We start from the raw sequence: 84,488 nt of genomic DNA, 5'->3' as shown, positions 1-84,488 counted from the left end.
TGTTATATTATCCCTTATTTCTTAAATACAGGTGCTATTTTATCAATGCGATTTGTCCAAATTCCACCTGTATAATCATCAGGAAGGCGTTTTATATCTTCAGGTGAGTCAAATCCACTTGAAAACCCAAACCCATTTCCTCCTACAATGATAACTCGAGTATCTGCTTTATCCATTCGATTAAGAAAACGATTTGGCCATCCCCAAAGCCAAGGAGCTACTTTGTCTGGTATATGTAATTCTCCATGCTTCAGGCTTGAAGGTATGTAGCCAGTCCACCCTAATGCCATATAAGTAATAAGATCTTTTTTCATGGTCGCTTTTGACATTATTCGTAAACCAGGGATGCGCTCTTTTATCTCAGCAATTGGTTTATCGCCACCATATACAGTCAGTTGATTAAGGCGCTTCACTGGTAATTTCTTGAGGTAAGTAGCCAATTGGATTCCTTCATTTTCATCATCACTTTTAATATGAATAAGAAAAGAACGGTCTGGAAAATGGGTAAGTACTTCATCAAGTGTTGGCATAAGATTAATCCCTTTGCCACGAAACGGGAATGTTTTACCCCCATCAGCTGTATAACCGTAACCAATATCAAGTGCTTGTAATTCTTGTGTTGTAAAATCTCATGTAACACCTTTACCATTAGTACGGCAATCAAGAGTCCAGTCATGAAAAATAACAAAATTATTATCTTTAGTTGGTTGAACATCAAACTCTACTAGATCAGCTCCAGCTTTAAATGCAGCTTCCATAGATGGAATTGTATTTTCTAAATAAGAATGTTCAGGTTTATTTATACGTTCTGCTGTACATGTATCACTCTCAATCTCTTCCATGCTAAATGTTTGCGAAAGTCCTCGGTGAGCAAGAAGAAGAGGAGTTCCATCGTCCCTCTTAGCAAAAAAAGAACTGTTATTTACATAAACAAATACGAATAGGATAAGAATTATCCAAGTCGCTTTACGTTTCAATAACCTTTTTAATTTGTTCATTGTATGCTCCTCTTAAATTTGGTTAAAAAATGCCTTAAACAATTTTCGGCATTTAAATACTGGTAAATGTTAAAGCCTATCTTATTTTTCCGCAATGGATATAATTGTTAATTAAAGGCTGGTACTTTGATATAAAACGGGAGCAATAGGTTGACTCCAACATGGTGATGACAATATAAATATTTCTTTTTCCTTCTATTATATGTCCATTTCGCAGACTGTAAATTTATTTTCATTTCCAAGCATGTATATCATTTTCTTCATTAATACAATAAATGAATTCAACGGTAAATATAGGGAATTTGTATATCTCATATTCGTAATTTATTTTATGGTACACTATGTTAATTAATTACAATACTTCCTAAAAGGGGCATAAATAATGAAAGAAAAGAAACAGAAGTGAAGAGGATTTCAAATTTAAAAGGTATGACAGTTGGGATATTACTATGAAGACTATGGTGTCTATTTTCAACGTATTTCGTTTGTTGAGTAAAATCATACATCCAATATTAAAGGCATTATCTAAAAGTAAATTTAAATCTCATAAAAATAACAATCCCCTTCTGCATATGAATGCAAAAGGGGATTGTTTTCAAATTATTCTATTCGTTCTACAGACAGTACTCATAGATAAATAAGAAACGGTGTATATTTACACTAACATTTATAAATATGAAAATCAATATATAATTATCTACTTATAGAACCAGATGACAATTTCCTATTATATAAATGCCCCTTAATATAATAGGAAATTTTTTCTTGTAATATTAATATTAGGTTACGTACATCTCAAAATATCTACACTGGCTAACGTGATCTAATTGATATTACGAGATACAAAAAAATCCTGCATGTTTCAAACATGCAGGATTTTTTCTATTCTTCGTTTTTCATAAAGTAAGAAACAAAACGGAGAATTTCAAGGTATAACCATACTAATGTCATCATGAGCCCTATTGCGCTATACCACTCCATATGTTTTGCTGCCCCACTACGTACACCATTTTCAATTGAATCAAAATCTAGTAATAGATTTAATGCAGCAACGACAATCACAACGGCACTAATAATGATACTGATTGTCCCACCTTGGTGAATGTATGGAACAGTCAAAACAAACGTGTTTAGCAAGAAGACAATCAAATACATAATTAAAATGCCAAGTGTTGCAGCTGTTAAAACAGTACGGAATTTTTCAGTTACTTTTATTATACGAGTAGCATATAATACTAGCATTGCAAATAAAATCGAAATGGTTAATAATACAGCAGTTAAAAGAATAGAATCCCCAAAACGCATTGTATAATATGCTGAAATACTTCCTAATACAATCCCTTTCACTACAGCATAAATCGGTGCACAAATTGGTGATATACGAGGGATAAATATAGCTAAAAATGCAACTACTATATTAACTATTGCTACTCCAATTAATACTGACGTTTTCATTGAACCTTGCATCATCTGTAAGTATGAATAGACAGACGCTGCAAGTAGTAAAATAAGCATAACAAATGTATTTCTTACGGTTCCACCAATGGTCATCGTAGAAGTGTTTGTTGGCTCTTTTTTAAAGGTATCCTTTTTTTAGCATTGGATTAGATGTTTTCATTAGTTCCTCCTAAAATGTATCTTGAATTAAACAAAATTTTTATAACTCTAATTTCTTATCTATAATGCGTCCAGTAATGGCTACGAGGAGAATTATTAACAAACAGGTAAAACTTTGGTCTGTAATAGTACTCATTTCACTTGGATAAAAAGACGTCTCAATAAATCCATTTTGATCAATAAATCCATTCTTTTTTATCGTAATTATATATCTCTCTAATCCACCCAGAACATCCATTAATGCTGTTTGAACAGCTATGAAAATAAAAAAGAAAACGATAAAGAAAATTTTCCTTCCTATGGATTCCTTAACAGGAAACTGGTTTGTAATAACTATGATGAAATAACCAGAAACTAACAAATACATGAAATCGATTCCCCATAAAAAAACGGCAAAGACATGGTGAAAGATTCCGTATTTAAATAACTCATAAAACTCCTGTTGAAAACTATCATCCATTATTTTTACACCATCAATACTTAAGGAAAGATAATATAAAAAAATCAGTCCAATTACTAATAAAATTAGAAATACAAGTGTAAAGAAAAATAAATTTGCATATATATGTTTTTGAGATGTGATAGCTGTACAACGTATCATAGAATTTTTTATCATTTTGTTGAAAGATGATAACGCTAGTACAAATACGTAGAAAGAAGCTATAGATAATAAAATTAAAAAAATAACCAATGTTAAATCCTGTCTAGCCGAATTCGTTATTTGAATTGAACCTTTCACATGAAATAAAAGAAGCAACGAAGAAGTTATAAAAACAAAATAAAGAATAGCTATGCTTCTTTTATTACACTTATATAAATAGTGAAAAAGTGAATTCATTACTTATAAACCTCCCTAAACAATTCATGCACTGCTTTACCTTGATGAAAACGAATTTCTTCTACATTTTCATGTAATACAATATTTCCGTCTTTTAAAAAGATTACCTCATCAAATATATTTTCAATTTCTTCTATTAAATGAGTTGAAATAAGAATAGTACAGTCTTCTCGGTAAAATTTAAGAATTAAATCCAGTATATGCTTTCTAGAAACAAGATCAATTCCACCCAAGGGCTCATCTAATATATATAACTTTGCTTTTCTGGAGAAAGTTAATATAAGTTGTAATTTTTCCACTTCCCCTTTTGACAGAGCAGCTATATGCTCCTCTAATGGCATTTTAAATTCAGTTATTAATTCCATTGCTTGATTGAAATCAAAATCAGGATAAAAATTCCGATAGAAAGTTACAGCATCTTTTATCGTCATCCACTCGTCAAAAACAGGACTATCAGGCATAAATGAAACAATTTTCTTTGTTTCTATTCCTACCTTCTGACCTTCAATTGTGATAGTTCCTTTAGAAGGATAACGAAAACCAGCAATCATTTTTAATAATGTCGTTTTTCCGCTACCATTATCACCAACGAGACCAATAATTTTCCCTTCAGAAATTGTTACACTTAAATCTTGAAGTACTGTTTTTAAGTTATATCTTTTCCACAGATTTTCAATTTTTAATAACTCTGTCATTCGTTTTCCTTCCTTTTCTTTTCTAATGCAGAATGGAGGATTGGAAGAATTTCTTCTTTTGTAAATCCTAAATTGTCCATTCCATTTATAAAATTATCAAGCAACTCTGTTGCCATTTCTTTGCGTAGTTCAGTGATCTTTTCTCCTTCACTCGTTACAAATCTCCCTGTTCCTCTTCTTGTCACAGCAATACCTTCTCGTTCTAACTCTTGAAATGTTCGTTGAATCGTATTTGGATTCACTTGTAATTCACTGGCTAGTTCGCGTACAGCTGGTATTTTATCACCCGGCGCTAAACGACCTGTTACAATTTCCTTTTTTATGTATTCCATTACCTGAATATAAATCGGGATATTAGGAGAAAACTTATTTTCCATTTCTTCCCTCCTCAGTATTAGTGTACTAGATGAATAATACACTAATACTGATTACGTGTAAATGGTAATTTTTTTCAAAAATATATATTAAATAAAAGACGATATATTTAGTGAATTAGTGTAACCAACTAAGTGCCATAAACGACTGTTTATGACACTTTTTACGCTTCAAAAAGAACGTATGTTCGTTTATAATAGAGTTAAAAAAACAAAAGTGAGGTATTACATCATGGAATATAACGGCTTTCCTACAGTACGTGGAAGAGGTATGGTGAAATGGAACCCGTTTGCTTCGATGCCAGAGCAATACGAGGAAATACATAGAATATTTGAGGAACAATATAAAGTACCTAAACCTTTTTTAACACAAGATACTATGGAACGAATAGAAAGAGCGTTAATGGAATCTCTTCACGAAACAAAAGAAATATTTATTTCATACTATCGTGATGGATTTATCCATGATGAATACATTACTGTTATCGATATTGATAAGCAAAGCAATACGGTACATTACACGGATGCTTTTGGCTTAAATACACGATTGAACTTTGAAGAATTCGTTGATATAAAATGAGAAAGTAACCCTTCGATCTAGAGTTACTTTCTCATTTGTTCTTTACTTTTTAAAATATCCTCTGGAAGAACTTTTAAAAGTGTTTTCTTCCTGCTGCTACTTATGGTATTTCTAAATTAATATGGTCGTAATGGTAATGTATGATATTACAAAAAAGAGGGCGCCACAGCGTCCTCTTTTTTAGGTATTTAAATATGTTCTCCATGATCAGTATAAACATCACCGTATTCGTATGCTGGTGCAGGCGGTCTCCCGTGGTCAAGAGAAACCAATCCAGTGTTTCCGTCAACCGTATTTTCATAACTAGAAACATAATCTGGTCGTTGTGGTGCAGGCGGTCTACCATGATCAGCTTGTGATGTATAAGATTCTGCAAAACTTCCAATAGTTAAAATAGCAGCAAAACTAAAAAATCCCATTAGTACTTTTTTCATTTTAACGCACTTCCCTTCTGAAGTAATTCTTTAGCATCATAAGATATATTAAAATATTGGCTAGCTTTCTCATGATTACCTTCTTGATAAAGTTTTTTCGCTAAAATTCCAGAGTACTCTTCAATAAAGCCATAAAGTTTTTGGGATTCAAAGTAATCTAGTCCATCTGCAATCGTTGTTTCTAGATTCTGTTTATAATTTTCATCATATTGTGCTCGAAGTATTCGTAAATGATGTGTATATTCAACATCAGCTAATTCAAAACCTTGAGTCAAAAATTCTTGTGCTTTTTCAATTTCATTTACTTTGAAATGTTCTCGAGCCAGTAAGAATACAGTTTTATGATATGGTTTTTCAGATTTATATACATCCATTAAATATCGAATTGCAGTTGCGGATATACCTTGTTTTGCATAAAGGAAACCCAAGTTGTACTGGATTAAGGTAATTAGTCGAGTGCAGTTATGTTTTTTAGCCATATCCAAACACTTAACAAAAAGTTCTTCGCCTTGTTCAAACTGACTTAAAGTGACACTTGCCAATCCCAAGATTGTATCGCATTCAATTTGATTTATTACATAATCTTCATGTTTTTTGTATATGTCTTTTGCTTTCATAACATGCTTAATTGTTAATAAAGGTTGTTGAAGATGGTAATATAGTTCACCAAGTTTATAATTAAATTCAGCTTTTTCAATGTCATTAGGAATATACTCTAAAAATCGTTCAGCTTCTTCAAATTGCTCCATAGCCTCCATATAGTTAGCAATCATGGTGTTATGCACAGCTTTATAGAAATGGTAGTAGTATTTTAAATACTCATCAATAGTTTTTGTTGTAAGTTTTTCAACTGCATCAAAATCACTACGAGTTACATATGATTTATTTATTAACACTTTATAACTATAATCCAATAGAGAATAATACAATAAGAGATTTTGATCTTGTAGATCTCGGTTTTGTTCGACCATTAAGACACTAATCTTTTCATCAACTTCTTCTTTCATTCTTGTCGCTTTTGTTATTTGCTTAGATAGAATAACTTTATACCATTCATTTAATAGTTTCGTAACTTTTTCATTTTTCAGAATTATCATATCACAATCTCCTTTATTTAGTTTATATAAAATCAATCATAACAAAGTTTAATTGTAATAAGTTGTAAAAAATAATTTTATAAAAATAATTCAGAATATTCAATATACTTTTTATCAATTGACGTAAATTTATCGGTAGATCGTTAGATTGTAAAGATAGGATTATTTATATAAAAATCATTCTTAATCCAGTAATGACATGGTTTTAAGAAGGTTTGTCGAATTGTTTTGTGAAAGTTTTAATCTGAATATTGTTTATTTTTTGAATTTTATAGTCTATCATCGGAATTGTGCTAGTAAATACCGGTAAATTAGCATAAATTTTCAAAAGAATGGAGATGTTATTATGGGTTATAAAAAATTATTAAAGAAAAAAACAATCCCAATGTTACTAGTTGGTGGAATGTTGGCTAGTACTGGATGGGGTGCAGGTAATGCATATGCAGATTCGCCTACAGCACCTGAATCTGTTAATTCACCAGCAAAATTTGCAGGTGTAACATCACCTTTGGATACTTCAAGTGCAGACTTTGAGGTGTTATACAGCGAAACAGTAAAATTTGATGAAAATGAAAACGTTATTAATAGAGAGGTTTCAGGCACTGAAACTCGTACAAGTAATGTACAAGGAGTAATTATCGCTGATGGTAGTTTCAACTGGAAACACGCTAGTAGTAAAGATTCAAGCAATAGAATTAATAAAGATAGTTATAATGTAGGACTTATGTTAGTAAATGGATTATCTGTTTATATTCCTTGGAAACCAGTACAGGCTACAGCACAAGTAGTTGCAAGCGGATTAATGTATTTTAATCAACCTTCTGTTACGTATTATCATACTGAAGCATACAGAGATATCGATGCCGTTAACCATTATGTAAAAACAGTAACGGATACAATTAAAAACGGTAAGAAAGTATACACTGATACAAAAGTTATGAAATATACAAAATAAAAAAGAAAACCGAACTAGACTATTTATCTAGTTCGGTTTTCTTTTTATATAAACGATTTATTAAGTCAATGATCCATGAATTAATAATAACTACTGTAAAAATTACAAACAAAGCTACAATATTTTCATTAGAAGCTATATATGGTATAAACGTACCGCGTACTAAAAAGAATATAATTAGAGCGAATGCAATTGCCCAAATAAATTTTAACATTAATTCACCTCCTCTAAAAAATACAAAAGTAATTTTAAAATATAACTATTCTGTTTTGAAAATAAGATTCCTTTTAGTATGTACTAAAAATTATTGAAAAAGGGTCCAGAAAACGGATATTTTGTGTTCCGCATATCCATGATGAACACATTACTGTTTTAGATATTGTTGTGATTTTCGTGGACGGGTTTCCATATTTAGAATTTGTTAGGGAAAAAGCGTCATGCCGACCTAACAAATTTAGAGTATCAACAACCCTTGAAATACAGGGTGTATTTGAGTAGGAAACGCTAAAGTTTGCATCCCAACTTCAGCGTACAACTTTAACTATCCATAATGCTGATAATTCGTTTCTTTATTTTTGTTAGTCCGCCCTAACAAAAATCTATAAAAAAGTAACCCTTCGATCTAGGGTTACTTTTTTATTTGCGCTTTACTTTTTAAAATATCTTCTTTGAAATACAATCAATCTCGCGGCAATTCCTTAATAGGTTTCACTTTTTCTGTTTGAACCATGTAATTTAGGTTTTGGCGTAAACAACCTAAAATTTCTAATGCTTCTGAAGTATTTGCAATTTCATCTTGAATAAAACGAATAAACAAAAAAAGGGTATACCCAAGTTTGGGCATACCCTTTTTTCTACTTCACATACACATAGGCTTCATTTGCAGTTACATAGTATGTTGTGCCTTTGCTGTTGTGTACCTTGTATTGTGGTGAACCGTTAACGGATACTTTAGCATCAATTGTAAATCCTAGTCCCTCATCTACAGTTCCGGCTACATCTTTATTATCCCAGGAAGCAGTATCATAGAAGCGAAGGTTGTCTACTTTAGAAACAACGCGTTTTCCTACTACAGAACTTGAAGTAGTAGTTTGTTCCCCTTGATATTTAATGTAAGATGGGTTGTTATAAATCCATTGGTTCCCGCCAAGATTTAACCAATCACCTTGTTTTCCCCATACTTGATATGCTTCTCCTTTATTTAATTGACGGATAACACCATAATTTGTTGATGGTCCACTTCTTAGGTTTACGTTAAATCCTTCAATATAAGCTACTCCTGTTTCGCCTACAACGTTTTGAGATGGTTCTTGTGGTTTTGGTTTAACTGTAACTGTTGCGCCTTCATACGCCTTTTGTACGTCCGCTCTGAATTGTGATTCTGATACACCGTGACTGCGAAGGTAATCAATCGGATCTTCGTGGTCAGTTCCACCTAATTTGTAAGTAATATCTTTATGTGTCCATAAACCTTTGCTTGGATGAATCCCTCTATCTTTTAAAATCTTAGCTAATAGTTTTACATAACGCTCGTAAGAAGATTTAAATTTATCTGGGTTGCTAGTTTCAGAAAGTTCTGCGTGAACAAATCTTTTATTTGCAGCTGGTCCAGCACCATAAGCAACATATTTTGTATCAGCAATTTGGACTGTTTCGTTCCAATCTACAGCATAATGTACAAATGCATTTCTCCATGTTCTAGCTTCATAATTTCGAATGTTAATTGCTGGTGCTTCTGGTGTTGCAGTACTATGTGCGACAACGCCCTCATAAGCGCCTACACCGTAGCGATATGCTTGTTTCGGTAAGTCTTGGATAATTAGTACTCTATCGGCAAAAGAAGCCGTAGCGAACGAAAATAAGAGCAATAGCGTCATAAATAATAAACTAAATAGTTTAATTGGTTTTTTCATTGTGTATTTTCCCCTTTTTGGCCAAACAAAAAGAGCACCGTCTTTTGACAATGCTCTCCATATGTAAGGTGTGTATTTTTATTGTTTGTTCTGTTTTTCTTTTCTTGCATCAGATCTTTGGATTTTTGCTTGAATTTCGGATGCTACACTTTCTAATAACCATGCAGGAATCCACTTTTCCCAGCCGATTCGTGCACAGTTTGCAGCGAAACTATTAAAAATGTGATAATTATTTACAATAGATAAAGCAATATACTCTCCCTTTAGAAAAAGGAAACAATTCCGCCTTAAATTGACTTTGTATAATCTTAACTTGATAGCAATGTCACACTAGCCAAAATACAAAAATCTCCTTCAAAAAAAAGAAAACCAGTAACTAATGTATTACTGTGAACTAGTTTTACCCAACTTGAATTGAATCCCCTTGTTGTAGATTTTTATTTTATTATTAATAATTACGGTACATGAAATTATTAACAATAAAATAAAAAAGCTCCCCTGAAAGGAGCTCCTTACATTACAAAACACTTAAGAAATTCTTCTAATAACAGCTCTACTTAAGATTTGGAGTATGGTTATAACTCATCCCTCCCTGTTTGTTACGATAAATCATTGGCCGAAGACTATTCTTTTTCTATATATTATTTCAAACTCTTTAGATTTTTTCTTTTTGTGAAATTCACTTCAAAACAAATTAACTAGATAACAAAACGTAAAATAACAATGCTGCTGCCTCTTGTCGTTTCATACTTTGTTTTGATAGATAATCTGCTGATCCATCTTCATTATATATAACTTCAGGCCCTACTAAACGATGACCTACAATGTTTTTCACGGATTCTATTGCCCAATCATCAGTTTCTCCCTTTAGTGTTGCATCTGCAGATGGCGCTCCTAACATTTTTAAATACTGCCAGGTAATCCATGCTGCTTCTTGTCTAGTAATTGCACGGTCTGGATGGAATTGTTCTCCTTCTTTTTCATATAAAATACCAATTTCATATAACTTTTGAATATGTGGTGCATACGGATGGTTTTTCACATCAGAAAACACAGGTTCTTTTTTTGAAGGTGGCGTAAAGTAGGCAATTTGAGATAACCAATATGCAAATTCTGCTCGTGTAAGAGAAGATTCTGGAGTAAAATTCCCCTCCTTATTTGCTTGTAATACCTCGTATTGATGTAAAGGATTTATAAACTTAGCATATGGATGATTTTCATCTACGTCTTTAAATCTCTCAGGCTCACTTAACTTCATTGCTGAACTGCCCGAGTTCCAATGTATCATTTCTTTCACGGTACCATCTTTGTGAAGTTTAAACGCCATATAATTCCCTTTTTCATCCTCAAATAGTAAAGGGTCTATTTGTTTTAGCTCCTGTTTACCATATGCTTTATCACTTACATATAACTTTCCTTCACTTATGTTTACATGTGACATTAGGTTTTTTAATCTCAAATCACGGTAAACCCCTTCAAATTTCTTTAATTCTTCTTCATTAGGTTTTAAATATTCAGGCTTTGTCTTATCTGGGAAATATTGATTCATAAAATCATCAAATACTTCAACAGGTAGTGCTGAACTATCTTTATTTGTAACAACAAAAACTCCAATTTTATGTTCTGGAATTAACCACATTAAAGATGAAAAACCTGGTATATTTCCACCTTTACCAAACACATATTGTCCATTATGACTTTGCGGTGAAAAGAACTCAAATCCGTATGTCATATTAGGGTATTTGGGATGTAAAGCAAATTTTGTTTTTTGCATATCTTCTACAGTTTCTTTTTGTAGTATTTGGTTATTTTTAAATTTACCATCATTCAATTGAGCAATCATGAAATTGGCTACATCACTCCCTGTAGAAAACATACTCCCTTGTGGCATATCTGTTGGTCTAGTTTGATAAAATGGGATAACATTACCTTTAGCATCATATCCTGTTGCAAGCTTTTCTTTAATAAAATTAGTCATAACAAAACTACTATTATGCATTTCTAGAGGGTAAAAAATATTTTTGGCCATATATTTGTAAAAAGGTGTGTTTGTCAGATTTTGAACAATATACCCTTGAAGCATAGAGGCAAAATTATCATATGTATATGTATCTCCGGGCTTTCTCACTACAGTGGGCATATTATCTTCTACATAATCTTTAAGCATTGTATAATCATTTTCTTGATAATGGATGTCCTCGGGTCTAGGATCTACGTAATCAAACCCTGTTGTATGGGTAAGTAAATGCTCCATTGTAACTGGTTCACCCATGTTATTTTGGTACTTTAATCCCCCCATATAATTTACTATATCTTTATTTAAATCAATTTTTCCTTGTTCTACTAACTGCATGACAGCACTAGCAGTAAAAACTTTTGATATTGACGCTAATCGAAAAACTGTTTTTTTAGGATCGATGGGAGTATTCTTTTCTTTATCGGAAAATCCGAATCCCTTTTGAAATAGAATTTGATTATCCTTTACAACGACAAGAGCTACACCCGCTGCGTTTTCTTTTTTCATTTTCTCTGGAATTACTTTATTGGTGAATGCTTCTACATCTTTAGGATTTAATGTTATAGGTGCAACAGTTTCGGCTTTTGAATAATTGCTCCCCAGAAAAAATAACAAAAAACAAACACTTACAGCTATTAACCTTTCAAAATAAATTTTCATTCTTTTATTCCTATTACCCAAATTAATTCCCCCTTTAATACTAGATTTATTGATTAATCAGCTAAAGGTTAATCAACCATATTCTACCATTACATGGTTATTTTTTCTAATTTTTCTTCTATTCTGTCATTTGTTAACTGTTTGTCTGAGGAATTAGTCTATATATAATTAGTTCTTAGTTATAGAAAATGATTTAGCATACAAAAACCCTAGACAGTCTTTAATATAGATTTTTGTTGGGAAGTTTCCCCTAATATGCTATATACTGAACACACCCATCCTTTATCATTAATAAAATTGGATGGGTGTTTTGTAACGCTTTAATTATTCTATTCTTACTGAGTATTAGGATATCTAAATGGATCAATTATTACAGTTGAAAAATCGTTCAAAAGCTTACTCTAATTGATTAGGCTATCCCCGCATCCCTTGCGGTTTGAAGCCTTATCGCTTCATTCTTTAAAATAAAAAATGTGAAATTATATATCCTTATGTAAGACATTTAATATCAAATATATTACATTCACTTTGAAATTAGTTTATTTATAGGATTTCTATAGATAAACAAGGTACTAAATTGACTCTTAAGAAGTCATAACATTATATTTATCTAAAAATTGAAAAATATATGTAGATATATATCATCTTAAATACATATATAATTAATTTCGCAAATTCCATCCGAACCTAGTCCTTTATCTGGACAAAAAAATCGTTCTAGTCAAAACTTTAAATTTGATTTACTCCCATCTTACTTTTGTTAAACTCATATATGTAATAATACATATTTTCTTGATTGGATATTATGATATACTCTCATAGTGAGCTGATACATAATTTCTTTAGATTGGAAAACTAAAACCTCGTTTACCCAATTTGGGGGCGCCTTATGGCGTCTTTTTTTTGCTGTTGAAGTAACAAAACAGGACCGGAATATCATTGTTAAAAAAAATTGCATACTTTAACAAGAATTCCACCTACTAACCCTTATTTTATCCGGCTATTTATTTGTTTCAACATAATAATTTTTCATCTCGTATATGCAATAGACAATGATAGCTAAACTCCAACTGACACCATAGTAATCATGTGTGTAGAAGTCATAACCTGCCTTAATACCTTTCTCCATTACAACTAACGTAAATCCTAACGTCACCCACTTGTTAATTTTCATCTTAATATACGTTATCGCTATAATTATTAAAAATAAAATATTTGTAAGGTAGTTTATCATTAGCTCATATTTTTGAATGTATACTGCCATTATACAAGCAACGATATTAGTCGCAATGCCCAAGGCAACCACGGCTCCCCAAATCCTGTCCGAAATTCCCACTCCTGATTCAGTCCCTTCCTTAATCACATTCTTTTCCTTAATTCATTCCTACACCCTATTCAAGGTATGCTGTATTATCCTTGTCTGATGAATATCCCATTATCTTTTCATATAGAGCAAACAAAATTTCCACTCATAATTTTTTCTTTCTTAGGCAAACTAGGTTTAAGCCGTTTGAACTAGTGGCTTCACTCTTCTGGTAATGGGGTAGTAAATTTATAGTAATTGACTAACTCATTCAGTCCATTGGCACTGGCAGGCGACAAAATTGTTGTCTGCCATTTTCATGTACACTTTTTCTGATTCCATTCCAAACCATATGTTTGCTGTACTGCTTTTGAAAAGAACGTTATTTGATTTTTGAATAAGTAAAAAAGGTACAGCTCAGCCTACTTTTGGAATAGGACTTTTTCTTTTTACATATACTATTTTTGAGCCTTTTTACCAATACGTGTCCTATTGGTGTCTTGAATTCCTCCTAAAGGGGCGGCAGATACAACTGCATGCCCTTTTTATTTATATTGCTGTTCTATATCCGATATAGTAATTGAAGACTAAAAATGCACTATTACATATTTTTTTCAATCCAGATTATGCTAAAATTTCTTAAGTTGTTTATTTCACAGTTGAATTATGGTTTCATATCTAATTCAGCAATATGTGAGCTGTACCCCAAAAGAAAAGACACTCAAAAGGTGTCTTTTCTTCTTTTAATTTAAAAACATTTTTCTTTTTCAGGAAGATTCAACTATTTCACTAACCTAAACCTCTTATTTAAAGACAATTTGATCATGGTGCTCAAGATTTTCCGTCTATATTAACATGTAAATTGTTCATTTCCAAATCATATTTCCACCACTATATTTGCTTTCCCAAAGATCTTCTGTTTTGTTCTTAATTTTGTCAAAATCCTCATATAGCTATACAAAAAATATATGCTATTATGTTTTTAAGAAACTATGCGTTCCCTTAACCTTGTATCCGACCCTGTATTTTGTTACAGGGTCTTTGTTTATTTTATTTACTTTCATTAGCTTATAAGAGTTAATACACCCCATTTCAATTAAAATCGTTTAAATGTTAGTGAGAATTTGAAATGATAAATCTATTAGCTTTTTTGACAATTGTAAGCTAATACTAGATTTCTAAATGTATACTACGCTAAACATCAGTTAACACTATAAACATAGTGTTAACTATCTTAATTGAATATTAGTAATAGTAAGTATAAAGATTATCAATTTACTATATATTACATTTATGTAAAAATAGATATATGTTAAGCTTTTTCAAAATCTTTCCCCTAATAAAGATTTGAAGTAGCATTTCATGATTCTCCTTACTGTTAATATGCCTTGAAAAAGAACCCAATAGGGTTCTTTTTCTTCTGATTACATCCTCAGTAATTACTTATTTAACATACAAAAAGGACTGACAATTACTTGCAGTCCTTTTTGCACCTTAATATACACTTGTATTAAGTACTTAACTCTTTATTTAGCATACATTTATACTAAATCATACATTATTATTTATATATAAAACACTTCAAAATTTAGAAATACACAATAACAAATCTTTCCCAGCTTCCAGCTACATAACTATTAGCTGTTAATTCTCTACCGCCATTTGCTGATATGAATCTACCATTGCTTAGCGCTTGTAATACATATATCCTATTGTCTCCACCATTATATAAAATAAATTTTTCCCATGCCCCAATTGATGTACGATCTGCTACTACTCTACCATTTGGCTCAAACGAAACGTACTTTCCATTACTTTTCACTTTTAAAGCAAACGTATATAATTCCCCAGTCGGAATTAATTCAAATTTCTCCCATTCATTAACTGCATTACGATTTGCTACTACATTGCCCGATGGCTCAGCAGACACATATTGTAAATTTGCAGCTTGTATAGCAACAGTCCAGCTTCCATTAAATAGACTCACACCTTTTAGTGAACCGGTATTTGATTGGTCGGCTGCCAATGCACCATTCGATGGGGTTATTATCATTAGAACCATTGGCAACACCATTAGAACTAACTTTTTAAAGATCTTATCACCATTTGCATGAGTTATGAACCTCTTCATTCCCATTCCTCCCTTAATACATAGTACTTATATACATCATACCAAATATGTAAATTTTTGTAACAAAAGAGAGTCTTTATCAACAAATACCTTATTATTCTGTTTCTTTTTTATCAAATTTATCATTTTCTAAAAAAAAAAGAATCCTTTGCGGATTCCTTTTTGCCTTGCACTCTTTTTCAAATAGTGCGTTTTTGCACCTACTTTTAGTATAACTTATAATTCCTATAAAATAAATAAGATTAAATAAAATTTACTGTTATATTTTCATAAAACATCATATTCCCTTATAATTTTACAAATAAAATAGCGTATTATTAAAACTCATCTCTTGAACATTCCTTTAGTTGTTCCATAGCAATCTTTCGCGCATGCTCCTCACTATCTATCAAAGTCAATCCTTGTGATATATAACTCCAAAATTCATATCCACAATCCTCCATCCATCTATAAGCTTCTGTTGTATATAGCCCATCTTTTCTTTTAATAATTTGAACCTTATAGTTTTTACTTGGAGAAAAAAACTCTTGTATAACCTGCTCCATTTATGAAATATCCTCCTAAAATCTATTTGAAATTATATTTTCACATAAACTCGTAATCGCAACCTCTTTTACGATAAATTACTGTAACTTTTTGAAAAGATAATATACCTTACATACTCCCATCATTTTCTTCCTGTACTACCCAAACTAAATAATACAGTTTACATCCTAGCAATTTCAATAACATTAAGCTGTTACTTCTCTCTGTCGTTCTACTTATTTCTACTACATATAATGAAATATTTTTTCAAAAACCACTTCATTAAAAAACATAAGTTCGTGTATAATTAGAACAAATGTTCTTTTTGCTATTAGGAGGAGTTATAGTGTATGACTATTCAATTTTACCGAATAGAATCATTTTATGTGTTGATCTTCGTAGCTTTTATGCTTCGGTTAGTTGCATCAAAATGGGATTAGACCCACTTCATACAAAATTAGCTGTAGTCGGTGATGTGAATAGGAATGGGTCCATTGTTTTAGCCGCAACTCCACCTTTAAAAGCAATGGGAGTAAAGAAGTTGGCAAGGCTATACGAGATTCCTCGGGAAAAAGATATCCTTATTGTGAATCCAATTATGGGAACCTATATTAAGTGCTCCAATTACATAACGAAGTTAGCTCTACAGTATGTTCCTATTGAAGACTTTCATCAATACAGCATCGATGAATTTTTTATGGATATTACCGATAGCATCCATCTATTTGCCCGAAATCCAAATGAATTTGCATTACAGTTTAAACGTGAAATATATGAACACACACGAATTGAATGCACAATCGGGATTGCACCTAACCTATTGATGAGTAAGGTAGCTTTAGATATTGAAGCCAAGAAAAATAAAGACGGAGTCGCTTATTGGACATACGAAGATATACCTACAAAATTATGGAGCATACGGCCGCTTAGTAAGTTTTGGGGGATTTCGCATAAAATAGAAACAAAATTAAATCAAAAAGGAGTACATTCAATTGGTGAAGGAGAAGAACAAATTTCCCTTTTTGATAACATCATACAACGAGAAAAAGAAATAAAGCTAATGAAAGTAATGGATGAAATACGCACAAAGTTTGGAAAAAATAGCATATTAAGAGGAATTTCCTATACAAATAATGCAACAGCAAGATACAGAAACACATTGTTAGGGGGACACAAAGCATGAGCAACGCTAATATGCCAAAAGGAAGAGGAATGGTAAAATGGACGCCATTTGCAGCAATGCCAGAACAATTCGTCGGAATACGTGAAATGGTCAAAGAGAAAAATAAAGTAGCACGTCCCATTTTAACCTCTGAAGAGAAAGAACTGATTGAAAACATGTTATTATGTTCGTTGCTATCTGAAGAAGAGATATTAATTACATATTATGAAGATGGTTATTTACTCACCAACTATATGACCGTTATCGATATAAATCCATTACATAGCTCTATCATATGTACTGATGCTTTCTATAATAAGATGACAATACAATTTTCAAATATAATAGACGTAAAATAGATTTAGGTGATTATCTTTGGAGTAGTATAAAGGAGAATATAAAATGCAAGGGAATCAGATAAGAAAGAATACAGCGAGAACAATTACTCATAATGATATAAATAACTACCCCTATTTAAATATACCTATGATTATCAATGAGAAAGATGGAATAACTTACGAGGTTTTAAGCGCTGGTTTTCATAATAATGATGCAGTAGCGATGATAACAACAGATGGTTTCGCTACAACTAGGGTAAATACACCGATCGTAACAGTAAAAAACAATGATGGTAGTATCCAAGCATTCCGCTCACCTTTAGAATTGGAATATTGGGTACTTTCATGTATGTGCGCTGCTTCAACAGGGAGAAATCCGTTCCCATGTAAAGTTGCTTTTGGAATCATTGATACTAAATTCCATGTAGAATTCAAGTAAAAAAGGAGCAAATTAAATTGCTCCTTTTATCGTTATAAGATTTTTAACTTTTATCCTTAAACACACTATCTAGGATTCTATCTTAGGATCTGAACTTATATCTTAAATCCACCAATTAATTCTTGAAGTTCTTCGGCCATCTGTGCTAATTGTACTGCTGAAGAATTTATCTCTTCCATAGAAGCATGTTGCTCCTCAGATGAGCCGGCTATCGTTTGCATACTTGAAGAATTCTCCTTCACAGCCATAGATATTTGATTAATTGATGTATCGACTTTCATTGCATCACTTGACATTTTATTTGATAATTCTACCATACCATGTACTTTTGACACGATATCATTTGCAGATTTTGAAATTTCATAAAAACTTTGTTTTGTATCATTTGCAACCTGAATTCCCGACTGCACTTCAACTCCTACTTCATTCATAGCTTTTACAGTCTCATGTACATCTGCTTGTATTTCATTAATTAAACTTCCAATTTCCATTGAAGATTCGGATGATTGCTCCGCTAACTTCCTGACCTCGTCGGCAACAATTGCAAAGCCACGCCCCTGTTCTCCTGCTCTAGCCGCTTCAATCGCTGCATTCAATGCTAATAAATTTGTTTGTGCTGCAATAGTTTGAATTGCTTCTAATATACTTCCAATTTGCTGCGATTTCTTATCTAATAATTTTATTACATTATCGGATTGAGAAACAGAATGATGTATAGACTGCATTTGCGTTACAGTTTGTTCTACTAATTGTTCACCCTCATTGGCTTTTTGTTTTGTGTATAAGGATGAGACCGATACTTCAGAAGCATTATCAGCTACGCATTGAATGTTACGCGTTACCTCACCAATTAATTCCGCTCCAGACGCCACTTCATTATTTTGAACTTCTGCACTATTCGATATTTCTTCCATTTCTTTTGTAATTTGTTCTGTCGCAACACTTGCTTGCTCTACGCTAGCAGTTAGTTCCTCAGACGAAGCAGCCACATGTCCTGCAGATGTGTTAATTTGAGAAATAATATTACGTAACGACTCTGCCATTGTATTGAAACTACCACCTAATTGACCAAGTTCATCCTTTGAACGAATATTTATTTTCTCAGTTAAATCTCCATGACTAATTCTTTGAGCTGAAATAACTAATTGTCTTAATGGATTTATAATAGATTTAAGAATGAAGAAAATTACAATTCCACCTAACAATAATGAAGCCCCTATTATAGTGAGCGTTTTATAAAAAATAGGATTGGTAGCTTCTTCAATTTCTTTAATAGGCATTACACCAGCTATTTTCCAACCTGTTTTTTTGTTTGTTTTAAAGCTTATGTTTCGATCCTCACCATTAAGGCTATAAGTAATTACTCCATCTTCTTTCTTGTATAATTCATCTGCTAATGATTTCTCTAATTTCTCACCTGGCTTAAGTGTAGGATGAACAACTATAGTCTTATCTTGACTTACTATAGATACAAAGCCTTGTTTTCCTATTTTGATCATTTTAGAAGTTTTTACGATATCATCAATATTCAAGTCCACACCAATGACACCACTTTTATCAGCATTTTGCTTTGCAATTGCTATTACCATATTTCCTGTAGCTTTTGATTTATAGGGAGACGAAACAATAATCTCTCCATTAGCTTTTACTGCATCCTTATACCAACTACTTTCTAACGGGTTAAATCCTTCAGGTATTTTTCCAACGGGTGCATGAATAAATTGATTATTACTGGATGTAGTATAAATTGTCTCTATCTCTGGATGTAACTGTATATATTGATCAAATTTACCTTGCACATTTTGCAATTGGTCAGCGTTATAATCACCTTGTGTAAGTATCTTTGCAAAATGAGTTACATCTACATGTTTATTTTCTAATTCATCATCAACTATCTTATTTAAAATACTCACATTATCTTTCGCAGTTTGTAGAATTGTTTCATTAAGATCTGTTTTTGCTTTATCATAAGACGATACTCCTACAATAAGACTTGGTATAATTAATATTGCAATAAATGCCATAGACAACTTCGTTTTAAGCTTCATTTGTTCCAATCTTTCTTTTATATTAAACACTAGATGCTTCTCCCTTTCATTTTTACTACTGATATAGTTTATTTAAATTTTTCTCCTTTATTTTTTCCACATTCATTTATGGTACCTTTCGAAATGAAACCATAATCACATCCTATTATCTGTACTTTCTTATTTTGCGATTTATATTTCACAGTCAGCGTTTTATCTATCCTCCTTTCGAATATGTTATCTTTTCATTTTCAGCAATTCTAAAGCTACGAATTGTTCCCAATAAAATAGATGAAACATAACCTTCATTTAACAGATATTATTTGACCTTAATTGGATAAAAAATTTAACGTATTCCCCGAAAGAATTCTCCTTCCTCAAGCGTGTGAAGGGCGTAGCCCAATGATAGGGGGGAGATGAATTTCGGTTTGGCATAGCCAAAAACTTTTGATAAACTTGCTATATGAAGTTCTTTGATAACTTGATATAGAAGGTTGCAGGAAGAAAATAGAGTGCGAAAACCAAGCCATTCGGTTCCTGCGTAAAATATCAACCGTACCAAAAGAGCATCCATGCGTTGGACTAGGGGTGGAACACCCCGAAGTAACGCTCAGGGAGACGAAAGGTTACTTTCGTCGTGGAACTGAGAAGCTCCCACTTCAAGCTTTGCTAAGCGGCGAGTAGTTCACTTTAGTGCTATTCCAATCGGATGAAATCCTTACCATTATAAATTCTCTAAAACTTAACTACGTAAATTTATTCTTTACATGATTATGTTTAACAGCCTTTGAACCCTTCGAAATGCATCACTCTATTCATGAATCATTCACTACGGTCGATTTTGTTGTAAGGGATAACTAAACCATAAATTCTAAATAGAAGAATAAAATAAATCGGAGGACTTCATTGTAACACGTATACACAAGTTTTAAATATAAAAATTAAGAAATATTTTTTATCAATCTTTACAAAAAAACACCCAAAAATTAACAAAGATATTGTTTCGTCTGTTTAATCTCTTACAGAAAAACGGACGAAAATCCCATACTCATTTTTGATAAATTTATAGGACTTATTCTTAACATCACTGTTTGTTTATAGAATAAGTCCTAATTTAATTTCACCATAAACACTCTCACATTTTAAAGTTTTAACTTGCAGTACTAGCTCCAGTTGCCGCAGTAACTAGATTTAATAACTCCACAGAACATGCCGTACATACTAAGCAACTCCAACAAGTCCAATCCCTTGGTTGTACTACTGGTGTTTCCATTTGACCTACCTCCTTTTCTGTATTGTGTGGTGCGACTAAAGTATAACTCCCCATGTTTTCTAAAAACACACAAAAAATTTTAAACATTTTTTGTGTGTTTATTTAACATCTCGTTACATATATTTACAAAACTTTCTTTTTGATTTATTTAAAATAGCAAATATCTTTATTAACTGATAACAAAAATTTTATTTATGAATAATTTATTCAAGTTAACTTTCAAACAATTTAATCGCATTATATATTGTTAATCTATTTTTTATAATTTATAATATTAACTGTGTATGGTGTGTATGTTGTGTATGTCGTACCATAACACCTATCGATAGAGAGGTTGTTTAATGAAAATAGTATTAAGTAATGTATCAAGTATGCCTTTATATCAACAGATAAAGGAGCAAATTAAAGAATCTATATTTAACAATGAATTAAAAGAGGGTGAACAATTACCATCAATCCGCTCACTTGCTAACGACTTACATGTAAGTGTACTTACTACAAAAAGAGTTTATGCAGAATTAGAAACAGAAGGCTTTATAATAACAAAGGTTGGAAAAGGGACCTATGTAGCTCCTACAAATTTAGAGTTGTTAATGGAGTCCAAACGCCGGATGGTAGAAGTTAAACTTACTGAAGTTTGTCAAATGGCTCGTAGTATAGGTATTCATGCAGATGATCTCCATTCAATTTTAGATTTAATTTTAGAGGAGGAGAATGAAAAATGAATGTTGTGTTAGAAGTAAATAATTTAAATAAATCTTACGGGAATTTTTCGTTAAAAGATGTTACCTTTTCACTTAACACAGACTGTATAACAGGATTTATCGGTACAAATGGTTCTGGAAAGACCACTACAATTAAAGCGATTTTGGGTCTCATTTTAAAAGATTCTGGGAAAATAAATTTTCTAGGAAAAGATATGGATAAGCATGAAAGAAAGTCTAAAAACAAAATTGGTATCGTGCTAGATGAGGGCTATTTTTATGATGAATTAACAGTAAAGGAAATGAAAAATATTATTGCTCCATCCTACACTGAATGGGATGAACCAGTTTTCCAAAATTACATTAAAAAATTTAACTTAAATCTAGAACAAAAAATCTCTACCCTATCCAAAGGAATGCGAATGAAATTTGCAGTTGCATTAGCCCTATCCCATCATGCAGATCTATTACTAATGGATGAACCAACAAGTGGCTTAGATCCATTAGTACGAAGTGAATTAATGGATATTCTCCTTGATTTCATGAAAGAGCCGGGGAAAAGCGTATTTTTTTCCACTCATATTACATCAGATTTAGATAAAATTGCTGATATGATTATTTTAATTGATAATGGAAAAGTTTTAGTTAATGATGAAAAAGATGTTTTAATAGACACACATGCATTGGTAAAGGGCGACAACCGTTTAATTAATGAACAAACAAGACCTCTTTTTTTAAATTTACATCAAACTCACTATGGATTTGAAGGGATTACTAATAAAAAAGATGATGTACGTCGACTCATGCCTGATGTATTAATAGAAAGACCCACTATTGAGAATATTATGCTTTCATATATTGGGGGTAATAGCCATGTTAATTAACCTAGTAATGAAAGACTTTATGCTAGTCAAAAAATATTTCTTAATTTTACTCGTTTTTGCAGCTATCGCTCCTATTTATATTTCTACACAAATACAGTTAAACGATGGCGGTCTTACTGGCTTTCTTTTAACAGTGATTTTGATGGAGCATATTTTGTTTAGTACGATATCCAAATTTGAGGATCAGTACAAGGGAGCCGCTTTACTTTGTGCTACCCCATACACCCGAAGCGCATTTGTAAAAGCGAAGTACCTTTTTCTTTTTGTAATTTTTATTTGTGCAGCTATTATCCGTATAATCATTTCAGTTATCGCCCCATCGGGTATAGAAAGCCTTAGCGCTAGTGCTCTTGGCATAACGTTTTTAACTCTAAGTATTTTATTTGGTGTACTACTTCCTGTTCAGTTTAAATTTGGTTATGACAAAACAAAAATCATATCACTTTTAACTGCTTTTTTAATACCTTTTGTTGCTCCTACTCTTATAAGGGGACTTCAATCAAGCAATATTGATTTCAAAAGTATTTTTCCATTCTCACCAACTGTCCTAACATGGATGCCTTGTTTCATCTCAATTATTATTGGTTTTATATCAATGATAATATCTCTAAAAATATATGCAAAGAAAGATTTATAATTTAAATTTAAAATCATAAGAATGAGTAATTAAATACTTTATATATTTAATTACTCATTCCCTTTTATTTAATGCTCTTCTCTAATGAATCTATTCCTAAAATACATTTTATCAATATCAAAAATGAAGTACTACGCCTATTAGCGTTAGCTTAGATAGCAATAAAATAACCCTTGGAACTAGGGAGTTAGCTCGGTTGTCTTAGGAAGAATTTGTTAGCTATCAAAAGTAAAGACTAACCGAGAAGCCCCCACTTCAAACTTTCCTAAGTGGCGTGTAGTTCACAACAAATCTAATAATGAGAATATGGATACTAAATTTACTCTCAAAAACAGAAGCCTAACTGCATACCTTCTGAAAGTAAACATAAGAAAAACGTTCTACTCCATATGAGTAGAACGTCTTCTCACTTTAATTCATATATTTTTTTGGACTTATTTATTTTGTGTCGTATTTAAAAAATTAATAAATTCATCTTCATTTACAGGCTTACTGTAGTAATAACCTTGAATTAGATAACATGCATTACGTTGTAACACTGTTAATTGTTCCTTCGTTTCTACCCCTTCTGCTATCACTTTCATGTTTAAAGTGTGAGCAAGTGAAATAATGGTTTGTATAATTTCATCTCCGTCAGTAGAAATTCCAATCCTATTAACAAATTCTCTTGGAATTTTCAAAGTATCAATTGGATAAAGAGGCAGATACGCTAATGAAGAATAACCTGTACCAAAATCGTCTATTGATAAATGTACACCATATGATTTTAATGCTTTTAACTTCGCTAAGGTTTCTTTTTCATCTACCATTGCTATTCGCTCTGTTAATTCCAAATCAATCGAATTAGCAGGTACTCCTATTTCTCCTATGGTAGATATAATTATTTGAACAAAATCTTTCTGTTCAAACTCTATAGCTGATAAATTTATCCCCATCTTTAGATTTGAAAAGCCCGCAGAATGCCATTCTTTCAGTTGTCGACACGCTTCCTGTAATGTCCATTTCCCAATTGAAATAATCTGCGACGATTCTTCCGCGATAGGTATAAACTCAAAAGGTGAAATTAGCCCAAGCTCTGGATGTTGCCAACGTATTAAAGCCTCTGCACCAATAACCTTACCTGCCTTACTATCAATTTGTGGTTGATACAATAAAAACAATTCATTATTTTCAATTGCATTTGGTAAATCCTGTTCTAATCGTAATCGACGAGTTACTTTTTGAGATAATGTCTCGTCATACATACAAACAGCATTGTTACCTTTTTCCTTTGCACTATACATAGCGATATCAGCGTGTTGTAAAAGTGTAGTAGTATTTATTCCTCCAAACGGATACACTGCTATTCCTATACTAAGAGATAAGTAAAAACTATGATGATTTACTACAAATGGTTCTTCGGTTATACGAAATAGAAGGTTACACAAATCCAATAGCTGTTGCTCTGTTTGGTTATGGACAATGATTGCAAACTCATCTCCACCTATTCTTGCTAGAGGAATAGGCGGTGACAGACATATCCTAAAACGTTTAGCAACTTCTTTTAAAACCCTGTCACCAATCGAATGACCCAGTGTATCATTAATAGTCTTAAAACGGTTTAAATCTATATACAAGAGGGCAAACTTATCCTTTGTTTTTTGTGCACGCTTAATAGATCTATCTAATTCTTGTTGAAAGAATATACGATTTCCAATCTCCGTCACCGTATCATGGAATGCAAGATAATTTATCTCTTCCTGTTGTTGTTTCATCCTCGTTATGTCTTTTACCATTACATAGCTCCCAAAGGCTTGTCCTTCTATCATAATCGGAACTATAGTGACATACCAAAAAAGTATATCCTTCTCATTGTTATTTTTCACACGTAACTGTAACGAAGATGAACTACATCGTTTCCCTTTCTTTATAGCCAATTCCAATTCAGATTTATCTTCATCTAAAAAAATAGAGAAGCACTCTTTCCCTATTAATGCAGCACTGTCTTTCCCTAATAATATACTTCCAGACTGGTTTATATTTAAAACGGTACCATTTGAATCAATCGTTAAAATAGGATCTGGATGGTACTCATATAAGGACTTAAACCTCTCTTGATTTTTCACCAAATCATTAGATTTTTTTATTAAATCCGCTGTTCTTTGAGATACTTTCTGCTCTAATTGATTATTAAACACTTTTAATGTTTCGGTTAAATCTTTGTTTTGCATTCGTACAATTGTATGACGAATCAGTACAAATACAAAGGCAATACAATTGCCCGTAATCAGTGTAGCTGAAGAAGTTTGCTCTTTTAAAGTAAAACCAATTAAGATTGCAACTGCAAGATAAGGAAATATGACAAGAAGTTTCTTTCCAAATGTCGGATTAATAATAAAATAATTTCTTCTAGAAGATGCACTCCTTGGGATAGTAGCGGCAATCGCAATAAATAATAAAAAAACTCTATACAAACACCTTAATAATATGAGTGAACGATGTGATAAATCATCTTGTAAATAGAAATATAAATAGTCCGTAATAGACAATCCAGTTAATACTAAGATGAAAATAAATAATTTACTTTTCGCATTAAAAATTGCTGGTCGAAAAATAAGGCTAACTCCTAGTAATAGAAGCAATAGATCTATAATCGGGAAAATAAATGAAAGAAAAACATCTCCAATTGATAAGAATAAAATATTTGCAGAAGGTTTATTAAATAGGTACCACTCTAAGGTGAAAATAGCAGTAACAACAATACATAAATCACAAATCAAATACGCTTTCTCCCATTTGTTACATTCCATCATGATTTTATAAAAGAACGCAAAGAGAAAGAAGAATAAGAAAAACAACAAAAATACATCAGAGATATTAAAATTTTGTATTGGTAATTCTATATTAAGTACTTGAAAAGCAGATATAAAATTCCCTATCAAGAAACACCCTATTGCAATAGTAATACAAGCCCAAAATACCCCTAACTTAACTTTTCTGGATACTATAGAATAGAGTAATGAAATAAGTACAATAGTTTCAACAACTAAAGATGAGAGTCGTATATTAAAATCTGATACAAAATACTGATTCGGAAAAACAAATAAAAATATAAAGCAAAAGCTTAAATAAACTATTAGAGCCAATATCAATACATAAAATTGCACATGTGAATGTTTACTCAATATATTCACCTTCTTAAGTCTTTCATCATTTTTTATTAAATTTGTTTCTAATTATTATTTCTATTATGACCATTTCAAAAGATTTCTTTCAAAATAAAGCAACCTCAAATTACACCTGTTAATATTCAACAATTATAGAACAGGAATTATAAAAATGTTTCTAACCGTATGAAACGAAAGGAATCTTCTGTCGGAAAATGATAAATCACCATATTTCTCTGCATCCTTTTTCTTATAAAAAGCCACAAATATGTCTAGTACTCTAGCATGCTTTCAAATGGATTTGACAATGCTAACATCATGATTCCAAAATTAATAGATTACAGAAAGGCTTATACTGATTAGATGCATTAAATATTATCAACAAAAAAAGTTTTTATATCTCTATAAAAAAATTCCACGAAATTAAGTGTATGTATAGACTTTCCAGTCAAAAGAATATAAACAGGACAATCATTATATAAACATGTATCTCTGAGAAATTATATAAATGTAACATATACCCAATTGATGGAGCAATTATAGTTACTTATATGAATGAGTGTCCACGACAGAAATATGACATTTTTGCAAGCAGCTAATAAAAATGAAACAGAAGATAATGTTTTAAAGTAACTAATTCAAAAAAGCCTTGTAACATATTACAAGACTTTTTGAATTGGTATATACATTATAGATAGATAATTTTATTTTATTAAAATCAAGACCAAACCCATTGCTCTTTATTTGTATTCTGTTTAATTTTATCGTTAATTTTCTGGATATGGTCATACGTTGTTTTATCCATTCCATGGAAATTAGATCCATCATGAAAATCTACTCGAACCATATCACCTATATTAAATTGTTGACCTTGTGTTAAATCCACATAAACAACATCATTTTTCCCATTTTTAGAAGGGTACTTGACAGCTACATAATCGGTATAATCTTTGTCTATTTTTGTAATTTCTCCGATTACAAAATTAGGTTGACCATCTTCTTTTTCATACATTCCTGGTTTCAATGTTGTACCTTCTTTTTCTAAAGACTTAGTACTAGTACTATAATCATTAATTTGCGTTTTAACTTTTTCTACTTTTGCATTTACAGCTATAGGTGGTATGGATCTCGTCCAAAAATCACTTTCTACTTTCACTAAGTCATTAACTTTAAAGTTATGAGTATTTTTTAGAGGCACACGAAGATCCTCTGGATTTCCGTTATTATCTATATATGTAACTAATAACTCATTAGAAGAAACTTCACTTACATGCCCTACTGTATATTTCTCATAGTTTCCAGGAGCTAATTCAAAATGCTCAACAGAATTAGCCGTTAAGCTTGTAGTAAATGCGTTTTGAAGTAATGGACCATTACTATTTACTTTTACATATTCACCTAGTTTTGCATTTGCTTGAAAATCAGTATAAATAGTTACACTTTCATTTAATTCTTTACTTTCAATGATAAAATACTTTGACTGTGCTTCTATTACTTTCCCCTCAACTGTAGTGTTGAACTCTTGTACAGCTGCACTTGCTGTTAGTGAATCTACTCCTGGTATATTACTTCCCGTTAATGCTGCAAATCCTAATGCACCAGCTAAGATGACTTTTTTCATATTCTAAAACATCTCCAATCATATCTATTCACTAACTGATTTCCATTATCAATTAGCATGTAATCATTATAGTTACAACTTTTAAAGAACGTCAACAAAAAGATCATTACAATTTTGTAAGGTAATAAGGTTAATAATATATCAAGTAACTTTTTCACGAAGTAAGTTTTTTTATCTAGAGAGCCCTCTCACTACATAGGATTAAAAATAAATTTATTCATCCTTATAGCTATTATAATGAGTAATTATTCACCTTATATAATAATTACTTACTATATTATTAACATGGTTATCTTACAAAAATGTAATTCTTTTTTAATTGACACTCGTACATATAAGTAACTATACTGGTTACACAAGCTTGGTAAATATATCAAATAGTCCTTATTATAAGTGTATGTCTATAGATTTTTTTCGAAATAATAGTTTAAATTAACTAATTATTATTTACCTGTATTATAGTGAATTTGCCAACCTACTCTATTCTTTAAACTAAGTCATATTACTTATAAGATTCACTATAAATGATAGATTTACCCAGCTGTAATATTATTTTAGGAGTGTTACATTTTGAAATACAAATTAATTGCTACAGGAATTCTTGCTGGAAGTCTACTATCCTACTCATCTAGTGCATTTGCAAATACTCATAAATTTCCAGATGTCCCAAATTGGGCAAGCCCTTCTGTAAATTACCTAGTTGAAAAAGGCGCATTACACGGAAAACCCGATGGTACTTTTGCTCCTGCTGAAACAATTGACCGCGGTTCAGCCGCCAAAATAATGGCTATAATGCTTGGTTTAGAAATTAATAAGAATGCTAAACCATCTTTCCGAGATGCTCAAAACCACTGGGCAGCACCTTACATTGCAGCTGTTGAAAAAGCAGGTGTTATTAAAGGTGATGGAAATGGTAACTTCCTTCCAACAGGTTTGATTAATCGTGCATCCATGGCTTCAATGGTGGCAAATGCTTATAAATTAGAAAATAAAGTTGCTGAAAATAGTGTAACTACGTTTGAGGATTTAAAAGGACATTGGGGAGAAAAATATGCAAATATTTTAATACAAACAGAAATTTCTAAGGGCACTGAAGATGGAGAAAACTGGTCCCCTAATAGACCGATTACCCGTGCAGAGGCTGCACAATTTGTTGCGAAGTCTGATCAAATCGACCACCAAACAAAGAAAGAAAAAAATGCTGTAGTTGGTGTAATAAATGATGCAGACGCTTATTATGTGACTGTTGCATATAAAGATGCTAATGGAAATAGTCAAGAAGTGACTATAGACTTCCCGAATGGTAGTAACTCTAACTTTAAAAACGGAGACAAAGTTAAAGTTGCTAACAAAAATCAATGGAAACATCAAAAAATCTATGGACAAACTGTATTTTACACTGATGTAAATTCTATTTCTAAAGTAAATGAAGAATCTAACAAACAACAAGAAAACCATGTATTTGGGGTAATAAATGATGCAGATTCTTATTATGTGACTGTTGCATATAAAGATGCTAATGGAAATAATCAAGAAGTTACTATAGACTTCCCGAATGGTAGTAACTCTAACTTTAAAAACGGAGACAAAGTTAAAGTTGCTAACAAAGATCAATGGAAACATCAAAAAATCTATGGGCAAACTGTATTTTACACTGATGTAAGTTCTATTTCTAAAATAAACGAAGAATCTAACAAACAACAAGAAAACCATGTAATGAGTAAAGATAAAGAACAAAAACTCTTAGCACAACTAAAAAAACGTTCTGGTAAAGTGACAAAAAAATCCGAAGATAGCTTAGAAATTTCAAGTGAAAATCAAACCATTCGTGCCCATGTTAATCCAAAAGTATTACCAAACATTCAGATAGGCGATACAGTAAATGTTTATGCTCAAGCATTTGAAATGGCCCCTATTCTTCTAATGGACTTACCTTTCGAGGCAAGAAACGCGATTATTCAAAAAGGAAATGAACAAAATATTTTAGAGAATCAATACAAAAAAATCAATGGAAATGTTACAGGGAAATCTGATAATTCAATCTTAGTTTCAAGTAACAACATAACTTATGAAGTTGAAACTTCAACCGAAGTATTACAAGATATTGTAATTGGTGATACGGTGAACGTTTATGCTGCATCTTTTGAGTTTAGCCCTATTTTACTTGCTGGTGTTCCTGCGAAGGCTATTTCTCCTATTGTTGAAAAAACAAACTAATGTTCCACATTCTATAAATTTGTTGACTTCATCCGAAAAGAACTCCTAAGTAACATAGGAGTTCTTTTTATGAAGTTATATATTTTTTATCGTGCTCGTAAGACCTAGTATATTAATCGTAATTTACTATCTGTCCAACAGTAACTATCTTATTTTTATCGTTTTCCGACAGAAGACTCCTTCCTCAAAAATGTGAAGGGTAAAACACCAATTTTAGGTGGGAGATGAATGTCGGTTGGCATAAGCAAACATGTTTGCTACCATATACTTGTACAGATTACTCTTTGAAAACTGAAGATATGAGGTTGGTTGCAGAAAAACGTTGCAACCGTAACAGCTTTAACATTAGGATGTGGATTTACTTTTGGATTAACACCGGCATTTGCAGATTCTAATAAGGCGTCTGTAAGCACTGCACCTATTTATTCTATTCATAAACAAGAACAAGATCCTTTTACTGGATATGTCATTTCAATAGAAAACAATTATTTAGTGGTTGCTTCTACATCTACAAAAGAAGAAGCCCTCGCTTACCAAAATGATTAGTGGGAGCTAGTAAATCAAAATAAGATTTTAAGGGTTCCTATTTCAGATGGTGAAAGTTACACTTTAGGTGAACAGTTAAATGTTTATGCTGCTGCATGGACCAAATCTTTACTACCAATTGCTGTAATGCCTAAAATTGAAAAAGTAATTCAATAGATTATGCTAAAAATAACAGGGCATTATTCTAATTAGAATGATGCCCTGTTATTTAGTAAAAAACCGAATACGTAATCTTTATATTCTTTTTCGTTGCTTTCTGATTTCCATCATACATTAACCTAATACTTATTATTCTGCACCTGACGCAAGATCCTACATCTCACATTACTGTAAAGATATTACTCGCCATCTTTCATCTCTAAAATAGTAGTATCGTTTACAATCCCATGACATACCCTTTAAGAGCATTAAGAAATACCTTGTTTCATACCCCTATCTTTTACACTCTTACTGCTATCGCTAGCAAATTTAATTCGTAATTCTATTTTCACAGATTCATATATTCTTCTAAAGTCAGTTTTTTCTTATATATACTTTCAGCAATATCTCCTACATAGCGAATATGCCACGGTTCATAAGCATATCCAGTAATACTCTCTTTACCTTTTGGATAACGAATAATAAAACCTGCACGATGCGCATTTTCTTTCAGCCATTTTCCTTCTTTCGTATTCGCAAAAGTTAGCTCTAGCTCATTATTTGCACTTTTAGAAGAAACATCCATCGTTAATCCCGTTTGATGTTCACTATGTCCAGGCTTTGCCGAGAAGCGATCCGTATGCTCTTGCCCATTCTTTTTAACATTGCTGGCATACAGACCTTTTTGATACTCATAGGAACGAAATCCTGAAACAGCATTTAACTGGATACCATCTTGCTTAGCTAAAAGGAATAATTTTTCTAACGCTTCCGCTGCTTCTTTACGAAGATGACTCTTTTCTACAGTTCCACTAAATGAGAATGGTACATTTGGTACAACTAAATCCTCTGGCTTATAGTTTTCGGGTAAACCATATTCCTTATTTACTACAGCCTGTATACTAGCAAAAGAACTTGCTATCTTACTTGAAGTCCCATCTTGTTTTCTATTGTTTTCATTATTTATGGAGTTTTCACTAGTTTTATGGCTTGTCATATATGGTTCTTTACCAATAGATATATTGGTGTAAATAATAAAGATACCTAACACTACTACTATACAAGTTAAGGTTACTACTAATTTAAGTCTCATCATTCATTTCCTTCCTACAACCCCTACTGTTACTCATTCATCATACTTCAACCATGTCAAATCCATATTAATTCCCTGTGAACTTTACTTCATAACGCATTCCTTAATAGTTTGATAGTATATCTTCTCGTACTTTTGACACCCTTAAATTATCAGTTCTATTCATACATGTGGAATAATAATCTAAAAATTTTTATAATAAGATGAGGAGTGTAGCATTCTATTATAGAAAGGTCTTGGTATAATGCTAGGTATTGATGTAAAAAAAACAAAAGAAGAGTTAATAATTTCATGGCAATTGGCGGAGATTACGATCCCATTACGTGAAGTGGTTGAGGTTACCGAAGATGCTACCTATGCGGGAGTTGAAGAACCAACTGCAATCCGTATTGGAACAGCATATGGTACAACTGACCGTATATTAATTAGAACTGTAAAACAAAATTATGTATTATTTACTACAAACAAAGTATCGATTTTAAAAGCTATTCTTGCTTAAATATGGTCATATAAGTAGAATTAAACAAAGGAGAGCAGTCATAGAATAGACTCCTCTCCTTTGTTTAATTGAAATAAATATTATATTACTTCATAGTTTAAGAAATTATGTTTCTTCATAATTCGATCGACAATTAGTTTCCGCCTTAATGTACTCACTTTGTTGCACCGTACGCTATATTTAGTGCCTCGAGCTCATTTGTTGATAATGCTGCTCTCAAGCCATTCAAAAATTTGTTTACCAAATCCATCATTTCGTCCTCCCAATAATAAATAATTTTTTTATTGGTTCATACTTTGCGTCCTATGACAGCTACCCTGTCACTACCCCATTTAAGCGTTTATTTTATTAATAGTATTCTTCACCTTTTGTTTCCCTCTAAGCCAAACAAAGATGATAGAAGCTATGAGAATAAACCCAAGATAGCCTGTTAGAGGATATACAGTTCCTACCAATTTAGTAAATCCGATAAAACTAGCACTAAATGCTGCAATTCCAAATAGAACAACAAACATTTTAAATTTTGGTGATTCTGATTTTACAATCCTTGCTGTGAAGGCATATAACATTCCTACGGCAGTATTGTAAATCATACCTAATAATACAATAGACATTAGTAAGCCGAATATTGGTGAAATCTCATTAGCCAAAAAGAGTATAGGCATATCTACATCTGTAATTTTATTTAGTTTAGTAAACATACCAAGGGCGCCATCTTTCGTCCATCACCGCATATATAGATGTGATCACCTTGATTAAGTAAATTAATCACCTTTTCAGCAGCTTGTTTTATTAAGTGTTGAACGTATATTTTCTGCTGATTGTTCATTCGAGAAAAAGCTGTGTGCAGAACCACGATTCCTTCTTTCTATGTTTGCTCAAGTTCTTCTTGATATAGGTAATCTTCATTAGGTGAACGACACCCCAAACAGGGATGCGCTTCACCTAATGATTCACCATTAATTTTCATTGACTTTCGAGCTTGCAGAAAATCTCTAAACGGGGCAATTTCTGTTCCTGGCCCCACCATAATAATCGGGGTTTTTGGATTTTTCGGAAGTTTGAAGCCAGCCTGTGAATTTGAAATTAAACATTTAATCGAATCACCTTCTTGAAGCTGGGCTAAATAGGTAGAAAGAATACCTTTGTACGTTCCTTTCCCACTCCATGCATTGTCTGCAACAACACTAACTGTAATCCTTACTTTTTTATCCTTAAATCTCGACGAAGAAGAAATCGAATAATAACATGGACGCAATGCAGGAAGTAATTCTATAAAATTACTAAATTCCATTTCACATAGATGTTCATATAATTCTTCAGCGAATAATTGTAGTTTAATTTGAATCGAAAGATTCATAAAAAACATCATCCTTCCTGCATATTTTTACAAAAAGAATAACGTTTTTTTTGTATTTGAGGGAATTAAAATCTCTTAAGCTAGGGCACATATAAGGTTAATTTTGGAAATATAAAACACATTAGAGGGGAGATATATTATGGCAACATTTATACTTGTACACGGTGCATGGGATGGTGGATATGTTTGGAGAGAAGTTGCAACACAGTTGAGAAAAGAGGGACATGAAGTATATACACCTACATTAACGGGACTCGGAGAAAGAGCGCATCTTGCACATTCAGGTGTAGGATTAAAAACATATATTCAAGATATTGTTAACGTTATTCACTATGAAAAATTAAAAGATGTTATTTTAGTAGGACATAGCTATGCTGGAATGGTAATAACGGGGGTTGCAGAAATTATTCCAGAATTCATTAAAAATATTGTTTATGTTGATGCTATGATTCCAAATAACGGAGATTCTGTAATGGATATTTCTGGTCCGGAAATGTCTTCGCATTTTATAGAAGAAGTAAAAGTTCATGGAGATGGATGGCGTATTATTCCAAGAAATGCATCAGATCAAAGAAAAACTGCCATGCCGCTATTAGCATTTACACAATCAATTTAAATAAATAATTAGATAGTGAATGAGATTCCACATACGTATATAGAAATTTTTGATCATCCTGCAAATTGGCCAATGACCCCTATTTTTCAAAGATCAGCTGAAATTTTGAAAAAGTTTAATCAAAATGGGTGGGTTTTAATTTTGGATTCCTTAAGTTTTTATAAAAAAGATTGATTATTTTATGTGGCCTACCTAAATAAACGCAGCTGTTAGTTTAACTATATTCCTTCATGATATAGTATATAAACAGTTTCAAAATGACATCATTAAAGAATATAAAGATAAAAAGTACCTTGCAGATTTATCTAATCACGAATACACACTTTGTAATATCTTTAAATCAAAGGTAGTAGAGTTACACACCTAAGAACAAACGATGAAAGATTTTGCTTTCTATTTTGGACAGAGTTCAAACTTCAACTACCGTGGTATTCAAGATAAAACATATACCTCAACATCATCGCAAGAAAAGAAAATGGATGAAGCATTAAGTACGATGGGTAAATAGATATTAAAAAAGCCAATTCCTTAATTGGAATCGGCTTTTCAAGGGAATTTTTTGGAATCAGTTTACGGGTTGTTGCGATTATTGAGCCTTTATGATTTTCTCATAAAGAACGATCTTATAACTACGTAAAATTGCGTTTAACAAAGAAAAATATGATATTTTCATTCTATAGTTACCTGATATAATCATAATTAATTCCCAAAGCTTTCATGTGTGCAACTTATATTGGGATACACACTCATTAAAAGGCCCCGACATTCTCTATGAGACTCGGGGCCTTTTCCCATTTATAAACCAAGATTCATTATTTCACTTCCACAAACTTTGCACTAGCTGTAATGTAATATACATTCCCTTTTGAATTCTTCACTTTGTTCTGTGGAGCTTCGTTTACACCTTCTTTATTTTTTAAAAATGTTGTCTAACGATAGTTTTATCCCCTACGCTACCTATCCCTCGGTTAGATAGCGTAGGAGGGCTTTGTATTTCCAATCAAACATTTTCTTCTTTTCATATTTTGCAATTGTTTATCTTTCCACAATTGGATTGCATCATTCGCAAACTGTTTAAATGCCCTAAACATACGAAACATTACCTATGTAATTTTGGACATAATAAAAAGAGCAACCAAATAAATAGTTACTCTTGAGCGATAAAAAAACTGTTTATTAGGATAAACAAAGTTTTTTTATCAAATACGAAAAAACAATATATATCATAAGATTGGTGTTTCCGCACCTTTCAACGTACAGCTGAATACGACATTATATATTTTTAATCTTGCTGTACGCTCAAAGGAAAGGAAAACCCTTCCCCGTATATGAAGTTACTATTAAAAAGTGGAATGATCCCACTTATTTATTTTCGCATAATTTCACCACTTAAATATTTATATTTTTTCCTTGTAAGCAGAAAATGAATATTACAAAAGAGTAACCATGCATCAGTTATACTTTCGTCAACCCATTATATTTTTTACAGTAATCCCCTTTTAAATCAAATTAGGTCTTACTTTCAATTACAATTGTCTTGTCCCGATGAACATTTGAAATATTTTTGGTCATCAAACTGACTATTACTAAAACTACAATATTCACAAATAAAGCGATAATCCCTTCATTCAAATCTTTAATAACCTGAGGAATACCAGGGAATAGTTTACCAATACTAATATTTCCTAAATCCATAATTGAGACTAAAAACCCTCCTGTAATAATCCCAGCAAATGCCCCTTGTTTAGTCACAAAGTTCTTTCTCAGCAAACTCGCAAAAAATGCAGGAGCGAGTTGTGTAATGAAATTATAAGCAATTAGAGCTAGACTAAACAGGGTATTCCCTCCTTTAAAGGTCAAATAAATTCCTACAAGAGAAATAAATGGGACTAAGTATTTTACCAATTTGCCAAGTTGCATTTCCGTTACAGATGGATTAAATACTTGATATATATTTTTGGCAAGCGATGTTGATATTGCCATTAATAATAATGAACTTGGTACTAGTGCCGCTAACACTCCCGCTCCGCCAATCACTCCAACAAACCATGGGTCAAAAGCTTGTTTAGACAATTGCAGCAAGATAGTATCAATATCACTATCATTTAATCCTGGCATCCGCAAGATTGCAGCAAATCCAACGAAAAAGGCAAATAGTAAAATTAATTGATACATTGGCATTAAAATTGCATTTTTTCGTAATGCTTTTTCACTTGATGCAGCAAAAATAGGGGAAAAACCATGTGGCCACATATAAAATCCAATAGAGCTTAATATTACTGTTGATATATACCATGATATACTCATCCCCTGTTCAGGCAGTATGGTAAAGTTCGGTTTTACTTTTTCAATTGCCTCATACATAGGTTGAATCCCACCATAATAATGAATAGGAAAATAAAGTCCTAAAAATACGACAATCCCAAGAATTAAAATATCCTTTAAAATCGATGTTTGCGCAGAGCCATGAATACCAGAAACCATCACAAAAACAGTTACCCCTATCGCTCCAAACCAAATAGCTGTTGTAGAAGATATAGTACCGTAAGATGTTGCAGAAACGATATATCCTAGTCCCTTCAATTGCAGTACTAAATAGCATATACAGGCTATTACACCAATAACTGCAACAAGTACCCCAAGATAAGGGCTTTGATACTTTTTCACAAAAAAGTCCGACTGTGAAACTAAATTATGTTTCTTTGCATACCTCCAAATAACAGGAAAGGCCCAGTAGGAGATTACCGTTGCTAAACAACCATATGTTATGATACTAAAAATAGATCCTCCCTCTCCATAAGCTGAACCACTTGCACCTAAAAAGGTAAAGGTAGTATACATTTCCCCTGCAGACAGAAGGAAAATCAACAGGGCTCCCATTCCACGGCCTCCAACCGACCATTGCTCTAAATCCATTTCTTTCCCTTTTTTAGCACGAATACTAATCAAAATAGGGATGACGAAAAAACATAAAATGAATAACACTGAAATATTCATCTTGAATCCCCTTTCTGGTTAGCGGGATCTATTTTATAAATAATCGCTAAGATAACTGTAGTTATAAGTGACCAAAGTACAATCCAAAAGTGAAAGAATGGCATTCCAAAAACATATGGATTTACTTTATTTGTAAATAAAGCTCCTACAATAAAACCTAAGAATGGAATAAAGCTAAGCCAACGTATGATTTTCATACTTTTATCCTCCTAATACGCTTGGTTTAACATCTTATAAGTACCATGAACTAATAACTGTACGCCATATCGTAAAGCTTGTTCATCTATAGTAAATCTGGGATGATGGTGGGGATAGGTAATTCCTTTTTCTTCATTACGAGCCCCTATAAAAATATAAGATGATGGAGTCATATGTTGGTAGGCAGAGAAATCTTCACTCCCCATAATTGGTTTTAATATCTCTCGATTATCTTCACTAAATATTTCACATACTGTCTCATCCATCAATCTTGTTACCTCTTCATCATTTATAGTTGGAGCATAGCCAAACTGATAATTGAATTTATATGTAGCTCCATGTGCTTCTGTAATTCCCTTTACTATTCGTTCGATAAAAGTTGGAACTTTTTCTCTCAATTCTGGATTAAAACTTCTAACAGATCCCCCGATGCTTATCTTATCTGGAATAACATTAATTGCACCTCCCGCATTAAACTGAGTCACTGAAACTACAAGTGTTTCCTGAGCGTCTCGATATCTCGAAACAATGTGTTGGAGATTAGTAACAATCTGAGTTCCAATTACAATGGGATCAATCGTTAATTCAGGTTGCGATGCGTGTCCGCCTTCACCTAACACCGTAATATTAAAAGTATCTGCTCCAGCCATCATCGGACCGTAACTTAAGCCGATTTTACCCACCGGAAGCGCCGACGACAGATGACTTCCAACAATCATATCTACTCCATTTAGTACACCAGCTTGCACTAACTCTTGAGCACCACCAGGTGGAACTTCTTCAGCGTGTTGAAATATAAAACGAACTTCCCCTTTAATTTGATTTTTTAATTGTGTAAGAACCCATGCCGTACCCAGTAACATCGCCGTATGTCCATCATGTCCACAAGCATGCATTACGCCTTTCTTCTGTGACACAAAGTCAAAATCATTCTCCTCTAAAATTGGAAGCGCATCCATATCTGCCCGTAATGCAATTACCTTTCCTGGCTGCTTACCAATTAAACGAGCCATAACACTTGTTTTTGTCGGACGTGAAATTTCTAGATTACCAAAGCTCTTTAGCTTTTCAAAAACAAATTGTGCAGTATTTTCTTCTTGAAATGATAGTTCCGGATATTTGTGCAAATGCCTCCTCCAACTAACAACTTCACCTTGAATATTTTCAATTAAACTATGTACTCTTTCTATTTGAGACATGTATTACAACTCCTTTTCAATTTAAACTTCATTAGAAATTCTATTTTAGGTTCATTTAAGGAAAAAATTCCTTAAATGAAGTATATTAGTTATCAAAAGAAATTTCAATATTTTCAGATAAATTAAATCTTGTATGAATTACAAAACAAATAAGCACCCCTAATGGATGCTTATAACAATTGATAAATTTTACTTGGTCTCCCACGTGTTGCATAGGTCTCTTGCCCGATACATTGTGCCAATTCAACCTCGCACATATCTGTAACAATACGTCTCACATTCCGTTCTGTCATCTCAAGATGTGTCGCTAATTCCTTTGTTGTGAAGCAATTCCATTTCATTTTATCTATAAGGGCCGATATTTTTTTATACGTTTTCACACTTATATTCCCTTTTTTTAATTTCTCTAAAAGGAATTCACTTTGGGTACGAATTGCAAAACTTAATTCTTTTTTATCACCCGGCGATTCAACAATTTTACCATCATCTTGAACAATTACAACCCCACGCTTTTTCATTCCCTTAGAGTGCTGAATTGCACGAAAAGCATTAATTTCTGCCGAATATGCAGTCTCACCAAAACCAATTCCAACGGAAACAGTTGTATCTGCTTCAAACGCTAATCTCTGGACAGCATCTTGCAGCATCTGTATTTCTCTTTCAATTGCACCACGAGAGCTAAAAATCATATATCTACCGTTTCCCTTATCTGAAACAGACCCGTTAATTGTTTCACCAAGCTGAATCATTATTTCTTTCAATCTAATCTCCAAATATTGCAAATGATAGGGGGTCTTCATTTCCTCCGCAACTTTATTAAAATACTCTACTTCAATGATTTCGACACCAATTTGTGCATCTTTAAAATAGGTGGCTTTTACTTTTTCAGAAAGTATTCTAAGCGTCTGTCGAATTTCCATCTTACTCATCGACATCCTATAAGATGGAATTCCACGCTCTCTTAGAGAATCACATACTGATGGGAAACAAGTTAAAACTCCTGATATTTTTCCTTTTTCCCATAAATCCATATGAAAATTTAATAATTCCTCCATATCAATATCCAAATCAAATACTTTCGTATAAATCTGTGGCTTCTTTATATGTAACTGTGATAAAGCTTCTTCACTAATATTATTTAAAGACATTGTATCGATACTTAGTTTCTCAATAATTCTCCCCTGTTCATAGATCATCTCTAAAAGTGATTTATATAAACCTGATTCTGTAGCAGGAACATAAACCATTATTTTATCGGTGCCTATATATTTTTTTGCAATTTCATAGGGAAGCGGGCCAGAAAAAAGCCACGCATGGACATGAGGATTATATTCATTTACAATTCTCTCTATTTCCTCTATTTGTTCATAGGAATAAGAGGTAAATTCCAACTCATCTTTGTATTCTTCTACCATGCCTAGAATCTGATCTATAGAAGTTTTTAAACCGATTAATCCAACTTTATACATACTATATTCACCGCCTTTACCATATATATGTACTCACATTGTATAGGATACATACAGTATACTATAAAACTTAGACTTAGGACTTATGATTATAAGGCCGTTATCCCTTGCCTAAAGTTCTAATTTTATGCTTTCTCATTTTACGACTGAAGATCCCTATCTTGAAAATGCGCAGGTTTGAACTACCCCCACTTTCACTTCGTTTAGAAGTGAGGGATTCCTAAGTAAAGAGTTCTATCGAACTCTAATTGATTAGGCTAACCCCGCAGTCCTTGCGGTTAGAAGCCTTAACGCTTCATTCTTTATATTGATACTTGCGTTAATATCCCTATCATGGTGTGTACGACAAGAAGGACATTCCCATTCACGTAAGTTTAGATTTTTAACGTCTTTATTTTGATATCCACAGCAAGAACATAATTGGCTGGAAGCAAATGTTTTCGATACGACAATGACTTGTTTACCATACCATTTTGCTTTATATTCCAACATGGTTCGAAACTGTGACCAAGATACTTCACTAATTGCTTTTGCTAACTTACGATTTTTTAACATATTCGATACTTGCAAATCCTCTATACCGATAACATCGTGGTTTTTGATGATTTCAGTTGAGATTTTGTCTAAGTAATCTTTTCTAGCATTTGATATGTATTCATGAATTCTAGCTACTTTTACTCGTTGTTTATTCCAACGAGATGATCCTTTTATTATTCTAGAAAGGACACGCTGTGCTTTCGCCAACTTATCTTCTAATGATCGGAAAAACTTCGGATTTTCATAGGGTTTTCCATCTGACAAAATAGCGAAATCTTTGAGTCCTACATCTATCCCAATGTAAGAATGTGTTTTCGGAAGTTCTTGTACTTCTGTTTCAACTAATAGTGACACAAAATATCTGCCAGAAGGGTTCCGTCTAACAGTCACATTTACAATACGTCCCGTTATTTCACGACTTTTGGCAAATCGAACAAGACCTAGTTTTGGCAATTTTATTTTGTTTCCTACAATGGAAATGTTTTCATTTGTTTGTTTTGTGGTATAAGATTGTACGTTATTTTTCTTGGATTTGAAACGGGGGGCACTATTTTGTTTTTTGAAAAATCGTGTATACGCATCCGCAAGGTTGCGAACAGACGACTGAATCGCAATACTATCCACTTCTTTGAGCCAAACAAACTCTTTCTTCATGGCAGGAAGTTTGGCAGAGCATGTACCATATGTTAAACCTTTTCCAGTTTCTTTATATGCGTGATCCCATAGGGATAGGAAATGATTGAATACAAAGCGAGAACAACCTATTGTTTTATTAATTAGAATTGTTTGTGCTTGATTTGGATAGATACGAAACTTAAAGGATTTATTAATTATCATTTGATTCACCTCCATTTCGGTATATGACCATTATACACCAAACATACATTCGATAGATAGTGAAGTAACACTTTATGTATGTCGAACAATTCATCTCCCACCTACTCACTTCGCGTTCCTTGAGGAAGGAGTCTTCTTGGCTAAAATGATAAAAAATCAACCTAAATATGGTAAAATCCATATAAGGTAGGTGAATATAATGAATGGATTTGTAGTTTGTACACTTGTTAGTTTAATCATTGTAATAATGGGTTACCAAATCCATATAAAAAAACAATTATTTCTTATTGCTGGATACCAAGAAGCTACTTTTATTGGTGATAAAAATAAACTAGCTAAATTATTCGGTATGTTTGCTTACATAGTAGGAATTGCTACTTTTCTACTACCTTTCGGGCTTAAATTTTTTGGCGACATAAGTGGCAAAATCTATGCAACCTGTATTATTACAGGTATAGTTTTTGTTTTGGTTAGAAAACAAATGATTAATAAACCTTTTTAAGAAGAGCCTTAATACGGCTCTTTTTTTAATTTCAAACTAAAACAAAATGAAATTTTTATAATCATTATTAGTTAAAATTTACATATACTTTAATGAGACTGGGTATTTATTAACGACTGGGAGCGCACTAATAAAGCACTCCTTTTTTCACATGTACAAAATAGAATTTTTGTTTGATCTTTCTCCATTTAAATTCATAACGAACGATGGTAAACTATAATTAATTTTTCTCGGAAGGGTGCCAAATGGAACTGTATTTTTACATTATTTCAATTTTATTAACGCTACTTACTCTAATATATTTAGCATTTATAGATTATCTAATATATCTTCATCTTATTATTACAATCGCTTTGGCTATAATCATTCCAAAAAACATTCGGAACTACATTTTATTTGGTATTTTTGCAATTTTAAGCAATCCTTTTGTTCTTCTAGTTATTATAGGATTCATAACAAAGCAATTAACTTGAGTATTCTAATTCAGTTATAAAAATCCCATTCTACTTTACTAATGGAGAACACTCCTTTTATGTTTAAAAATCAAATAACGATTTTATTAAATAACTGTGCCATGTATAAAAGCACTTTTATATGGTGCTTTTATAACATTTAGAAATCACAAACAAAATACGCTTTTATTTCAAATTTATATTGTTTTAAATTATCTATTCTACTTCTCTTCTCCTGCTCATATGCCAAGTTCTTGATTCATAAATTAACAATAAGTAACATAGTTGAACGGCGGATGAAATTGTACGCCGATTATGTAGATTCAAAAAGATGGATTTCATTAAGTGATGCAACAGAATTAACGATTAAACATCGAGCAGCGGCTGACTGTTTTGCTGTCCTGGAATTATTACAACCACTCAAAGATAGTCAATAGATTAGAATACTGTAAATAAGACTAATTTACTAACATAAAAATAAGCACATCCTGTAAAAACAGATGTGCTTATTTTTAATTCTTATGCGTTTTTACGTTTTAAGAAAATCACTCCACCAACAATTAACAGTAATGCGCCTGCAGCCATAGAGATCCAACTTGTAAGGTCAGCGCCTGTTTGCGGTAACCATCCAATTTTAGATTGAATTTCTTTCTTAGGTTGTGGCTGTTCTTTTACTTGCTCTTTTGGTTGTTCTGGAGTTGGAGTATTTTTATCTTGATGCGGCTGTTCTGGTTTTGGTTGTTCCGGTTTTACTTCTTTAAATTTCACTGTTTGTCCCTTATCTTCGATGTCAACGTGTATAGCTACCAAGACGTTATCTTGATACAATTCTTCAAACACTACCACTTCTTTTCCTTGTAATGCAGAAGCATTAAATGTGAAATCGAGTGTGATAGAACCATTTTTCTCTTTTAGAGTAAACTTAGATTCTACTGTTACTTCTTTACCATCAACTAATAATGGTTTTTTTGTTGCTTTATCCATTAGTTTACCTTTTACAACGTATTCTTTACCCACGATTAAGTCTTTGTATTCCACTTTATCTTGGATTGTTACAGATTTAGAAGCATCTAACTCTTTAGAGCCATCAGCTTTGTTTGTAGCTGTCGTTTTAATAGAAGGTTCTACAAATCGAACTGTTTGACCTACATCGTTAATGTCAGCATGAGTTGCAATTACTTTACCTTCATGTAATAAGTCTTCAAACACGACTACTTCTCTTCCTTGCTGTTCAGCACCAACAAAAGTAAAGTCTAATGTTACAAAACCGTTCTTTTCTTTTGCAATAAATTTAGTCTCAGCTGTTACTTCTTTACCATCAATTAATAATGGTTCGTTAATAGCTTTGTTCATTAATTTTCCTTTTACAGTGTACTCTTTACCAGCAACTAAGTTAGTGTACTCCACTTTATCCTGGATAGTGATAGAATCATTTGAATGAATCTCTTTTCCACCATCAGCTTTGTTTGTAGCAGTTGTTTTTACTGATGGCTTAACGAACTTAACTGTTTGACCTTTATCATTGATATCAGTGTGTGTAGTAACAACTTTTCCGTCTTTCAGTAACTCTTCGAATACTACTACTTCTTTTTCTTCTAAACCAGTTGCATCAAAAGTGAAATCTAGTGTGATAGATCCGTTTGCTTCTTTTGGTGTAAACTTCGTTTCAGCAGTTACTTCTTTACCATTTACAACTAATGGTTTATTAGTCTTTTTATCCATTAATTTACCTTTTAAAGTGTACTCCTTACCTACTTGTAGGTCTTTGTATTCCACTTTATCTTGGATTGTTACAGACTTAGATGTGTGCATTTCTTTTGTACCATCTTTTTTATCAGATGCTGTTGTTTTAATTGAAGGAATCTTCTCATCTTTGACGATATGTTTAATTATTTGACCATTCTCTTTGATTTCAAAAGAAAACGTCTCTTCATTTAAAATGTAACCGTTTGGTGCAATAGTTTCTTTATATGTGTATTTTCCAAATGGTAGCTTTTCAAATTTAGCGATACCTTTATCATCTGTTTTACCTTTTACTACTTCTTTTCCTGCTTCGTTATAAATCGTAAATTCTGCATTTGGAAGCTTATTGTTTCCATCCGCAATATCTACCTTTGTAATTTCCAGATCACCTTTGATTAAATGATTAACTGCTAATAGCTCAATGATTTTTCCATGTTCCTTTATTTCGAACACAATTGGTTCTGTAACAAGAACGTAACCGTTTGGTGAAGTCTTTTCTACAAATGAATACTTACCATACGCTAGATCTTTAACATTAATCTCGCCATTTTTATCTGTCTTATATTCGCCAATTACTTTTCCACTTGCATCTTTTAACTCGAATACTGCACCTTCTAACTTTTTACTAATATCTTCGGTATCTACTTTTAATAGTTTTACACTACCTTTTACTTCGGTATTTTCTACTGTAAAAGTAAGTGTTTTATTGTGCTCTTTAATTTCAAAAGGATACTTTGTTTTATTTCCGATATATCCATTTGGTGTTTTTGTCTCTAAGAAATAATACTTACCAAATGTAAGGCCTTCAATCTTTGCAATTCCATTTTCATTTGTTACTGTCTTTTTTACTTCTTTTCCATCTTCAGTAAAAACAGTAAATTCAACATTAGGTAGCACTTTACCTGAATCACTAAGTTTTTTTATTTCAATGTTTCCCTTTGCCTTGTTGTTTACTATTTGAACAGCACCAGTTTCTCCTGTCTTAACCTCAATGGTTTGTGGTTTATCAACTAAAACATAGCCTGTTGGCGCTTTTATTTCTTTTACAGTATAAGTACCAATTGGTAGGTTATTTAATTCTGCAGTACCATCAGCACCAGTCGTAATTTTTCCAACTGATTCATTATTCGCATTAAAAACCTCGAATACCGCACCAGCTAATACTTCTCCACTTTCTCCAACTTTTTTAATTTTTAAAGAACCAGCTGCTTCCCAATTTACTGCAAGGTCACTACTAAGCTTTTCTTCATTTCTTTCTAGTAATACTGTAGCATTCTGAACAGTATCCGTACCGCGGTAAGCAATTGCTTGAACTTTTGTTAAGTTTGCAGCAACACTTAGATTAAATTCACCTGTTTTTGTATTTTTAGGAATTTGGATACGGAATTTCTCTCCAACTGAAAGTTGATCTTTCACTTCACCATTTTCACTAACAATTTTTACTCCATTAGGTGCATTTTTCGCTATTACTTTATAAGAACCACTCTTAGCATTTGTTTGTACTGTATATAGATTTGTTTCGAAGAACTCACCTTTTAATTCTGCTTTTTGCTTTTCAGCTGGGATAACATTCATATAGATATCTTGTGTATCGCCGCTATTGTTAGCAGTATTGATAATTGCCTTAGCTGCTTTTTCAACATTTTTATTTTCATGTTTCAGTTCATGTACATCAAGTTGACCTAATGCATTCCAAACTGCAAGCTGAGTTGCGTAATGCGCTTCATTTTGATTAGCTACTCCTAACTGCTGAACACTTTTTTGTGGGAAACCGTTTAATAGGACCCTATATACTACATTATCTGTTTTCCCCATTTCAGGAAGATCTTCACCATTTGGTGATTTTAATCCAAGAGTTAAGCAATAAGCAATTTGACCGCTTGAATTTTTAATCATTTCAGTTCGAATGTACTTACCTAGACTATTACTATAACTCCAGTCCATTGAATATTTCTCGTGCGTCATAACCTCTGCACTAGCCCTTGGTAAAAACACATTAAGGAATAATGCCAGTACTGATAATAATGTAAAAATTCTTATAATAACTCTCTTACCCAATTTTGAAACCTCCCTAAAATAAATTAATCGAGTATATATCGCAATATCTAAAACATTCACGATCAACCCGAGTATCATTATAAAACAACAAATTAGGAATATTAAATACATTTTGTTAAAAATTCAAAAAATTTACACATTTCGATATTTTTCAAGTTTTTAAACGAAATTACTATATACAAATCACAAAACACGCCCACAATTAACAAAACAAATATGTATGTTAAGTATTTTAATAGCAATTCTTTTACTCAAGTTATTAATTTTCAACATTTTTTTAGCTAGGGTAATAGGCAGATTCAATTCCCCTGTTCTTCATTCTGTTAGGGCTCAACAATAATTATGAAAACTAAATTTCAAGTCTATTTATAGGTACTACAGTCTCAAAAACTCGGAAAAGGAGGTGCTAAAATAATGAGGAAAGTAATTTAAGTTTTAGTTATCACTCTAGGATTGGTAGCCGTTTTTCAGGTTTAGTTTTACCTCAAACAACATTACTCAAAATGCTGAACATGGGGGAAGCATTTTAATACTTAAAAAGAGCCATACAATCTGGCTCTTTTTTCATTACATTACTTTGCCTTTTATGGGGGGAATATTTGGTGTATACGAATCAGCACGCTTTAAAATCAATTTATTGCTTGCAGCGTCTTCCATTTGTTGCAATTGTAGCATCCGTTGTAGTGATGCTACAGTAGCATAATTCATGAATCCTCCCCTTTGTAAACAATATTTACTTCTGTCTCTCTACTTCTAATTTGTTACCTTTACTATCTACCATTCTTAAAGAACCTGCTCTCAAGAACTCCACAGTATAATCTACTACCGCATTCATTTGTCTAGCATCTATCTTCTTACCGTCTTTAACAAATTCAGTCGGAATCATAGTTACTTGCTTCTTGTCTGCATTATATAACCACGTACCTGTCATATGGTTATCTTCATAAGAAGACTTACCAGTATCATCATAAGCCGTGAATGAATTATCTTCTCTAAGGTCTAAACCTTTATGAAACTCAGAACCTCTGTAACTACCCCACGTGCCAAATAACTCTTTACCGTCTGCGGATATTTGTACGTTACCATTATCAGTAGTAGTTGACGACTTAGAGTCGGTCTTCGTATCTACATCGAAACCTAAGGCTTTTGCTTCCTTCTCATTATGGGATTCAATAGGGTCGAATCCTTTATGCCAGTACTTGTTACCCTCATTAATCAAGTCCATTGACTTTTTAGACTTTTCTCTATCTTCGTCTGTTACTTTTCCTTTACCCTTCATAATTTCTACTTGAAGTGCATAGGCTTCACTATAACAGTCTACTGCTTTTAAAATCTCTTTATGAGCGTCTTCAAACTCTTTTGGTGGGTCTATCTTCTTAAACTTAGCGATAATCTTTTGCAACTCAGACTCTTCTTTTAAAATTTCTTTCTTTAAGTCAGTTTCCTTTTTAGTTTTATCCATAGCTATCTCAGTTATTACTGTAATTTTCTGCACTAACTCAGAAGATAAACCAGTCATTCGAGTTGGATACTTCTCTTTTGACAGCTTTTCTTTCGTTTCTGATTTAGATTCTACTTTTTCTTTTGGCTTTGCGTCTGTTTTATCAGTACCACAACCTGCTAGTAGCATGAACGGTATCGCAAACGTTACTAGTTTCTTTGCTTTCACTATGCCCCATCCCCCTAGAAAAAAATGTATTTAATTAACATATTGTACCATAACATAATTTGTATAAATAAGATAAAAAGTTTACCCATAATTAATTAAAATGTAGACTCTACATAAAAAAGCACTTGAACATTAAATAGCTGTTCGAGTGCCTTATTTCTACTCTATTTTTCATGTGAATTTAAAAAGAGCCTCCAATTAAAGTTATATCAATTACAATAAGTGAAAAGAAAAATATATATTCAATCATACTTCCTGTTCTTGTATATATCGGAAATCTTATTTTCATTTTCAAAGGGTAAAGCAATTGAATCCCACTTGGTGTAAGGGAATCTAACACTAGATAACTTAATACCCCAATAAACATTCCTATATATATTATGGGGTACTGGGGAACTAGGTACTTAAGAAGTGCCGTTATACCAAAAAAAAAGATTAGACTGTGTTATTGTACGGTGACCAAAATTTTTATTAATCCCCCAAGATAATAAAGGTATTTTTCTTCCTAAAGTAGATTCTTGATGACAAATATCTGTTATTAATGCCCCAATTATTGACGTGGCCGTTAATAAATATGGATCATCACCTATTCCTGCATAATTATGTGCGATTAAAGCCAATGCTGCTCCTGCAGCTACATGAGTTGGTCCTCTCAATTGCATCCTCCTTTCTATTATTCAAGTCTTATCTTAACAGTTGGCGAATATATAATATCCTTTCCCCCAGCGCTCTTTTAACCATCTCAGTTTATATTCCATGCTTGGTGTATAAGTTGCTGCAGAATCCATTAAGTTATATCTATCTAAAATCTCCAAACATCTAATAGGGTTTGTTAAAGTATTTAGAAATTCCAAGTCCTCGCTTTCGAGAGACTTCCATACAACTCCTTTAAAATTAATTGGCAGCAGTTCTAATATCATATCTCTATCCAAACCTGATGTTTCTAAGAAATTTTGAAGATGCGAGAGAGATAGATAACTCCAGTTTGTACTTTGGTATTCTTCCCCTAAAAATGTATATTGATCTAAGTCATTACAATTTAATTCATAACTCTTTATTGCTTCTATTCCCCATTTCATCATTTTCCCCCACAATCATTATTTCCGTAATCAACCTATAGTTATGTTCACAAATACCTATTATTAAAAAAGATCCAAGCATCAGTAATACGCTCAGATCTGTGTTTAATAATTTGATTAAATAAAACTTTATTAGCCTCTTTTTAGAAAATTAAATATGTTCCCCATGATCCATAAATACCTCAATTGATTCTTGTTGTGGTACGTCTTTTACATTAGTAAGACCAAAAGTAAAAACGGTGGACAACATCATCATTAATAAGATAACTTTTTTCATTTTAGCGCCCTTCTTTCTTTGCTTATTTTGTCTGCGTCTAAAGCAATGTGTAAATATTTGCTTGCCTTTTCATGATTTTTTGAATTGTAGAATTGGTCACCTAAAAGAGAAGCATACTCTTTTACCCACTCATATAATTCTTCTGCTTCAAAATACGAAATACCTTCTATAACTAATTTCTCAAATTCTTCGAGTGGCGCTTTATTATGTAATGCCCTTAAGATTTCGAAATGATGACGATAACCTACATCACTAAGCTTATAACCTTGTTCAATATATTCATTAGCAAAATAGTATGCTTTCCTAGCTTGAAATGTTCTCTCGCTAAAAGAAACATAGTTTTAAGGATGTTCTAACCTCTTCATTTGTATTTTTGAATGTATACTTTTACATTCGTTTTTGATGGAGATGGGCAAATTTCGATAAAGTCAATGTTTATAGGGATTTGAATATAAACTAGTGGCTAAAAGTTTACATTGGAGTTTTAAATCATTTATAACTGATTTTGTAATAAATTTCTCAATATTGATATACTTGTTGTATGTAGTTTTAATATTCAAAATTATCGAAATACAAATTATGATAAAAATATGATGATTATCCTTTTGTTTACTCCTTGTGCTAAAGATAAGATCGTGTTCGCCGATCTTATCTTTTTTATTTTGTATAGTTTAAATAGAATTGAACTCCAGTTAGCTCTTTTTTATTCCACTTAGGATACGTTACTTCTGTAAAATATTTACACATCGATCTAACAGTCTATCAATTTATAAATATATATTTTTTCCGTTATACACGAAAACATAAATAACTGAATTTCCGGATATTTATGTTAGTATCAAGTGCCCCCTCCTTGTAAAATAATGATTCCTTACTATACTTTTTCAAATTTAAAAGCATGGACGTTAATTAAATTCTGAATATTCTTTATATTAATGAAAAAAAATCGTAGTTGAATTTAATGTATCTAATTCCTGTTATTATCAGAATAAGCCTTTACAGAGAAATGGGGGATATTATGACTGTTCAAGAAAAAAGTAATAAGCAATTGATGGAATTATTACATGAATGGTATGAAGAAATTCGTTTATATCATGTAAAAGAAGCAAAACAAACACATCTAAAAGTAAAAGAAAGTTTAAAGGAAATAGAAACAGACCAATATGTATCATTCTATTACTCCCTACTGGATTTTAGATATAAAGTCTTGGTAGATGGAATGAGTATTACAAAAGATTCTTTTAATCAAATAGAAAAACTCCCTAATATCAAAGATGAATTTTTATTTTTAGCTTACTATTATTATTTCTTTAAGGCAATCCACTCTACAATTATAGCAAATTATACTGAAGCGAAAACACACTTTGAAAAGGCAAAAGAACTTTTAATTGATATACCTGATGAAGTAGAAAAAGCCGAGTTTGAGTATAGATTTTCAACATACTGTTATCAATCTTATCAACCCTTTGAAGCAATTCAACATTCAGTAAAAGCCAAAGAAATATACTTGAATCATGTAGGCTATAAAATTAATATTGCTTTGTGCGACAATGTATATGGACTGGCTTGTATAGATCTAAGAGAATTTGAAAGAGCGGAAGAATGTCTCAATATGGTTATTGATGTTTTTAAGAAGTATGATGAAGAACAATTATTATTACGAGTACGATCCAATTTAGGCTGGTTATATAATATTCAAGATTTATATCCATTGGCGATTAGACAGAGTTCTGAAATTATAAATACCATACCGAACCATTTTAAAGCATTATTTGTCTTAGCAAGAGCATATTATAAGTTAGAAGGCGTTGAAACAGCAAGAGCATATATCGAGCAAGGAATGAAATATTCAAATGAGTCAGGAAATGAAGAATATATACACCGTTTCGCAGTTTTAAATGAACTAATCACAGAACTGCCTAGAATTAAACTCGAAAAAGTAGTTACTGATGCCATTTCTTATTTTGAAAAAGAGGAAATGTGGGATTGTGTTAAAGAATATGCAGAGATTTTAGCACTGCAATTTTACGAAGCAAATAATCATGTTAAAGCGAGTGAGTATTTCTATATTAGCAATAATGCTGATAAGAAACATTTAAGAAAAGGAGCGTTAAAGTAATGAAAAAAATAAAAAAATTGTTATTCAGTACGATAATAGTAAGTACATTAGCATGTAGCATGCTTAGTTTAAATGTATCACAACACTCTTCATTTAATGGTGGAGATACGCCTGCACCAACAAAACTGAGTGTCTCTGGTGGAGTATCTATTAATTAACGCAATCCAGTTTTCTCATTTAAAAAATCAGAAAATTCATACTATAAATACAAAAAATTGAATTAAGTGGATAAAATATTGAACCCCCAGTCCGAAACAGATTTGTTTCGGACTATTCACGTTACTATAATTGTGCGTAGGGTGATAGACTAAAAGTAGACAAGATTTTCTTCACATAAAAAAGAGCATCCTATCGCCATGTATAGGAGTGCTCTTTTTTGCGTATATATTTAACGTATTCCCCGAAAGAATTCTCCTTCCCCAAGCGTGTGAAGGACGTAGCCCAACGATAGGTGGGAGATGAATTTCAGTTTGGCATAGCCAAAAACTTTTGATAAATTAGCTATATGAAGTTCTTTGATAACTTGATATAGAAGGTTGCAGGAAGAAAATAGAGTGCGAAAACCAAGCCATTCGGTTCCTGCGTAAAATATCAATCGTACCAAAAGAGCATCCATGCGTTGGACTAGGGGTGGAACACCCCGAAGTAACGCTCAGGGAGACGAAAGGTTACTTTCGTCGTGGAACTGAGAAGCTCCCACTTCAAGCTTTGCTAAGTGGCGAGTAGTTCACACTTCTAGTTATAACTTTTTTGCACCAGAGTCATGTTTCTTATATTTTTTACAATTCTACTAAGTTTTTTGTAAAATTCACCTTTCGTTTTTATATGCTTAAACTGATTTGGATTAATATTTGCTTTTTGTGAGAGTGCTACAATCTCTTCTTTTGTAATTGAATCTTTAGTATTTATAGAGGCTATATTTGTATATTTTCCATCTTCAGTTTTTGGAATTTCTAAAATCCCTTTATTTACAAGATCCACTACAGCCTTATGCTCTGAAGAATGTGTATTCACGCCAGTAATTTTCCAATTATGCATTACTTTTGGTGTGTATACACCATTCTTTACCTCTTTTAAATATGTAATAGCAAGGTTACGAATGGTTCCACCAGTTTCCCCGAATGCATTCTCTTGTTTAGATGACCAAATTTGTTCAAACTTACGCCCCTCTAAAGCTCCACCTTTTGCCTGAAGAGCCTCCATTCTATATGCATTCATTCCCAGCGTCATAACATCGTTCGTTTTGATTGGTTTATTTGTACGAATAGAACGTAAATTTGTAATTCTACTTCCATATGGTTTTGTTAAGTCAATTTCGTATTTTACGCCTCCAAAGAAATCATTCGTACTGTATTTAGAAGCACGGCGGGTTTTATCAAAGCTAACTGTTACATCTCCGGCACGAGAAGAGTTAAAGTACCCTGCCGCCCATTCCATATAGTCTTTTAAGTCTTTCCCAGTTACCTTATATACTGTAATTTCTCCCAAAGCATATTGATAATTATACGCAATATCTTTTTTCTTAATAGGACCTACATCCAAACGGGCATTATCGTTATCAATTTGATGGGCGACTACATCTGCTTTGCTGTAGTAGAGCATGACCTCATGAAAGAAATCTGATAAAGGTGTCTCTTGAATCTGCACACTTGGAATACCCTTTATTTCATTTTCAGGAACAAGGTTTCTACCCTTTAATTGAGCGACTACAACATTTGCATCACCCCTCGCATACTCGTGAAAAGGTGTCAGTGTGTCTTCAAGTGTAGGATCAGATACTACTGTTGTTCCATCAGTATTTTTTACAGGTATAGCGGTAGCAGTTTTATCTTTTAGAACCAACTTTCCATCTTGCTTTGTAAAAGTAAGGTCAATACGCGAGATATGTGTTCCATATTTATCTGGTTCTGTAATAATAACGCCATTTACAACTTCTTTTTTAACAAGTTTATGCATATGAGCTGCAAAAATAGCACTTAGTTCCGGACAAGCATTCGCAATATCTTGAACACCAGTACCAGAGATTCCATTCTCATTTTCTAGTCCCATATGCATAACCCCTACCATTACATCTACTTTACCTTCTAACTCTTTAATGGCCTTCTTTGTCTCTTCTACTGGATTTTTCACCACTAAACCATCCAAATGATCTGTCCCTTTTTCAAAATCACTAATCATTGGTGTATTCATACCAATAATCCCGACTTTAATTCCACCTTTTTCAACAATTGTATATGCAGGAAGAAAACGCTCTCCATTTTCCTTATAAATATTTCCTGCTAATGTCTTTCCTTTATATTGCTCACTAACTTTTTTCAATGTATCTAATCCAAAGTTAAATTCATGATTTCCAAATGCCCAAGCATCATATCCCATGGCATTCATCGCTACCATCATTGGCGATTGTGGCTGATCATTGAATAACTCTACTGAATTTCCTTGAATTGTATCCCCAGCATCTACTAATATGGTATTTGGATTTTCCTGACGTACTTTCTTTATAACCGTATAGAGTTGCGTTAAACTTCCACTCGTATTTGCACCATCAAGCGCATAATCCCAAGGCATAAATCTACCATGAATATCTGCAGTACCTAACAGTGTAATATTAACATCAGATTCCTCAGCTTTTGAGATAGATGGTTTGACCGTTACTGCTGTTCCAAGAAGTATAAGAATAACAAAATAACATAAATAGTTCTTCCATTTCATTTTTTGCATAATAACAATATTTCTCCCCTTTTGTACTATCATATAGTTGCTTGAACTTTAAAAATGTAACTTATTATTCGGAAAACTTCAACTAAAAAGAGTAATTTTGCGGGTTATTCTGCATGAAAAACAAAAAATGATATAGAAAAAGCACTTCCGAATTGTTCAGCAATGCTTTTCTATTAAACGTACTATAACAATGAGTGTCTATTTTCTTTTATTCATGAGTACTATAGGTTCATATATGTTCACTTTAATTTCAAGATACGTTCTATTTCCTCTACACTCAACTTACTTACTTTTGCAATAGTTTCAAGCGGTATACCAATTTCATGCATGCCTCGGATTATTTGCATCTTACCTTGTTCAATGCCTTTTTCTATGCCCTCTTGTTCTGCATGTGCTAACTTAGCTTATTCATCTAAAAGCAATTTCTCTCGAGCTTCATATGCTGTTCGGAAAGAAGAATCATAGCTCATATTTTCCCATTTATTAATTGCCTTTTGTAAAATTGGACCTTGATTCATCGCAATCTCCTCCGATGTTTGAGTTAAATGTTCATCTTCATGTGCTGGTAATAATAACATCTAACGAACAAATGTATTTTCCCAAGGGTTTAGTTTTTCTTCACACCATTGTTTTACTAATTTCGGTATCTCTACAAAATGGATTTCAATATCGTCGCTTAATAGTTGTTGCATTTTTGTATTCCATAATTGTCAGACGGTATGAAATGCATCATCCTGAGAAATTGAACCATCCCCACTTTCACTTCGTTTATTTTAATAATTAGAGCATTAAATCACAATTTGGGTTATTTTGATTTCTTGTTTTCTATTTGTAACAAACAAAAACTCATTATTAATTTTGTTTCTATTGAACAATTAAAAAATTTACATATTATAATCTGAAATATAATACGACTTTTTATGGAAAGTAAAAAAGAGTTGAATACTTTTTTATCAAGTACTCAACTCTTTTCAATTTTAAACTTTTTATTTTTGAATCAAATATGCATTTTTGTAAGTATAAGCACCACCAAATTGATGCTTTTCAATTCCTTTTACATAATCCTTTTGCAGATATGCTTTACCAGTATGATAAAGGGGAGCAATAGCAGCATCTTCTAACAACACTCTCTCGGCTTCTCGTAAATAATCCCATCTCTTCTGTTGATCTAATACAGCTTCATTTTTAGCTTTATTTATAAAATCGTCATAACTCGAATTTGAATACTTCATTTTATTATTTGGATTATCTGTCGTAAATAATTCTAAAAAACTAATTGGATCTTTATAATCAGGTGCCCAACCTACCATAGAGATTTCATACTGCCCTGTTTGTTCCAGCTGCAATTTTTGTTTAAATGGCTGTTGCTTAATCTGTATTGTTAAACCCTGTAAATGTTTTTCAAGTTCTCCTTTTATATACTCTGCTATAATTCTTTCATTATCTTGCTCAAATGCTAGAAGCTCAAGTGTGACACTCTCTATACCAAGTTCTTTTTTTGCATCTGCCCAAGTTTGTTTAGCCTTTTGTAAATCATACAATACAAGAGAGCCATTTTCCTTTCGAAAATCTTTTTGAGTTGCTTCATTCGTATATCCTGCTGGTATAAGACCTTCTGCAGGGGTTGCTCCAGTACTGCCAAAATGATTTACTATCTCTTCTTTATTTATTGCTAAAGAAATAGATTGTCTGATTTTTTTATTTGCTAATGTAGTGTTTTTTTCATTAAAACGTAACATAGCTATTCCAGCTTCTTTTTTCATATGTAATTCTTTGTTGTCTTTGTATTGCTCAAAATGTTTTGCAGTAATTGGAGCACGATCAATACTACCCGATTCATATAAATTTATTGCCGTCATCGTATCTTTTACAATATTAAAATCTATTGCCTCTAGCTTTACTTGTTTCTTATCCCAATATCTATTATTCTTCTTCAATTGAAATTCTTGTCCATGATTCCACTTTTCTAACACAAATGGCCCATTATATATAAGATTCTCCGGTTCCAAACCGTAGCTACTTCCTTTTTCTTTTACAAACGATTCATGCTGAGGTAAATAAACAGGTAGTGCTAATAATTGCAATAAATATGGAACAGGCTGTTCCAATTCCACTTCTAGCGTATAATCATCTATTGCTTTTACTCCTAACTGATCAGCAGCAACTATACCTTTATTTATTTCTTTGGCATTTTTTATATAAAATAACATGTATGCATATTGAGATGCTGTTTCAGGATTTAATGTTCGTTTCCAAGCAAAAGAAAAATCATGTGCAGTTACCATTTCACCATTTGACCATTTAGCATCTTTTCTCAAATGAAATGTATATTTTTTCCCATCCTTACTTTTCTCAAATGATTTCGCTACACCAGGAATAGGATTATCTTGTTTATCCAGTACATATAATCCTTCAAATATATTTTGCATAATATGTGATGACGTACCATCCATAGCTTTTGCCGTATCTAAAGATGGGATTTCTTCCGGTATCGTTAAGTTTAATACCTGTTTTTGGCTTTCAGCTTCAGCTTTATTAGTTTTATTAGTATTATTACCACAAGCTGAAAAAATTAAGGAAGTGATAATTGTAGATACTAGTAAACTAATCTTTTTCTTTTTCATAGATTTTCTCCCCGAATCCAATAAATTTTATAATTAGATATACATTACCCTGAAATATTATACCAAATTATCGAAATTTAGGTAAATACTTTTTCATTTTAAATTGAGTGAGCTTAGCAGATCAAGACGGCTATGTTAATCCTTTTCCTGTTTCTTTATAAATATTAATCTATAAATATCTCTCTTCATACGTTCAAGAAAAGTTTTTTGTCAGGAAACAAAAAAACGCCTTGAATATATCCAAGACGTTATGCTAATATTATTATTTGATTTGGCGTTTAAATATCGCCTGTAAACCATTTTGAATACTACCGCCACTGCCTAAGCCAATAATTGAAATAAGTTCCCAACCATCAATCCCTAACTTATTAAACTCGCCTTCTAAATCTAACCCCTTAGCACCAAAAAAACTTTTAAATGTACCATCAATTTTAAGTGTTTTATACTCCCATTGCATAGACAACTCTCCTAAACTAAAATAGTAAGTATGTAGATATATATACTATTAATAATACCACGTATACCTTTGTTCATCCATTTATCATCAAAATTCTCTCCCCCACAAGAATGGTCAGTTCAATTCTCTATTTCTAATTTTTCTCTTATAATTCTCTCTTTTACGGTTAATATCTATTGTCTGAGCTACTAGCCAGATTAATGATATATGTTTTTCTACATTCATCGTATTGAAGTCGGGTTTTCTAGTGATAGAATCCCTTAATTTTTTCTCTTTTCTTCAATTGAAAAAGTTGTTTTTCTATAAAATAATTTAGCAAAATATAGATATCTTTTAAGAAGTAAGTCTAATATAGACCAACCAAATATTATAAAGAAAATGTTTCATTACATAAAAAAGCTCTATTGCTAGAGCGCTCAAAAATAATATCAGTAAATGAATTAAAAAGTTACCTGTTACTCTTTATTTTATATATACTTTTCTTTAACTTAGGCTTTTTATGTAACCTTACTTTGGTTCCATTAATATCAAAATCCAACTTTTCTTCTTCTAAAGCCTCCATTTTCTGCTTATGTTCTTTTTCTATTCTATCTTTTTCTTCTTTTCTCTTAGTCGCTTTAGGACCAATTACGAATAGAATTAAGAAAATACTAACCATTACAATGAACGTAGTCACTAATACTCATCCTCCCTTATCAAAACCTCATACACCAAAAGCTTTTTAACTTATTAGGTTTAAATTAGAAACCTAAAGGAGAATAAGTACTAGTATATATAGAAGGAATAAATATAGATGTTACCTTCACTATTCCTCTACCTCCTTAAATAAACCAAATTTATAAATGGCGCAGTAAGGCCGGTACTAATAATGTCATTACAAATATAAAAATGGAACTATATCTCAAACTTGAACTCCATTTTCCATATTTGGGATGTTCAAATTTCTTATAAAGCATACCTAATGCTAAAGATATCAAAAACATTAATACAGCTGTTCCTAAAATTATAGAGGTAATTAAGCCCACCATATTACTCATAAAGGTTTGAAAATCAAAAGAACGTGTTGTCAACATTAACACTGGTAGAATCCTTATTAATAGTATGAGAATGAATGAACCTACTCCAAAATATATAGATCTTTTTTTCCACTTTATATGTTTAAACCACAAAGAAGCCCCAAAAACTAATAATGATATTAAAATTACTACAGAAAGAATAAGGTAAATAACATCAAAAAATGCAGGCACACTCGCATGGACCGCACCATCTATTTTATCTCCCCCATCTTTTATTACATCGCTGCCGCCATTAAACAAAGAGCCAAACCAGTCTGTAATCCAATCAGTCATCCAGGAAATATCGAATGGTAGATCTTCATTTTTTGTTTGCGCAGGAGCAGCTGAGTTATATACCTCCAAATTATTCTCCCCCTTAATTGAAATTAAGTCCTTTACTTTAAGTATATAAACTTACCTAACCAAAACTAAGAAAATATCAAATCCTATCTTATTTTATTAGATTGAAATTCTCCTTCTTCAAATGTATGCAGAACGATAGCCCGACGGTAACAGTAAAAAGGATTTTCCTTTCTGCGCATAAATAGAAAAACGAGCACCCTATCACTATAAATAGGAGTGCTCGTTTTTCTATCCCTTCCATAGTACATCCATATGTTGTATTGAGATATCTCCTTCTAAATTGTCACTGATGCCTCTTTCAAGTCCTAATGCACACCTTAAAAAGAGCACTTTTTAACAGTGCTCTTTTCACTTTACATGTCACTCACTCTACGATGAAGTAAGATCTTAACTTATGAATAATTTATTGAACCCCTGCTAATAATATAAATAAATTGGTAACAGCCAATCTGTATCCATAATGAACCTCTAATTTTCTTGAATTCTCCCTAAGGCAAGGCGGCTATTTTTTATAACCGCCTTTCTTGTATGAATTATAAATAAATGCACATACTATTAACGGAAGGTTTGAATCATTGTCATTGAAAATGTTCAGCACTTCCGCTCCTTAAGAGAACAGTCCACGCAACTGTTCTCTTTCCTATTTCCTTTTTCCACACATATAATATGACAAGCATTATTAACTCCGTTACAATCAATAACATTGCAACATTCTCAACATTTCCCCAACAAATTCTCAATATTTTTCATGGACAACAGCACACTTTCTCAACAGTTTTAATATCTTAATATTAGATACTGAAAGGAGGTGTTGAAAAATGACTTGGTTCATTATTTTAGGATTTATGCTTATTTTAATAATAAGCGGTTTTCATGCACATAGTATTCATATCATTTTCAAAATAGGTTCAGATACAAAAGCTGTGCCAAGTTGGTCTTTCTTTAATAAAATAAACTTCCAAACATTAAAAGAATTAATAAAAAGACTAAATAAGGATAAACTTAAACTCCTTACAATAGGAGAACTTGTTATTCCTTTAAGTTTCTTTAATAAATTATTTAGTAAAACATTAATTTTTCTATTCCTATTCTTTTACTCTCAATACTTAAACTAACGTAATATGAGTCCGGTATTGTACTGGACTCATTCCTTTTAACTGTACTTTTATTTTTTGCAATTGTAATGACCTCTATAATTATCTAATACTATCTTAATATGTTCTATACTTTCGAATTTTGTCAGATACATTACTTTTGCTTTGTCTTGTTCTGTAATTCCATCTCTTTTTGAACGAAGACCTTTAATTTTTTTTAGTAATCGATTTCCATACGTAAACATTCATTTTCATCTTGTATTTCACAGTTTATTCTCAAGTGCCATTAAGCGCAAGTTTACGTTAAAGATATTATTTGCATAATAACGGGTTTGTAAAAAAAGTAGCTGCACTTTTGTGCAGCTACTTTTTTATAAACTGTTACTGAGTAATAGATGTTTTGAACAACCATAAATAACATCTTTCATACTTTAACTTCTAGGACTTTATCAGCATATCTTGTTGTTGGACTTAATATATTGGAATCCATCTTATACTAACTACAGCATGCTTTACTATTAATAATACTACTCTACCCATTTCCACCACTCAAATATAATGAATACATTTATAACTCACCCTTACAAATATAAAAATAAGAAGATCCATACGAATAAACGTTTTAGAATCTTCCTATTCCTCCATATACCCCCTTAAAAATAGTTGGCTTATTGCTTTGTATTAGATAATCCCCTTTTTCATTAAACTTACATAGCTGTTATCTCCAATAATGACATGATCCAAAAGAGGTATACCAATAATTTTTCCACACTCCTTTAATCTCTTAGTTACTTCAACATCTTCATGAGACTCCATACTATGTCCTGATGGATGGTTGTGAAAACATACGATTGAAGATGCATTGTTTAATATTGCTGTGCGGAAGGTTTCCCTTGGATGGACTAACGATGAATCAACAGTACCTTCGAACACAATACTACATCCAATAATTTCATTCTTTGTATTTAAGTTAAATACACCAAAAATTTCATTTGGCCTTGATTCTATATCAAATATAATCTGCGCAAAGCGTACAGCATCCGCTGGACAAGTGATTTTCTTTTTCTCAATATCATAAATACGATTACTGTCTTTTACCAACTTTACAGATTGAACCATAATTTTCTTACCCATGTCCTTCTCCTTTCGAAATAAAAAAGACGAGACTGCTACTCTCATCTTTTTTCACCTTCTTTTGTATTTTGAAATCCAAAATTCTTATTTCCCCACTACAATTCTTAATAATTTAAGATAATTTATCACATCCTTGTTAGTTGATTACTTATCCTATTCCCACAACGCAAAAAACCTTCCAGGAATACATTCGTATTACAAATTAGCGTATATGCGTTATACACTTCCTTGTAATGAATCGTAAACCCGAAAGGTTTGTGGTTATTTAGGAATGATTAAAAAGGAAAAATTTTCTTGAACTTATTATATAATAAGTTCATTTCTATTTCAATTAAAACAAACTGAATATTCATTCTTTTATAAAGAGATTTGATTTCTAAAATAAAAGACACCCAAATTCAATTGAGTGTCTTTACAAAATTATTTAACTTGTTTTTGTAGAATTTCTTTTAATTCTCGCACAGTCTCGGAAAATTCATCAATTCTTATCGTGCACATTTCGATAGTTTTTTCAGTATCAATAACTTCCCACACAGGATGAACAGCTTCTATCTCCTGTTTTGGGTACAGCAATATACACCTTTGAACTTCCTTATAAGCAGTTACATACGCATACATTTGATAAATGTCACTCTGAACATAACTACTTCTTCCATTATTTGTTGCACTTTTCCACTTTGTATCCATGATTATCACATTATCAATCACAAAATCTGGTTTTAATAAAATGTTCTGGCGTCCACTCTTCTTGTTACGTAATAGCCTCTTCTCTGCATGTTGACTGATTATTTTATTATTACCAATAGCCTCTTGTAGTGCTACTTCAATATATTTCTCAAACAACATATTCATTTGAAATAAGAAAGAGAACGATGATGCTCCTCGCCCTTTACTATAAATCGTTGCTCGCTCAACAATTAGCTTAGCAAATAAAGCAGCTTGACGAAAACGTTCATTCTGTCGGTTAAATGTAATGCTTTTTATTTCCTTCTCTGTAAAATGTACTACATCCACAGGTTCTAAGTAGCCTAAACAGCGCTCAAGATAAAGTTTTAAAGTATGTATTTTTGTATGCTTTTTTACAATGAGCAATGCACATTTAAATAGCTGGTTCAAAGAGTTATTTTCCGTATATTCATCAAATGCACAATATGCTTTTGTTTTTTGAAATACATTCTTATAAATGTGTTTACTAAGCTCGAGTTTGCCACGCAGTGTATTTAAATTTTCTTCATGACGTTCGTATGTTTTATAAGTCCCTTTTCTGAGTTCATTCAGCAAACGGGTAAGAAATGTAGCAAGAAATGCCGTAAGCAGTTCTCCCCTATCCTCACCATTTAGTACTTCCTCATAAAATGAAACCGGCAAAAAGCCTGTAATTGAAAGCATTCCTAGCAATGCCTTTCGATCGTCAATAGGTGTGATTTTTATTTTGGGTATAATTTCATACCGCACATCAGAACATTGTATGACGCCAACATAATTAATAAACCGAAGTCGTTTATACTTTTGATCAATCACCTGTTCATTTGGATATTTCTCTTCAATATATCGTATAAGCTCATCAAATTGTTCTACTGTAACGTCACTTTCTGTAATCCAGTCATACGCCTCACGCACTATAATTGTCTTATTCATAAATTGCGATTAGCTCTTGCGCTGTTAATTTTCGTTTTACTCGGTACAGTGCAGGAATATAAATAGATGGCTTTTGTTTAAACAGTTTATTTACATTAACTTCTTCTTTATAAACAATGTATTGATCTTCCTTTGAACTCCCTATTCCACCCAAAACAAGACCGATCTTTTCCCAATCATCATAAAAATACTCTTGTAATAGTGGAATGATTTTCGTTTGAAAAATAGCTATAACTTCATTATCAGTTTTCGCGTTGATAAAATACGCATGCCCAATCATATGATCGCGATCATACAGCACTTCAATCCGCTTATTAATAACAGAAAGCATTTCAGCAAGATCAATTTCATCACCAATCGATTCAAGAAGATCCGTATTTGGCATGATTTCTTCAAACACAAAGCGACGGCGTAACGCTGTATCAAGCAGTGCAATTGAACGGTCGGCTGTATTCATCGTCCCTATTACATATAAATTGGGTGGTAACGTAAACTTCTCTTTTGAATAAGGTAGTTCAACAATCAATTCATTACTTTGTGTTAAGCGCTTATCCTCTTCTAGTAACGTTAACAGCTCACCAAAAATCTTAGAGATATTGCCTCGGTTCATTTCATCAATAATTACAACATGTTTTTTCGCATTCGAATAATCAAACGAACTGTTTTCCAACAATGCCTTTTGAATAATTGCCTTTTTCTCTTCTACTTCAACTTCAATTTTTTCTTCGTCTTCTACTGTATCTTCCATTTTTTCTAATATCCAATTTAGTACAGACCAATATCTTGTCTGATTACACCCACCAATCGCCTCACGAACAAACATAATATTATTCTTCCAATCAATATCATGCTCCTGAATATAACGATAAAGGCTTAGTAAACGATTCTTTGAAACTATTGAACTAGTTTTTACATCTTCACTCGTTACAACAATATTATTTTGCTCTGAAATGTATGAAATGAAATTTTTCGTTCCTGTTTTTGATTCAAATTGAATATTATTCTTCAAACCATTTTCAACCAAGTAATCATAAAGTTGCTCAAAACGAACTTCATTCGAAAATTCCTGGCTTGTACTTTGAATTCCTTCATACATCGCTTCAAGTGCCGCTTTTTTCAAAATACCATCCGTTGGCACAAAGTTCCCTTTCCCATCAGATTTCAATCCTTCTATAAAATCTTCATATCCATAGGACTGATGGAACGTTACGAGATGAATGTTCCCTTCTTTAGTTAAACGTGAAAACTCTTGTTGCAATGCTTCTCGTCCATCTGCCTTCAGTTCCTCATATGTTCTTTTATCGATTAATTCAAGAGCACGTTCAACAATTTGATATGTTTTCCCTGTTCCAGGTGGACCAAAAAATACATAGTTTCTTGGATCTGTATCTAATACTTCACTAGTTTCTTGGGGCGTATTGCTAATTTCCTTTCCCTGCATAAATACTAAGTTAATTACATTCTTATTTTTCACTTCATTTAATGTACTACGATATCCTCCGTAACCTATGAACTCTCTCTCCTCAGTATTAATCCACTCTACTGGAAGGAGATGCCCGTACTCTTCAGAGAATTCATAACCATCGATAGTATCTTTGGTAATTTTTCCAACAGCGCTAACCCGTAACACTGATCTTGTCTTCCCATCAACCTTTCGAGTAAAAGATGTTTTTAAAGCAACAAGGTCTCCTTCTTTCATTTTTAAAAATTGCTTTAATGCTTTTTGTCCTGCTGATGTTTCTTCCTTCTCATCTATGATCTCTTCAATATTCTCTTCTTCTAAAAGAGATGATAAATCCTCTTGTAAAAATCCTATTGCTATGCAGTTGTTTTTCAATAAATAATCTTGGATAGAGCGATCTTTCCCATAGGTATGTCCAGCTAGCCAATAGTTTGTATTCTTATCAAGAGATTTATCTCGCTCAGAAAATGTATCCCAGATAAATCTTGAGATTTTTTCATTAGACCAATCTAAAAAAACATATTGTTTCTTAATAGAATGCAACACTGCATGATTCAAAGCAATTGCATTCTGAGGAGTAAGCAATTCATCTTTTATCTGTAATTCCTTTCCTAACTCAATCAAAATTGGTGGTGAATAAATATTAAAAAATCTCTCTGGAACATAAATATTTAAAATTTTTAGCAGTACCATATTATAAATTGGCAAATTCAATGTAACAATTTCAGAAATGCGGTCTTCCTTTGCAAGTTGAATTGCTTCACAAATCCCCTCTTTTAGAGCTCTAAATTCTTCCTGCAACTGCTCACCTTTTAATACCAATTTTTGTTTACCGTATCCTTTACAGTACTCACCAGTTTTAGCACGATAAATTCCGAATTTAGCAGCATTTGCTCCACCAATACCACCTAGGATATTTTTCTGCTCAAGCCAGTAATTAAAACAATCTTTAGTTTTAGTATTTGCATATTCTTCTATATTTAGATTTCTTAAGGATTCTAATGGGAAACGTTTTACGAATTCTTGACGTCCTGATTCTTTTTCAGCAAGCAATGAAATATCGGGTTCATAATGAGTAGCTTTTTGGGTCACTATTTGAAGCTTCATCTTGGAAATTACCCCCATTTAATTTTATAGATTAATTATAGAATATGAAGACAAAAGAAGGAAGTAATTGGGTACAGATTAATAAACCTTGTGGATTAGGTTTGAAGAGTGAAAAGTAGTTACTTCCCATAACTTAGTTAGAAGAGTGCCACCTTGACAGGATGGGGATCTCTGGTTCGAGCCCGCTATGCTCCATTGATACAATTTAGTGAAAACCTTGAAACATCAAGATTTTCCCACAGAAAAAAGACACTCATTATAACTTTTGAATACCTAAGTAAATGTCGTATTTCATTTCTTTAACTACTATCAATAGCATTTACCTCTTGATCCAATTTTACAATATTCCCCTTCAATTAACCGTTTTGATACCCTTAAATACTAGCAACTTATATACTTAATTTTTTCAATAAATTATCTTCTACCAAACAATTTTTTACCTATTTTAAATACGCCTCCTATTGCAGCTCCTGCTGCTACTACTGGTGCTGCAGCAACAATAGTGGCTCCTACTGCCGTTGCACCTAAAGCTGTTGCGGCTGCTGTGGCTCCACCTACTATTGTAGCTCCTACTGTTGTACTTGCTATTGCACCACCAACTGCGGCGGCGGCTCCACTTGTTGCGGCTGTAACCGCTGTTCCTGCTGCAATTGCTGCTGATCCTACACTTGTCCCTGCAATCGCAGCTCCTGCTGCTGTGGCTCCACTTATTACTGTTCCACCAACTGCAGTATTGGCTACTGCCGCTGTTCCAGCTCCTATTACATAACTTCCGACTCCTGCTGTGACTGTGTCCTTAGCTATTGTAACTGATGCCTCTCCAATACTTTTATCACCTGTTGCTACGTCTACAATATTTGAACCTATGCTAAAACCTGCGCCAAATGCCGCTCCATTCTTAACACTATTAATTCCAGCTTGATGGTATGAATGTAAATTAGCTGTTAGTGGTGCATTCGGCTTTCCTGTTATCTTACTTTCAAACTGCATTGTCTGTGCTAATCTTTCTGCATCCACTTTACTAATATCCGACTCAACTACATTCATCCCAGATTTTCTTGCACTTTCAATTAACTTAGTGTTCCCCTTATCAATCACTATTTCTTGTCCCTTATAAGGTGACCAATCTATGTTCCCCGTATTATATCCAAGTTTTGCCTGACCAAGTGAATATGTACCATCTGTATTTAATATTCTAAAATCAGCTAAACCATTATTAGCTATAACCTCTGTAGTTTTCCCTTTAAGTGATGCATTTGCTGCATGCATATCTTCAAATACAAAACCTTTAAATCCCCCTTTACCACCACGCATTGTATTATAACTTGAAAGGTTTTGCGCTAACTTATCATAAATCCCTGCATTTTTAATACCATCTACAACCACTTTAGATGTGGTTACTTTCCCATTTAAAGACTCCATATAATTATCCACCTTTGTTATTGCTTCATCTAAATTCCATCTATTCTTAACAAGTAATCCCTCTACTTCACTAGTTGTTAGCCCTGTCATATTACAGAATCTATTTACCTTCTCCATAATAATATTACTCTCGGAAATACAATTATCAGAGCAATAAATTCTTCCATCCTTTGTGACTAACCATTCCCTCATTGGCCTAGCACAATGCATACATCTAGGTAATGTATGACTATAGCACTCTTCTGAACAGTATGTTTTGTTATCCTTGCTGACTAACCATTTTTCCGTACGTTGTCCACAGATATTACAAGGAGGTAATGTTGTGTTTCTACACTTATCTGAACAAAATATTTCTCCTTTATCACTTTCAATCCAATTGTCTGTATGCTTCGCACAAACATTACATGTAGGACAAGATTCTAAGAAACAGTTATCCGAGCAATACTTTTCATTCTCACTTATAATCCATTCCTTCATTGGTCTATTACATGTCTTACATCTATCAAATGCTGTTTCATAACATACTTCAGAACAGTATTTCTTACCATCCTTTGTTTCTTGCCATTCTTTCATTGGCTTATTACAAACCACACATCTATGCCAACTTTTTTTATAACACTCTTCTGAGCAGTACTTCTTCCCATCCTTCGTTTCTGTCCATTGTTTCATTGGTGTATTACACATTGAACATTTATTCCATGTTTTTTTATAACATTCTTCTGAACAATACTTCTTTCCATCTTCTGATTCTGTCCATTGTTTCATTGGCTTGTTACATATTGAACACTTGTTCCATGTTTCCTGATAGCACTCCTCCGAGCAGTACTTCTTTCCGCCCTGTGTTTCTATCCATTGTTTCATCGATTTATTACATGTTAAACATTTAGGTAATGCATTCTCGTAACACCTTTCCGAACAATAACACCTTCCTTTTTCATCCTGAAAATACCTTGTAAATTCACTCCCACAAATATCACATCTACCATCTGATAACCCCATATAAACTCACTCCAGAACTTTTTAAAATTCATTCAATTAATATCTATTCTTTATGTATTAAAAGTATAAAACAAACTAATATTTATAATAAGGATGGTTTACATCCCCTTTTTATTTTTCAATTACATTTCTTATTTCTTGTAACTTTTTCTGACTTTCTTTATACCTTACATATAAATGCTCGACCAAATCTTGAATCTCTAGAATTATATCTTCTCGTTCTCTTTTAGTAGCAGTTTGTAATTTATTTAATCGATAAGTAATCTTTTTTCTCGTACCAAGTGCACTTTTTTCCCCAGCCTCGTGTATCTCCATATAAATATCCCAGTAATCATATTGCGGAAAATCCTCTTCCCATATTTTCGAAATTTGTTTTCCTTCTCTAGCTAACTTAATCATTTTTTCTACATCTCTTGAATCAATATTCACTTACATTTCCCCCTATAGATCCTTTTTAATTCTTCCTACTAAATTTCAAATAATCTAATCAGTGCCTTTTCGCTTCTTTTAATCAAAATCTCTTTATAATATGATAATTTATTATCTGTATATCTCCAGTTTCTTGTATTCTTTTTATCGCACTTCCACATTACACCTGTAGGCCAGTTTTTTGGTATCTCCCTGTCAAAAAATACAGCCGCTCCAAAAACTGGACATTTCCAATGTTTAGATGCTCCTGCAAATCCATGTTTAGCAAACAATACATCACCTGAAATATCTTCACCTATTGGGTGAAAACGATGCACTAAATCTAATACTACATCAACACCTGGGTTTTTTAATTGTTCCTTTTTAATTCCGAAACCATCATAGCAAACCGCCATATAAAATTTCTTATCCTTAATTTGAAATACCCTTGAATAGCCATCCTCTAAAGACAGATAAGAATCGGCGCCATCAATTTCTTCATACGTTGTTGGATAAAACTTTCGTCCAATAGACTGTAAGCCTGTCCTTGTAAATAGAACAGCCATTTGATCTAATCCATAACGACCATCTATTCCTAAACAGACTGCCATATCACTATCTATTTTATCTAAATGCTTCCCGATGACTTTACTCATACGCTTATATAAGGTACTAGGAGCATCATAAATTGTCTCATAAAAGCCAGCAGGTAATAGAATTAAGTCAGCTCTCTTGTCTAAATTATCTATTAGTTCCAAAAGTAATTCAGTTCTACTTTCATTAGTATAACGACCCCCTGATTGTAGACAAACAGTGGCAATTTGTACATTACAATTCGGTACCCCCATTACTTTTTCAACTAAGCCGTTATCTGTTTCTTTATTTTTGAAAACCTTTGATTTGAATATTTCTACATCTTTTTTCTTATTTGGGTTTAACTGACACCAACTATAATCTAGTAATGATATGCGAACAGTCGGCTGAATGTCTTTAATCAATGGTAAAAAGTCTCTTAATGTATCGTACCACGCTCTTTGTTCATCTCTATAATAAGGGTTATTATCCTTAGCCCTTATATCTTTACATTTTCCAATCCATTCACTCACCTCAAATCCAGTTTTTAGATTTTGCGGGTAATGTCGCAATGTTATTTCCCTTAACTCAGAAAAATGTTGCGATTCATCAAGTTCAACTATAAAACCTGGATTAGGTACATATATATCACAAGGCTGAAGGAATTTACTTCTAACAAAATCTTCGTTACCCCTGTGATTCTTTAATTCACCATAAATAGTTAATAAGTTCTCATAGTAGCTTTCTTTAGCATAGTCTTCTAACCTAGCTTTAATTTCCATTTTATGTTCTATCTTCACGCTTCCAAATATAGTCCGGAACATATCAAATATGGTATTCTTACAATCACTGCATCGTTGAGTATGCTTTTTCTTACCTAATAAATCCTTTTTCTTTTCCTCACTATAATAGCTCTTAGTAAGATTCTTTTTAATTTGTTCTTCAGCTATCCTATTCATCTTATAAACAATTTTGAAGTTTAATCGTTTCAAAAAGTTGTTTGTCTCTACTCCACCGCCAAATTCCCAAGGCTCCAGTTCCTTACCATTGGAATACTTATTCGCAAGAGAAATAATATATTTAGGAGGATATAATTTATCATCATATAACAGTTGGAATTTTGTAGATTTCCTACTTTTAGGTATGCCTTTATCATCAACCTCTTGCATAGCTTTAATCACATGGTTTCTCTGTATATTTTCTGGTATCAATGATCCCTTATCTCCTTTCAACAATTCTTAATTTTGAAGACTCCCTCTTCTGTGTGAAAAAATGCCGCTTTCGTTCAAATTTAGGCTATTAGGAATATTTTAACATACCTCTCAATTACCGTTAAATATAATATATTTATATTTAAATATTTTTCTAGTAAATCCAAAACAAAAATTTTGTACTAAATTCTTAAACAAGAAAAATACTTACCTTAAAAGATACATATCCCCTCTTTTCACATAAAATCTCTTTAAACTCATAAAATTTAATTAGAAACTGGTCAAGATTCTGGTCAATAAATTTCATTTTTCTACGCTACAGGATTTGCACAAGAAAATATAGAATACTCTATAAATCCCTGATACAAATAGCTTTGCGATTGATATTCTCAAAACGCAAAACACATGTTTCTTATCTTGGCAGAGTGTAGGTCACTGGTTCGAATCCATTCAGGATCACATAAAAAAAACCTTTGATAGTCAAAGGTTTTTTTACTTTGCAAACTTTTATTTCTTTTTAAAAGATAAACCTTTTGGTTAAAAGTTGATCAATAATTCTCTTTTATTCTACAATTAGATTTTATTGAAGATATTATAGTTATTAATTTTATTAATAAACGAACTACTTAATTACTACTAAATTTCATTGAAAAAGTTGGTAAAATTATAGATATTTAATAAAGGCATGTTTTTATTTGATACATTCATACCAAACTCAGGCTCTTTATACTTAGGTCTATCCCTAAGTAAATCATTCGGTTCCAAAAAAGCTGTTGCAGGAATTAAAAATAATTCGGGAGTATTCTCTCCTGAAAAGATTACCAAGGCTATGTAAAAATTAACCTGACTTGCATCCATATGTTTCTTTAAGATTAAGACATATTCCGTAGGTCTTCTAATAGATTTTACTAAAACTTTTATTCCTTTACCTTCTTTTGTTAATACTGAAAAGATTCTATCTTTTTCAATAATCTTAGCATCATATTCTTTAAACTTCTCTTTTACAATTTCTTTTGCCTTTTTATTTAATTCTCTATTCGTTAGAGTCATAATATTACCACTCATACTAGTTTCCACACCCTCCATAGCATTTAGTAGGAAAACTTTAGACTACTGCATTAAATTTTCGTATTCTTTATTATTTAGAACTGCCTCACATATCATCTTTTGCTCTTATACTGTTCCCATAATTCAACAGTAGGAATAAATATTTTAGGAATTCGAATAGTATGAGAACAATGATTACATTTAGCGTGTGTATTGCTTTGTCCATTCCCTTTTGAAAAACGTTCCATATTTTCTAATCCACAATTTGGACATATATCACCCGGGACATAATACCAGCCTTTGAAATGACTTGACATATTAGAAAAATCCCATCTCTCACCATCTGTTCCGGAATATTTAATATAACCAGGATAATGTTTAGGGGCCTTTGCCGCGCCGCATCCAGTGCACAAATAATAATTTCGATAAGTCCCTAGGCCTGGGTTTATAGTGCGGTCTTTCATATCCCTTACTCTATTATCACGTGAATCAATCATTTGGTTGCAATCATGATGATTCCAACAGTCATTAAAGTAAATTTTATTATCATGATGGCCAATTGTATGCTGATTACAGGTTGCAATAGTCATAGAGTATCTTGCCATGAAGTCCTTACTGTAGTCGAAATCATTAATCATTGGCTCTTTACATCCGCTACATTTCAAGCGTTCCTGCAACTCCAGAAGACGATTCAGCCATCCCCCAAAACGTGTGAAGTACTCAAATGGAACCTGTATTTGCAAGAAGCCGAATATTTCAGGCGTACGCCAATTTAACCAATGGCTTGGCAAACTCTTGTATCTTCGGAAACGGGATCCGATTTCCTGTTCACTCATTGCCAATGCACATTCTTTCTTTGTTCTTGGGCAATACGCTCTACTTATTTGGTTAATATCCTCTTTGCCTCTCTTCCACGGCTTACCTTCACAAAAATCACATTCTTCATGATCGCAAGCAGGCCAAAGCCACTTGCTTTCTTTGAGTAATTTCTCATTGAAATTCTTTGCCAAATTAATATAATGATCTTGTAATAATGATTGCCATTGAGCAAAATCAAGCTGTTGCAGTCCCAAATAATGCTTATACAGTAATTGAAATGATTTCAAAAGCGGATTTGATACGCTTTCCTCAAGAAAATGTAAATTTCTATATCCCCTTTGGAATGCCAAGATATACCAAGAACACTTACCAATTACATCAAGCTGGTCCCACCATGAGGCTTTCACTGATAAATCGATTTTATCTTCCCATAGTAATAGGGCCTCAATACTCCCTAAATCAGGATAAAGCTGCTGTATAGAGAACCAATTTTCTCCCAGCAAACAGAAAACTGTAAGCTTTTGGGCCTGATGAATAACATTCCATTTCTTTCTTAGCCAAACAATGGCCCTTCCAGTTGGCTCAAAATTCCGTAGATAAAGTGCCCATGCCTCAATAGGAATATCCAGATCAACTTCTTTGTTTTTTATTTTTATGGACAATAACTCAAAGAAGGAAACAGGAAGGTCCTTCCACACACAGCTAATTGGAACTTTAACTTGTATAGGGCTACGCCAAGGACTTCTTATATAATAATTTCCATACAAAGTATCAATGTCCCAGTTTTGTGGTATATATAGATTCAGCTTTTGGCGCTTTAGGGCCCATTGTTCCAGTTCGTCAGTTAGAGATATAGTCCAGCTTTTTTCAAATTCTCCTTCGTGTAAACATTGCAACCATTGGTTTAAACATTTCTCCCTTAAAGTCTCGTCATTTTCAATGAAACTCCAATACTTAGAGAAGGCGGTGTGGAACTTCTCTCCTTCAAACAAATACCATAAATTCAGCCTTTCCTTTATGTCGTCAGGAATGGAATACCTATACTTCTTTTTTTCACTAAATGGAACCCGTGAAAGCCAATCCTTTAGCTTATGCAAGAGACCGTTCCATGTACGAAGCCATTCAGGAAATTGGTACAAAACCTCCTGTAAGAAGCTCATTGATTGCTTGTTCAGCCATCCATTTACATGTTGAATTCGGCTTTCACTTTCTCCAGCAACATCAAATGTTGGCACTTTTTGATAAAATTCCAATCCCCATTTTGTAGGGTAATTCTCCCACATTGTATCCTTCACCAGCTCAGCTAACCGTCGAAGAAAATCGGGATTTATTATTCCTGCAGCAAAATAAGACTTTTCACAATTTGGATCGTTACTACTATGAAACTCCAGCCATTGTGCAAACCATCTTTCAGCAAGCTGTATATCATTCTCCTGCATAATAGCTTGAGTCAATACAGTTTCAACTAAAGCAAATTGACCTGACAATAACAATTTTCTCAATGGAAAATCAGAATGCGGAGCAACTGTCTTTACATTTTGAGCATCCTTTTTCTCTTTGTCTTTTACCTTTTGATGCCGTGGCGTAAATTCTACCCAATCCCCCTCTCGCAAAATTGTTCCTTGTAGAATAGCTGATTTATGTACAAAATAAGAGGTGCCATCATTTGTTTCAATAAAACCATAATCATTTTCCTGCCCTGTCTTACGATTGTAACCACCAAACCATGATACTTTTCCAAACACAATCATATTTCTCACCAACTGTAGTTTAATATCCGCCCAAGTTACCTTCTGTCATAAATTAAATAGTCTATGAACAAACCTACTTCTATTGCTCATAATTTGAAATGTACATGAACTTAAAAATATTGTAACATAATTGCAATTATGTACTATCATTTACCTAGGTTAAACCATTCAAGAAAAAAACCGAAACATCCCTTTTATTAGGTGATATTTCGGCTTTTTTAGATTTCATCTTGAAATATAGATAATTTACCACTTTTTGATTCTGTTCATCACTTGTGGTTGAATATATATTCCTTGTATTTCAAAGATATCATTCATTTATGAAACGATTTAATATTACTGGGCTAAATGTATTTTTTTAAATTACATTGCTCTCTTTCAATAATTTTATTTAAAAACCAATGGTACTTACTTAATACTCCTAAATTTTTGGTTTCATCTAAGTTATTTATTTCAGTTTCGATTTTTTGTTTAATAGGTACTAAACATTCTTTTTCTGCTTCTAATTTCACAAGCCATTTAAATGAATCCACAAAATAATGACCATCTACATCTCGACTTAGATCCATACCATTGACATCTTCTTTTATTAAATTAATAATTTTTTGGTCTAAAATGAATCTAGGATATATACTATGTTTTGACTCTAATTCATACGCATGAATAAGTGCTGGACCAAACAGTAAATTCCTATCACTTTTATATCTAATGTCTCCTAAGACAATTGATCCTCTAATCAAAACGCCATATAAGCTTATCATTTTCATTTGGATTGCTGAGATCTCACCAACGATTACGTTTAGATAATCAGAAAAAGTTTGACCGTATTCTTCCAAGTGAGGCTTAAATTCTAAAATGTTTATAACTGAATCTGAAAAAACTATTAATTCAGACGGATAATGAGAATGAGCGAGTAAATGCATAGTTGTTAATATTTCTTCTATTTTTTCAGGATTATTTTTGTACTTTGTTAATACCATTTCTTTGAAACCTAGCACATCAAAAAACACTAATATTTTTCTTTCATATACAACCTCGGAATCCATTTTTACGTCCCCTTTTTCTTCATTTTACAACAAATAAATTTATTGAGTAAGATAACTAAAATAAAATATCAAACCAAACACAGGATATACATTGAAGATTTTTAGTCAAGAATTACCGTTTAAAGATAAGAATGTCAAAACATCTTCATTTAGATTTAAAACGTGTAACTTCCAATTACCATTCGCGCACACCCAACAGGGTTATAAATCATATCTTCTCAACCCTCTGATAGCAATTTTACATGAGATTTTCTTAGTTTCAAAGTTACCTTGGAAAGGCATTATTTTATGCTTCTACAATTTTTTCTATACATCAATCATAAAGCAAATACTCTCTTTCCCACTTATTGCATTCCTTTTTTGTTTTATAAAAAACGAAAAAAGAAATAATTTATACCATAAATAAAAGGAAGTTCTATGCAGATCTTCCTTTTATTCAATATCTCTAATCATTTCCATCCGTTGTATTCTTCGTTCCTCACGTTCTTTTTCTTGCCTTATCGTTTCATCATCCTTATAAAACAAATCTTCCCACACATTCATAGCGAAAATTAACATCATTATTACTACCGACACGAATAACAATATCATTTTTACATGTTCAAAATCTACTCGTTTTTTCTCCATTGGTATACCTTTCATTTGGATATTTTTCTAAGGCCTGATTCAACCTTTCGTCATGGCGGAACATATAGCATTGGTATTCAGGGTTGCATCTATTACGTGTAGAATATAAAAATTGGCAATCCATTTTTACAAGGTATGCAAATAAACTGTATTTATATATAACCTTTGCAGGTACGTCTTTCTTTTTCATTTATATATCTCCTACTTGGTAATTTATACGTTTGATCGGTATTTTTTACGTAACACTATAAACTTCTCCCTTTTCTAAACCGGACTTCAACAATAAGCTGTTACATCCTATGATGGGAACTATCTTTCCATTCCTTATTATGCGGGACATTCTCGAGTGTAATATACCTACTTCTGGGGTTATCATGAACCCACTGACGTACATATCTATAGGCTGTATATATGTATAAATTATTCATGCTGGTGATCCTCATTTTGAATATCTATTTTCAATTTCATTTGATACGAATAAGGGTATTTATATTCATCGCATAACGCATACAAAATCCTCGCTATCTTCCAGTTAATATTGGAAATCAAGTCAATCAAAAATGTAACTCCCCTTTCCATTAGCACCTCAGCAGTCATTTCTAAATCATTTACAAGGTTGAATTTTTCGTTTGGGTCAAGATACCATTTCAAATATGTATGTACCATTGGTACATTCCGATTACTGTATTCAGACATTAACATATTTATCATCGTCATCGTTAAACGCCTATTCATATCAATAGCCTCGTATAATGCTTTCCACATGTTCAGCAACTGTCACATCTAATAGCTTTATTGCATGAATTAAATCAAAACTTCTCTTTTCTTCAATCACTTCCGCTATTAAACTACTATCTTGTAATAAACCCAGCTCCACATATAACTCTAAAGTTATCATTCCAAGAAATGAATCCTTGTTCACATAAAACAAACCTGTCAGTACATCGATAGCTGATGACATATGTCTTCTATTCATTTTTTATCTTTACCCCCAATTTATATAATTATGATGGCAGAGAAATATCCCCCACAGTGTTTATCTTTCGTCAATTCGATTTCTTTTTCAACGTTTGCGATCACGTACCATTTGGTAGCTAATTCATCCAATGACGCCGGAATAGATCCTTACTTTTAATTATGATGTTATAAATTTTTTCATAACATCATGCATACCTCGTCCAATTCGCTAAGAATATTTTCTAATTACATTAATAATGCTTTTTGCACCTCATGGTTCTGTTGCAAAGTTCACTAAGAGATAAACAAAAACATAAAAATATAAGAAAATATTATATAATCACTAGTAATTGTTGCAATTCATAATACACCGAAAAGGCGGATTCTGTTTAGAATCTTTACCTTTGTTAATATAGGGCATGAAACATAACAAAACCTTTAAAACCCTACGGAATTTGAAAAACAATACTTCACATGCCGGGGGTTCTGTTCTATAAGGTTGTTTAAACATTTGATTATGAATGAGTCGTATATTTACAAAAGCTCTTTCCCACTAAATATTTGAACGTACAAAGTAATCCAAATGTCTTATCTGCGATGGTAAATTTCGGTTCTTCAAACGTTTTTACTAACCTTTCTATAAAAAGGACTATTCTGCCTGATGACCTCGTATTTTTCAGAGTTGAATAACCAATGTGTATCCACCTTTTTCGATCGTATGATATGAATAAAACTATTTTCTTTTTACTTTCATATAAATCCCATCTAGAAAACTTTGCAACAAAACCCTTAATCTACTTTAACTCCTGTAATTCTATAAGATGTTGGTGTAGCATTAAAATATCCTGAAAGTAACGATTCGACGGATTTATATTTTTCGAAATTCTTATAAATCAGAATTTTAGGTTCACCATTAACGTCTAACACTCGTACGAGACGATACTTTTCTTTTAACTCAATAATTTTCTTCAACTCATTAATAGAAATATCAAAAGGACTCTTAATATTGCTGCTCGTTGTCCCTTTAACCTCTACAAAGATCTCTTTGGGCATTTCACCTTCTTCTTGAAAATCATACGCTAATATATCATAACCAAGCCCATGCCCTTCACCTTTCTCCTCTCCTTTAGAGACTTGTCTTACTTTATTTCCATATTCTAAACCAAACTTTTGTTCAACCTGTTTTTTAAATTCTTTTAAAACGATTTGCTCCGCCTTATCACCAATTTGCTTCATATGCTTTAAATTTTCATCTAATTTAGCATCAGAGATTGTTCTGGATTTCTTTTTACCAATACTTTGTTTAATCTCTTCTTCATTTTTAAATGTATTAACAGGTGGTAAAATTTCCACATCTCCAGGGATATTATCAGGCATTTGTACTTGCTGAAGTGCTTTTTCCTGTCTCCACATCTCTCTTACAACCAAGTCCTTACCAAGAATAAATTTTTCATGATTAGGAATTTTTTTCGTCATCAATATATATTGCTCTATCATTTTTTCTAAATCATTACGTAAATTTCGTTCAGACACTACAAAACCCGTATCGTATTTTTTAGCAGCAATATTAGCGAATTGATATTTGTACCCTGCGATTGCCTTACTCTTAGATTTCACTTGTGTATGAAGGTTAATTTCCCCTTGAATATAGCAGTCCTTTTCTAGCATTTCTTCACGTAATAAATGAGCATAGTATAATAATGCTTTTTTCAAAGGCAATACTTTCCCATCAATTTTCATTTTCTTCCTAATAACATCTATTTGTGTAACCCCTTGGTTAAAGGACAAATAAACAGATGACCCATCTGCAGAAAATAGATAGACACAATAGTACCCTTTCTTTACAGTAGGCTTCCCACTCCCTTTTTTCACCTTATCATTCTTAGTAATATTTCTATCAACTATTGCCACCCATGGCACGAGAGCGTCATTCCCCATACCAATACCCGATTTCACTTCCAAGTCATTATTCCCCTTTATAAAAGAAAGATCCCTTAAATAATTAGGGATTTCTCTCTTAATTAATTTACTGTACACCTCTTTGTCATTATATTTAATTGCCTTCATGGTATTTTCTAATAATTCATTCATTTTGATTCACCCTATCCTTTTTGTTGGTATCAGCATACCACCTCTATATTAATTCTGCAATAATTTTGTTTCGATTTCTTCTCATTCGATGTATAGCGTTTGCGTTACTTTATAATTCAATATATAATTAAAATAGTTAAACTGAAGGGAGCAAAAATTATGAATACCTCACACTCTCTAAATGAATTATTAAAAAAAACTCGTTTAGAGAACGAACTTCCAGTACGAGAAATGGCTAAAATATTAGATGTGGAATATGCATCTTTATCAAAAATAGAAAACGGAAAACAAAAAGTAGAAGGAAAACTTTTATTAAAACTAGCTGAAGAATTTAATTTAGATTTAAATAATCTGATTAAAAAACAGAAAATACCAGTGGAAAATCTAATATCTGAACAGGATACACTAAAAGAAATTTCTCTTATGTTAATTGAAATAATCAATCAATTTCCAATCCAACGTAATAACTCCTTTGCAAATAATCCACTAGGAGAACTTATACGCCAGGAACTTCCTGAATTATTTTATCGTGCCTTAGGTTTAGATCGTAATTTTTACAAAGTAACCGGATCCGTCGGTAAGGGACAATGGGCTGAAGTGCCTTGGATTTCAATATTCATACAAGACATTACAAAATCAGCAACAAAAGGTTATTATATTGTTTTCTTGTTTTCTTCTGATGGAAAAAGTGTCTTCATGAGCTTAAACCAAGGCTGGACTTATTATCGTGACAAGTATGGAACAAAAATTGGAACAAAAAAAATGAAATGTGCAGCACAGAAATTAAAAAGCGAGTTAGTTATCCAAAATGAGGAAGATTGGATTACAGGAGCATTGGATTTAAATGTACGAGGCGCATTAGCAAAAGGGTACGAGATGGGTAATATTTATGGGAAACAATACACAACTTCTAATTTTCCTTCTACTAATGAACTAGCAAAAGATATTAATGTTTTATTAAACCTTTATAACGAAATCAATATCCTTAAAGGAAAACGTACAATTGACGAATTCAACGATACACTTCTATTAGCAGATGATGGTATATTTCTTGAAGAGGATGAAGAGAATTTCCAAGCAGCCATTACTACCGAAATAAGTGAACCTGATGAGATTTCAATAGACAGTGAAAAATCAATTGTCCCTATTCCCCGTAGAGATCCCATTCGTAAAAAAAACGGTGAAGTTTCCTATACGAGAAGAGTTTGGATCTCTAGAAAGGCGATTAGTCAGGCGAATTACACGTGTATGATTGATGCAAGGCACATGACCTTCACTGCAAAATCAACAAATAAACCTTACATAGAAGCTCATCATCTTATCTGCATTTCAAGACAGGCTGATTTCGAATACGAATTAGATCGTATTGAAAACATTGTTGCACTTTGCCCTACATGTCACCGCCTTTTACACTATGGTTCAGATATAGAGCGCGCGGATATATTAGAAAGAATCCATAGAAAATTTGCTGATGCGTTATCTGAAGCCGGAATATACATTCCACTTCCAGAGTTAAAAAAAATGTATGGCATTAATCTATAAATAGTTAAAAAGTTGAAAGAAATTAATCTACTAACTTCCCTTCACCTTCTCTCTTACTCTCTAACGATACTGAATTCTGGTGCAAAAATAAGCCCAAAGAATTAAATAATTCTTTGGGCTTATTTTTAGAGTTAGGATGTTACATTCTTTCTTCCTATAAATAATCTCACAGAACAGGACCATCGACTGTTATAACTCGAAGCTCTGAAACATGAAAAAACTCCAAAGCTTTCTTGAAAAAGCGCTTTGTATCCTTATGATTTCTAGATTTACTCTAATAAAGGTCAATCGTGTTTCCTTCAGAATCAACGGCAGAATATAAATACATCCATTGTCATTTTACTTATATATATTTCGTCCACTCTTCATGAGTTATTCGTTTGTGTGGGGTAACGTCCGAACTCGCTTATCCAACTCAAGACCATATTGATGTACCCATCGCATAATAGTTGTATGATGGAAGAAATATCCCTCTTTCTTCCATCATTTCCACCAAATCACGAAAGTTTAAATTGTACCGTAGCTACCAACGTAAAGTAAACAAGATGATGTCTGGTTGATAATGTTACCACTTAAACCTATTCCCCTTTTCCATACTAATCACACACCTTTTATACAGTAGTATTATCAGTATGTCCAAGTTTTATAAATTCATTGTAATTTCCCTGAAGTTTTGCACCAGAACCCTTTTAACGGTAGACATTTTTTAAAATGTTACTAGTTTATATGCCGTGCCTTTTTTTGGTCAACGGAATAGATTAAACTGTGACTCTTTCTAAAAAATTACGATAAAATGGGAGGGGGGAAAATCTTGCTAAGTCAAAACACGCCATTGGTATCTATCATTATTCCAGCCAAAAACGAAGGGAAACACGTTCAAAACACCATTGATTCAGCTTTTCAAGTAAAGACTAACTGTCCATTTGAAATTATTGTGGTTGATGATGGATCAACGGATGGCTGCTGTCATTTTTTTAAATCACATGAATATTGCGATCGGATTAAGCTCATACAATCTACAGGTGTTGGAGCTGCTATGGCCAGGAATCTGGGAGCAGATCATTCCAAAGGAAAATACCTTATTTTTTGTGATGCCCATCTATTCTTTGAGGATCTATGGATAGATCGTCTAATCAAGCCTATTCAAACTGGGCATGCTGACGCGACGAATCCAGGTATTGCGGATGCGGCTAATCCCAACAATGTGGGATATGGTTATAGCTGGGTTGAGAATTTAGAGCCGAGATGGAATCCTTGGAAACCAGCTTCTTTTGCATCCCCTCATTTGGCAGGTGGGTGTCTGGCTATAGCCAGAGATGTCTTTTTCGATATTGGGGGCTTCGAAAGAGGGTTCAGGGTTTGGGGACGTGAGGATGAAGAGATTTCACTCAAACTGTGGTTATTCGGCTATCAGTGCTGTGTCTTACCAGATATAAAGGTCTACCATGTATTTCGTTCAGAAACTCAACCCTTTCCGCTAACCTGGGATGATATCAATTACAATTTGTTACGAATGGCCTACAGTCATTTCAACGAAGAACGGATCGAAAAATGCAAAAAATTGATCCAATACTCGAATCCATCAGAAATCGAATCATTGGTTTTACTTAGCGACGTGATGGAGCAACGTAGCAAGTACTTTTCACGAAGAATATACGATGATGACTGGTATATGAATAAATTTGGGATTCCATTTTAATTTAGGTTTCCTCATCTATGTTAGATTCATCGCTATTTAAAATGGATTTATTATAAGGAGCGACGGCACATGCAGCCAGGTGGATACTCCGCTGTCCGCTGGGTGCGCTGCCGTGTAATGGGTGTATGTATTTTCCCATTTTCGTGAAGTGAATATATTCGGTTCCCTTGAATATGCTCAGGAAAGATTATACGGAATTTCGGATGTTATTCCCAAAAACCGCATTTTGGGACATACTAGTCTTTTGTTCCTACAGCCCGGATGACATCTATGAATTTCATCTGCAAAATGTCGCTAATTCGAAGCCCGCTGTTGATACCCAGAATAAGTAACAGGTGACCCCATGGCGATTGAACGATCAACCATTTGTAGCGACTGTTCCCCCTAGTGAAAAGGACAAAGTTCAATACGAATACGGTTAGGAAAATAACATCAAATGCCCATTTCTAATCACACTCCTCCTTATCCTGTATACTCTTTAATACAACCTGCATAGTTGAAGTAGGTATATTGTCATTTCCTCTAGATTACTAGGCTTATTAATCACTTACAATTACTACTATTTGACCTTATTCAAAAGGGAACGTTTCTTTTATTACAAAATTGGCCATGGGAGTATACAAGAAAGACCGTTCTATCGCTAGATACGATCTTTCCGCGGTTATTCAAATGTTAACTACTGCTTTATTCTAAGGGTTTTGCACCCAAGTAGTACCATTCCACTCGTACCATGTGCCCCTGTATTGCCAATAGTTACCCTGGTACCATAGATAAAGATAAATTCCGTTACTATCAAACCACAACGAATAAGGGCCAACTTGCTTTGACCAGCTGTTTACAGGTTTGCCAATGTCAATTGCTTCATCGTACCATACAAAACCTGAAAAAGCTCCAGTGCTATCAAAATAAAACGAAAGGGGGGCAATATACACCCATCCTGTCATGGGTATGCCACTAACAAGATAGTATAAATTTCCACCTTGTTGCACCCAGCGAATTGGGAAGGGACTTCTCACATTGTCAGGTAAAGCTTTTGTTCCGGGATAATATATGTTGATCAGTCCCAAGAAATCTTTATTTGGATCACTACTTAAATCACCAGTGAGATTCTGGTAGACCTCAGTAATGGATCCAGTATTGCTAGGTGCTCCATCATTGATGATCTGGTTGATTGAATATCCTAGTTGATCCTTTAGGTAATAGAGGAATAACACGTAAAATGTGAAATATAGGAAAGGGGAATTGGTAGGACCATATGCATTATCATAATCTACCGTAAAACATGAGGGCGAGGGCGTCGACGTATAGGGAAGCGTTGAAAGGCAGCTCAGGTTTTCGGTCGGGCGGTAAGACATCATCCATATGTTTGCAAAATTAGGGATTGGTCCTTGGACTCCCTGAATTTGCACTAATTGCCCAGCAAGGAAGGTTGACAGCCCCTCACCTACGGTACCTTCAGTTCCCGTAGTTGGATGAAAATTAGCTCCAGACCAGCCACTGCCCTGGTATAGCATAAACATTTCGGTGACTTCTGCGGCTAAATCATAACGAACATTACTCGTTTGTGTTTGATTGTCAACATAGATTTCTACATAAATACCATTTTTAGCACTTACTTCAGGAGGGCAAAAAGTAGGATCCTTACAAGGGCAAGTACACCATCGGGCAGAATTAACAGGATGATCATCATAAGGAGAAATAATTTGCACCGTAATGGTAGTTGGTATTAGAACTCCCGGGAACCACGATTGCATTAGATCAAAGTCCTTGTCTGCATTTTGACAGAGGTTGTTAGCAAGGGCTCTTTTAAACCCTATCTCTGTGTCGTAATAGATCTGGTAGTGAGTGGTTGTACATGCTAGAATACCTAGATTACTCATTTATTATACAACTCCTTTTAATAGTTTAGAATAACTTATGAAAAAATAGAATTATACGCTTGTATGCTTGTCCACTGTCATAAGTACATTTGTTCGTTAGTAGACGCACAAAATACCACTATTTCTAACTTTTTTTAGAATGCTTGAAAAAATTGTTCACCAATAAAAAAATGGGCTAAAATTAGCCCCTAGAATGTCCTACTATCCAAAATAGTTTTAAATTGTCATCCCCTGCTAACCTCATACTTGTTGTTAGATGATAGATTTGTAAAAGTTCATGCGAAGATCTTGCAGACAGTAGTCAATAAAGAAGAAAGTAGGTTTCCCAAGAAAAAGGGACACGAACGTACCCCCGAAAATAATATACAATGTTATGGTATTTCTGCCTTCACTAATTATATTAAATAACATAAGATACTTTGTATTCACTATTTTAATGAATTGAGGTGAATTTTATGTCTCCAGGACCACGCCCCCATCGCCATCCACTACCAAAACCAAAACCAAAAACAAAAACAAAAACAATGACTACACCTCCATCACCTCCAACTACTACTACGCTATCACCACCCCCAACTACCACTACACTACCACCTACTACTACACCTCCACCGCCTCCAACTACTACTACTACGCTATCACCACCCCCAACTACTACTACGCTACCACCACCTCCAACTACCACTACACTACCACCTACTACTACACCTTCACCGCCTCCAACTACTACTACGCTATCACCACCCCCAACTACTACTACACCTCCAACTACTACTACGCTACCACCA

General features: G+C 32.8%; 65 protein-coding genes and 11 pseudogenes. 19 read left to right on the top strand and 57 right to left on the bottom strand.

Annotated features, from left to right (window positions below; genetic code table 11):
- Positions 1-14: 14 nt before the first annotated feature.
- The 5 genes and pseudogenes from AC2CGR_RS23860 to AC2CGR_RS23840 all read right to left on the bottom strand — a co-directional run bounded on the left by AC2CGR_RS23860 (position 15) and on the right by AC2CGR_RS23840 (position 4,525).
- Positions 15-998 (bottom strand): annotated as a pseudogene (locus AC2CGR_RS23860) (glycerophosphodiester phosphodiesterase family protein).
- Positions 999-1,880: 882 nt separating this feature from the next.
- Positions 1,881-2,616: pseudogene (locus AC2CGR_RS23855) on the bottom strand (Bax inhibitor-1/YccA family protein).
- A 39-nt stretch (positions 2,617-2,655) separates the two neighbouring features.
- Positions 2,656-3,453 carry an ABC transporter permease gene (locus tag AC2CGR_RS23850; RefSeq protein WP_484481288.1) on the bottom strand — a complete coding sequence of 266 codons (798 nt, stop codon included), beginning with the start codon at positions 3,451-3,453 and terminating at the stop codon, positions 2,656-2,658.
- Positions 3,453-4,148, bottom strand: a complete 696-nt coding sequence (locus AC2CGR_RS23845) for an ABC transporter ATP-binding protein (protein WP_484481287.1) — start codon at positions 4,146-4,148, stop codon at positions 3,453-3,455. The genes AC2CGR_RS23850 and AC2CGR_RS23845 overlap by 1 nt, the downstream gene beginning before the upstream one ends.
- A complete protein-coding gene (locus AC2CGR_RS23840) occupies positions 4,145-4,525 on the bottom strand; it encodes a GntR family transcriptional regulator (RefSeq protein ID WP_484481286.1) in 381 nt (126 codons plus the stop codon). The genes AC2CGR_RS23845 and AC2CGR_RS23840 overlap by 4 nt, the downstream gene beginning before the upstream one ends.
- Before the next feature lie 229 nt (positions 4,526-4,754).
- Between AC2CGR_RS23840 and AC2CGR_RS23835 the strand changes: the two genes are divergently transcribed.
- Positions 4,755-5,102, top strand: coding sequence for a YolD-like family protein (locus tag AC2CGR_RS23835; protein WP_484481285.1), 348 nt, complete (start codon positions 4,755-4,757; stop codon positions 5,100-5,102).
- A 188-nt stretch (positions 5,103-5,290) separates the two neighbouring features.
- On the opposite strand, the gene AC2CGR_RS23830 is transcribed toward AC2CGR_RS23835, so the two are convergent.
- Both AC2CGR_RS23830 and AC2CGR_RS23825 read right to left on the bottom strand, forming a co-directional pair.
- Entirely contained in the window at positions 5,291-5,536 is a 246-nt protein-coding gene (locus AC2CGR_RS23830; RefSeq protein ID WP_429795116.1) for a hypothetical protein, read from the bottom strand.
- Entirely contained in the window at positions 5,533-6,633 is a 1,101-nt protein-coding gene (locus AC2CGR_RS23825; protein ID WP_484481284.1) for a response regulator aspartate phosphatase, read from the bottom strand. The genes AC2CGR_RS23830 and AC2CGR_RS23825 overlap by 4 nt, the downstream gene beginning before the upstream one ends.
- Positions 6,634-6,979: 346 nt before the next feature.
- Between AC2CGR_RS23825 and AC2CGR_RS23820 the strand changes: the two genes are divergently transcribed.
- Entirely contained in the window at positions 6,980-7,588 is a 609-nt protein-coding gene (locus AC2CGR_RS23820; RefSeq protein ID WP_429795115.1) for a hypothetical protein, read from the top strand.
- A gap of 19 nt (positions 7,589-7,607) precedes the next feature.
- Here the strand turns inward: AC2CGR_RS23820 and AC2CGR_RS23815 are convergent, their stop codons facing one another.
- From AC2CGR_RS23815 to AC2CGR_RS23780, 8 genes and pseudogenes are all read right to left on the bottom strand, one after another.
- Positions 7,608-7,802 (bottom strand): hypothetical protein, encoded by a 195-nt coding sequence (locus AC2CGR_RS23815; protein WP_041810129.1) that lies wholly within the window; start codon positions 7,800-7,802, stop codon positions 7,608-7,610.
- 465 nt (positions 7,803-8,267) lie between these two features.
- Complete coding sequence (locus AC2CGR_RS23810) at positions 8,268-8,405, bottom strand: hypothetical protein (protein ID WP_484481296.1); 138 nt, start codon at positions 8,403-8,405, stop codon at positions 8,268-8,270.
- A gap of 37 nt (positions 8,406-8,442) precedes the next feature.
- Positions 8,443-9,501 (bottom strand): N-acetylmuramoyl-L-alanine amidase, encoded by a 1,059-nt coding sequence (locus AC2CGR_RS23805; protein ID WP_484481283.1) that lies wholly within the window; start codon positions 9,499-9,501, stop codon positions 8,443-8,445.
- Between the two features lie 78 nt (positions 9,502-9,579).
- Positions 9,580-9,732 (bottom strand): annotated as a pseudogene (locus tag AC2CGR_RS23800) (phage holin family protein); the annotation flags it as partial.
- A gap of 463 nt (positions 9,733-10,195) precedes the next feature.
- Positions 10,196-12,178 carry a serine hydrolase domain-containing protein gene (locus AC2CGR_RS23795; protein ID WP_061131121.1) on the bottom strand — a complete coding sequence of 661 codons (1,983 nt, stop codon included), beginning with the start codon at positions 12,176-12,178 and terminating at the stop codon, positions 10,196-10,198.
- A gap of 1,000 nt (positions 12,179-13,178) precedes the next feature.
- Complete coding sequence (locus tag AC2CGR_RS23790; RefSeq protein WP_484481282.1) at positions 13,179-13,514, bottom strand: hypothetical protein; 336 nt, start codon at positions 13,512-13,514, stop codon at positions 13,179-13,181.
- Between the two features lie 1,555 nt (positions 13,515-15,069).
- Positions 15,070-15,612, bottom strand: a complete 543-nt coding sequence (locus AC2CGR_RS23785) for a fascin domain-containing protein (RefSeq protein ID WP_484481281.1) — start codon at positions 15,610-15,612, stop codon at positions 15,070-15,072.
- 317 nt (positions 15,613-15,929) lie between these two features.
- A complete protein-coding gene (locus AC2CGR_RS23780) occupies positions 15,930-16,157 on the bottom strand; it encodes a hypothetical protein (RefSeq protein ID WP_000438639.1) in 228 nt (75 codons plus the stop codon).
- Positions 16,158-16,483: 326 nt separating this feature from the next.
- Here AC2CGR_RS23780 and AC2CGR_RS23775 point away from each other — a divergent pair, with 326 nt between their 5' ends.
- From AC2CGR_RS23775 to AC2CGR_RS23765, 3 genes are read left to right on the top strand one after another with little or no spacing between them, the layout of a single operon-like run.
- Positions 16,484-17,320, top strand: coding sequence for a Y-family DNA polymerase (locus AC2CGR_RS23775; protein ID WP_483818993.1), 837 nt, complete (start codon positions 16,484-16,486; stop codon positions 17,318-17,320).
- Entirely contained in the window at positions 17,317-17,658 is a 342-nt protein-coding gene (locus tag AC2CGR_RS23770; RefSeq protein WP_071715169.1) for a YolD-like family protein, read from the top strand. Before AC2CGR_RS23775 ends, AC2CGR_RS23770 begins: the two co-directional genes overlap by 4 nt.
- A gap of 43 nt (positions 17,659-17,701) precedes the next feature.
- Positions 17,702-18,076 carry a hypothetical protein gene (locus AC2CGR_RS23765; RefSeq protein WP_484481280.1) on the top strand — a complete coding sequence of 125 codons (375 nt, stop codon included), beginning with the start codon at positions 17,702-17,704 and terminating at the stop codon, positions 18,074-18,076.
- Positions 18,077-18,171: 95 nt separating this feature from the next.
- Here the strand turns inward: AC2CGR_RS23765 and AC2CGR_RS23760 are convergent, their stop codons facing one another.
- Positions 18,172-20,154, bottom strand: coding sequence for a methyl-accepting chemotaxis protein (locus AC2CGR_RS23760; protein WP_147776823.1), 1,983 nt, complete (start codon positions 20,152-20,154; stop codon positions 18,172-18,174).
- Between the two features lie 1,099 nt (positions 20,155-21,253).
- Positions 21,254-21,376, bottom strand: coding sequence for a subclass IId bacteriocin thuricin17 (gene tucA, locus AC2CGR_RS23755; RefSeq protein WP_484481279.1), 123 nt, complete (start codon positions 21,374-21,376; stop codon positions 21,254-21,256).
- 341 nt (positions 21,377-21,717) lie between these two features.
- Here tucA and AC2CGR_RS23750 point away from each other — a divergent pair, with 341 nt between their 5' ends.
- Genes AC2CGR_RS23750 through AC2CGR_RS23740 form a run of 3 tightly spaced genes read left to right on the top strand, consistent with a single transcriptional unit; the run spans position 21,718 to position 23,601 of the window.
- Positions 21,718-22,101: a GntR family transcriptional regulator gene (locus tag AC2CGR_RS23750; RefSeq protein ID WP_000706801.1), complete on the top strand. Its 384-nt coding sequence runs from the start codon at positions 21,718-21,720 to the stop codon at positions 22,099-22,101.
- The gene (locus AC2CGR_RS23745) at positions 22,098-22,964 is read left to right on the top strand and encodes an ABC transporter ATP-binding protein (RefSeq protein ID WP_484481278.1); all 867 of its coding nucleotides are present in this window, start codon (positions 22,098-22,100) and stop codon (positions 22,962-22,964) included. The genes AC2CGR_RS23750 and AC2CGR_RS23745 overlap by 4 nt, the downstream gene beginning before the upstream one ends.
- On the top strand, positions 22,954-23,601 hold the full coding sequence (locus tag AC2CGR_RS23740) for an ABC-2 transporter permease (protein WP_071715174.1): 648 nt from the start codon (positions 22,954-22,956) through the stop codon (positions 23,599-23,601). Before AC2CGR_RS23745 ends, AC2CGR_RS23740 begins: the two co-directional genes overlap by 11 nt.
- Before the next feature lie 434 nt (positions 23,602-24,035).
- Here AC2CGR_RS23740 and AC2CGR_RS23735 read toward each other — a convergent pair whose 3' ends face one another.
- Together AC2CGR_RS23735 and AC2CGR_RS23730 are read right to left on the bottom strand one after the other, a co-directional pair.
- On the bottom strand, positions 24,036-26,765 hold the full coding sequence (locus AC2CGR_RS23735) for a putative bifunctional diguanylate cyclase/phosphodiesterase (protein ID WP_484481277.1): 2,730 nt from the start codon (positions 26,763-26,765) through the stop codon (positions 24,036-24,038).
- Positions 26,766-27,465: 700 nt separating this feature from the next.
- Positions 27,466-28,368, bottom strand: coding sequence for a hypothetical protein (locus AC2CGR_RS23730; protein WP_484481276.1), 903 nt, complete (start codon positions 28,366-28,368; stop codon positions 27,466-27,468).
- A gap of 570 nt (positions 28,369-28,938) precedes the next feature.
- On the opposite strand from AC2CGR_RS23730, the gene AC2CGR_RS23725 reads away from it, so the two are divergent.
- Both AC2CGR_RS23725 and AC2CGR_RS23720 read left to right on the top strand, forming a co-directional pair.
- Positions 28,939-30,585, top strand: a complete 1,647-nt coding sequence (locus tag AC2CGR_RS23725) for an S-layer homology domain-containing protein (RefSeq protein WP_484481275.1) — start codon at positions 28,939-28,941, stop codon at positions 30,583-30,585.
- Positions 30,586-30,894: 309 nt separating this feature from the next.
- Positions 30,895-31,287 (top strand): annotated as a pseudogene (locus AC2CGR_RS23720) (DUF3221 domain-containing protein).
- A gap of 331 nt (positions 31,288-31,618) precedes the next feature.
- Here AC2CGR_RS23720 and AC2CGR_RS23715 read toward each other — a convergent pair.
- On the bottom strand, positions 31,619-32,362 hold the full coding sequence (locus tag AC2CGR_RS23715) for a M15 family metallopeptidase (protein ID WP_484481295.1): 744 nt from the start codon (positions 32,360-32,362) through the stop codon (positions 31,619-31,621).
- A gap of 244 nt (positions 32,363-32,606) precedes the next feature.
- Here AC2CGR_RS23715 and AC2CGR_RS23710 point away from each other — a divergent pair, with 244 nt between their 5' ends.
- Positions 32,607-32,861, top strand: a complete 255-nt coding sequence (locus AC2CGR_RS23710; RefSeq protein WP_097996395.1) for a SunI/YnzG family protein — start codon at positions 32,607-32,609, stop codon at positions 32,859-32,861.
- A gap of 157 nt (positions 32,862-33,018) precedes the next feature.
- Here the strand turns inward: AC2CGR_RS23710 and AC2CGR_RS23705 are convergent.
- From AC2CGR_RS23705 to AC2CGR_RS23695, 3 genes and pseudogenes are all read right to left on the bottom strand, one after another.
- Positions 33,019-33,111 (bottom strand): annotated as a pseudogene (locus tag AC2CGR_RS23705) (SMI1/KNR4 family protein); the annotation flags it as partial.
- An 82-nt stretch (positions 33,112-33,193) separates the two neighbouring features.
- The gene (locus AC2CGR_RS23700) at positions 33,194-33,562 is read right to left on the bottom strand and encodes a hypothetical protein (RefSeq protein ID WP_484481274.1); all 369 of its coding nucleotides are present in this window, start codon (positions 33,560-33,562) and stop codon (positions 33,194-33,196) included.
- Positions 33,563-33,729: 167 nt separating this feature from the next.
- Positions 33,730-34,221: a ferredoxin reductase domain-containing protein gene (locus AC2CGR_RS23695; protein WP_277484275.1), complete on the bottom strand. Its 492-nt coding sequence runs from the start codon at positions 34,219-34,221 to the stop codon at positions 33,730-33,732.
- A 139-nt stretch (positions 34,222-34,360) separates the two neighbouring features.
- Between AC2CGR_RS23695 and AC2CGR_RS23690 the strand changes: the two are divergent.
- Positions 34,361-34,951, top strand: a pseudogene (locus AC2CGR_RS23690) (alpha/beta fold hydrolase); the annotation flags it as partial.
- A 1,395-nt stretch (positions 34,952-36,346) separates the two neighbouring features.
- Here the strand turns inward: AC2CGR_RS23690 and AC2CGR_RS23685 are convergent.
- The 5 genes from AC2CGR_RS23685 to tnpB all read right to left on the bottom strand — a co-directional run bounded on the left by AC2CGR_RS23685 (position 36,347) and on the right by tnpB (position 42,074).
- Complete coding sequence (locus tag AC2CGR_RS23685) at positions 36,347-37,834, bottom strand: sodium:solute symporter family protein (RefSeq protein WP_484481273.1); 1,488 nt, start codon at positions 37,832-37,834, stop codon at positions 36,347-36,349.
- Entirely contained in the window at positions 37,831-38,031 is a 201-nt protein-coding gene (locus tag AC2CGR_RS23680; RefSeq protein ID WP_071715181.1) for a DUF3311 domain-containing protein, read from the bottom strand. The genes AC2CGR_RS23685 and AC2CGR_RS23680 overlap by 4 nt, the downstream gene beginning before the upstream one ends.
- 12 nt (positions 38,032-38,043) lie before the next feature.
- Positions 38,044-39,231: a M20 family metallopeptidase gene (locus AC2CGR_RS23675; protein WP_071715182.1), complete on the bottom strand. Its 1,188-nt coding sequence runs from the start codon at positions 39,229-39,231 to the stop codon at positions 38,044-38,046.
- 170 nt (positions 39,232-39,401) lie between these two features.
- A complete protein-coding gene (locus AC2CGR_RS23670) occupies positions 39,402-40,700 on the bottom strand; it encodes a hypothetical protein (RefSeq protein WP_042514372.1) in 1,299 nt (432 codons plus the stop codon).
- 252 nt (positions 40,701-40,952) lie between these two features.
- A complete protein-coding gene (gene tnpB, locus AC2CGR_RS23665; protein WP_071715183.1) occupies positions 40,953-42,074 on the bottom strand; it encodes an IS200/IS605 family element RNA-guided endonuclease TnpB in 1,122 nt (373 codons plus the stop codon).
- A gap of 199 nt (positions 42,075-42,273) precedes the next feature.
- Between tnpB and AC2CGR_RS23660 the strand changes: the two genes are divergently transcribed.
- Positions 42,274-42,576, top strand: a complete 303-nt coding sequence (locus AC2CGR_RS23660) for a DUF3784 domain-containing protein (protein WP_083432510.1) — start codon at positions 42,274-42,276, stop codon at positions 42,574-42,576.
- Between the two features lie 748 nt (positions 42,577-43,324).
- Positions 43,325-43,465 (top strand): annotated as a pseudogene (locus AC2CGR_RS23655) (3'-5' exonuclease); the annotation flags it as partial.
- 82 nt (positions 43,466-43,547) lie between these two features.
- Here the strand turns inward: AC2CGR_RS23655 and AC2CGR_RS23650 are convergent.
- The 7 genes and pseudogenes from AC2CGR_RS23650 to AC2CGR_RS23620 all read right to left on the bottom strand — a co-directional run.
- Positions 43,548-46,829, bottom strand: a complete 3,282-nt coding sequence (locus AC2CGR_RS23650) for a VaFE repeat-containing surface-anchored protein (RefSeq protein WP_484481272.1) — start codon at positions 46,827-46,829, stop codon at positions 43,548-43,550.
- Positions 46,830-47,396: 567 nt separating this feature from the next.
- Positions 47,397-47,537, bottom strand: coding sequence for a hypothetical protein (locus AC2CGR_RS23645; protein WP_163247720.1), 141 nt, complete (start codon positions 47,535-47,537; stop codon positions 47,397-47,399).
- Between the two features lie 25 nt (positions 47,538-47,562).
- The gene (locus tag AC2CGR_RS23640; RefSeq protein WP_071715185.1) at positions 47,563-48,498 is read right to left on the bottom strand and encodes a DUF7018 domain-containing (lipo)protein; all 936 of its coding nucleotides are present in this window, start codon (positions 48,496-48,498) and stop codon (positions 47,563-47,565) included.
- A gap of 181 nt (positions 48,499-48,679) precedes the next feature.
- Positions 48,680-49,160 (bottom strand): annotated as a pseudogene (locus tag AC2CGR_RS23635) (metal-dependent hydrolase).
- Between the two features lie 27 nt (positions 49,161-49,187).
- Positions 49,188-49,577: a hypothetical protein gene (locus AC2CGR_RS23630; protein WP_484481271.1), complete on the bottom strand. Its 390-nt coding sequence runs from the start codon at positions 49,575-49,577 to the stop codon at positions 49,188-49,190.
- Between the two features lie 151 nt (positions 49,578-49,728).
- Positions 49,729-49,854 (bottom strand): aspartate phosphatase, encoded by a 126-nt coding sequence (locus AC2CGR_RS23625; protein ID WP_071680042.1) that lies wholly within the window; start codon positions 49,852-49,854, stop codon positions 49,729-49,731.
- Positions 49,851-50,206 (bottom strand): annotated as a pseudogene (locus AC2CGR_RS23620) (hypothetical protein); the annotation flags it as partial. The gene AC2CGR_RS23625 and the pseudogene AC2CGR_RS23620, both read right to left, overlap by 4 nt.
- Positions 50,207-50,872: 666 nt before the next feature.
- Here AC2CGR_RS23620 and AC2CGR_RS23615 point away from each other — a divergent pair.
- Entirely contained in the window at positions 50,873-51,973 is a 1,101-nt protein-coding gene (locus tag AC2CGR_RS23615; RefSeq protein WP_275175751.1) for a response regulator aspartate phosphatase, read from the top strand.
- On the top strand, positions 51,973-52,131 hold the full coding sequence (locus AC2CGR_RS23610) for a Phr family secreted Rap phosphatase inhibitor (protein WP_061402390.1): 159 nt from the start codon (positions 51,973-51,975) through the stop codon (positions 52,129-52,131). Before AC2CGR_RS23615 ends, AC2CGR_RS23610 begins: the two co-directional genes overlap by 1 nt.
- 577 nt (positions 52,132-52,708) lie before the next feature.
- On the opposite strand, the gene AC2CGR_RS23605 is transcribed toward AC2CGR_RS23610, so the two are convergent.
- From AC2CGR_RS23605 to AC2CGR_RS23580, 6 genes and pseudogenes are all read right to left on the bottom strand, one after another.
- Positions 52,709-54,694: a bifunctional metallophosphatase/5'-nucleotidase gene (locus AC2CGR_RS23605; protein WP_277484270.1), complete on the bottom strand. Its 1,986-nt coding sequence runs from the start codon at positions 54,692-54,694 to the stop codon at positions 52,709-52,711.
- Between the two features lie 239 nt (positions 54,695-54,933).
- Positions 54,934-55,434 (bottom strand): annotated as a pseudogene (locus AC2CGR_RS23600) (Rpn family recombination-promoting nuclease/putative transposase); the annotation flags it as partial.
- 246 nt (positions 55,435-55,680) lie between these two features.
- On the bottom strand, positions 55,681-57,318 hold the full coding sequence (locus tag AC2CGR_RS23595; protein WP_277484269.1) for a peptide ABC transporter substrate-binding protein: 1,638 nt from the start codon (positions 57,316-57,318) through the stop codon (positions 55,681-55,683).
- 262 nt (positions 57,319-57,580) lie between these two features.
- Complete coding sequence (locus tag AC2CGR_RS23590; RefSeq protein WP_001198561.1) at positions 57,581-57,775, bottom strand: DUF4177 domain-containing protein; 195 nt, start codon at positions 57,773-57,775, stop codon at positions 57,581-57,583.
- 448 nt (positions 57,776-58,223) lie between these two features.
- A complete protein-coding gene (locus tag AC2CGR_RS23585; protein WP_277484268.1) occupies positions 58,224-58,451 on the bottom strand; it encodes a hypothetical protein in 228 nt (75 codons plus the stop codon).
- Between the two features lie 160 nt (positions 58,452-58,611).
- On the bottom strand, positions 58,612-59,211 hold the full coding sequence (locus tag AC2CGR_RS23580; protein ID WP_429788644.1) for a hypothetical protein: 600 nt from the start codon (positions 59,209-59,211) through the stop codon (positions 58,612-58,614).
- An 800-nt stretch (positions 59,212-60,011) separates the two neighbouring features.
- Between AC2CGR_RS23580 and AC2CGR_RS23575 the strand changes: the two genes are divergently transcribed.
- Positions 60,012-60,308 carry a hypothetical protein gene (locus AC2CGR_RS23575; protein ID WP_252211489.1) on the top strand — a complete coding sequence of 99 codons (297 nt, stop codon included), beginning with the start codon at positions 60,012-60,014 and terminating at the stop codon, positions 60,306-60,308.
- A gap of 660 nt (positions 60,309-60,968) precedes the next feature.
- Here the strand turns inward: AC2CGR_RS23575 and AC2CGR_RS23570 are convergent.
- The 13 genes from AC2CGR_RS23570 to AC2CGR_RS23510 form a co-directional block, all read right to left on the bottom strand.
- Positions 60,969-61,421 carry a JAB domain-containing protein gene (locus AC2CGR_RS23570; protein ID WP_098149727.1) on the bottom strand — a complete coding sequence of 151 codons (453 nt, stop codon included), beginning with the start codon at positions 61,419-61,421 and terminating at the stop codon, positions 60,969-60,971.
- 420 nt (positions 61,422-61,841) lie between these two features.
- Positions 61,842-63,059 (bottom strand): McrC family protein, encoded by a 1,218-nt coding sequence (locus tag AC2CGR_RS23565; protein WP_484481270.1) that lies wholly within the window; start codon positions 63,057-63,059, stop codon positions 61,842-61,844.
- Positions 63,052-65,628, bottom strand: a complete 2,577-nt coding sequence (locus tag AC2CGR_RS23560; RefSeq protein WP_484481269.1) for an McrB family protein — start codon at positions 65,626-65,628, stop codon at positions 63,052-63,054. Before AC2CGR_RS23560 ends, AC2CGR_RS23565 begins: the two co-directional genes overlap by 8 nt.
- Positions 65,629-66,042: 414 nt before the next feature.
- The gene (locus AC2CGR_RS23555; protein WP_484481268.1) at positions 66,043-67,815 is read right to left on the bottom strand and encodes a hypothetical protein; all 1,773 of its coding nucleotides are present in this window, start codon (positions 67,813-67,815) and stop codon (positions 66,043-66,045) included.
- 345 nt (positions 67,816-68,160) lie between these two features.
- Entirely contained in the window at positions 68,161-68,478 is a 318-nt protein-coding gene (locus tag AC2CGR_RS23550) for a hypothetical protein (RefSeq protein ID WP_427278999.1), read from the bottom strand.
- 38 nt (positions 68,479-68,516) lie between these two features.
- Positions 68,517-70,241, bottom strand: coding sequence for a ScoMcrA-related endonuclease (locus tag AC2CGR_RS23545; protein WP_484481267.1), 1,725 nt, complete (start codon positions 70,239-70,241; stop codon positions 68,517-68,519).
- A 636-nt stretch (positions 70,242-70,877) separates the two neighbouring features.
- Complete coding sequence (locus AC2CGR_RS23540) at positions 70,878-71,306, bottom strand: hypothetical protein (RefSeq protein ID WP_484481266.1); 429 nt, start codon at positions 71,304-71,306, stop codon at positions 70,878-70,880.
- 95 nt (positions 71,307-71,401) lie between these two features.
- Positions 71,402-73,858, bottom strand: coding sequence for a cold shock domain-containing protein (locus tag AC2CGR_RS23535; protein WP_484481265.1), 2,457 nt, complete (start codon positions 73,856-73,858; stop codon positions 71,402-71,404).
- Positions 73,859-74,202: 344 nt separating this feature from the next.
- Entirely contained in the window at positions 74,203-74,904 is a 702-nt protein-coding gene (locus tag AC2CGR_RS23530) for a hypothetical protein (RefSeq protein ID WP_484481264.1), read from the bottom strand.
- A 432-nt stretch (positions 74,905-75,336) separates the two neighbouring features.
- The gene (locus AC2CGR_RS23525) at positions 75,337-75,531 is read right to left on the bottom strand and encodes a hypothetical protein (RefSeq protein ID WP_484481263.1); all 195 of its coding nucleotides are present in this window, start codon (positions 75,529-75,531) and stop codon (positions 75,337-75,339) included.
- A 420-nt stretch (positions 75,532-75,951) separates the two neighbouring features.
- Positions 75,952-76,266, bottom strand: coding sequence for a hypothetical protein (locus AC2CGR_RS23520; protein ID WP_484481262.1), 315 nt, complete (start codon positions 76,264-76,266; stop codon positions 75,952-75,954).
- Between the two features lies 1 nt (position 76,267).
- Positions 76,268-76,507: a hypothetical protein gene (locus AC2CGR_RS23515; protein WP_484481261.1), complete on the bottom strand. Its 240-nt coding sequence runs from the start codon at positions 76,505-76,507 to the stop codon at positions 76,268-76,270.
- Positions 76,508-77,277: 770 nt separating this feature from the next.
- Positions 77,278-78,579, bottom strand: a complete 1,302-nt coding sequence (locus tag AC2CGR_RS23510; protein ID WP_484481260.1) for an MrcB family domain-containing protein — start codon at positions 78,577-78,579, stop codon at positions 77,278-77,280.
- A gap of 159 nt (positions 78,580-78,738) precedes the next feature.
- Between AC2CGR_RS23510 and AC2CGR_RS23505 the strand changes: the two genes are divergently transcribed.
- The gene (locus AC2CGR_RS23505; protein WP_484481259.1) at positions 78,739-80,121 is read left to right on the top strand and encodes an MrcB family domain-containing protein; all 1,383 of its coding nucleotides are present in this window, start codon (positions 78,739-78,741) and stop codon (positions 80,119-80,121) included.
- A 181-nt stretch (positions 80,122-80,302) separates the two neighbouring features.
- On the opposite strand, the pseudogene AC2CGR_RS23500 reads toward AC2CGR_RS23505, so the two are convergent.
- Positions 80,303-80,671, bottom strand: a pseudogene (locus AC2CGR_RS23500) (IS6 family transposase); the annotation flags it as partial.
- Positions 80,672-80,932: 261 nt separating this feature from the next.
- On the opposite strand from AC2CGR_RS23500, the gene AC2CGR_RS23495 reads away from it, so the two are divergent.
- Positions 80,933-81,820: a glycosyltransferase family 2 protein gene (locus AC2CGR_RS23495; RefSeq protein ID WP_484481258.1), complete on the top strand. Its 888-nt coding sequence runs from the start codon at positions 80,933-80,935 to the stop codon at positions 81,818-81,820.
- 689 nt (positions 81,821-82,509) lie between these two features.
- Here the strand turns inward: AC2CGR_RS23495 and AC2CGR_RS23490 are convergent.
- Together AC2CGR_RS23490 and AC2CGR_RS23485 are read right to left on the bottom strand one after the other, a co-directional pair.
- The gene (locus tag AC2CGR_RS23490) at positions 82,510-83,700 is read right to left on the bottom strand and encodes a hypothetical protein (RefSeq protein WP_484481257.1); all 1,191 of its coding nucleotides are present in this window, start codon (positions 83,698-83,700) and stop codon (positions 82,510-82,512) included.
- Positions 83,701-84,133: 433 nt separating this feature from the next.
- Positions 84,134-84,488, bottom strand: a 355-nt coding sequence (locus AC2CGR_RS23485) for a hypothetical protein (RefSeq protein ID WP_484481256.1), incomplete at its 5' end; no start/stop codon positions are given.

The organism is Bacillus sp. LSHTCR4 (genome assembly GCF_057197025.1).
The sequence above is the reverse complement of the archived record's forward strand: the minus strand, read 5'-3'. Positions and strand labels throughout refer to the sequence as shown.

What these genes read in the sequence shown, in the direction of transcription:
- AC2CGR_RS23575 (WP_252211489.1), top strand. Translation starts at nt 60,012, where the DNA reads ATGACTTGGTTCATTATTTTAGGATTTATGCTTATTTTAATAATAAGC.
- AC2CGR_RS23785 (WP_484481281.1), bottom strand. Translation starts at nt 15,612, where the DNA reads ATGAAGAGGTTCATAACTCATGCAAATGGTGATAAGATCTTTAAAAAG.
- AC2CGR_RS23820 (WP_429795115.1), top strand. Translation starts at nt 6,980, where the DNA reads ATGGGTTATAAAAAATTATTAAAGAAAAAAACAATCCCAATGTTACTA.
- AC2CGR_RS23555 (WP_484481268.1), bottom strand. Translation starts at nt 67,815, where the DNA reads ATGAAACAATGGACAGAATCAGAAGATGGAAAGAAGTATTGTTCAGAA.
- AC2CGR_RS23685 (WP_484481273.1), bottom strand. Translation starts at nt 37,834, where the DNA reads ATGAATATTTCAGTGTTATTCATTTTATGTTTTTTCGTCATCCCTATT.
- AC2CGR_RS23770 (WP_071715169.1), top strand. Translation starts at nt 17,317, where the DNA reads ATGAGCAACGCTAATATGCCAAAAGGAAGAGGAATGGTAAAATGGACG.
- AC2CGR_RS23565 (WP_484481270.1), bottom strand. Translation starts at nt 63,059, where the DNA reads ATGAATAAGACAATTATAGTGCGTGAGGCGTATGACTGGATTACAGAA.
- AC2CGR_RS23515 (WP_484481261.1), bottom strand. Translation starts at nt 76,507, where the DNA reads ATGAATAGAAGACATATGTCATCAGCTATCGATGTACTGACAGGTTTG.
- AC2CGR_RS23510 (WP_484481260.1), bottom strand. Translation starts at nt 78,579, where the DNA reads ATGAATGAATTATTAGAAAATACCATGAAGGCAATTAAATATAATGAC.
- AC2CGR_RS23590 (WP_001198561.1), bottom strand. Translation starts at nt 57,775, where the DNA reads ATGCAATGGGAGTATAAAACACTTAAAATTGATGGTACATTTAAAAGT.
- AC2CGR_RS23825 (WP_484481284.1), bottom strand. Translation starts at nt 6,633, where the DNA reads ATGATAATTCTGAAAAATGAAAAAGTTACGAAACTATTAAATGAATGG.
- AC2CGR_RS23595 (WP_277484269.1), bottom strand. Translation starts at nt 57,318, where the DNA reads ATGAAAAAGAAAAAGATTAGTTTACTAGTATCTACAATTATCACTTCC.
- AC2CGR_RS23630 (WP_484481271.1), bottom strand. Translation starts at nt 49,577, where the DNA reads ATGAAATGGGGAATAGAAGCAATAAAGAGTTATGAATTAAATTGTAAT.
- AC2CGR_RS23730 (WP_484481276.1), bottom strand. Translation starts at nt 28,368, where the DNA reads ATGAAAAAAGTCATCTTAGCTGGTGCATTAGGATTTGCAGCATTAACG.
- AC2CGR_RS23540 (WP_484481266.1), bottom strand. Translation starts at nt 71,306, where the DNA reads ATGAGTGGTAATATTATGACTCTAACGAATAGAGAATTAAATAAAAAG.
- AC2CGR_RS23560 (WP_484481269.1), bottom strand. Translation starts at nt 65,628, where the DNA reads ATGAAGCTTCAAATAGTGACCCAAAAAGCTACTCATTATGAACCCGAT.
- AC2CGR_RS23490 (WP_484481257.1), bottom strand. Translation starts at nt 83,700, where the DNA reads ATGAGTAATCTAGGTATTCTAGCATGTACAACCACTCACTACCAGATC.
- AC2CGR_RS23840 (WP_484481286.1), bottom strand. Translation starts at nt 4,525, where the DNA reads ATGGAAAATAAGTTTTCTCCTAATATCCCGATTTATATTCAGGTAATG.
- AC2CGR_RS23520 (WP_484481262.1), bottom strand. Translation starts at nt 76,266, where the DNA reads ATGAATAGGCGTTTAACGATGACGATGATAAATATGTTAATGTCTGAA.
- AC2CGR_RS23700 (WP_484481274.1), bottom strand. Translation starts at nt 33,562, where the DNA reads ATGTTTACTAAACTAAATAAAATTACAGATGTAGATATGCCTATACTC.
- AC2CGR_RS23750 (WP_000706801.1), top strand. Translation starts at nt 21,718, where the DNA reads ATGAAAATAGTATTAAGTAATGTATCAAGTATGCCTTTATATCAACAG.
- AC2CGR_RS23850 (WP_484481288.1), bottom strand. Translation starts at nt 3,453, where the DNA reads ATGAATTCACTTTTTCACTATTTATATAAGTGTAATAAAAGAAGCATA.
- AC2CGR_RS23670 (WP_042514372.1), bottom strand. Translation starts at nt 40,700, where the DNA reads ATGTATAAAGTTGGATTAATCGGTTTAAAAACTTCTATAGATCAGATT.
- AC2CGR_RS23795 (WP_061131121.1), bottom strand. Translation starts at nt 12,178, where the DNA reads ATGAAAATTTATTTTGAAAGGTTAATAGCTGTAAGTGTTTGTTTTTTG.
- AC2CGR_RS23610 (WP_061402390.1), top strand. Translation starts at nt 51,973, where the DNA reads ATGAAAAAAATAAAAAAATTGTTATTCAGTACGATAATAGTAAGTACA.
- AC2CGR_RS23845 (WP_484481287.1), bottom strand. Translation starts at nt 4,148, where the DNA reads ATGACAGAGTTATTAAAAATTGAAAATCTGTGGAAAAGATATAACTTA.
- AC2CGR_RS23625 (WP_071680042.1), bottom strand. Translation starts at nt 49,854, where the DNA reads ATGAAAAAAGTTATCTTATTAATGATGATGTTGTCCACCGTTTTTACT.
- AC2CGR_RS23765 (WP_484481280.1), top strand. Translation starts at nt 17,702, where the DNA reads ATGCAAGGGAATCAGATAAGAAAGAATACAGCGAGAACAATTACTCAT.
- tnpB (WP_071715183.1), bottom strand. Translation starts at nt 42,074, where the DNA reads ATGATAATTAATAAATCCTTTAAGTTTCGTATCTATCCAAATCAAGCA.
- AC2CGR_RS23695 (WP_277484275.1), bottom strand. Translation starts at nt 34,221, where the DNA reads ATGAATCTTTCGATTCAAATTAAACTACAATTATTCGCTGAAGAATTA.
- AC2CGR_RS23615 (WP_275175751.1), top strand. Translation starts at nt 50,873, where the DNA reads ATGACTGTTCAAGAAAAAAGTAATAAGCAATTGATGGAATTATTACAT.
- AC2CGR_RS23570 (WP_098149727.1), bottom strand. Translation starts at nt 61,421, where the DNA reads ATGGGTAAGAAAATTATGGTTCAATCTGTAAAGTTGGTAAAAGACAGT.
- AC2CGR_RS23530 (WP_484481264.1), bottom strand. Translation starts at nt 74,904, where the DNA reads ATGGATTCCGAGGTTGTATATGAAAGAAAAATATTAGTGTTTTTTGAT.
- AC2CGR_RS23835 (WP_484481285.1), top strand. Translation starts at nt 4,755, where the DNA reads ATGGAATATAACGGCTTTCCTACAGTACGTGGAAGAGGTATGGTGAAA.
- AC2CGR_RS23780 (WP_000438639.1), bottom strand. Translation starts at nt 16,157, where the DNA reads ATGGAGCAGGTTATACAAGAGTTTTTTTCTCCAAGTAAAAACTATAAG.
- AC2CGR_RS23680 (WP_071715181.1), bottom strand. Translation starts at nt 38,031, where the DNA reads ATGAAAATCATACGTTGGCTTAGCTTTATTCCATTCTTAGGTTTTATT.
- AC2CGR_RS23645 (WP_163247720.1), bottom strand. Translation starts at nt 47,537, where the DNA reads ATGAATTATGCTACTGTAGCATCACTACAACGGATGCTACAATTGCAA.
- AC2CGR_RS23505 (WP_484481259.1), top strand. Translation starts at nt 78,739, where the DNA reads ATGAATACCTCACACTCTCTAAATGAATTATTAAAAAAAACTCGTTTA.
- AC2CGR_RS23830 (WP_429795116.1), bottom strand. Translation starts at nt 5,536, where the DNA reads ATGAAAAAAGTACTAATGGGATTTTTTAGTTTTGCTGCTATTTTAACT.
- AC2CGR_RS23715 (WP_484481295.1), bottom strand. Translation starts at nt 32,362, where the DNA reads ATGAGACTTAAATTAGTAGTAACCTTAACTTGTATAGTAGTAGTGTTA.
- AC2CGR_RS23525 (WP_484481263.1), bottom strand. Translation starts at nt 75,531, where the DNA reads ATGGAGAAAAAACGAGTAGATTTTGAACATGTAAAAATGATATTGTTA.
- AC2CGR_RS23605 (WP_277484270.1), bottom strand. Translation starts at nt 54,694, where the DNA reads ATGCAAAAAATGAAATGGAAGAACTATTTATGTTATTTTGTTATTCTT.
- AC2CGR_RS23535 (WP_484481265.1), bottom strand. Translation starts at nt 73,858, where the DNA reads ATGATTGTGTTTGGAAAAGTATCATGGTTTGGTGGTTACAATCGTAAG.
- AC2CGR_RS23660 (WP_083432510.1), top strand. Translation starts at nt 42,274, where the DNA reads ATGAATGGATTTGTAGTTTGTACACTTGTTAGTTTAATCATTGTAATA.
- AC2CGR_RS23745 (WP_484481278.1), top strand. Translation starts at nt 22,098, where the DNA reads ATGAATGTTGTGTTAGAAGTAAATAATTTAAATAAATCTTACGGGAAT.
- tucA (WP_484481279.1), bottom strand. Translation starts at nt 21,376, where the DNA reads ATGGAAACACCAGTAGTACAACCAAGGGATTGGACTTGTTGGAGTTGC.
- AC2CGR_RS23675 (WP_071715182.1), bottom strand. Translation starts at nt 39,231, where the DNA reads ATGTCTCAAATAGAAAGAGTACATAGTTTAATTGAAAATATTCAAGGT.
- AC2CGR_RS23740 (WP_071715174.1), top strand. Translation starts at nt 22,954, where the DNA reads ATGTTAATTAACCTAGTAATGAAAGACTTTATGCTAGTCAAAAAATAT.
- AC2CGR_RS23710 (WP_097996395.1), top strand. Translation starts at nt 32,607, where the DNA reads ATGCTAGGTATTGATGTAAAAAAAACAAAAGAAGAGTTAATAATTTCA.
- AC2CGR_RS23815 (WP_041810129.1), bottom strand. Translation starts at nt 7,802, where the DNA reads ATGTTAAAATTTATTTGGGCAATTGCATTCGCTCTAATTATATTCTTT.
- AC2CGR_RS23805 (WP_484481283.1), bottom strand. Translation starts at nt 9,501, where the DNA reads ATGAAAAAACCAATTAAACTATTTAGTTTATTATTTATGACGCTATTG.